104 protein-coding genes and 1 tRNA gene are annotated in these 115,343 nt (G+C 45.7%); 57 read left to right on the forward strand and 48 right to left on the reverse strand.

Features of this window, described 5'->3' with window-relative positions; genetic code table 11:
* Positions 1–174: 174 nt before the first annotated feature.
* The 3 genes from QUA70_RS07465 to QUA70_RS07475 all read right to left on the reverse strand — a co-directional run bounded on the left by QUA70_RS07465 (position 175) and on the right by QUA70_RS07475 (position 3,909).
* The gene (locus tag QUA70_RS07465) at positions 175–930 is read right to left on the reverse strand and encodes a 4'-phosphopantetheinyl transferase superfamily protein (protein WP_333324646.1); all 756 of its coding nucleotides are present in this window, start codon (positions 928–930) and stop codon (positions 175–177) included.
* Positions 931–1,022: 92 nt separating this feature from the next.
* Positions 1,023–2,339: a dihydroorotase gene (locus QUA70_RS07470; RefSeq protein ID WP_333346179.1), complete on the reverse strand. Its 1,317-nt coding sequence runs from the start codon at positions 2,337–2,339 to the stop codon at positions 1,023–1,025.
* 208 nt (positions 2,340–2,547) lie between these two features.
* Positions 2,548–3,909, reverse strand: a complete 1,362-nt coding sequence (locus tag QUA70_RS07475; protein WP_333346177.1) for a histidine phosphatase family protein — start codon at positions 3,907–3,909, stop codon at positions 2,548–2,550.
* 322 nt (positions 3,910–4,231) lie between these two features.
* On the opposite strand from QUA70_RS07475, the gene QUA70_RS07480 reads away from it, so the two are divergent.
* The 7 genes from QUA70_RS07480 to QUA70_RS07510 all read left to right on the forward strand — a co-directional run bounded on the left by QUA70_RS07480 (position 4,232) and on the right by QUA70_RS07510 (position 12,383).
* Positions 4,232–5,824 (forward strand): type II CAAX endopeptidase family protein, encoded by a 1,593-nt coding sequence (locus QUA70_RS07480; RefSeq protein WP_333346174.1) that lies wholly within the window; start codon positions 4,232–4,234, stop codon positions 5,822–5,824.
* Between the two features lie 352 nt (positions 5,825–6,176).
* Positions 6,177–6,389 carry a hypothetical protein gene (locus tag QUA70_RS07485; protein ID WP_333346169.1) on the forward strand — a complete coding sequence of 71 codons (213 nt, stop codon included), beginning with the start codon at positions 6,177–6,179 and terminating at the stop codon, positions 6,387–6,389.
* A gap of 95 nt (positions 6,390–6,484) precedes the next feature.
* Positions 6,485–6,832, forward strand: coding sequence for an NINE protein (locus tag QUA70_RS07490; RefSeq protein ID WP_333346166.1), 348 nt, complete (start codon positions 6,485–6,487; stop codon positions 6,830–6,832).
* Positions 6,833–6,930: 98 nt separating this feature from the next.
* Positions 6,931–7,635 carry a helix-hairpin-helix domain-containing protein gene (locus tag QUA70_RS07495; RefSeq protein WP_333346163.1) on the forward strand — a complete coding sequence of 235 codons (705 nt, stop codon included), beginning with the start codon at positions 6,931–6,933 and terminating at the stop codon, positions 7,633–7,635.
* Between the two features lie 136 nt (positions 7,636–7,771).
* Positions 7,772–8,254, forward strand: a complete 483-nt coding sequence (locus QUA70_RS07500; RefSeq protein ID WP_333346160.1) for a DUF29 domain-containing protein — start codon at positions 7,772–7,774, stop codon at positions 8,252–8,254.
* Between the two features lie 290 nt (positions 8,255–8,544).
* Positions 8,545–9,555: a chlorophyll synthase ChlG gene (gene chlG, locus QUA70_RS07505; RefSeq protein WP_333346158.1), complete on the forward strand. Its 1,011-nt coding sequence runs from the start codon at positions 8,545–8,547 to the stop codon at positions 9,553–9,555.
* A 239-nt stretch (positions 9,556–9,794) separates the two neighbouring features.
* Positions 9,795–12,383: a penicillin-binding protein 1A gene (locus QUA70_RS07510; RefSeq protein WP_333346156.1), complete on the forward strand. Its 2,589-nt coding sequence runs from the start codon at positions 9,795–9,797 to the stop codon at positions 12,381–12,383.
* A 23-nt stretch (positions 12,384–12,406) separates the two neighbouring features.
* On the opposite strand, the gene QUA70_RS07515 is transcribed toward QUA70_RS07510, so the two are convergent.
* The 3 genes from QUA70_RS07515 to QUA70_RS07525 form a co-directional block, all read right to left on the reverse strand.
* A complete protein-coding gene (locus QUA70_RS07515) occupies positions 12,407–13,756 on the reverse strand; it encodes a 16S rRNA (cytosine(967)-C(5))-methyltransferase (protein ID WP_333346154.1) in 1,350 nt (449 codons plus the stop codon).
* A 119-nt stretch (positions 13,757–13,875) separates the two neighbouring features.
* Positions 13,876–14,571, reverse strand: a complete 696-nt coding sequence (locus tag QUA70_RS07520) for a Uma2 family endonuclease (protein ID WP_333346151.1) — start codon at positions 14,569–14,571, stop codon at positions 13,876–13,878.
* Positions 14,572–14,737: 166 nt separating this feature from the next.
* Positions 14,738–17,689, reverse strand: a complete 2,952-nt coding sequence (locus QUA70_RS07525) for a tetratricopeptide repeat protein (protein WP_333346148.1) — start codon at positions 17,687–17,689, stop codon at positions 14,738–14,740.
* 427 nt (positions 17,690–18,116) lie between these two features.
* Between QUA70_RS07525 and QUA70_RS07530 the strand changes: the two genes are divergently transcribed.
* Positions 18,117–18,323, forward strand: a complete 207-nt coding sequence (locus QUA70_RS07530; protein ID WP_333047250.1) for a hypothetical protein — start codon at positions 18,117–18,119, stop codon at positions 18,321–18,323.
* A gap of 195 nt (positions 18,324–18,518) precedes the next feature.
* The gene (locus QUA70_RS07535; RefSeq protein WP_333346146.1) at positions 18,519–19,223 is read left to right on the forward strand and encodes a hypothetical protein; all 705 of its coding nucleotides are present in this window, start codon (positions 18,519–18,521) and stop codon (positions 19,221–19,223) included.
* 454 nt (positions 19,224–19,677) lie between these two features.
* Here QUA70_RS07535 and QUA70_RS07540 read toward each other — a convergent pair whose 3' ends face one another.
* Together QUA70_RS07540 and QUA70_RS07545 are read right to left on the reverse strand one after the other, a co-directional pair.
* Positions 19,678–20,124, reverse strand: a complete 447-nt coding sequence (locus tag QUA70_RS07540) for an NADAR family protein (RefSeq protein ID WP_333346143.1) — start codon at positions 20,122–20,124, stop codon at positions 19,678–19,680.
* A 48-nt stretch (positions 20,125–20,172) separates the two neighbouring features.
* Positions 20,173–20,886, reverse strand: coding sequence for a hypothetical protein (locus QUA70_RS07545; RefSeq protein WP_333346140.1), 714 nt, complete (start codon positions 20,884–20,886; stop codon positions 20,173–20,175).
* A 121-nt stretch (positions 20,887–21,007) separates the two neighbouring features.
* Between QUA70_RS07545 and QUA70_RS07550 the strand changes: the two genes are divergently transcribed.
* The 7 genes from QUA70_RS07550 (at position 21,008) to QUA70_RS07580 (ending at position 26,839) form a co-directional block, all read left to right on the forward strand.
* Entirely contained in the window at positions 21,008–22,078 is a 1,071-nt protein-coding gene (locus QUA70_RS07550; RefSeq protein WP_333346137.1) for a dipeptide epimerase, read from the forward strand.
* A gap of 31 nt (positions 22,079–22,109) precedes the next feature.
* Complete coding sequence (locus QUA70_RS07555) at positions 22,110–22,892, forward strand: Uma2 family endonuclease (RefSeq protein ID WP_445251621.1); 783 nt, start codon at positions 22,110–22,112, stop codon at positions 22,890–22,892.
* A gap of 81 nt (positions 22,893–22,973) precedes the next feature.
* Entirely contained in the window at positions 22,974–24,023 is a 1,050-nt protein-coding gene (locus QUA70_RS07560) for a DUF1611 domain-containing protein (RefSeq protein ID WP_333346134.1), read from the forward strand.
* Positions 24,024–24,066: 43 nt separating this feature from the next.
* On the forward strand, positions 24,067–24,708 hold the full coding sequence (locus QUA70_RS07565) for a type I restriction endonuclease (RefSeq protein WP_333346131.1): 642 nt from the start codon (positions 24,067–24,069) through the stop codon (positions 24,706–24,708).
* A gap of 57 nt (positions 24,709–24,765) precedes the next feature.
* Complete coding sequence (locus QUA70_RS07570; protein WP_333346128.1) at positions 24,766–25,236, forward strand: GNAT family N-acetyltransferase; 471 nt, start codon at positions 24,766–24,768, stop codon at positions 25,234–25,236.
* A gap of 933 nt (positions 25,237–26,169) precedes the next feature.
* Entirely contained in the window at positions 26,170–26,457 is a 288-nt protein-coding gene (locus QUA70_RS07575) for an NfeD family protein (RefSeq protein ID WP_333324679.1), read from the forward strand.
* A 94-nt stretch (positions 26,458–26,551) separates the two neighbouring features.
* Positions 26,552–26,839, forward strand: coding sequence for an NfeD family protein (locus QUA70_RS07580; protein WP_333346126.1), 288 nt, complete (start codon positions 26,552–26,554; stop codon positions 26,837–26,839).
* A gap of 174 nt (positions 26,840–27,013) precedes the next feature.
* Here the strand turns inward: QUA70_RS07580 and QUA70_RS07585 are convergent, their stop codons facing one another.
* The 3 genes from QUA70_RS07585 to QUA70_RS07595 form a co-directional block, all read right to left on the reverse strand.
* Entirely contained in the window at positions 27,014–27,547 is a 534-nt protein-coding gene (locus QUA70_RS07585; RefSeq protein ID WP_333324683.1) for a hypothetical protein, read from the reverse strand.
* A 9-nt stretch (positions 27,548–27,556) separates the two neighbouring features.
* Entirely contained in the window at positions 27,557–28,147 is a 591-nt protein-coding gene (locus QUA70_RS07590; RefSeq protein ID WP_333324685.1) for an Rpn family recombination-promoting nuclease/putative transposase, read from the reverse strand.
* A gap of 73 nt (positions 28,148–28,220) precedes the next feature.
* A complete protein-coding gene (locus QUA70_RS07595; protein ID WP_333346123.1) occupies positions 28,221–30,920 on the reverse strand; it encodes a hypothetical protein in 2,700 nt (899 codons plus the stop codon).
* A 129-nt stretch (positions 30,921–31,049) separates the two neighbouring features.
* Here QUA70_RS07595 and QUA70_RS07600 point away from each other — a divergent pair, with 129 nt between their 5' ends.
* The 5 genes from QUA70_RS07600 to QUA70_RS07620 all read left to right on the forward strand — a co-directional run bounded on the left by QUA70_RS07600 (position 31,050) and on the right by QUA70_RS07620 (position 34,216).
* Positions 31,050–31,325 carry a hypothetical protein gene (locus QUA70_RS07600; RefSeq protein ID WP_333346120.1) on the forward strand — a complete coding sequence of 92 codons (276 nt, stop codon included), beginning with the start codon at positions 31,050–31,052 and terminating at the stop codon, positions 31,323–31,325.
* A 114-nt stretch (positions 31,326–31,439) separates the two neighbouring features.
* The gene (locus QUA70_RS07605) at positions 31,440–31,796 is read left to right on the forward strand and encodes a hypothetical protein (RefSeq protein ID WP_333324691.1); all 357 of its coding nucleotides are present in this window, start codon (positions 31,440–31,442) and stop codon (positions 31,794–31,796) included.
* Positions 31,793–32,221: an HNH endonuclease signature motif containing protein gene (locus QUA70_RS07610; RefSeq protein ID WP_333324693.1), complete on the forward strand. Its 429-nt coding sequence runs from the start codon at positions 31,793–31,795 to the stop codon at positions 32,219–32,221. Before QUA70_RS07605 ends, QUA70_RS07610 begins: the two co-directional genes overlap by 4 nt.
* Before the next feature lie 190 nt (positions 32,222–32,411).
* Complete coding sequence (glyQ, locus tag QUA70_RS07615) at positions 32,412–33,290, forward strand: glycine--tRNA ligase subunit alpha (RefSeq protein WP_190660228.1); 879 nt, start codon at positions 32,412–32,414, stop codon at positions 33,288–33,290.
* Positions 33,291–33,448: 158 nt separating this feature from the next.
* Complete coding sequence (locus QUA70_RS07620) at positions 33,449–34,216, forward strand: ATP-binding cassette domain-containing protein (protein WP_333346117.1); 768 nt, start codon at positions 33,449–33,451, stop codon at positions 34,214–34,216.
* A gap of 113 nt (positions 34,217–34,329) precedes the next feature.
* Here QUA70_RS07620 and QUA70_RS07625 read toward each other — a convergent pair whose 3' ends face one another.
* Together QUA70_RS07625 and QUA70_RS07630 are read right to left on the reverse strand one after the other, a co-directional pair.
* On the reverse strand, positions 34,330–35,598 hold the full coding sequence (locus QUA70_RS07625; protein WP_333346114.1) for an MFS transporter: 1,269 nt from the start codon (positions 35,596–35,598) through the stop codon (positions 34,330–34,332).
* Between the two features lie 289 nt (positions 35,599–35,887).
* Positions 35,888–36,400 carry a DUF2808 domain-containing protein gene (locus QUA70_RS07630; protein WP_333324698.1) on the reverse strand — a complete coding sequence of 171 codons (513 nt, stop codon included), beginning with the start codon at positions 36,398–36,400 and terminating at the stop codon, positions 35,888–35,890.
* 444 nt (positions 36,401–36,844) lie between these two features.
* Between QUA70_RS07630 and QUA70_RS07635 the strand changes: the two genes are divergently transcribed.
* The 10 genes from QUA70_RS07635 to QUA70_RS07680 all read left to right on the forward strand — a co-directional run bounded on the left by QUA70_RS07635 (position 36,845) and on the right by QUA70_RS07680 (position 50,661).
* Positions 36,845–37,996, forward strand: coding sequence for a Re/Si-specific NAD(P)(+) transhydrogenase subunit alpha (locus QUA70_RS07635; RefSeq protein WP_333324700.1), 1,152 nt, complete (start codon positions 36,845–36,847; stop codon positions 37,994–37,996).
* 312 nt (positions 37,997–38,308) lie between these two features.
* Positions 38,309–38,602, forward strand: coding sequence for an NAD(P) transhydrogenase subunit alpha (locus tag QUA70_RS07640; RefSeq protein WP_106150865.1), 294 nt, complete (start codon positions 38,309–38,311; stop codon positions 38,600–38,602).
* On the forward strand, positions 38,599–40,008 hold the full coding sequence (locus QUA70_RS07645) for an NAD(P)(+) transhydrogenase (Re/Si-specific) subunit beta (protein ID WP_333346111.1): 1,410 nt from the start codon (positions 38,599–38,601) through the stop codon (positions 40,006–40,008). Before QUA70_RS07640 ends, QUA70_RS07645 begins: the two co-directional genes overlap by 4 nt.
* A gap of 414 nt (positions 40,009–40,422) precedes the next feature.
* On the forward strand, positions 40,423–43,125 hold the full coding sequence (locus QUA70_RS07650) for a protein-arginine deiminase family protein (RefSeq protein ID WP_333346108.1): 2,703 nt from the start codon (positions 40,423–40,425) through the stop codon (positions 43,123–43,125).
* A 264-nt stretch (positions 43,126–43,389) separates the two neighbouring features.
* Positions 43,390–43,716: a DUF433 domain-containing protein gene (locus QUA70_RS07655; protein WP_333324707.1), complete on the forward strand. Its 327-nt coding sequence runs from the start codon at positions 43,390–43,392 to the stop codon at positions 43,714–43,716.
* A 4-nt stretch (positions 43,717–43,720) separates the two neighbouring features.
* A complete protein-coding gene (locus QUA70_RS07660; RefSeq protein ID WP_172190526.1) occupies positions 43,721–44,065 on the forward strand; it encodes a DUF5615 family PIN-like protein in 345 nt (114 codons plus the stop codon).
* Between the two features lie 169 nt (positions 44,066–44,234).
* Positions 44,235–45,152: a hypothetical protein gene (locus QUA70_RS07665; RefSeq protein WP_333324709.1), complete on the forward strand. Its 918-nt coding sequence runs from the start codon at positions 44,235–44,237 to the stop codon at positions 45,150–45,152.
* An 85-nt stretch (positions 45,153–45,237) separates the two neighbouring features.
* The gene (gene pruA, locus QUA70_RS07670; protein ID WP_333324711.1) at positions 45,238–48,213 is read left to right on the forward strand and encodes an L-glutamate gamma-semialdehyde dehydrogenase; all 2,976 of its coding nucleotides are present in this window, start codon (positions 45,238–45,240) and stop codon (positions 48,211–48,213) included.
* A 124-nt stretch (positions 48,214–48,337) separates the two neighbouring features.
* The gene (locus QUA70_RS07675; protein WP_333346105.1) at positions 48,338–50,008 is read left to right on the forward strand and encodes a glycosyltransferase family 39 protein; all 1,671 of its coding nucleotides are present in this window, start codon (positions 48,338–48,340) and stop codon (positions 50,006–50,008) included.
* A 173-nt stretch (positions 50,009–50,181) separates the two neighbouring features.
* Positions 50,182–50,661, forward strand: coding sequence for a hypothetical protein (locus QUA70_RS07680; RefSeq protein ID WP_333346102.1), 480 nt, complete (start codon positions 50,182–50,184; stop codon positions 50,659–50,661).
* 275 nt (positions 50,662–50,936) lie between these two features.
* Here the strand turns inward: QUA70_RS07680 and QUA70_RS07685 are convergent, their stop codons facing one another.
* Positions 50,937–52,982 carry a S8 family serine peptidase gene (locus QUA70_RS07685; RefSeq protein WP_333346099.1) on the reverse strand — a complete coding sequence of 682 codons (2,046 nt, stop codon included), beginning with the start codon at positions 52,980–52,982 and terminating at the stop codon, positions 50,937–50,939.
* A 254-nt stretch (positions 52,983–53,236) separates the two neighbouring features.
* Between QUA70_RS07685 and QUA70_RS07690 the strand changes: the two genes are divergently transcribed.
* The gene (locus QUA70_RS07690) at positions 53,237–54,292 is read left to right on the forward strand and encodes a UPF0104 family protein (RefSeq protein WP_333324719.1); all 1,056 of its coding nucleotides are present in this window, start codon (positions 53,237–53,239) and stop codon (positions 54,290–54,292) included.
* Between the two features lie 113 nt (positions 54,293–54,405).
* Here QUA70_RS07690 and QUA70_RS07695 read toward each other — a convergent pair whose 3' ends face one another.
* From QUA70_RS07695 to QUA70_RS07710, 4 genes are all read right to left on the reverse strand, one after another.
* Entirely contained in the window at positions 54,406–55,155 is a 750-nt protein-coding gene (locus tag QUA70_RS07695) for an amino acid ABC transporter ATP-binding protein (protein WP_333346096.1), read from the reverse strand.
* Complete coding sequence (locus tag QUA70_RS07700; protein ID WP_333324723.1) at positions 55,121–56,584, reverse strand: ABC transporter substrate-binding protein/permease; 1,464 nt, start codon at positions 56,582–56,584, stop codon at positions 55,121–55,123. Before QUA70_RS07700 ends, QUA70_RS07695 begins: the two co-directional genes overlap by 35 nt.
* 536 nt (positions 56,585–57,120) lie before the next feature.
* The gene (locus QUA70_RS07705) at positions 57,121–57,654 is read right to left on the reverse strand and encodes a DUF2726 domain-containing protein (protein ID WP_333324725.1); all 534 of its coding nucleotides are present in this window, start codon (positions 57,652–57,654) and stop codon (positions 57,121–57,123) included.
* Positions 57,655–57,675: 21 nt separating this feature from the next.
* Positions 57,676–57,948, reverse strand: a complete 273-nt coding sequence (locus tag QUA70_RS07710) for a hypothetical protein (RefSeq protein ID WP_333324727.1) — start codon at positions 57,946–57,948, stop codon at positions 57,676–57,678.
* Positions 57,949–58,115: 167 nt separating this feature from the next.
* On the opposite strand from QUA70_RS07710, the gene QUA70_RS07715 reads away from it, so the two are divergent.
* Together QUA70_RS07715 and QUA70_RS07720 are read left to right on the forward strand one after the other, a co-directional pair.
* Entirely contained in the window at positions 58,116–61,169 is a 3,054-nt protein-coding gene (locus QUA70_RS07715) for a tetratricopeptide repeat protein (RefSeq protein WP_333410363.1), read from the forward strand.
* Positions 61,170–61,493 (forward strand): hypothetical protein, encoded by a 324-nt coding sequence (locus QUA70_RS07720; protein ID WP_333324730.1) that lies wholly within the window; start codon positions 61,170–61,172, stop codon positions 61,491–61,493.
* Between the two features lie 582 nt (positions 61,494–62,075).
* Here QUA70_RS07720 and QUA70_RS07725 read toward each other — a convergent pair.
* Positions 62,076–62,996: a cation diffusion facilitator family transporter gene (locus tag QUA70_RS07725; RefSeq protein ID WP_333324733.1), complete on the reverse strand. Its 921-nt coding sequence runs from the start codon at positions 62,994–62,996 to the stop codon at positions 62,076–62,078.
* Positions 62,997–63,237: 241 nt separating this feature from the next.
* Between QUA70_RS07725 and QUA70_RS07730 the strand changes: the two genes are divergently transcribed.
* Positions 63,238–63,585 (forward strand): hypothetical protein, encoded by a 348-nt coding sequence (locus QUA70_RS07730; protein ID WP_015174783.1) that lies wholly within the window; start codon positions 63,238–63,240, stop codon positions 63,583–63,585.
* 117 nt (positions 63,586–63,702) lie between these two features.
* On the opposite strand, the gene QUA70_RS07735 is transcribed toward QUA70_RS07730, so the two are convergent.
* From QUA70_RS07735 to mtnA, 3 genes are read right to left on the reverse strand one after another with little or no spacing between them, the layout of a single operon-like run.
* Positions 63,703–64,560 (reverse strand): rhodanese-like domain-containing protein, encoded by an 858-nt coding sequence (locus QUA70_RS07735; RefSeq protein WP_333346091.1) that lies wholly within the window; start codon positions 64,558–64,560, stop codon positions 63,703–63,705.
* A gap of 3 nt (positions 64,561–64,563) precedes the next feature.
* A complete protein-coding gene (locus tag QUA70_RS07740) occupies positions 64,564–65,085 on the reverse strand; it encodes a type IV pilin-like G/H family protein (RefSeq protein WP_333410365.1) in 522 nt (173 codons plus the stop codon).
* A 4-nt stretch (positions 65,086–65,089) separates the two neighbouring features.
* Positions 65,090–66,151, reverse strand: coding sequence for an S-methyl-5-thioribose-1-phosphate isomerase (mtnA, locus tag QUA70_RS07745; RefSeq protein WP_333346087.1), 1,062 nt, complete (start codon positions 66,149–66,151; stop codon positions 65,090–65,092).
* Between the two features lie 532 nt (positions 66,152–66,683).
* Between mtnA and QUA70_RS07750 the strand changes: the two genes are divergently transcribed.
* On the forward strand, positions 66,684–72,593 hold the full coding sequence (locus QUA70_RS07750) for an SdrD B-like domain-containing protein (RefSeq protein WP_333346084.1): 5,910 nt from the start codon (positions 66,684–66,686) through the stop codon (positions 72,591–72,593).
* Positions 72,594–73,152: 559 nt separating this feature from the next.
* On the opposite strand, the gene QUA70_RS07755 is transcribed toward QUA70_RS07750, so the two are convergent.
* From QUA70_RS07755 to petB, 9 genes are all read right to left on the reverse strand, one after another.
* The gene (locus tag QUA70_RS07755) at positions 73,153–74,310 is read right to left on the reverse strand and encodes a matrixin family metalloprotease (RefSeq protein ID WP_333346081.1); all 1,158 of its coding nucleotides are present in this window, start codon (positions 74,308–74,310) and stop codon (positions 73,153–73,155) included.
* A gap of 364 nt (positions 74,311–74,674) precedes the next feature.
* Positions 74,675–75,220, reverse strand: a complete 546-nt coding sequence (locus tag QUA70_RS07760; RefSeq protein WP_333346078.1) for a hypothetical protein — start codon at positions 75,218–75,220, stop codon at positions 74,675–74,677.
* A 259-nt stretch (positions 75,221–75,479) separates the two neighbouring features.
* Positions 75,480–76,841 carry a cytochrome 450 gene (locus QUA70_RS07765; protein ID WP_333346075.1) on the reverse strand — a complete coding sequence of 454 codons (1,362 nt, stop codon included), beginning with the start codon at positions 76,839–76,841 and terminating at the stop codon, positions 75,480–75,482.
* Between the two features lie 325 nt (positions 76,842–77,166).
* The gene (locus QUA70_RS07770; RefSeq protein ID WP_333324751.1) at positions 77,167–77,463 is read right to left on the reverse strand and encodes a hypothetical protein; all 297 of its coding nucleotides are present in this window, start codon (positions 77,461–77,463) and stop codon (positions 77,167–77,169) included.
* 75 nt (positions 77,464–77,538) lie between these two features.
* Positions 77,539–77,745 (reverse strand): type I restriction-modification system subunit M N-terminal domain-containing protein, encoded by a 207-nt coding sequence (locus QUA70_RS07775; RefSeq protein WP_333324753.1) that lies wholly within the window; start codon positions 77,743–77,745, stop codon positions 77,539–77,541.
* 56 nt (positions 77,746–77,801) lie between these two features.
* Positions 77,802–79,142, reverse strand: coding sequence for a PIN domain-containing protein (locus tag QUA70_RS07780; RefSeq protein WP_333324755.1), 1,341 nt, complete (start codon positions 79,140–79,142; stop codon positions 77,802–77,804).
* Positions 79,143–79,165: 23 nt separating this feature from the next.
* A complete protein-coding gene (locus QUA70_RS07785; protein WP_333324758.1) occupies positions 79,166–79,297 on the reverse strand; it encodes a hypothetical protein in 132 nt (43 codons plus the stop codon).
* A gap of 153 nt (positions 79,298–79,450) precedes the next feature.
* Positions 79,451–79,933 (reverse strand): cytochrome b6-f complex subunit IV, encoded by a 483-nt coding sequence (gene petD / locus QUA70_RS07790; RefSeq protein ID WP_333324760.1) that lies wholly within the window; start codon positions 79,931–79,933, stop codon positions 79,451–79,453.
* 183 nt (positions 79,934–80,116) lie between these two features.
* Positions 80,117–80,785: a cytochrome b6 gene (gene petB, locus QUA70_RS07795; RefSeq protein ID WP_015174799.1), complete on the reverse strand. Its 669-nt coding sequence runs from the start codon at positions 80,783–80,785 to the stop codon at positions 80,117–80,119.
* A 588-nt stretch (positions 80,786–81,373) separates the two neighbouring features.
* Between petB and ctpA the strand changes: the two genes are divergently transcribed.
* Positions 81,374–82,612 carry a carboxyl-terminal processing protease CtpA gene (gene ctpA / locus QUA70_RS07800; protein ID WP_333346072.1) on the forward strand — a complete coding sequence of 413 codons (1,239 nt, stop codon included), beginning with the start codon at positions 81,374–81,376 and terminating at the stop codon, positions 82,610–82,612.
* A 223-nt stretch (positions 82,613–82,835) separates the two neighbouring features.
* Here ctpA and QUA70_RS07805 read toward each other — a convergent pair whose 3' ends face one another.
* Both QUA70_RS07805 and psaM read right to left on the reverse strand, forming a co-directional pair.
* A complete protein-coding gene (locus tag QUA70_RS07805) occupies positions 82,836–83,252 on the reverse strand; it encodes a slr1601 family putative cell division protein (protein ID WP_333346069.1) in 417 nt (138 codons plus the stop codon).
* Between the two features lie 285 nt (positions 83,253–83,537).
* Complete coding sequence (gene psaM / locus QUA70_RS07810; protein WP_190660159.1) at positions 83,538–83,633, reverse strand: photosystem I reaction center subunit XII; 96 nt, start codon at positions 83,631–83,633, stop codon at positions 83,538–83,540.
* 338 nt (positions 83,634–83,971) lie between these two features.
* Here psaM and QUA70_RS07815 point away from each other — a divergent pair, with 338 nt between their 5' ends.
* Complete coding sequence (locus tag QUA70_RS07815; RefSeq protein WP_333346066.1) at positions 83,972–84,742, forward strand: TerC family protein; 771 nt, start codon at positions 83,972–83,974, stop codon at positions 84,740–84,742.
* Between the two features lie 503 nt (positions 84,743–85,245).
* Here the strand turns inward: QUA70_RS07815 and QUA70_RS07825 are convergent.
* A complete protein-coding gene (locus QUA70_RS07825) occupies positions 85,246–86,166 on the reverse strand; it encodes a hypothetical protein (protein ID WP_333346063.1) in 921 nt (306 codons plus the stop codon).
* A 285-nt stretch (positions 86,167–86,451) separates the two neighbouring features.
* On the opposite strand from QUA70_RS07825, the gene QUA70_RS07830 reads away from it, so the two are divergent.
* A complete protein-coding gene (locus QUA70_RS07830) occupies positions 86,452–86,787 on the forward strand; it encodes an element excision factor XisI family protein (RefSeq protein WP_333346060.1) in 336 nt (111 codons plus the stop codon).
* Positions 86,788–86,869: 82 nt separating this feature from the next.
* On the opposite strand, the gene QUA70_RS07835 is transcribed toward QUA70_RS07830, so the two are convergent.
* Positions 86,870–87,958 carry an ABC transporter ATP-binding protein gene (locus QUA70_RS07835; RefSeq protein ID WP_333346057.1) on the reverse strand — a complete coding sequence of 363 codons (1,089 nt, stop codon included), beginning with the start codon at positions 87,956–87,958 and terminating at the stop codon, positions 86,870–86,872.
* A gap of 126 nt (positions 87,959–88,084) precedes the next feature.
* Here QUA70_RS07835 and QUA70_RS07840 point away from each other — a divergent pair, with 126 nt between their 5' ends.
* Both QUA70_RS07840 and QUA70_RS07845 read left to right on the forward strand, forming a co-directional pair.
* Entirely contained in the window at positions 88,085–89,806 is a 1,722-nt protein-coding gene (locus tag QUA70_RS07840; RefSeq protein ID WP_333346055.1) for an iron ABC transporter permease, read from the forward strand.
* A gap of 29 nt (positions 89,807–89,835) precedes the next feature.
* Positions 89,836–90,357 (forward strand): pentapeptide repeat-containing protein, encoded by a 522-nt coding sequence (locus tag QUA70_RS07845; RefSeq protein ID WP_333335912.1) that lies wholly within the window; start codon positions 89,836–89,838, stop codon positions 90,355–90,357.
* A gap of 65 nt (positions 90,358–90,422) precedes the next feature.
* Here the strand turns inward: QUA70_RS07845 and QUA70_RS07850 are convergent, their stop codons facing one another.
* From QUA70_RS07850 to QUA70_RS07860, 3 genes are all read right to left on the reverse strand, one after another.
* The gene (locus QUA70_RS07850) at positions 90,423–91,472 is read right to left on the reverse strand and encodes a Fe(3+) ABC transporter substrate-binding protein (RefSeq protein WP_333335909.1); all 1,050 of its coding nucleotides are present in this window, start codon (positions 91,470–91,472) and stop codon (positions 90,423–90,425) included.
* A 762-nt stretch (positions 91,473–92,234) separates the two neighbouring features.
* Complete coding sequence (gene glgA, locus QUA70_RS07855; protein WP_333346052.1) at positions 92,235–93,710, reverse strand: glycogen synthase GlgA; 1,476 nt, start codon at positions 93,708–93,710, stop codon at positions 92,235–92,237.
* A 305-nt stretch (positions 93,711–94,015) separates the two neighbouring features.
* Positions 94,016–94,744, reverse strand: coding sequence for an AIM24 family protein (locus tag QUA70_RS07860; RefSeq protein WP_333346049.1), 729 nt, complete (start codon positions 94,742–94,744; stop codon positions 94,016–94,018).
* A gap of 180 nt (positions 94,745–94,924) precedes the next feature.
* Here QUA70_RS07860 and QUA70_RS07865 point away from each other — a divergent pair, with 180 nt between their 5' ends.
* The gene (locus tag QUA70_RS07865; protein WP_333346047.1) at positions 94,925–96,421 is read left to right on the forward strand and encodes a glycosyl hydrolase family 57; all 1,497 of its coding nucleotides are present in this window, start codon (positions 94,925–94,927) and stop codon (positions 96,419–96,421) included.
* A gap of 143 nt (positions 96,422–96,564) precedes the next feature.
* Here the strand turns inward: QUA70_RS07865 and QUA70_RS07870 are convergent, their stop codons facing one another.
* Entirely contained in the window at positions 96,565–96,864 is a 300-nt protein-coding gene (locus tag QUA70_RS07870) for a hypothetical protein (protein WP_333027404.1), read from the reverse strand.
* 49 nt (positions 96,865–96,913) lie between these two features.
* Positions 96,914–97,525, reverse strand: coding sequence for a DNA-3-methyladenine glycosylase (locus QUA70_RS07875; RefSeq protein WP_333346044.1), 612 nt, complete (start codon positions 97,523–97,525; stop codon positions 96,914–96,916).
* 20 nt (positions 97,526–97,545) lie between these two features.
* Between QUA70_RS07875 and QUA70_RS07880 the strand changes: the two genes are divergently transcribed.
* Positions 97,546–97,668 carry a hypothetical protein gene (locus tag QUA70_RS07880; RefSeq protein WP_006633228.1) on the forward strand — a complete coding sequence of 41 codons (123 nt, stop codon included), beginning with the start codon at positions 97,546–97,548 and terminating at the stop codon, positions 97,666–97,668.
* A gap of 255 nt (positions 97,669–97,923) precedes the next feature.
* On the opposite strand, the gene QUA70_RS07885 is transcribed toward QUA70_RS07880, so the two are convergent.
* On the reverse strand, positions 97,924–98,442 hold the full coding sequence (locus tag QUA70_RS07885) for a pentapeptide repeat-containing protein (protein ID WP_333346041.1): 519 nt from the start codon (positions 98,440–98,442) through the stop codon (positions 97,924–97,926).
* A gap of 48 nt (positions 98,443–98,490) precedes the next feature.
* A complete protein-coding gene (locus tag QUA70_RS07890) occupies positions 98,491–98,673 on the reverse strand; it encodes a hypothetical protein (protein WP_333346038.1) in 183 nt (60 codons plus the stop codon).
* 285 nt (positions 98,674–98,958) lie between these two features.
* Here QUA70_RS07890 and QUA70_RS07895 point away from each other — a divergent pair, with 285 nt between their 5' ends.
* Both QUA70_RS07895 and QUA70_RS07900 read left to right on the forward strand, forming a co-directional pair.
* A complete protein-coding gene (locus QUA70_RS07895; RefSeq protein WP_333335396.1) occupies positions 98,959–99,462 on the forward strand; it encodes a hypothetical protein in 504 nt (167 codons plus the stop codon).
* A gap of 108 nt (positions 99,463–99,570) precedes the next feature.
* Positions 99,571–99,951, forward strand: a complete 381-nt coding sequence (locus QUA70_RS07900) for a translation initiation factor (protein ID WP_333346035.1) — start codon at positions 99,571–99,573, stop codon at positions 99,949–99,951.
* Positions 99,952–100,213: 262 nt separating this feature from the next.
* On the opposite strand, the gene QUA70_RS07905 is transcribed toward QUA70_RS07900, so the two are convergent.
* Both QUA70_RS07905 and QUA70_RS07910 read right to left on the reverse strand, forming a co-directional pair.
* Positions 100,214–100,298: transfer RNA gene (locus QUA70_RS07905), tRNA-Ser, on the reverse strand.
* 34 nt (positions 100,299–100,332) lie between these two features.
* On the reverse strand, positions 100,333–101,250 hold the full coding sequence (locus tag QUA70_RS07910; protein ID WP_333335390.1) for a TIGR04168 family protein: 918 nt from the start codon (positions 101,248–101,250) through the stop codon (positions 100,333–100,335).
* Positions 101,251–101,461: 211 nt separating this feature from the next.
* On the opposite strand from QUA70_RS07910, the gene nadA reads away from it, so the two are divergent.
* From nadA to QUA70_RS07950, 8 genes are all read left to right on the forward strand, one after another.
* The gene (gene nadA / locus QUA70_RS07915) at positions 101,462–102,430 is read left to right on the forward strand and encodes a quinolinate synthase NadA (protein WP_333335387.1); all 969 of its coding nucleotides are present in this window, start codon (positions 101,462–101,464) and stop codon (positions 102,428–102,430) included.
* 169 nt (positions 102,431–102,599) lie between these two features.
* On the forward strand, positions 102,600–103,217 hold the full coding sequence (locus QUA70_RS07920; protein ID WP_333335384.1) for a TIGR04282 family arsenosugar biosynthesis glycosyltransferase: 618 nt from the start codon (positions 102,600–102,602) through the stop codon (positions 103,215–103,217).
* 412 nt (positions 103,218–103,629) lie between these two features.
* The gene (locus tag QUA70_RS07925; RefSeq protein WP_333335381.1) at positions 103,630–104,346 is read left to right on the forward strand and encodes a TIGR04283 family arsenosugar biosynthesis glycosyltransferase; all 717 of its coding nucleotides are present in this window, start codon (positions 103,630–103,632) and stop codon (positions 104,344–104,346) included.
* Between the two features lie 114 nt (positions 104,347–104,460).
* Complete coding sequence (locus QUA70_RS07930; protein WP_333335378.1) at positions 104,461–104,970, forward strand: photosystem I reaction center protein subunit XI; 510 nt, start codon at positions 104,461–104,463, stop codon at positions 104,968–104,970.
* A gap of 57 nt (positions 104,971–105,027) precedes the next feature.
* Positions 105,028–105,144, forward strand: coding sequence for a photosystem I reaction center subunit VIII (locus tag QUA70_RS07935; RefSeq protein ID WP_333335376.1), 117 nt, complete (start codon positions 105,028–105,030; stop codon positions 105,142–105,144).
* Between the two features lie 336 nt (positions 105,145–105,480).
* Positions 105,481–106,035 carry a hypothetical protein gene (locus tag QUA70_RS07940; RefSeq protein ID WP_333335373.1) on the forward strand — a complete coding sequence of 185 codons (555 nt, stop codon included), beginning with the start codon at positions 105,481–105,483 and terminating at the stop codon, positions 106,033–106,035.
* A 138-nt stretch (positions 106,036–106,173) separates the two neighbouring features.
* Entirely contained in the window at positions 106,174–107,061 is an 888-nt protein-coding gene (locus QUA70_RS07945) for a hypothetical protein (RefSeq protein ID WP_333335370.1), read from the forward strand.
* Positions 107,062–107,242: 181 nt separating this feature from the next.
* On the forward strand, positions 107,243–107,959 hold the full coding sequence (locus tag QUA70_RS07950) for a DUF2996 domain-containing protein (protein WP_333335368.1): 717 nt from the start codon (positions 107,243–107,245) through the stop codon (positions 107,957–107,959).
* Between the two features lie 159 nt (positions 107,960–108,118).
* Here the strand turns inward: QUA70_RS07950 and QUA70_RS07955 are convergent, their stop codons facing one another.
* Complete coding sequence (locus QUA70_RS07955; protein WP_333335365.1) at positions 108,119–108,940, reverse strand: alpha/beta hydrolase; 822 nt, start codon at positions 108,938–108,940, stop codon at positions 108,119–108,121.
* Positions 108,941–109,026: 86 nt separating this feature from the next.
* Entirely contained in the window at positions 109,027–109,752 is a 726-nt protein-coding gene (locus QUA70_RS07960) for a lysophospholipid acyltransferase family protein (protein WP_333335362.1), read from the reverse strand.
* 417 nt (positions 109,753–110,169) lie between these two features.
* Here QUA70_RS07960 and QUA70_RS07965 point away from each other — a divergent pair, with 417 nt between their 5' ends.
* From QUA70_RS07965 to QUA70_RS07980, 4 genes are all read left to right on the forward strand, one after another.
* The gene (locus QUA70_RS07965) at positions 110,170–110,484 is read left to right on the forward strand and encodes a hypothetical protein (protein WP_333335359.1); all 315 of its coding nucleotides are present in this window, start codon (positions 110,170–110,172) and stop codon (positions 110,482–110,484) included.
* Between the two features lie 129 nt (positions 110,485–110,613).
* Positions 110,614–112,341, forward strand: a complete 1,728-nt coding sequence (locus QUA70_RS07970; protein WP_333346032.1) for a succinate dehydrogenase/fumarate reductase flavoprotein subunit — start codon at positions 110,614–110,616, stop codon at positions 112,339–112,341.
* A gap of 410 nt (positions 112,342–112,751) precedes the next feature.
* On the forward strand, positions 112,752–112,976 hold the full coding sequence (locus tag QUA70_RS07975) for a hypothetical protein (RefSeq protein WP_096831014.1): 225 nt from the start codon (positions 112,752–112,754) through the stop codon (positions 112,974–112,976).
* Positions 112,976–113,257 carry a type II toxin-antitoxin system RelE/ParE family toxin gene (locus tag QUA70_RS07980; protein ID WP_172191064.1) on the forward strand — a complete coding sequence of 94 codons (282 nt, stop codon included), beginning with the start codon at positions 112,976–112,978 and terminating at the stop codon, positions 113,255–113,257. Before QUA70_RS07975 ends, QUA70_RS07980 begins: the two co-directional genes overlap by 1 nt.
* 37 nt (positions 113,258–113,294) lie before the next feature.
* Here QUA70_RS07980 and QUA70_RS07985 read toward each other — a convergent pair whose 3' ends face one another.
* Together QUA70_RS07985 and QUA70_RS07990 are read right to left on the reverse strand one after the other, a co-directional pair.
* Positions 113,295–114,164 (reverse strand): Uma2 family endonuclease, encoded by an 870-nt coding sequence (locus tag QUA70_RS07985; protein ID WP_333346029.1) that lies wholly within the window; start codon positions 114,162–114,164, stop codon positions 113,295–113,297.
* 257 nt (positions 114,165–114,421) lie between these two features.
* Positions 114,422–115,333: a tetratricopeptide repeat protein gene (locus tag QUA70_RS07990; RefSeq protein WP_333346026.1), complete on the reverse strand. Its 912-nt coding sequence runs from the start codon at positions 115,331–115,333 to the stop codon at positions 114,422–114,424.
* Positions 115,334–115,343: the final 10 nt, after the last annotated feature.

Genomic DNA, 115,343 nt, shown 5'->3' on the forward strand with positions numbered 1-115,343 from the left:
TAGTCTTACACGTTGTCAACGCCGAACGCGAGTCAAAGTCTTTTGAGGTAAGGGTTTTAGGCTTATTCAGCAAGCCCTATGTAGAGTTCGCAATGCAAGAGCTTGAAGGCTCAACCCGTAGACCTATTGTAGTGACCGTTGCCGTTATCTTTTACCCTTGGCGAGGGGTATAACTCAAAACTCCCCTGTCCACTGCCAACAATAAACTTTTGAGCAATCTCCTGCAACCGCAACAGCCGCCACCATATCTGAACTCGGAATTAATTCCATTAAAGACCATCTCGATCCTTCTTCGGGGTTTTCTTCAACATTTAACAGCGCTGCCGGTTCTCCTGGTGCGAGGCTGACATCAAACTGATTCAGAGGAATAGAAAGTCCTTTACCGACTGCTTTGATATAGGCTTCTTTGCGAGTCCAGCAGGTAAAAAAAGCTCTGGGTTGAAGATGTTCTGGGAGCGAAAGCAACACAGAGTGTTCTAAGGGTGAAAAAAACTTTTCAGCAATTTCCAGGCAAGGAAAGTTGGTATTTATGGCTTCAATATCAACACCAATATCTCTACTTTTGGTAATAGCAATTAGAGCCATGTTCCCTGAGTGAGACAAATTGAAACGGAGGGTATTTCCACCTTGGGCTGCGATGAGAGAAGGTTTGCCGTAGGGATTGTAGTCAAAGCGCAAAATGTGAGAATTTATGTTGAGATAGCGACTCAGAATCGCTCTCAGCGCGCCACGACTCACAATAAATTGCGATCGACCTTTTGGAAATCGAAAACCCTCGGCTTTTGTCAGCTCGTCGTTAGAGAGAGTCTTTTGTAAGCTCTGCAAGCAATATTCTGTTTGAGCCAGAGAGACTCGCCAAACATGAATTTCGCCGAGATTCAATGTCAAGTCTTGGGGTGGAGAATTCCACGAATCAAAAGCAGCAATCATGTATTTATCTTCTTTTCTGAGTCACCTCATCCAGCATTCCCAGAAACAGGCAAGATGCCTGTTCTACAACACATGAATTTCAATCGCAAGGGTCAATTAATCCAGGTTTGTACAACTTTTCCTGCTAATTGCTGTCCCAACCAAGGCGTATTTGCCGATCGCGACTTCAGACTTTGCCCGTCAACAGTCCAACTCATTTCCGGGTCGAATAAAATCAGCTCAGCAGAGACTCCCGGTGCAACCGTGGCGGGGGTTTGCCCGATACAAACGGCAGGGCCTGCGCTCAACACTCGCCACAGTTCTAAAGCCGAAAACTCACCAGTTTCTACCAGTCCGTGCCACAGTAAAGGCAAAGCTAATTCCAAGCCGATCGCCCCAGGCGGACTATCAGCAAAAGCCACAGTTTTCTCCTCATAAGTATGCGGGTTGTGATCGATCGCGATCGCATCAATTACCCCATCTTTCACAGCTTGAATCAGCGCTAATTGGTCGCTGAGATTGCCCAACGGCGGTTCTAGGTGTAAATTCGGATCGTAGGGCAACGAAGCAGTCAGAGCATTTTTCCCGCCGCCGGAATTTTTCGAGTTTCCTGAAATTGCCCCGACATTCAACAGCAAGTGCATCCAAGTAACACTCGCAGTCACCGGCAAACCCCGCGCCTTCGCATCTCGAATCAATTCCACGCTGCGCGCTGTAGAAACGCGCATAATGTGCACTCCTGTGCCCGCAGATGCCACCAACTCCAGGATGGCCGCCAAAGCCGAAGTTTCCGCACTCGCCGGAATTCCTGGTAAACCCAAGCGCACCGACACCGCACCCTCTCTCACCGCGCCATTTCCTGCCAAAGTTCGATCGCACGGCCACAAAGCGACCGACTTGCCCAAAGGCTGAATATACTCCAGCAAACGCCTCACCAGAGCCGGATTAGACAGCGGCAAACCGTCCGCAAAACCCACCACAGAAGGGGAGGCAAGCTCGCCCAACTCAGCCATCTGCTGCCCTTTAACGCCCGCTGTCAGCGCGCCCCAAAAATACAAGCGGGGCCCCCCGGGCGACAAATTGCGGATATGTTGCTGCAACAATGCTAAACCGGCCAAATTGTCAATAGGCGGCGAGGTATCCGGCAAAATCGCCACCCGCGTAAAACCGCCAGCCGCCGCAGCGTGCATCAAGGATTCCAGGGTTTCTCGATCCTCAAAACCCGGTTCTCCGCTGTGGCTGTAGATATCAGTTAACCCTGGCCCCAAAATTAGTCCCTGGCAATCTCGCACTTCCGTGTCAGCGGGAAACTCGGTAATTTTTTTGTCAACGGCTTCGATCTTACCTTCGGTAATTAGAATATCAGCGATGCGATCGCTCCCTGAAACTGGATCTAGCACTCGTACATTTTGTAGCAGTTCGCGGCTCATATAGCAGAAGGAAGAAGGAAGTTCGGCAACGGATTATGTAACGGATGTCAGGAAGAAGGAAGAAGCAATCCACCGCATTAGTTTCAGGAATTAAGAACTTCCTAAGCGTCGGGCGCGGTTGTTATCAAAATTCAAACATTTTTCAGGCGGGCGAAGCGTAGCGGTGGGCATTCCTTCCGCTACGGGTTCGCCCCCAGCACTTTACTAATTACAGTGCTCCTGCGGCTGTTTTGTCAAAAACGCCGCCGCTCAAATGAGTTGTCACATTCATCGCTTGTAATACTGGCAAACCATCGGGGCCGTGGGGATAATCAATCACGCTAACGGCTCCGTTTCCTTGTTTGAATTTCCAGAAATGTTCTGGTTCTAAACCGAATAGGTGGCAGAGAATAGCTTTGTTAATGGCATCGTGAGCAACGACAATTCCAGTACCAGAAACAGAATGTACAATTTCTCGCCAAGATGCGATCGCTCTCTGCCAAACTTGCTGCAAATTCTCTCCTTCGGGCATTTGGACTTTTTCAGGAGATGTTTTCCATTCTTCTAGCAAACCCGGATAGGATTGTTCGATTTCTGATTCAAACTTTCCTTCCCAAAGTCCGTGGCTGATTTCTCTCAACTCATCCCGGAGTTCCAGTTGTAAACCGCCGTGATATTGGAGAATAATTTCCGCAGTTTCTTTCGGGCGCAGCATGGAACTGCTGATCGCAAAATCTAATTTTACATCCTTGAGAAATTCTGCTGCTCGCCGGGATTGTTCGCGGCCGTTATCGTTGAGAGGTACGTCAATTTGCCCTTGAAATTTACCGGCTTTATTCCAGTCGGTTTCGCCGTGACGCACCAGCAACAATCGCGGGCCTTGGTGTCCGTCCCTCGGTTTGGGAAAAATTTCCCCGGTATGGGAAGTTAAATTCACCGACTCTAATTGAACTGCAACTTTCTTTTTTTGCTCTCCAAGTTCGTTGTTAGTAACAGGGGAACTTCCAAAATTAATGACGCTAATTCCGCAATTTGACTGTTGAATTGATTGATAGTAATCCGGGGTAATTTCCGAGGCGGTGGCGATGAGAGCGCGGTTGATTCCGTTGTGACCTATTACTAGAATTGTGCCGTCTTGGTGGCGCGATAAAAGTTCTTGCCAAAAATGACGGGCGTTAGCAAAAATTGCCAATACGGGAAAGTGTTCGATTTCTCCGTCAGCAGATGGCAGTTTCATGGAAAATTTGTCTGGCTGTCTTTGCCACTGCTGATATGCTTCGGGGAATTTGTCGATCGCATCTTGGCGCAGCATTCCTTCCCACAGAGGCAAATCGATTTCCATCAAATTATCAGTTGGGTGGAGTTGTGGCGGATTTGTCAAGCGCGACAGGATGATTTCCGCTGTTTCTTTGGCTCGTTGCAGGGGACTGGTATAGGCGGCATCAAAGGCGATACTGCTGAGTGTGTCGCCTACTTGCAGGGCGGTGTTGCGGCCTGCTTCTGTCAAAATTGATTTATCGAGGCGGCCTTGGATGCGGCGTTCTTGATTGTAGGTGCTTTTGCCGTGACGGACTAAGATAATGCGAGTCATTCGATTTTAGATTTTAGATTTTAGATTTTAGATTTAGCCTGCTACCCCGCTGCGGTTGCGCCGTGCGGATATTACCTCATACATCGCGGGTGCTTATGCCGCACTACTCCTGTAGGGTGCGCCATAAGCACCGTTGGGCTAAGGTGTGAACCTTACGTATACATGGCGGAGCGAGGATTTGTGGCGTAAGTCTTGTTGAGGAGAGTCAAAAAGATGAGCCAGTGAAATTTTACCAGTTGTCGGGATACTCTCGTCTTCAACGACCTATGATTAAAGACGGAAAAGATTTAGCCACGGATTCGCGCGGGACGGAAAAGCAGGAATGACACTGAAGCGGGTGATTTTAGGTATTTTAACGGCGATCGCGATCGCCCTGGTCGGTTTATCTTTACTTGCTAGTTGGAATCAGCCGCAAATTCAAAGTCGGCTGGAACTCTACCAGACAAATTTGCTGCTGCACGCCTCGGAGTGGCAGGGAGAAAATAATCAGAGTGCTAATTTAAGTTCGGCGCGCAACAATATTGTCGGTGCAGATCCTTTAAATACGGCTTTGACGCAATATCAAGAAGCGCGAGACTCGACTCGCAAAACTCTTGAAACAACTCAATCACAATTTAAAGAAATTCAGTCTGCCATCGCCTCCAAGTCTGATGATAATACTCTGAATTTGGCTCAAAACAAGGCTTTGTCAGAGTCTATCGATCAACAGTCAGTGCTGCTAAACGAACTTGACTTGCGATTGGGAATTTTGCAGGCAAGCAGTGGCAAAACTGAGGCGGCTCTCCAAACTTGGAAAAATTTAGTTGAGCGCTACCAAACTAAAATTGATGACGATGCTTCGGTGGTAACTGCTCAAGTTTTAACGGGAATTTGGAGCAATCCGGCTCAACTGCTGCCAGATGCCGAGCCGCGCATTCAAAAGTCTTTGGATGGCTGGTTTCGCTATCGCGCTCTCGCTCAACTTTACAAGCTGCAAGAACGTTCTAAAGAGCTGGCGGCGCTGCAAGCAGCAGAACAAGTAACGGCCCAGCAAGCTGTAGAAAAGTTGGCAATTATAGTTGGCGTTCCGGCTATTTCGCTTTGTATTGGCACGGTTTTGCTGGTTGGTTTGACCGTGCAGTGGTTGTTGCAGCGGAAGCAGTTAGATACAGCAGGTTCCGGCCCGGTGTTGGCGCGAAATGCGAGCTTGACTTGGGATGTGCCTTGGGACGGTGAGATTGTTTGGCAGGTGCTTGTGGTCGGCTTTTTCTTTGTCGGGCAAATCTTGATTCCCTATTTGTTGCTGCCTGTTTCTCTGGCTGTTTTAAAACTCAATCCAGCTACTTTTGACCCGCGCGACAAGGCTTTTTATATCTTTGCTACTTATTTGTTGCTGTCGGGGGGGGGGCTTTCGGTACTGTATTTTTCGGTCAAGTCTTTTTTGCCTTTGCCGGAAGGTTGGTTTCGGATTAATTGGCGGGGAAGTTGGTTTTTGTGGGGTTTTGGCGGCTATTTTGTTGCTTTGCCTTTGGTCGTTTTAGTGTCGCTGATTAATCAGCAATTTTGGCAAGGACAAGGTGGCAGTAATCCGATTTTGCCGATCGTTCTCGAAGGTAGGGATAACGTGGCTTTGGCGGTGTTTTTCGGCACTGCTGCGATCGCCGCTCCGGTTTTTGAGGAAATCGTGTTTCGGGGCTTTCTGCTGCCTTCTTTGACTCGCTATTTGCCTGTTTGGGGGGCGATCGCCGCTTCTGCTTTCTTGTTTGCCGTGGCTCACTTGAGTGTCTCTGAGATTCTGCCTTTGGCGACTTTGGGTGCGGTTTTGGGGTTTGTGTACACGCGATCGCGCAATCTCCTTGCTCCTATGCTTCTCCACAGTCTTTGGAACAGCGGTACTCTCCTGAGTCTGTTTCTTTTGGGCGGCGGCGCGAGTTAATTCGGACGGTTGTTAATAATTGTGAATTAATCGGTTTTTTTTGACAGCGATCGTCAGGGCGATCGACTCTTGCCATAAATAGCAGTAGGCTGCTCGGTGCGCCCCTGATATCTAGTCCGGTAAAATAACTGGAATTTCATTAGGGGCGGGTTCACCCTAATCTGTAATATCAGCCACCGATCCAGATCGACCCGCCCCGGTTCCTTACTTTAGCGGAAAAACAGGGTTTAACATGGAAGTAATATCTTGTCGGCTGATGATTGAGAGACTTACCCGGGCGATCGCACCAAACGGAAGTTGACAATCCGGCTAATTTATAGCTAAGTTTTAATTTAGGATGAGGCTTAAACCCATGAGCAATTTGAACAGCCGCAACTTAGAGGGAACGCCGAGTTGGATGCGTTTCGCACCCTACGCAGCCTTGGGCCTTTTAATATTTTCTCTCAATTCAGGCAGCGAACTCAATTATTTCTTGAGAGGCTACTTGGTGATTCTACAAGCTCAAGTCGGTATAGTTCTGCTGTATTTGGCGATGTCTAAGTTTCGCAAAAACCCAAATAAATGAGTAAAAATTAGTAAGATTACTTAGGTCGATCGTTAAAGGTCGAGAGTTAAAGGTCGATCGCGGAAGTTAAAATAAAAAAACTGGGGAAAGTAAAAATGGTAAAAGATAAAACCGTAGCAGTTGTGTTAGCTTTCTTTGTTGGAGGTTTCGGAGTTCACAAATTTTATTTGGGCAACAACATAGCAGGAGTATTGTATTTGATCTTTTCGTGGACATTAATTCCGTCACTGATCGCATTTTTCGATTTTATCGGCCTGCTGCTGATATCGGAACAAGCTTTTCAGGTACAGTACAATGGCGGAACTTTGCCGTCTGGGTATGCCCTCAGAGCGGCAAAAGATGTAACAGGGGCGATCGGAGAATTAAAAAAACTTTACGATATGGGCGCAATTACGGCGGAAGAATATGAAGAAAAACGCCAAAAATTGCTGCGAGAATTGTAATTAAGAAGGAAGAAAAAAGAAGGAAGAAGAAAGCCCACTATTAAAAAAGTGGGATTGAAATAAGTGTGAGATCACAGCTATTTAAGGATAAAATTAAAGTGTCTCAAGATTTATACTGGCTGCGTCAAACTCCCAACTGGGTGTGGTATGCTTTTATTCCCTACTTCGGCGGATTGGCGATCGCCTATGCAGGTCAAAAGTCAAATATTCGCAGTTGGATGGGATGGGGTGTTGCCATTACTTTAGCAGCACTAGCGGTATCTTCTTCAACTAATTTGGGTACGATCGTTTGGGTCGCTCAAATTGTTACTGCTTTTAGTTTGAAAAAGCGCTATCTCATCAAAACCGCACCTAGAGGCTTACTGGTTCCGGCGAGTGCCACGAATGCCGAAGAACTGGCAAGCGTGCGCGGCAAAATAGATATTAATGAGTGTACCAAAGACGATATGGTCAGAATCTTGGGTTTGCCGATCGTCTACGCCAACGATATTGAATCTTTGCAAAACGAAGGCTACATTTTTACCCACGCCGAAGAGTTATCAGAAATAGCCGGAGTTCCCGAAAGTCACGTCAGACGAATCGCCCCGATGATTTGCTTCAGCTACAATTATCAAAAAGAATTGCAGTTTACTTGGAAACGGTTAAATATTCTTTCGCCGGAAGAGTTAATCGCCAGTGGTTTAGATCGGGCTGTTGCGGAAAAAATAGTTAGAGAAAGGCAGAGAAAAGGCGCTTACAAATCAGTTGTCGAAGTCAAGCGGCGGACGGGACTGCCTTTTGATTCATACCGCCATATTTGTTAATTTGCAGTTGTTAAGTAAGTCCCAAGAAAAAAAAACAATAATATGCGATCGGACCTTGTAGGGGCGGGTTTGACCAACAATAATTGCCTAAAACCAATCATCTCGTAAACCCGCCCCCGCCCAACTAAAAAATATTATGACAACAAAATTAGAAGTTGAACGACAAAAATTGTATGATACAGATTACCTGAGATGGATGGAAACCACTGTGGAAAAGTTGCGGGTTCGCGACTATTCAAACATCGACTGGGAAAATCTGATTGCAGAAATAGAAGACATGGGGCGAAGTGAACGCCGGAGTTTAGAGAGTAATCTGGTGGTAATTCTCCTGCACTTGCTCAAGTGGCAATTTCAACCGGATCAAAGAAGCGGTAGTTGGAAAGGCAGCATTGTCGAACATCGCAGACGCATTCGCAAAGCTCTGAAAGATTCCCCCAGTCTCAAACCATATCTTGAAGAGGTACTGGCTGAATGCTATGCGGATGCAGCAGAACAAGCAAGTGCTGAAACTGGATTGCTTGTAGAGACGTTTCCGAAATTATGTATCTACAGTGCTGTCGAGGTTCTAGATTCGGAATTTTTGCCAGATTTTCTGCCAGATGAGATAATTCAAGGGTAGTATGGCAAAAAACTCGATCGCCTCCTGGTAATTGACATTAAATGCACCTGCTGGCAAAAATCTCCCCCAGAAGGCGGGCTCAGCGAAATTATAAAAAAAAGTATTTATCCTCTTGACATTTACACAAAATAATGATATTTAAATATTGTGAAACTCCTACTTTTCCCTAGCATCAACTCCAAGCCAGAGTAAGTTTTCAAGAATCTACCTTAAATATCAGTGGTAAGCTATCTGAATTATTATTGAAATGCAAAACGACACAATAGTAGCAGTACCGCTAACATCAAATTATGTCTGACTCTCCTCCATCCCAAATCTCCCCAGAAGCTGCACCGGAAAGTGCTGCTACCGAAAACCGCAGTGCCAAAACTAGGCAACTGTTGGGCATGAAAGGGGCCGCTAGCGGGGAAACTTCCATCTGGAAGATTCGCTTGCAATTGATGAAACCGATTACCTGGATTCCCTTAATTTGGGGCGTGGTGTGCGGGGCTGCGTCTTCTGGAAACTATGTTTGGAACCTAGAGAATTTCTTGATCGCAGCAGCTTGTATGTTGATGTCAGGGCCGTTGTTGACCGGGTACACTCAAACTTTGAACGATTTTTACGATCGCGACATCGACGCCATTAACGAGCCCTACCGTCCAATTCCCTCCGGGATTATCTCGATTCCCCAAGTAGTAACGCAAATTTTGGTATTATTAGCCGCTGGCATTGGGGTGGCTTATGCTCTAGACTTGTGGGCGGGTCATGAATTCCCGATAATTACTGTTTTGACTCTCGGTGGCGCGTTTCTAGCTTATATCTACTCTGCGCCCCCGCTGAAACTCAAGCAGAATGGCTGGTTGGGAAATTATGCCCTGGGTGCTAGTTACATTGCCCTGCCTTGGTGGGCGGGTCAAGCTTTGTTTGGTACACTAGATCCGACCATTATGATTTTGACCCTGTTTTACAGTTTGGCAGGGCTGGGAATTGCGATCGTCAATGATTTCAAAAGTGTTGAGGGCGATCGGCAATTAGGGTTAAAATCTTTGCCAGTGATGTTTGGCATCAGCACTGCAGCTTGGATTTGCGTGTTGATGATCGACATCTTTCAAGCTGGGATTGCAGGCTACCTGATCAGCATCCACCAAAACCTTTACGCTGTCATTCTGCTGCTGCTGATAATTCCCCAAATTACTTTTCAGGATATGTACTTTTTGCGTAATCCCCTGGAAAATGATGTTAAATATCAGGCAAGTGCTCAGCCTTTCCTGGTTTTGGGTATGCTGGTAGCAGCCTTGGCACTGGGTCATGCGACTTAAGCAGAGTTTTGAGGTTTGAGTTAAAAAATTTTGAATTCAAAAAATCTAATTCACTTCTCAAAAAAATACCAAGCTCTGCAACGTTAAGAAAAGTTTTGAATTTTGAGTGGTGAATTAAAAAGTTTTTAATTCAAAAAACCTAATTCAAGGCAGCGTGTTATTCAAGAACAAATGTTGAATTAAAAATTAAGAATTTAAGAAAGCTAGCTTTTTTAAATTTTAATTTTTAATCGGACTTGATGAGGTTTGAAGGTCTGAACGTGGCAGAATTTTTCTCAAATATCAAAGATACATTGAGCAAAGTCACTAACGCAATAAGCGGTAATTCCGATCGAGAACCGCCGAAGGCTGCGAAGGGCAATAAGCTCAACTCGCCGGAATCCGAGGCGGAATTTTATACACGGACAAGGGATGAGCGATCCGAGTATGTGGTATCAGAAGATGCCGCACCTCTAGAAGAGTCAGAATATTTAGAGTCAGAATATTTAGAGTCAGAATATTTAGAGCCAGAATACGCTCGATATCCAATAGTCAATCGCAATTGGCAAGGGTTGAAGCGCTTAATTGCTTGGTTGGAAATTGAACCTCAAGTTACCAGCTTGCAAACCAAGGGAAAAGAATTGTTGCGGCCGGGATTAAGTTTGCTGGGAACTAAATCACCCCAAAAATCGGATAGTAGCGAATTGCCGGAAAATAGCGAATCGCCGAACACCAAACTGCAGAGACATACGGAACTACAGGAAAATAGCGCACCGCAGGAAATTAGCACACCGCAGGAAAATAGCGCACCGCAGGAAAAAACTAAAAAACGGATCTCCCGCCGCCCTAGATTTTGGATAAGTTTAGGTGTTGCCAGTATAGGCGGGGGCGCTTTAATCTACGGTTTATGGATTTTGTACACCTTAGACAAAGGCTTGCCGGATGTTAACGATTTGTCAGCCTTTAACCGCGACGGAACGCTGACAATTAAGGCGGCAGATAATACGATTTTGTTGCAGTCGGGGCCTGCAACTAGAGATAAACTGAAACTTAAAGAAATTCCCGAACTGTTGGTTAAAGCTTTTATTGCCATAGAAGACCGCCGTTTTTACCAACATCGCGGGGTGGATTATCAAGGTATTGTGCGATCGATAGTTTCTAATTTGATAGCGAGAGATTTAGTGCAGGGCGGCAGTACAATTACGCAACAATTGGCTCGCGTTGTTTTTCTTAATCAGGAAAGAAGTATTAGGCGGAAGGTTCGGGAAGCTCTTTTAGCTCAGAAAATAGAGCGGGAGTTGAGTAAAGACCAAGTTTTAGAAAGATATTTAAATCTGGTTTATTTGGGTTCGGATGCCTACGGAGTGGCAGATGCAGCTTTGGTTTTCTTTAGCAAAACAGTCGATAAATTAACTTTGGCAGAGATGGCAACTTTGGCGGGTTTGCCGCCGGCACCGAGCGAATATTCGCCTTTGGTGAATCCCGATATTGCTAAGAAACGCCGCAATCTTGTGCTGCAACAAATGCAGCAAGCGAATGTAATTACAGAGGCTGAGGCGATGGCGGCGATGGCGGAACCTATCGCCGTTAAACCAAGTCCGCCGAAGCGATTTAAAGTAGTCGCACCTTATTTTGCTAGTTACATTCGGAAGGAATTGCCACGCTATGTTTCTGAGGATGCTTTGGAAGCTGGCGGTTTGACTGTCGAGACGACGGTGGATTTGAAGTGGCAGAAAATAGCGGAAAAGGTGGTTAAAGATGCGATCGAAGTTGATGGCCGCCGTCAAGGTTTTGAACAGGCCGCTTTAGTTTCTATGGACACTAAGACTGGGGAAGTTAAGGCCCTGGTAGGAGGTGGAAATTTTAAGGAAAGTGAATTTAATCGCGCTACGCAGGCTTTGCGACAGCCCGGATCGACGTTTAAAGGGTTGGTTTATGCCGCGGCGATGGCGGCTGGTTTTTCTCCCTATGACGGTTACGAAGATGAACCAATTATTATCGACGGCTATCAACCGAATAATTATGGCAAAAAATTTAGCGGTTGGCGATCGATCTCGGATGCTTTGACACGTTCGGTGAATGTCGTAGCTGTGAAGGTGTTGATGGATGTGGGCTTTGAACCGGCGATCAAAGTAGCCAACGATATGGGAATTAAGTCGAAATTGAGTCCGATTTATTCCCTAGCTTTGGGTTCTTCGGAGGTGAACTTGCTGGAGTTAACCAATGCTTACGGTACTTTAGCCGCGCAAGGGAATTTTATTGAAGCCCACGGAATTAAGCGGGTGATTAATCAGCGGGGAGATGTGATTTATCAGGCTAATTTTAAACCGAAGCGGGTTTTGGATAAGGATAGTGCTGCGATTACTACTTGGATGTTGGAGGGCGTTGTGCAAGACGGTACGGGAGGGCCTGCTGCTTTAAACGATCGCGCTGTAGCAGGCAAAACCGGTACTTCGGAAAATGTCAGGGATTTGTGGTTTATTGGTTACATTCCACAGGTGGTGACTGGGGTTTGGCTAGGGAATGATGACAATTATCCCACCTGGGGAACTAGCGGTACGGCGGCTTACAATTGGCGCGATTTTATGAGTCAAGCTGTTAAGGGAATGCCCGTTGAGAAGTTTCCTAAGTTGCCGGAGTTGGAGGGCCGCAAGGGCAGTATTAAGGCCAAACCGGTGGAGCCTAAGAGGATTATTCGGGGGATGATTGTCAATGAGGATGGTGCGATCGTTCCTTACAATCCCAATCCTCAACCCCGGTATCGCGAGTGGCAAGAGCCTGCTTATCAAGAGCCTGCTTATCAAGAGCCTGCTTATCAAGAACCTGCTTATCAAGAACCTGGATATTAAACTCTCGGTTTGGAGTAAGGGTTTTAGTTTTTTTTCAATTGCTTTAGCCTCACCATAAAAAATCCGTCCATGTGATGTGTGTGCGGCCAGACTTTCACCCATCCTTCGGGTGATGGCTGTACGGGTAAATCAATTGTTGGCGGTTCGATTTGCCAGTGAGGATTGCTGTCTAAGAACGATCGAATAACTGTTTCATTTTCCAAGGGATGAATCGTGCAAGTTGCATAAACTAATACGCCGCTGGGCTTGACAAATGTCGCTGCATTTGCTAGCAATTCCGATTGCAGTTGAGATTGTTGTTGAATGTTTTCGGGCGTGTGATGCCAGCGGGCATCGGCGCGGCGGTGGAGGGTTCCGAGGCCAGAACAAGGTGCGTCTAGTAAAACTCTGTCTGCGAGGTTAACAAACTCTGGGAAATGGCGACTGTCTCCGGTATGAATTTTAATGGATTTCATCTGAAGTCTGTCTGCATTTTCTTTAAGTTTTTTGAGTCTGCTGGCGGTTTTGTCGCAGGCATAAATTGTGCCTGTATCCTGCATTAATTCGGCGCTGTGGGTGGTTTTTCCCCCCGGTGCGGCGCAGGCGTCGATGATAGTTTCCCCGGGCTGGGGCGCGAGTAAATGGGTGACTAATTGAGCGCTGCTGTCTTGAATTGTCCACCAACCTTCGCTGTATCCGGGGAGGTTTTGAATTGCGCCGATGCTGCCATTTAGTCTTAATGCTTGTGGCAAGTGTGGGATTCTGCTAGTTGAGATGTTGTGGGATTTGAAGGCGGTTTCAACTTGGGCGATCGAGCTTTTTAAAGGATTGATTCTCAGGTCAATTGTGGGGGATTGGTTGAACCATTCACAGAGTTGTTCGGTTTCGGTTTCGCCTATTTGTTCGATCCACAATTTTACCAGCCATTCGGGGAAGCTGTGCAGAATTCCTAGGCGTTCGACGGTTGATTTATAATTCGTAACTGTTAATGGGTTTAAGTTGTTATCTGTTAAACGGATGTATTGGCGCAACAAACCGTTGACAAAACTGCTGAGTCCTGAAAATCCGTTTTCTTTTGCTAGTTGAACGGTGGTGTTGACGGCGGCGGAGGGGGGAATCTGGTTGAGATATTCGAGTTGATATAAACCTAAATGTAAGATGGTGCGGAGTTCGGGCGGTTGTTGGGAGGATTTCTTTGTTGCTAGTTTGTCGATGATGAAGTCGATCGATCGCATTCTCCTGACGCTACCGTAAACTAATTCTGTGACTAAACGCCGATCGAGGTCGTTGAGTTGAGAATTGCTGAAAGCGCGATCGAGTGCGGCGTCTGCGAATGCACCTCGGCGGTGGACTTCGCGGAGTGCGAGAAAAGCTATTTGGCGGGGATTTTGCATAGTTAAGATGTTGAGACTTAGAAACCGGGTTTTTTACGATAAGACGCGTTACAGCCCGCAGATTTGGTGAAAAACCCATTTTCCGATCGCCCGTGATTCGAGGAAGGACTATTATAATCTCAAATGTCCTCTGGATTTATGCCCATTTCTCGGAGTTTTTCTGAAAGGCGATCGGCTTTTTGCTGTACTAACTCTTTCTCCTGTCGTTCTTGTTCCATTTGTTGTCGTTCTTGTTCCATTTGTCTTGACAACTCCACATAAGACAAAAACTTTAGTCCATCGGGACGATAAATCTCCAAGTCTCCCGATGCAGTTTCAAAACGTGTCTGCAAACGTGGACTTACCCAACCCTCCATTGATTCAATATAGTTGAGTTGTCCGTCACTTCGCAGCCAACCTATTAACTCATTATCCTCTGGATCGTAGACATAATATTCTTCGACTCCATAATTATCGTAGAACTTAAACAGCTTAAACATTGCTGTCATTCGGTTGCCGGGGGAGATGATTTCAAAGACAACTTGTGGCGCAATATTATCTTCAAGCCACTGTTGGTAGGAACCTCTGTCACCTTTGGGTCTGCCAAAGACTACCATAGTATCAGGTGCTTGGCGAGTTTTGTTATCTCCTTCGACGGGATACCACAGCAAATCACCTGCTACAAATACATTTTCGTTGTCTTTGAATAAGGCATCTATTCCGCCTTGAATTTTTACTATTAATTGGAACTGTTTGGTATTGTCAGACATGGGTTTTCCGTCGCTGTCTGGGTAGATGATTTCTGGCAAAGTTTGAGTGGGAATTGTTGTTGTCATGGGGATGACTCCATTGCTAGTAGCATCAATTTCTATTTTATACCTATTTTATAGGACTTACGCAGGGGGCCCAGAAACCGGGTTTTTCACGAAAAGACTTCGTTGCAATCGGCATATTAGGTAAAAAACCCGGTTTCTTTGTCGGAGTGCGTAAGTCCTGTTTTACTTATTCGGGTTTTGTTGACACCAATGGTTCTAATAAATTGCGTTCTTCTATGGCAAGTTCTAGCAAAACTCGTCTGTCGCCCTTTGTTTCCTTATAGCGGACTGCCGCATTCAGCAGGCGGATGGGAATTTTGAATTCGTCGTCCTTGCTGGTTAGTTCTTGCCATAATTCTAACCAAGTGCGTGCGGCTTTGTCGCTTACCATTTCTGACATTAGCAGGGGGAGGTTTCCCACAATTCCCTGTCCTAAAACTGAGAGATATTCGTATTTTTTGTAAACTGCAATCAGGCTGGTGATGCGAGTTTGAGATATCGGTATATCGTGCGTGGTGATGAACAGGTTGCGGATAATTAAATCGGCATCTTCTGCATAAGCTTCCTCGCCTGGTTCTAGGCGTTGGAATGCGTCGTATAACGCGCCGATACCTGCATCCCAATGATTTAATCCGAGAAGGGCAATAGCGCGGTTGAACAAGGCATATGAAGATTGATCACCAAGTTCGATCGCTTTGTCGCAAGATATTAAAGCTTCTTCATAGCGTTTGAGGTTTTTGAGTACATTGCCTCGTAAAACCAAAGCCAACTGATAATTGACATCAAGTTCGATCGCCCGATCGTAATATACTAAGGCTTCTTCATAGCGTTTGAGGTCGTCGAGTACATGACCTCGCTGAACCCAATTCCACTTATCATTGGGGTCAAGTTCGATCGCGCGATCAAAAGATACTAAAGCTTCATCGTAGCGTTTTAAGTTGTTGAGTACAATGCCTCGGAAAGCCCAAGCCCACCGATCATTGGCATCAAGTTTGATCGCCCGATCGTAAGATTCTAAGGCTTCTTCATAGCGTTTGAGGTTTTTGAGTACATTGCCTCGTAACACCCAAACAGGCGAATCATTGGCATCAAGCTCTATCGCCCTATCGTAAGATTCTAAGGCTTCTTCATAGCGTTCGAGGTAGTTGAGTACATTACTTCTGGTAGCCCAAGCCCACTTATAATTGGCATCAAGTTCGATCGCCATATCACAGGATTCTAAGGCTTCCTCATAGCGTTGGAGGTTGTCGAGTATATTCCCTCGCTGAACCCAAGCCCACGGATCATTCTCGTCAAGTTCGATCGCCATATCACAGGATTCTAAGGCTTCCTCATAGCGTTGGAGGTTGTCGAGTACATCCCCTCGCTGAACCCAAGCCCACGGATCATTCTCGTCAAGTTCGATCGCCATATCAAAGGATTTTAAGGCTTCTTCATAGTGTTTGAGGTTGTTGAGTAGATAACCTCGCTTAGCCCAATGCCACGGATCATTTTCGTCAAGTTTGATCGCCCTATCGTAGGATACTAAGGCTTCATCATAGCGTTTGAGGTTGTCGAGTACATCGCCTCGATTCGCCCAAACCATCGCATAATTGGAGTCAATTTCAATAGCTTTGTCTAAACATTCCAAAGCTTCATCGTAGCGTTCCAGTTTATTTAAGCAGCGTTCCTTTTGTACCCAATCCTTTGCCTCGCCGCGACTTGTTACCAATTTTTCCGCATATGCTAAAGCAGAAACATAGTCTTTCTGTTCGATACAATTTTCAATTTCATCAAAATAAGCCTTCAGACGCGGGTCTTCCTCATTTCTCTCAATAGCCTCAAGCGCCCGCGTATAATATTCTCGTTCCATCACAGCATCAGGTGGAATCGGTTGCAAACCTTGCCGATACATAAAATGACTTTCTTTCTCCGCCAAATCAACATCCGCCATCCTCAATCCCAATCGCTGCTGCAATTCTTTCCGCGTATACCAAACCCGAATAAAATCCACAATTAATGGAATCGGTTGATTTCGCTGCTTCTTTACCTCCAGACAAAAACGCATCAAGGGTTCCCGCCATTCATACCACGATTCCCGTCCAATTTCTTCAATTTTGACATAACCCTTATCTCGCAAATCTTTAAGTTGGCTAGATACAGTTCGCTGCGAAATAAAACAGCGTTTAGCAATTTCTTTTACTGGTGCAGCACCACCTCGCTCGCACAAAAAGTCAACTATCTTTCGCTGCTGATTTGAAAGATATTTCATCTTATCCTGATAGTACGGCGTGAGGCTATCCAGCATTTCCATGAACGGTTCTACCAATTTATCTAGCGATTCAGGAGTCATCAGAAAAGCCGAAAAAACAATATAGACGCGAGGACTGCCACCAGAAAGGTAATGCACAACTTTAATGCGATCGCGCCCTGTTGGACTTTGAATAAAAGATGCTAATTCACTATTCCCTTTTAACTTGGCAATATGATTTAATAAAGCTACAGCATCATCGAGCTTAAACTCATCTAATTCATGTAAATCAAAAAAACCATAAAAAGGATTATTAGAGAGCTTGACTCCATCAAACAAGCTTTGTGATGTTGCCAAAATTGTCAAAAATGAATAATTTTGAATATACGCCCTCAACTGCTTCTGGCCGAAATCCCCCAACCCGCTAAATACGTCCTCTAAATTTTCGACAATCAACAACAGCACCCGCTTGCCAACAAAGTCTCTCAGCAATTCTGCGGCCTTAAATTCAGCTTGCTCCGGCGACAAATCATAAAGCTTTTCAACATCATCATGTAACTCAGCTTGATATGCTGCCGGATATTCTTTAGCAATTGCCCGGAATATTCCCCGCAATAAATCCAAAAAAGACGCAATCCCCCATTCCTCTTCCTGCAGCCACGCAATTAGCAATTTATCCTGCAAATCTTCCATCTTAGCAACGCGATGATAAATCAGGGAAACCAAGTGCGTTTTGCCAATACCCCGCGGCCCTATTAGTAGTTGAAAATGCTTGTTATCTGTTAGGGCGCTCACCCGAATTAGCTCTACTAAATGTTCTGCCAGTGCGTGACGCTGTACTAAGATAGCTTCCAGGGTTTCTGGTGACATCAAGCTAGGAGTAAATCGAGAGATAAATGTATTTTTCATAATATCTATTGGGTTTAACTGGTTCCCCCGCTGTGCCTGGGAACCTATATCTAGAGGCTCTGCCTCGTCGGTTGCGGAGGAAAACAGGAGGCAGAGCCGCCGGATCAGCGTCCCCAGGCAGAGCCGGGAAGGAGAAAATGCTTGTTAGACAAGGCTTTTAGAATTTATACGTCTAATTTACCATATGTTATAAAAACATATACGTTTAATTTACCATATGTTTAAAAAAATATGCCCTAGTTTGGGCAGGATATTTGTGGTATATTTTTCAAAGCAGTGTTAGACTGCCCTTAACAAGCAAACAAGCGCCCCTAGCTGTAACTAGAGACGCTTTCGATCGCTTGTTTTTTTCAGAGCGACTGGCTGCCACCAGAAACGCTCGTCAAGTTCCCATTTTTATGGTCTTTGTACAGACCAAGGAGTTTATATGTCTGATTTTAGCACCAACCAACTCATTCTGGTTTCTACGGCTCCAACTGATTCGGCAACACCGCCTGAAACTGGAGGTTTCATGCCTTTACTGATGTACGGAGGAGTTGCAGTAGCCGTGATTATTGCAATGGCTTACTTTTCCCAAACTTTGCTCAACTCGATTACTCAGTTGACCAAAACCCTGAACAAAAAACACAAATAATCACTGGTTTCCTGGTTCCCCGGCTCTGCGTGGGAACCGAGTTCCAGAGGCTCTGCCTCGCAAGTCTTAGACTCGCGGCAGGCAGAGCCTCCAAATCTGCGTCCCCAGGCAGAGCCTCGGAACAATAAAAAATATAAAAAATATTCCTTAAGACTTGTTACAATACACAAAACTTCATACTTTCCCCAACACTGGATGACCTTTTTCAACGCCTCCGAACCCCTAATCCGCTGCAAACAGGAACATCTCGACGTACAAGACCGCGAAGGCCTGTTGCAACTCCGCTGGCAAATTGGAAATATTACTCTTTTCTCAGGACTTTATACCCGCATCGACCAAACTTTTCTGCTTTGGGGTTTGGTGACAGGGGGGATTTTTTTTACCGCTCAGTTTTTCCCCATCAGTTGGAGCTTTCAGGCGATTCTGTGGTCAACTTTGACTTTAGTTGGCACTGCGGTAATGGCTGTTTTGACTTTGTTTTGGGTAAGAGTCGAGCGTGTTAGCTGGATTCTTTACTCTTGGGCGATTTTGATGATAACTGGTTTGGTTCTGACCGATTGCAGTATTTTTGCCGGTTGGGGAGGTTTGTTGCTGCACCTTTGCGATTTGTGGTTGGGGTTGAGCGCGATCGGCTATTTGTTGACGGGACTCGGTTTGCGATCGCGCACTTTTATCGCGATCGGACTAACTCATTTATTTAGCATCCCTTTATTAACTTTTGTTGCACCTTGGCAATATCTAACCACAGGAATAATTATGGCGGGCTGTTTGTTGTTATTGTCCGAATTGCAGTGGGATATGCGATCGCCGATCGACAATAGTTTGCTAAGCGCAGAACAGAAAGAATTTAATAGAAGTCAACAGCAACTGCGACAGAGTGGCGCGATTGTATCCAAATAAATCACAAATGTAAAGAATTCTGTACGAGTGCTGACACTTTCCACAAATCGTACACAATAGTAAAGATACAGCATAAATAAAAAACAAACTTTAACCAGAACAGGTGTTTTGCTGTTTTACCTGTGAATCGCCAACATTAGGGGAACGGTGTCCGGGAGGCGACTGGCTAACAATGCTGTACTTGCGACCATAAAAGTTAATTCCGGTTGAGAGTAGTTGTTAAAACAAAAAAAGTGGTGCAGGGTTTTTACCGTTTCCCCTGCTTCGCAGTCTCTGAGGAGAGGCTAAACCCTCTACTAGAACAGCCCGACGAGATTGACACAGGTTTTGACAGTTGCTCAGACCGATTTTTGAGTTCAGTGTTTAAGAAAATTGAGGAAATGCTCGCTGACGAGCATTGCAGGACTTAGGATTAAATAAGTCCTGCTTTAGTTTAGAAAATTTAAGTTCTGTTTTACTCTGACGTGCGTTTTCGCAATATTTCCCTTACTTCCATTAAAATCTGGCCCAACATATTTTTGCCGCTGCCATCTTTACCGCAACCCCAATAGTAATCAACAGGGGAATTTTCGACTATTTCCTCATCGCCAGTAGCGAGTAAAATTTCTCTAATTTCAGGATGAGTTTCAAATTTGCGGAGTACGGCTTTTCGCATGATATCATCTTTTACTTTTTCCCAATCTTTACGGAGGGGACGAGAGCGATCGCGTCCCATTTTTGCGGCATCTTTCGGTGTTTTTGCGTGGCGAATTTGGTCACAATGAGCCGTTTTGGGAAACTTTTGTGCTTGAAAATAATGCTCAGTAGTTGGCCAATATTCTCCGTCTAACTCGAATCCATGACTGGAAAAATTAGAAAAACAGCCGTATTCGCTGGCAGTGGTGTAGAAGTAGATAGCCATAAAGTCTGCGATTTCAATTTCGTTAATAATCTTGGTTCAGCGTCAGTTTTACCTCTGTGGATTATCCACTATCTTCAACCGCAAATCAATAGTTTCAAGATAGGAACCGATGTAAGACAGCAGGGCATAGATAAATACGATCACCCCTACCATTTCCAAAATTTCCTCAACAGAAGCCATCAAACCGTAGATCAAGTTTCGCTGGCCAACTGCATCTGCATAATAGCCACAAACCATTTCCATGCCAAGTGCTCCACCGACATATATACTGCCGGCCAGTAAAAAGAAATCCCTTGTTTTTCGGGGTAAGTGCCGGAGAAACTTGAGATAAGCCAGCGCAGTAACCGCAACAAAAATCGCCCCCGGAATTACCCAAATGAAGTAAAAAATTCCCCCTAAATCCAGTGCTTTTCGCAAGTCGTTAATAATTAATATTTCGTGCAAACTCAAGATTTCATCTACAGAAAAAAATACAAAGATGAACCCCAGCGCTTTCCAGTGCCCAAAATACCGATCGCCCTGCTTCTTCTTAGCACTAGCAATAATACCTAGCAAAATCGCGCAAAACAGCAAAGTAAATGACGAGTACCACGAAGGATAATTTATTTCTCTGTCTAAGTTAAACAAACTAATCCAGCGTTCTTGATAGTTAAAACCGTAGCGCAGAACTTGTACGATGCAACCAGCAACAGCAAAGAAGAGCACCCAAATGCTGAGAGAGAAAGCCACTCTCTTCGGCGAAACAGAAATAATGAACTTCATCAAGTTTTTGATAAACTAGAACAAGCAAAATCAAACTATAAAGTAAAAAGTTACAAATCGCAAGAGCGGCGCAATCCGCCCCCTCGGATTTTTATCTACAAAAAATCACCAATCACTGACAATGCACGTTCAAATTGAAACTTTCACTGTCCGCAAGCGGTTTGCCCTTACCATCAGCCGCGGTACAACAGCCCAAAGTACCAATTTATGGGTGAAGCTAGAACACGAAGGCATCGAAGGCTGGGGAGAAGCTTCGCCGTTTTCCACAGGTTCTCGGCCCCAAACTACCGAAAGTCTGCTAGCGGCATTGCAGGAAGTTGCACCGCTGCTAGAAAAGTTTACTCCGTTCGATCGCCAAAAAATCGAACAAGTATTAACAGAGGTCAAGTTACCCTCAGCCGCCCGCGCCGGCATCGACATGGCAATGCACGACTGGCTGGGCAAAAAAGCCGGCTTGCCGCTGTGGAAAATGTGGGGATTAGATCGATCGCGCATCGTCCCCACCTCCGTCACAATCGGCATTAATTCGCCGTCTGGTGCAAGAGAAAGAGTGCGCGATTGGTTGGGTAAAGATCCAGCAGGTATCAAATACCGCGCCGTCAAAGTTAAATTAGGAAATTCCGCAGGAATCGAAGCCGACAAAGCTATGTTAATAGCAGTGCTAGACGAAGCACCAGCTAACATTCAAATCAGTGTAGATGCTAACGGCGGTTGGAGTTTAAAAGATGCAGCCCAGATGTGTTGCTGGCTGGAAAAATACAAGATAAATTATGTAGAACAGCCGCTTTCACCCGTCGCCGATATGGATGAATTCTCAGAACTGTACCGTCAATCGCCCCTGCCAATTTTTGCTGATGAAAGTTGCTTTAATAGTTCCGATATATCCAAGTTAGCCCACTGCGTCCACGGCATCAATATCAAAATGATGAAGTCAGGCGGATTGACCGAAGCAATGCGGATGATTCACACAGCAAAAGCCTGCAATTTACAAGTAATGTTCGGCTGCTATTCAGATAGCGCGATCGCAAATACAGCAGCAGCACAACTTTCGCCACTAGCTGACTATTTGGATTTGGACAGTCACTTAAATTTATTAGACGATCCTTTCACTGGTGCGATCGTCGAAAATGGGTGTTTGCTGCCAAACGGGCGATCGGGATTGGGAGTGCGGCGAATTGACATTGTAGAATAGAAGTATCGCTCAAAACACATCTGGAGATACTATGATGCCAGTGGAATCAATAGGAGAGCAAATTGATAGAGAAGCCAAGCTTTTCTTTGAAGAACACCAGCCACCGACTGATTTAATTTTTGATGATGGTGCAGAAATGGAAAGCAACCGCCACCGTATAGCAATGACCGTTTTAATCCGTTCCTTAGAACAAGGTTTAGCTAACCGGAACGATTTTTTTGTCGGTGGCAATATGTTTATTTATTACAGCGCTAAACAAATTCGCAATCAGGATTTCCGAGGCCCAGATTTTTTCGCTGTGTTGGGTGTTGACAGCAATACTTCCCGACAAGGCTGGGTAGTTTGGGAAGAAAACGGACGTTACCCGGATGTCATTGTGGAACTGCTGTCGCCGTCAACGGCAAATCAGGATACAGGCAAAAAAAAGGATATTTACGAGCAGGTTTTTAGAACTCCTGATTACTTTGTTTTCGATCCTTTCGAGCCGAATTCTTTGCAAGGATGGCGTTTAGATGCCACCCTGCGTTATCAGCCGTTAGTTCCCAACGAGCGGGGTTGGCTGTGGTGCGAAACGTTAGGTTTTTGGTTGGGTACTTGGGAAGGAATTGTCGATCGAGAAACAGCAATTTGGGTGCGTTTTTTCGATGAATCTGGCAATTTAGTTTTGTTGCCGGAGGAAGCCGCTCAACAACAAGCCGAAGCCGCTCAACAGCAAGCGGAACAGGAACGGCAACGAGCCTCGCGACTAGAGGCCAGATTGCGAGAATTGGGAGAAGATCCGAATGATCTTACCCTGAACCCAAATCACAGCTAACACCCAACCGATTTTAGATTTTAGATTTTAGATTTTAGATTGAAGCTAAAATCTAAAATCGCCCATCTCAAAAGTAAATCAATGACTAAAAACTATCCGATCAAAAATGGCAAAGTTGCAATCCTGCTGCACGAGGGCATTCTCGGTTCTTCTGGCAAAACAGGTTTAGCATTTTTGCGCTACAGCGAAGCAGAAATTGTAGCAGTAATAGACCGCCAATGTGTCAGTCAATCTTTACCTGAATTAACTGGCATTCCTCAAGAAGTACCGATAGTTGCTTCCGTTGCAGAAGCACTGCAATTTGCGCCGGATATTCTGCTAATTGGTATCGCTCCTTCCGGCGGTGTTTTGCCTGCGGAATGGCTGCCAGAAATTAATCAAGCGGTAGCAGCAGGTTTGTCAGTTGTCAACGGTTTGCACGCGAAACTTGCACCTTTGATAACAGTTCCGTTAACCGAAAATCAATGGATTTGGGACGTGCGTCAGGAACCGAAATCTGTCGGTGCGATCGCCTCTGCCGCCGCCACTAAATTAAGTTGTCGCCGCGTATTAACTGTCGGCACAGATATGAGCGTTGGCAAAATGTCAACCAGTCTGGAACTCAATCGCACTTGCTTGCAGCGGGGTTGGCGTTCCAAGTTTTTAGCAACCGGACAAACGGGTTTAATGATCGGAAATGAAGGCATTCCTTTGGATGCTGTGCGAGTTGATTTCGCGGCTGGTGCTGTCGAACAAATGGTGATCAAATTGGGTTCTGAATGCGATATTCTGCACGTAGAAGGGCAAGGTTCGCTATTGCATCCGGGTTCGACGGCGACTCTGCCGCTGTTGCGGGGTTCGCAGCCAACTCACTTAATTTTAGCCCACCGAGCCGGACAAACTAGCATTCGCAATCACCCCCACGTATCGATTCCCAGGTTATCAAAAGTGATTGAATTGTACGAAATGGTTGCTGCTGCTGCGGGTGCTTTTGCAGGGGGAAAAGTGAGGGCGATCGCCCTCAACACTCATCACTTAAATGAGGCAGATGCGCTGTTAGCAATAGCTGAAGTTCAAGCAGAAACACGATTGCCTTGTACCGATCCGGTAAGGTTTGGCGCGAAGGTTTTGTGGGAGGCGATCGACAATTGATATGCTACAATCAACACCAACTACAAAATAAATACATAAAACAATGACACAAAGCATTCAAGCAAAAACACTGACCCTGCATGAGGTCAAAACAAAATTTAACTTCCAACTTTGTGAAGACGAGCAATTCTTCCGGGAGTGGATTGACGATTTACCTGAAATTACTGATGAAGAAAAGCGATATTTAGACAAAGTAAAGGCTGGCTATACTAACAGTGCCAACCACTCCATGATAGAAGATACCGTGAAAATGGTGGTACTTGCTCCATTGCTATTTTTAGCAGATTTATACCTGAATCCCTTTCATATAGAAGCCGAAAAATCGGTGGAACTTGTCACCGTGGATGAAGGTATACTTGTCAGAGGAAGTATTGATGTTCTGCTTTTAATTGAATCTTTTTGGGTGGTTGCGCTCGAAGCGAAGCGAGCACAATATTCCGTTGAAGCTGGACTTCCTCAGTTACTATTTTATATGCTGAATGACCCCAGTCCAGAACAAGTAACCTTTGGGCTTTTGACAAATGGCAGCAGTTTTCGATTTATCAAAGTGACCAAACGAGACATACCGCAGTATGCCGTGTCTAAACTTTTCGATATTGGGAGTCAAGGAAACGAACTTTACGAAGTTTTTCGCATTTTGAAGCGACTAGCTGGTATAATTGCGAGTAACACATCTTCTACTTAAATACATAATAAGGCTGTGGACAACTCAAACTAAACGAGACAGCCAACAAAAATCACAATGAATGAAAATTCTTTGGAGTTGCCGTCTGAATGCGCCATCCGCCCAGCATCAGCTCAAGATATCAAATCAATTAGAAAGTTAGTGTGGAGCGCAAGACTCGATCCAACTCAGTTGCGCTGGGAGCAATTCTGGGTCATCGAATGCGAGGGAAAATTGGCAGCTTGCGGGCAGTTGCGGAACTTTGCGGGCGTGCAAGAATTAGGCAGTTTGGTGGTAGCGAAAGATTGGCGCGATCAAGGTTTGGGAAGCTACCTCACAAAATATTTAATTCAACAAGCTACAGAACCGCTATATTTAGAATGTTTGGGAAAGCGACTCGCATCATTTTATACTCGCTTTGGCTTTGTAGAAGTTTCTGTACAAGAATTGCCGCAGTCGCTTAAATTCAAGTTCGGTTTGTCTCATTTAGCTAAAACTTTATTCAGAATTCCTGTAACAATTATGCAGTATCAAGCAGCTTGTCTATAATTATGACTTTTATGAATTTAAGATTCTGAATTTATGAATGGATTTTAAGTTCGACCTGTTCAATAATTGGATAACAGGGTGCGATCGACCTGCATCGATCAAAAACTCCTACCGCCTCCTGATATCTGCGTCAGTCTCGATCGCCTATTGTCTATGCCTAAATAGGTAGGTACAAATCAATATCGCATGGGGAGGGTGGGTGAGTTGCCAAGTTTACTTGCTTATATCATAGATCCGCTTACAGGCCCCTAATGGTGCACAGGGTGTCAGAAACCGGGTTTTTAGGGGTTTGGTGCGTAAGTCACGGACTAGATATTTATGGATATTCCGGATTGGGCGATCGAGACTGCGTAAGTTCATAATTCACTGTTGGCGGTAGTCCAGTTGGCTATATTGGCACAGCTACCAGCCTGATATTTAGGCAGCAACCTTTGCAAAATCGTTGCAGGCAGGGGGGAAAGTGTCCTGTGCCAGTACCAGACTCGGAAAGTGGACTGGCGATCGCACCAAAGACATTGGACTCCTGGCAAATTAGTAAGTGTAAAGCAAGTGAGTCACAACCCAATCAAAAAATTCAACCCAAAAATTAAACCCAAAAATTACAGATATTCACAGCAGCAGTAATGCGGAATCAGAGAATCTCTAATGTAGCTAACAACATCTACCCTTGAGGTAAATCCCACCAACTGCTCAACCATGAAATCCGTAATTCAATACCTCGGAATTACTGGATTTATACTCCCCGCAACCGCTTCTCAAATCCCCTCAACATTTCAAAAAATCTTGGCCTTTTATCCTGATAAAACTACGGAAGGCAAGAACAATGAAATATCAAGGCAATCAATCAATCTTAACCTAGGAAATGCAGCCTCTCAAATAGCATAAACAGACAATTACACATCCATATATTTTAACACCACAGGAGTAAATATCATGTTCAACGTAGTAAAAGCTTTCGGCTCGATTTTCTCTACCCAAGGATACAGCACAGCTAACAATATGCTCATCAAAAATTACGTCAACACCAATTTCCACTACTTCAACGAAGAAGCTGTCGTCGATGAATCGATTTACCCGAATCAAACAGGTCGCGTCCGCTTCCAAGGTAGCTGGTGGCCCGCACGTTGCGATCGCCAAATCACCCTCACACCGGGAGACACCGTTTTTGTCATCGGCGTTGACAACATCACTCTGTTAGTTTCCCTCGCTCCCGCAGACTAAATCAGAGCATGAACGACCAGGAAATGCAACCTTTTAAATAGCATCAATAGGCGATTAAACTTCCATATATTTTAACACAAAAGGAGTCAACAAAATGTTTAACGTAATAAAAGTTTTCGGTTCAATTTTTTCTACTCACACCTACAGCACCGAAAACAATATGTTAATCGACAACTACATCAACACCAATTTTAACTATTTCAACGAAGAAGCAGTGGTTGATGAATCGATTTACCCGAATCAAACAGGTCGCGTCCGCTTCCAAGGTAGCTGGTGGCCCGCACGGTGCGATCGCCAAATCACCCTCACACCGGGAGACACCGTTTATGTCATCGGCGTTGACAACATCACTCTGTTAGTTTCCCTAGCTCCTGCAAACTAAACTAGAACTCGCTCTAAACCTGTTCACGGTCAGAACCCCGACTTCTTGAAGAAGTCGGGGTTCTGACTATTATGTTTTTTAGTGGCAATTTGGCGATCGCTTCCACTCAACACCTGACGCAAGAGAGCAATATCTGCCTCAGTTTATTTGCCAGTAGAAATATGGAAGATCGCGCTACCATAAAATGGCATTTTTGAGAGCTTGTTTGTTGAGGCGATCGCGGAGTTGAGATTCGCTACTTTCTCCGCTGACTGCTGCTTTTTCTGATGCCTTAGCGATCGGCGGTAGTGGTTCGAGCAGTTTGGCTTGAGCTTCCTGAATTGAAGGGTAATTTTCAGCCCAGGATGAAATCGCTTCTGAAAGGACATCGATCTCATCGAATAAGGGTTCAATTAGCTGGGCTAGTTCGGTTAATTGTTCGGCCGAGAAGAGCGATCGCTGCTGAGTTAATAGTTCGATAAACGAGTCGATATTTTGTTCGGGGAGTGACATCGATTCCCGTTGGATTTTGTTAATTGTTTGGCGAACAAATTCGAGAGACAAATCTAATAAGTGCGCGATCGTCTCTAAATTCATTCCAAACGCTATCATCCGACGAATGGCTTCTAACTTCGCCTGCCGCTTACCTTGTTCGAGTCCTTCTTCTAAGCCTTCTTGCTTGACTTCCTGATAAAATCGAGTTTGTCTGAGTTCGCTTAAATTAAACATGGCGGCAATTTACTCGCGGCTTTTCTCGGGAAGTTTATAGACGATAATTGTTTCGATCAGGTTAATTAAATCGCGTTGAACGGTTGGATCGGACAACTGTTGTCGGGCCATTGCGATCGACTGCCGTGCTTGTTCTGCTGCTGTCTCTGCTGGCTCGATTACCAGTTTAACAACTTTGACTCCCAGCGATCGATCTGCGGCTTCTGGCAATTCATCGAGGTAAATCCGTTGGACGCGCTGACTGGTTAAGAGCTCCTGAAATTGCAGCATCTGTTCGTGTTCGATGCGGCGATTGGGATAGATGACAACGACGCGCCAAGGATTGAGTGGTTTGTATTGTCGCAGATAGAGAAAGAGTTCGCCAAAGATGCGGTAGTACAAGTCGGCATCGGGTTGAAACTGAACTTCAGCTAAGTAAAATGGTTTTTCAGGTTCTTCGGTTTTGGGGAGAAATAACCCGTCGATGCGGAATGCGAGTTGTTTGATTTCGCGGGAGGTGAATTCATAGGCGGCGGCTTCGTCTGGAGAACGATCGATCAGTTCAAAGAAGAAGCTGGGAAATTCCTGAAACAGGCTGTAGAAAATGGTGTCTGTTTTCATGAGTTGTCGATGCGAATCGATGACTTGTGACGAGGGCTTTCATCATAATCTGCTTTCATACTTGCTAGCTTTCCTAATCCAAGCGAATGCGACGAGAAAAACTGCCCAAACCAAAAATTTTTATGAGATCCTTCTGCAACCAAGAGTAAGCCAAAGCCGTGGCAGGAATGTGGCGAAAAAAATTGTCGTCAAAATTACCGTCGTGAGGCACATTTCTTATCCATATAGCTGAATTCGGACGTAACAAGCTTAGTTGTTTGGAAGCAAAATCTATCTGGCCTCTGTGAGTTTCAACAAGAGGGAGATAATGTTCGTTAATAGCTATTTCAATCTCATTTTGTGCATTTTCGGGTAATGGTTCTAGGAACCAATCAAATAGGAACCAATCAAAGTATGGAGGACTGCCAAAAGGTCCGGGATTGGGAGGAGATGGTGAAATCTCGCCCACAAGACGAGCTGGTAACATTGGTGCTATCCCCAGTCCCGGAATTAGTTGCTTAAACCAGGTATTAACAATTAACTGGTAAGCATCAAGCGCCCCTTTGTAAACCTTTTCTGCACGAATACGCAGTCGCTCTAGACTGTACTCTTGACCACGCGATTTACACTGAGTTGGATTGAAATTAGGCCAAGGATTGTGCAATGCAGACTCACCCAAACTCTGAAGACGGTTGACCTCTTTTCTGAGTTGCTTGAGATAGTATTGTTGTTCCTTCATTCTAAAAGAATTGCCTATATCTGGCAGAATAACGTAGCAATTCAACTTAGCTTGTGCTTCAATTTCGGAGAGAGTTTCCTCAATTTGTACTAGGGGAACTTCATCAAGTTCCCACCACTTGAGTGTGGTCAACTTAAAATTTGGTCGATATTTGACAATGGCAAGTGCTGCTCGCCACGCAGCTTCGCGAATGAGTGGTTCGCTATCAACTAACAATGTAGGGGATTCTAGTTGTCGTGAAAGGTTTTTGACGAGTTTATCGAGTGTCCAACGCCAAGCCCAAGCTGACTCATGTCCGGGTCGGGAAGTCATGACCCTCGGCCATTTGTACCGCTCCTGCGAGTCAGACCAATTCAAATCCAGGGGCAAATCAACTACGTTTTGTAAATTCTCACTACCTTCATACCAGGCGACTTCGATTCTCGTGCCATGTGTCCGCACACCAAGGGGTTTAACTGTACCATCTTGCCGGATTGGAGCGATGAGTTCAGCCAAGGAACCAATTCCTTCGATCCAAGCTTGCATTGCTGTTTGAATTTGCTGTCCGCACTTGCGGGGTGATGGCAGCGATACCTGTTCATCTCCCCAACGTGTAGTTCCCTCGCGCACAATTTCGGCAGCAAATGCAGGGTATTTTTTCGCGATCGGCACTAATAGTTTTGACACTAGCTCGTGACCAAAAGTTGCTGTAGCAATCGTCAGAGGATATCGCCAATTCTCTAGTTGCTGAGGATCGCTGACAAAATTTTCTACCTTCAATGGGTCGTCTGCTAAGCTTTGCGCTGCAAACCACTCAGTTAAGATTGGCAAAGGGAAGGAAATTATTCCTCTGGAACGCTCAACAACCAACCTAGAATCTAAAAGTGGCTTGAGTGCATCTTTTGTAGGTGCAACATCAGTAGCGCGAATCCGATCGCCTCCACACTCGACGGACAACATTGCCAGTCGTTTCAGCAGTCGATCGCAATTCCTGCGGTCTGCATTTACTTGTTCTAGTGCGTCTTCGACAAGCCACGATAATAGCTCTCCTTTTGAGCGCGGAGCTTTCTCATCCGCCCTCCCCAGATACCTCGCTACAATTAGGGCAAACAGAGGACGGCGAATAGCATCTCTGATAGATTCAGTCCAACGCGAACAAACCATCGCAGTCATTTGCAGTTTGGAAACTCTTTCTACCAGGGAATAGGCTTGCGCTTCAGACAACAAGGGGACTAGGATTTTCTCTTGAACATCATCGGTATATCGAGTTGGCCTGCTGGTAATGATTACAGTCGTGTTGTCCCATCCCTCAACGAGACGATGAGTTTCGCTGAGAACTTGACTGGCAAGTCTGGTTTCTACTTCATCGAGTCCGTCAAGCATCACGATCGCACCTTGAGTTTTGGGATTGCCCAAGCCATCGGCAGCAGCTTCTACAGCTTTTTTCAGGGGTCTTTCCTGCTGCCATTGCCACGATTCCAGGTAGACAGGTATAGCAGCATTTGGATTTTCCTGTGCTTGTTGGATTGCTTGCTGAAAGAGACGTTGTGCAATTAATGTCTTGCCAATGCCCAATTCTCCAACCACAAGACTCACTTTTCCTGGTTTAAGTCTCAGATTGGAGGGAGGCGATCCAATTGAAAGATCATCAGCAAGACTCTCAGCTTCCTCTTGGCTGGAGACAGCAATCCGAAAGCGCTCTATGCACCATGCTCTGGATTCTTGCTTCAGTTCCTCTAAACGACTCAGGCGACGATCGTACTCCGCAGGCAGATTTGACGGTGAACTCGGTGGTTTGCGTTTCTGTCGCTCCTCTAAATAGCGCCGTAACGCCTCTTTCTTCACAGGACCGGGATCGTTGATTCCAAACTTTTTGTAAACCTCTGTCAGCCGGGTAGTAACAGCGCCTTCACTTATCTCAAGCTCATTGGCAATTTGCACCTTATTTTTATCTTGACTGCATAGCAGTAAAAAAACATCTATCTGAGAGTTAGTCAGCTTTTTTTCGTTAGCGATTTCGGTTAAGAAGTCATGAGGAAATTGCATTACAGGCAAATCGGTGAAGGCTACACACATAGTTTAGCTACTTTTTTTCCGGCTCAAGCTTAAGTAAGGCTAAGTAAGCCCAAGTCAGCTAAGAAAGCTGAACTAACTCTGAAATCCAGTTGCTGCAATGGATTTAAGCATTCAAAAAAGGTGATCCTAATGTCTGACTCCAACAAAAAGAAATGGCTCAAAGTCATCGAATTTAGCGTAGTGGGTATTGCCACCTGGCTCAATCCTCACGCGGGATTTCTGCTCTTTCTGCTCCGGCTGTGCTTTCAAATTCTGGCTGCGTTGCAGAAAGATGAGGTGAGTGAAACAGACAAGGACGAACGACCAACCCGGTGCTTGCGTTCGCGCAACCGATCCTATGGAGAGGGAGACATCACAAGGCGGCGATCGCTTCCTTATACTCCAGTTCAGTCCACCAAGCAGTAAAAGTTAAGTTAGTCTCATGATTTGTGGATGCGATCGCTACTCAAACTATCGAGCGATCGCTCCAGAACCCTTTTGTTACAATCAAAGCAATTCCCATCTTCACATTACCGAAGTATGCAAATTATTCTAGAAGTCCCCGATCGCCTCGGCGAACAACTGCAACAACTGGGCGATCGCCTCCCAGAAGCCCTCGATCGCGCACTCCAGGAACTCACCCCCCCAGAAACCATCCCCTACCAAGACGAGCTCCAAATCGTCGCACTGCTTGCCAGTCAACCCAGCCCAGAAGTCATCCTCGCTATCCGCCCCACGCCTGCATTGCAAACCCGCATGAGCGAATTGCTCGATCGCAATAAATCCGGCACTCTCTCGCGATCGGAAGAAGTCGAACTCGATCGATACTTGCTCCTAGAACATTGGGTACGCTTAGCCAAAGCTCATGCTTACAAACACTTACAGATAGCAGCATGAGTTATGTACCAGCCACTTTGCGTCGGTTAGTGACTCAACGCGCCGGAGAGCAATGCGAGTATTGCCGATTTCCCCAAACGGCTGCACTTTTCGCCTTTGAAATGGAACACATTATTGCCGAAAAACATGATGGCATCACCGTCGTGGAAAACCTAGCGTTATCGTGTCCTTGCTGCAACCGTTTCAAAGGAACTGACCTCGGTTCGATCGATCCTGAAACACAACAGCTAACCCCCTTTTTTAATCCCCGTCTCCAGAAATGGTCAGACCACTTTCGGTTAGATAAAGGAACCATTGTCCCACTGACTCCGCAAGGGCGCGTAACCGCTAAAATTCTCCAATTTAACCTCCCAGAACGCATCCTCGAACGCGAGCAACTCATCACTAGCGGAGAATATCCACCACCCTATCCACAAACAACATGATGGCTCTTTTCCCTCGCAGTAGGGATCGATCAATCTAGAAAATATTGCTATTATCGATCGCAATAACTCGATCGATATAATATACCTGAAAAAAGAACTTAAATATCCACCGATAAATGGTTTATTTCAATAAACCGTGCCTTGAGTATGCTTAAATAAGCTTAGACACTCGCTAAGCATATTTAAACCAGTGAACTTTCAATCAGTCATTGCCACCTTAAACAAATTCTGGAGCGATCGAGGATGCCTGATCGCCCAATCCTACGACACAGAAAAAGGTGCAGGAACCATGAATCCCCACACCTTTCTCAGAGCAATCGGCCCCGAACCTTGGTCTGTCGCCTACATCGAACCCTGTCGCCGCCCCACCGACGGACGCTACGGCGAAAATCCCAACCGCTTCCAACATTACTATCAATATCAAGTTTTAATTAAACCCTCTCCTCCCAACATCCAAGACATCTATTTAGACTCCCTCAGAGCATTAGGAATTAGCCCAGAAGACCACGACATTCGCTTCGTAGAAGACAACTGGGAATCGCCCACCCTCGGAGCTTGGGGCGTCGGCTGGGAAGTCTGGCTCGACGGCATGGAAATCACCCAATTTACCTACTTTCAACAGTGCGGTAGCATTGACTGTCGCCCCGTCTCCATTGAAATTACCTACGGACTAGAACGCCTAGCAATGTATCTCCAAGAAGTCGATGCCATGACGAAAATTCAGTGGAAGGATGGCATCACTTACGGCGACGTTCACCTGCAAGGAGAAATAGAACAGTGTACTTATAACTTTGAAGCTTCCAATCCCGAATTGCTGTTTACTCTATTTGGCTTGTACGAGCAAGAAGCCGAACAATTGACCAAAAAAGGATTGGTTTTGCCTAGTCTTGATTATGTGCTAAAATGTTCTCACACTTTCAATTTACTCGATGCTAGAGGTGTGATTTCGGTAACGGAAAGAACCCGCTACATCACAAAAATTCGCAATTTGGCGCGGCGAGTGGCTCAGCTTTATTTGGAACAGCGCGAAAAGCTGGGTTTTCCTTTAGAAAAAGCTGTAAAAGTTTGAGTTTGAGTTGGATTGTAGGGCGGGCATCTTGCCTGCCTTAAGAACGGGCAAAATGCCCGTTCCACAAAGAGTGAGTTGGATTGGGGAGTGGGCATCTTGCCTGCCTCGAAAACGGGCAATATGCCTGTTCCACGAAAGCCATATTTTTAATTAATTAAATGCCTAATTATTCGGAAAATAATACAGAAACAAATCCTCAACTGCGAATTGATAATGTTAGTTTAAAAACACCGATCGCCTCAAGTCATTTGTTGGAAAATATATCATTTCAGGTAGACAAGGGATCTCGCGTGGCAATTGTTGGCCCTTCAGGTGCCGGCAAAACAACGCTGTTGCGACTGCTAAATCGGCTCAGCAGTCCCACCAGCGGCTCGATTTATCTGGAAAATACAGAATATCGCCAAATACCTGCGATCGAACTCCGCAAACAAATCACCCTCATCCTGCAAGAATCCAAGCTTTTGGGAATGTCGGTGCGAGAAGCATTGGCTTATCCTTTGAAGCTGCGGGGCGTCAATTCATCAAACATTGCTGAGAGAATTAGTGGGGCGATCGAACAACTGCATATACCCCAAGAATGGCTCGATCGCAGCGAATTCCAGCTTTCCACAGGCCAAAAACAGCTCGTGGCGATCGCCCGCGGCATCATCCTGCAACCAAAAATCTTGCTTTTAGACGAGCCAACATCCGCCCTAGACGCAGGAAAAGCCGCCCACCTTTTGGAAGTATTGATACAGCTAACAAACGGCCAAACCACCATTGTAATGGTAAACCATCAATTAGAATTAGCCGAGCAATTTAGCACGCGAATTCTGCATTTACAGCGCGGAAAGCTCATCGAAGATTTGCCCTCTCATCAAATAAATTGGGTACAACTGCGGCAAAATTTAATCCAAGCAGAAGCTGAAGCCCAACAAGAATGGTGAAGATAAAAAATTGGAGGCAGAGCCTCTGGTGTAATTATTTTGGATGTTTTAACCGCAGAGGGCGCGGAGAAAGAGAGGAGATAAATAAAGAAAGAAAGTATTTTACAAATTGTTTAGGAAATTAAACCCATTTTTTGATAAAGTGGTCGGACTAAGTTTTTTAAAGCTGGCAACTGTTTGGTAAAAGCTATGGAGCCTAAAACACAAATTATACCTCCAATGATGACTGTATTGGGAGCGCCGATAGAATTTGCCAATCCGCCGGCAATTAAATTCCCAAACGGTGTCACTCCAAAAAAGGCCATCGTGTATATGCTCATCACTCTTCCGCGTTTGTCGTCTTCAACTATTGTTTGCAAAAATGTGTTTCCTCCTGCAAATTGCAAAATGAAACCAAACCCAACGAACAACATCATGATTAATGAGAGCCACAAGACGTGGGACAAACCAAAACCTATCAGTCCAAATCCCATAATTGCGGGTGAAATCGCAATCCATTTGCCGAGGCCAACTATACTTTGGCGCGAAATCAAATAAATCGCGCCCCCAAAGGCTCCGACTCCGGAAGCTGCCATCAAAAAGCCTAGTGTTTGTGGGCCGCCGTTTAGAATTTTGGTGGCAAAAATTGGGACGAGAACGGTGTGCGACATTCCGGCAAAACTTACTAATCCTAATAGCAGTAGAATTGCTCGAATCGGGGGAAACCCGAAGGCATAAACGAATCCTTCTTTTAATCTTTGTAAGGGTTTGGTATTAGTTGCTGCAATTTTACGGGCTTTGATCTGCATCGCTAATAAGCCTGCAATTACAGCAATGTAGCTGAGTCCGTCAATGAGAAAGCAATAACTTGGCCCGACTGTAGCTATTAGCAAACCTGCAATTGCTGGGCCGATTAATCGGGCGCCGTTGAACATCGAAGCGTTGAGGGCGATCGCATTTGCTAAATCTTCTTTCTTTTCTACAAGTTCGGGCACAAAAGCTTGCCGTGCCGGCGCGTCAAAGGCGTTAATTGCGCCTTGGAAGAAACTCAGTACCATGATCTGCCAAATGTTAACGACTCCTGTTAGCGCTAAAAATGCTAGCGCTAAGGATTGAACCATTGCTAATATTTGAGTGGCAATTATGACTCGGTGGCGGTTCCAGCGATCGATTAAAACTCCTGCAAAAGGCAGTAAAATTAATGTGGGGATTTGACTTATAAATCCCACCACGCCGAGCATCCAAGGTGAATCGCTCAAATTGTAGACAAGCCAAACAGTAGCGACTTGCGTCATCCAATTGCCCATCAGTGAGATGCCTTGTCCTGCAAAAAACAGGCGATAATTTCTCGATCGCAGCGCTGGAGGAAGTTTTATTGTTTTGATTTTTGCTAGTAGATTCATGCAAGAGTACGGCTAGAGCAATCCTATTTGATTGGTAAACATTTTTTAGGGGTAGCGCCCCTGGGCTTACCCCTAATTAGCGAAGGGCAACCATCGGGGGACTGCCCCTAGACTCATTATTATGAATCATTGAGAATTGCGATATGAGCCGGAGGTTCTATTTTACAACTCCCGAAAACCCGGATTTGAGTATTGTTAAATTTTTGGCCGCAGCAAAACGATCGCAACAGTTAAATTTTTCTGTCGCGATCGCTTGACTAACGAGAAATTCCTTCCCCGAACCCTTCCCTCAATTAATGCTCAACAGCCAAGTGCCGAGGTAACGCAGCAAGGGAACATCCCCAGGGGTGCGGATGCGGACGTTGAAATGGTACATTCCGCCCGGAGATGGGTTTCTGACGTTGGAGAGTACAACCTCAACATTGTTGCCGGCGGCAATTGGTTCTGTGGGATAAATTTCTATGAAACGATTTTCTTTGTCCCAGATTACTTCTTGCAATTGGATTGTTTTGTCTTTGACGCGCACTTTAATGTCTTTTTGGTCGAATTCGCCTTTGTAGTAGTCGGGATAGGATATGTTCAGTTGGGCGATCGCCAAACTTACTTTTTTGGAAGGAATTCGCAGCCGATATCTATCGCCGCTCATCCCGGCTGTACCGTAATCCAAGCGATAGTTTAATTGGTTGGCGCGATCGGGGCCGCCGAAAATCGTCAATCCTGGCATGGACTGGGCTAAACTGATGGCGGGCAACCCAGTCACCAAGCAACCTGTAACCGCTAGTGCTGAAAATAATCGTCGCATAACAACTCCTCTAATTAAACTCTTGGTGAACCTTAAATATTGCTCGCCGAAATTTGCGATCGTGCCTACAATATATCGAATGTCTCAGCAATTTGATGAGGGCGAGCGACCGCCGGCTGAGGTCACTTTTTTTTTGCGTAATTTGTGCGTAATACTGATAACAGACATTCAAACTACAAAATTAGGCGACATAAAATTATATCATAATCGGCGGCAAACTTAACAATTTAGTGAATTTGAATGTATAAGATAAGTTAAAGATACGGGTCGAATTTGGGCGATCGGCTTTAGTATCAACGAGGGAAGTTTAGGGCAACGGCTGCTTCAATGTAAAGCAAGGCATGGGGCGATTAAAAATCGCACTTCAAGAAACCTGCGGAGGCAGGTTTTGTCTGTGCAGGCGCGGTTTCAACCGTCCTAGGAAGGCTTAAATAAGGAGAGTGTATGAAATTAGCGATCGCAAAAGAAATAGCAGCAGGGGAACGCCGGGTGGCTTTAGTACCCGACGCTGTAGCCAAATTGGTAAAACAAGGCGTCGAAGTTTGGGTTGAGGCAGGTGCCGGCGCAAAATCCTTTTTCTCGGATCTTGCTTACGAAGAAGCGGGAGCTCAGGTTGTCGCCGATACCGCTAGGCTGTGGGGCGAAGCCGATGTCGTCGTCAAAATCGGGGCGCTGCAAGAATCAGAAGTTCATCAACTCCGGGAAGGAGGCGTTTTCATCGGATTTTTGAATCCTCTGGGAAATCCAGCTTTAGTGCAGCGTTTAGCCGATCGCAAAGTAACGGCATTCAGCATGGAAATGATCCCGCGCACCAGCCGCGCTCAAAGCATGGATGCGCTGTCATCTCAGGGTAACGTTGCCGGTTACAAAGCGGTACTGATCGCAGCCGCAGCATTGCCAAAGTATTTTCCGATGCTGACAACGGCGGCGGGTACAATTCGCCCCGCGAAAGTATTGGTAATGGGTGTGGGCGTTGCTGGCTTACAGGCGATCGCCACGGCGCGCCGTTTGGGTGCGGTAGTCGAAGCCTTCGACATCCGCCCGGAAACAAAAGAACAAGTGCAAAGTTTGGGCGCTAAATTCCTCGATGTCGAACTCAAGGAAGAAACCGTCGCCGCCGGAGGCTATGCTAAAGAACTATCAGAAGCGGCTAAAGAATACACCCGCCAAGTGCTCACCCAACACGTCAGCGCTTCCGATGCAGTTATTACAACCGCTCAGGTTCCCGGCAGAAAAGCACCTATTTTAGTTACTAGAGAAATGGTTTCTCAAATGAAGCCCGGATCGGTAATTGTTGACCTCGCGGGCGAACAAGGCGGCAATTGCGAATGCACGGAAGCGGGGAAAGATGTTGAATGGAACGGCGTTAATGTCATCGGCCCGATTAATGTGCCCTCCTCGATGCCTGTCCACGCTAGCGAAACTTACTCGAAGAATATCTCCTCTTTACTTCAGTTGATGGTGAAAGATAAGGAACTCAATTTGAATTTTGAAGACGATATCATAGCTGGTGCTTGCGTTGCCCGCGACGGTGAGATTAGCAACCAGCGAGTTCGCGATGCTTTGACTGCTGAGGCTTCAGCAGTCAATAGTTAGGAAGGAGTCATTAGTCATTAGTCATTAGTCATTAGTCATTAGTTGTTGTTAATCCAATAACTAACAAGAACTAATGACTAAGAAACAATTGCCCGGTTCCTGCTGACTAATAACTACAGGATTGACGCATTAAGACCTACAAACCAGTTTTTTTACAAAAATACTTCGCGGTTGCCCGCAAATAAGGTAAGTAAAAAACCTGGTTTCTCAACACAGCGTGCGTAAGTTTTGAACTAACAACTAACAACTAATGACTAATGACTAATGACTAATGACTAATGACTAATTACCAATTACCAATTACCAATTGTTATGGCAGAAGGATTGATTGCAGGTTTAGTGGTGTTTACTCTAGCGTCGTTTGTGGGATTTGAAGTAATTAATAAAGTCCCGCCGACGCTGCACACACCTTTGATGTCGGGTTCCAATGCGATTTCGGGAATTGCCGTTTTAGGTGCAATTCTGATTTCTGGCCAAGGCAATGTGACTGTTACTTCGATTTTGGGGACGATCGCGATCGCCCTGGCCACAATTAACGTTGTCGCCGGTTTCTTAGTAACCGATCGAATGCTGCAAATGTTCAAGAAAAAAGAGGTTAAAGCGTGAGCGATTTTCTGCCCAGTGGCATTCAACTAGGTTATTTAGTTGCCGCATCTTTGTTTATTATCGGTTTGAAACAGTTGGGTTCCCCTGCAACCGCCCGTCAAGGGAATGTGTTAGCTGCGATCGGGATGTTAATTGCGATCGTCGGTACTTTGCTGGAAAAGCAAGTCATCAGCTACGAATTGATTGCTGTCGGAATCATCATCGGTTCCATTTTGGGAACAATTATGGCGAAAACCGTCGCGATGACGGATATGCCGCAGATGGTGGGTTTGCTTAACGGTTTCGGGGGCGCGGCTTCTGCACTCGTTGCTGTGGGGGAATTCTGGCGCTATCTCAGCATCCCGGAATCGCCTGCGCCAGACGCGACAATCACGATCCTTTTGGGTGTGTTGATTGGCGGAATTACTTTCACTGGTAGCCTTGTGGCGTTTGCGAAACTGCAAGAATTGCTACCTGGTGCGCCCATGACGTTTCCGCTGCAACAGCCGTTTAATGCCATGCTGGCGATCGCACTTTTAGCCGGCAGCGGTTATATGCTGACGAATCCCGAAAATGTGCCGGTATTCCTGGGTTTGGTGGCGATTTCCAATATTTTGGGAATCATGTTTGTGCTCCCGATTGGGGGTGGCGATATGCCGGTGGTGGTGTCGCTGCTTAACTCTTATTCGGGGATTGCGGCGAGTGTGGCTGGGTTCATTTTGATGAACAATATGCTGATTATCGCTGGTGCATTGGTGGGCGCGTCGGGGATTATTTTGACGCAAATCATGTGCAAGGGGATGAATCGATCGCTTTCTAGTGTGCTGTTTAGCGCGTTTGGTAGCGGTGGCGGTAGTGCTGGGGCTGCTGTTGGGGCTGCTGGTGCTACTGACAAAACTGTTCGCAGCATCAATCTCGAAGAAAGTGCGATGATGTTGGGTTATGCGCGATCGGTTGTGATTATTCCCGGTTACGGAATGGCTGTAGCGCAAGCACAGCACGCCGTGCGCGAGTTAGCCGACGGTTTGGAAAAAATGGGTGTTGACGTGAAATACGCGATTCACCCGGTGGCTGGGCGGATGCCGGGGCACATGAATGTACTCTTGGCGGAAGCAAACGTGCCTTATCCGCAGTTGTACGATATGGACGATATCAATCCGCAGTTTGAAGAAACGGATGTGGCTTTGGTGATTGGTGCGAATGATGTGGTGAATCCGGCGGCGCGTCACGATACGGCGAGCCCGATTTACGGGATGCCAATTTTGGAGGTTGATAAGGCCAAACATACGATCGTAATTAAGCGCGGGATGAGTGCTGGTTTTTCCGGTGTAGATAATGAGTTGTTCTACAAGGATAAGACGATGATGTTGTTTGGTAGCGCGAAGGATGTGGTTGCCAAATTGGTTTCTGAAGTGAAGCAGTTGTAGGATTTTTTAACCGTAGATGAACGCGGATTAACGCTGATGATTAAACCCGGTTTCTCCAAGAAACCGGGTTTTTGTTGGGTTTTTGTTTTGATATCAATATTCTTCAGTCTCAAGCGAGAGGGACTTCGTTGTCGTTGATTTGGTAAATCCGTGGGCTGATGCCGAGGCTTACCCAGACCAAATTGAAGCGACTATTAAAGAAAATGAGGCTGCTTAAAACATGGCACGAATTTGCCATAACAAGACTTACGGACTCCGACAAAGAAACGGGGTTTTTACCGCATCAGTCCGCAGCAACAAAGTATTTTCGTAAAAAACCTGGTTTCTGGGCCCCCATGCGTAAGTCCTTATAATTAAATCCCCCATTGCTCCCAAGATTAGGTAAAATTATTGGCGTGTCTGAGGATAAACTATATGCGCTGGGTTCGATATATTGCGATCGCGATCGTCAATGGTTTCGGTGTCGTCATCGGTATTATTTGGGTTGCAGTCCCCACAACAGTGGCTCAACCTTCCCTAAACTACCAACTCGCACTCTCTGGGCGACAGCCAGAGGCCGAAACTCCGCAATCCCTTTCCGAACTCTACAAATTGCGCGATCGGCTGAAAGTACAATTAGATAACCTTGCCAAAAATCCCGACAGCGCCCCGTTTCCGGCAGAACTTTGGAAATCAGCAACCCACCGCCAGCAATCCCAAACTCTGACGCAGCAACTCCAAAACGTTCAAAGTCAGATTCAAATAGAAGAAAGAGCCAAATATAATTGGGACGATGCTGCTAAATTAGCCGCCCAAGCAGTAGTAATTGGACGCACTTCTAATCCTTCTTCTGCTACTTGGGAAGAGTCCCAGCGGCTGTGGGAGTTGGCTATCAATACGCTGCGACTCATTCCTCACGATTCTTTTTTGGCCGATAGGGCGATCGATAAAACCATCGAGTACCAAGGAAATCTCAGTGTCGCTACCTATGAAATGCAAGTCGCACGTTCTGTTGAGAAAATTAGAGCCGAGGAAGAAGAGATAAGAGAGCGAGCCCGCAAAGAGCAAGAGAAAAAAGAATTTGCTCGTCGAGAAATAGAGAGAAAAGAGCAAGAGAAAAAAGAACGGGCTAGAAAAGAACTTGAAAGGCAAGAATTCCAAAGGCAAGAATTAGCCAGAAAAGAGCTTGAAAGGCAAGAATTAGCCAGAAAAGAACTTGAAAGACAAGAATTTGAAAAGAAAGAATTAGCCCGGAAAGAACTTGAAAGACAAGAATTTGAAAGGCAAGAGTTAGCCAGGAAAGAACTTGAAAGGCAAGAAGCAGCCAGAAAAGAACTTGAAAGGCAAGAACTTGAAAGGCAAGAGTTAGCCAGACAAGAACTTGAAAAACAAGAACTTGAAAGGCAAGAGTTAGCCAGACAAGAACTTGAAAGGCAAGAGTTAGCCAGACAAGAATTAGCCAGACAAGAACTTGAAAGACAAGAGTTAGAGAGAAATCAGCAAGCAACTCCTCAACCAACTCCTGAATCAACTGCAACACCAACTCCCGCCCCAGCTACGCCTGCTGCGTCCCCGTCGAACTTTTTGTTTGTGGGGGATACTAACAGAGATGGCCAAATTAACCAGCAAGACGACGCCGGAAAAGAACAATGGTCTTTGTCCAAGGGCGCGCTAATTTCATTTAACGATCGCAATAACGATCGCGGCAAGATACCGACTTGGAAACAAACCAAAGTTAGCGCTCCCCGCCGTGCAGCAATGCTTTCTCAAGTTAACTTAACACTGTCTGAAAGCTTTAAAACCTCTCAACTATTTATCACTGCTGATAGCATTGCTAGCCCTCACATCAGCGTTTTCCAGAAGACGGGCGACGGCTGGCAACCTGTAGATCTATCCGGTGCTAAACCTCTAGTTTTCAGCACGAATATTGTTTTAGGTGTGGAAGCCAAACAATTTGCCGATCGCAATTGGAACGGCACTGTTAATCTTAAAGCAACTGCCCAAAACAACGGTCAAGAAATCGCCTCCACAACAATCCAAATGGGCGTTAGTCCTTGGATGATAGCGCCCAATACAGCACCAGTAACCGAAGTTCAGGTCAGCGACAGAGGCGCGGTAAACAGCGAATTTATCTCCCAACTCAAACAAGCAGTAGAACCCACGGGCGCTAGAGTAAAAATTATCCAGGGCGATCGCACTTGGATGCAAGACACCCAGAAAAACGGATACGTTCAATTGCCAGACAAATCGGATCTACGCCTGTTTAATGTAGCCATAAAAAGCAATAGCGAACCCGATAAAAACCCGCCTGTTAAATCAACTCAAGACCGGGATTTGAAAGTATTTAAAATTGGCAATCCTCGTTCTTTAGACCCTGTAAGTCAGTGGTCTGACGGATACGGCAATTTGCAGGTGACACCGCCGATTCCCGGACACCCAATGGGTCGAGTTTATTACGGGAATTCGGGAAATGCTAGTTTTAATCCAGAGGTACTTGATTTTATTCAAGCTCAGAGAATTCAAGGGCCGCCAGTGGATATTGATACTTCTTGGCTTTTGACTCGCCAAGTCGATGAAATTATCAATTTTATTCCCACTCAAACTCCCGGACAATATGTAATGGCGATCGCCAGTCCCGAAGCCGGAGTTAAGCTATTGGAAGAATTGGAGGGAAAAGGTTACGGCGATGTTACGATCAATCGTGGTTTAAGCACTCAAACAACTGTCAGCGCCGCCTTGAAAAACCGTGCTTTAATTCAACACAATCTCTATTTGCAAAATCAGAAACTTAATCCGATTATAGAGAAGTTGAAAAGAGAGTTTTTACTCGGAGACGACCAAATTATTCAAGTTCCGGCGATGTTTGGCTACAGCGGTTATGCTTGGTGGCCAAATATGGTCAATTCGGTGCCAGTTAACGGCAAGTTGTTAGTTTCAAATCCGCGCGGGCCAATGATTGAGGGTGTAGATTACACTCAGGAAAGATTGCGCCAACTGCTGCTTCCTGCTGGCGTCAGCGTTAGTTTTCTGGATGACAGGTATTATCAAGAATTGAAAGGAAACGTGCAGTCGGCGACGAATACTGTGAGGAAGCCAGAAGACCGGCCTTTTTGGCAGTCTTTGCCCAATAATTATTAATGGGTAATGGGTAATTGGTAATGGGTAATTGGGAATTGGTAACTCGTAGGGGCGGGTTTGACCAACCATCTATGTTTAAAACTCAGTATATAATAAACCCGCCCCCCATGCTAGGAGTTTAAGAGATGCCTCTCGTCGGAGCAGAGGGGGACTAAGCAATAGATGTGAATTGGCAATTAATTCGCTTTTTTATTGTTAGCAGTAAAAAGCTCCATCGCTATAATATAGATACGACATTCCCCGCAGTCAAACCCTTGATTAACTATGACACTAAAAGAATTAGAACCGCAACTGCTTTCCCTGACTCCGCCCGAGAAAGCTCAAGCAATACAGATATTAGCTCAAAGTTTAGCTAACACCTGGCAGGGAATTGAAAAAACTCCCGGTGTAGTCGGCGGTAATGCCAGGATTGCAGGGACTAGAATTTCTGTTTGGGGATTGGTAGAGTCTCGTCGATTAGGTGCAACTGATGCTCAACTTTTAGAAGATTATCCGCATCTTAGTGCTAGCGACTTGAAAAATGCCTGGGCTTATGCTGAAGCATTTCCTGACGAGATTGAAGCAGTAATTAATTTGAACAATATAGACTAATATCATGGCAGGTTTGTATGCAGATGAACAATTCCCTCGGGTAGTAGTTGAATTACTTCGCGCTTTAGGTCACGATGTGCTTACTGTACAAGAAGCGAGTAATGCAAATCTGGGCATTCCTGATGAAGATGTCCTGGCTTTTGCTGTCACAAAGGAACGGGCAGTTTTAACACTCAATCGAATCGATTTTATTCGACTGCACGCTTCACAACCTAATCATGCTGGTATCATTGTCTGCAAAGACGATCAGCAGGACAGACAGAGGATGGCTACACGTATTTCGGAGGCTATTTCTAATGTGGAAACATTGAGAGGAATGCTGGTTCGAGTCAATCGTCCATCTCAATAAGTAACAGAGATTTAAAAAATTGGTAAATTGCGATCGCCCCAGCAGAGAGATTTCTCGATCGACACGGACGGCATTTTGTCAAGAGCCTTACGTTACTGGTGCAGTGCAGGCGATCGCACCAGTAACGTAAAATGTCTAAAAGCGGTCTTTGTAAAATAAATTTAGCCCCATGAGCGACGAACAGGAAAAAAAACAAATTTTGACTCAGCAACCGGAAACAATTTCCACTGCCAGCGATGAGTTCGATCGCAGTGAAATTGCCAGTGGCGATTCAACTTCCGCACCCCCAGAAACTCGCGCAGAAATTGTCGTGCCCAAAGATATTTCAGCGCCAATCGACGAGGCCGAAACAATTCCAATTGCCGCCGATAGCGCGCCGGAAACAACTCAACTTGCAAGTTATCCGCCTCCAACAATTCCAACTGCCAACCCCGAACCAAAACCAGCCCGATCTTGGCAAATCTTGGCAGTTTTTCTCAGCGGAATCTTAGTCGGTTCCGTCCTTAGTCTCGGCAGTTTGCTCGCGTGGAGAATGTATCAAGAAAGAGCGAACCTTCAAATCAAACTACCCGCTGACGTACCCCTCCCCGAAAGCCCTCCGCCTGTCGCCACAGCGCCCGCCAACCGCCTGCCCGGACTTCCCCCAGCCCCGGGAAATCGACTCCCCCCCACAATCCCTCCGTCGCCCCGTCCCACTCAAATACCCTCTCTGTCTGGCCTTCCGCAACTTGCTTCCCCCTCGCCGTCGCCGTTGCCTTCTCCAACTCCAACTCCCGCTGCGGTTGAAACCCCTGTAACTGAGCGAGTTTACTTTCAAGCCGGCGCTACGGGAACTATTCTGAGCAATAGTTTGCGAGCCAACATATCCAGGCGCTACTTACTGGAGTGCAATAGCGGCCAAAGCATGACAATAAATGTTCAAGAAGGTCAAGTTAGCGCAGCAATTATTGCTCCTAACGGTGAAAATTTAGGTACTGCTGATAGCACAGGTCCGTGGCAAGGTCAACTAGCGAGTAGCGGCGATTATACTATTGAAATTTCAGGCGATCGCCAAGCAAACTACCAAGTTAAGATTGAAGTCAAATAGCAACTATAATTGTATCAGGGGGTAGTTACACAATACATAAACCCGCCCTGGTTGCCAATTACAAATTACCCATTACTAATTACCAATGGTTGCACAAATATCTCCAAGCATCTACGAAGCAAAAACTCAAGAAATTGCCAAAGAAATACTGAAGGCAACTCAAGACAAAAAGCGATCTTTTTTCGGTCAACTCCAAGACCAAATGCGCTGGGACGACAAACTGATGGATTGGGCGATGGCGAGCCCCGGACTGCGGGTGCAATTGTTTCGATTTATTGACTGTTTGCCGGCACTCCGCAGCAAGCCGGAAATTGCCCGCCACCTGCAAGAATACCTGACCGCTGAAGAGGTAGAATTGCCCGAAGCTTTGAAAAAATTGCTCAATTTTACTAACGCTGATTCGATTCCTGGACAATTGGCTGCGACGACGGTTGCGCCTGCGGTGGAAACATTGGCGCACAAGTATATTTCTGGGGAAAATATCAAGCAGGTAATTAAAACATTAGAGCGGCTTCGCAAAGATAAAATGGGTTTTACAGTTGACCTTTTGGGGGAAGCTGTCATTACTGAAACTGAGGCGCAAATTTATCTTAACCGCTATTTGGAATTGATGGCTGAACTCGCCAATGCAGCGAAGAATTGGCCGCAGGTAGATGCAATTGACAAAGCAGACGGCGAAACTCTGCCGCGAGTGCAAGTATCGGTAAAGTTAACGGCTTTTTATTCTCAGTTTGACCCTTTGGATGCTAAAGGTAGCGAGGAGAAAGTAAGCGAGAGAATTCGCCTGTTACTGCGCCGCGCGAAGGAGTTGGGATCTGCTGTTCATTTCGATATGGAACAGTATGCTTACAAAAGTTTAACTCTGACCATTCTCAAAGACTTATTGTTAGAAGAAGAGTTTCGCAGTCGCACGGATATTGGAATTACATTGCAAGCATATTTGCGCGACAGCGCCCAAGATTTGCAAAACCTGATTTCCTGGGCAAAAAAACGCGGAAATCCGGTAACGGTGCGGCTGGTAAAAGGCGCTTACTGGGATCAGGAAACTATCAAAGCGATGCAGAAAGATTGGCCGCAGCCGGTCTACAATGATAAAGTTGCTACCGATGCCAATTTCGAGCAGATGACGCAGTTGCTGCTAGAAAATCACGAATATTTGTATGCAGCTATTGGCAGTCATAATGTGCGATCGCAAGCGAGGGCGATCGCCATTGCCGAAACTCTCAATATACCGCGCCGCCGCTTTGAAATGCAAGTGCTGTATGGCATGGGCGACAAATTGGCTAAGCTTTTGGTCGATCGGGGTTATCGCGTTCGAGTCTACTGCCCCTACGGCGATTTGCTGCCGGGAATGGCTTATTTAATCCGCCGTTTGCTGGAAAATACCGCCAACAGTTCTTTCATCCGGCAAAGTTCCGAAGAAATGCCGATCGAACAATTGTTAGCCGCACCAGTTGCTAATGGCAATGACCAGCTAGTTTACAGCAAAGTATTTCCCAACGTTGCCGATACCGACTACGCCAATACCAAATTGCGGCAACAAGCAGAAACAGCCATCAAATCCGTGCGCGCCAGCTTAGGCAAAACCTATTTACCGCTAATCAATGGCGAGTACCAAAATACTGAAGCAACCGTTAACTCTCTCAACCCTTCCAATCCTACAGAAGTAGTTGGCACCATCGGATTGCTTTCCGAACAACAGGCCAAACAAGCCCTTGAAGCAGCAAAAGCAGCCTTCACAGGTTGGCGAAAAACCCCCGTCCGCCAGCGCGCCGGCGTCCTCCGCAAAGCCGCAGAATTGATGGAACAGCGGCGGCACGAACTATCAGCTTGGATGGTGTTTGAAGTCGGCAAACCTGTCAGAGAATGCGATGCCGAAGTTTCCGAAGCTATTGATTTTTGTCGCTACTACGCCGACGAAATGGAACGGTTAGAACAAGGGAAAAATTACGACATCCCCGGAGAAACTAACCGCTACAGCTATCAGCCACGCGGCATTTCTTTAATCATTTCACCTTGGAATTTTCCCCTCGCAATTCCTGTGGGCATGACAGTTGCATCCCTGGTTGCTGGTAATTGTACTTTGCTCAAACCTGCGGAAGTTTCCTCAGTAATTGCAGCGAAAATAGCCGAAATTTTGCTAGAAGCTGGAATTCCCAAAGGCGTATTTCAATACGTTCCTTGCAAAGGTTCAACGGTGGGCGCTTACATGGTAAAACATCCTGACGTTCACATGATTACTTTCACAGGTTCTCAGGAAGTTGGCTGTCAGATTTATGCCGATGCTGCGATTTTGCAGCCGGGACAAAAACACCTGAAACGAGTAATTGCGGAAATGGGCGGCAAGAATGCAATTATTGTCGATGAAAGTGCGGATTTAGACCAAGCAGTTGCAGGCGTAGTTTATTCGGCATTTGGATACAGTGGCCAAAAATGTTCCGCTTGTTCGCGAGTAATTGTGGTCGAATCGGTGTACGATAATTTTGTGGCAAGATTGGTAGAAGCGACGCGATCGCTCAATGTCGGCCCAGCAGAAAATCCCGGCACTCAAGTCGGCCCTGTGATCGATGCAAATGCCCATTCGCGCATCCGCGAATACATCGAAACAGGCCGCGCCGAAGCTAAAATAGCTTTAGAAATGCCGGCACCGGAAACCGGTTATTTTGTCGGCCCAGTCATTGTTACGGAAGTATCGCCCACAGCAACTATCGCCCAAGAAGAAATTTTCGGCCCGGTTTTGTCGGTGATTCGGGCAAAGAATTTCAGCGAAGCGATTGTGATTGCTAACGGCACTAATTTTGCTTTAACCGGTGGATTGTATTCTCGCACGCCTTCGCATATCGATCGAGCCGCATCCGATTTTGAAGTCGGAAACCTGTACATCAATCGCGGAATTACCGGCGCTGTGGTATCGCGCCAACCCTTCGGAGGATTCAAACTTTCGGGAGTTGGTTCTAAAGCTGGCGGCCCGGATTATTTGCTGCAATTCCTCGAACCCCGCACCATAACCGAAAATATTCAGCGGCAGGGTTTTGCGCCGATTGAAGGAGTAGATGATTAATCATTCCTTTGTTCGTAGTGAGGGCTGAAGTCCTCTCTCTGGCCGTTAAGTTAGTAGGGTGCGCCTAGCGCACCTTACGGGCGGGGTAACAGAAAAAATTTGTGCCAGATTAGCTAGTTATAAAATGGAATCTACCAAAGATCGCGATCGACTAAATTCTCACAACCCTTCACTTGACAAGTGGCTGCGATTTTTAATTATAGCCGTATTAGTCATAGGTATTTTATTTCGCTTCGCCCATCTCGATCGCAAATTTTACTGGATCGACGAAACATATACTTCTTTGAGAGTTTCGGGCTATACCGAAGCCGAAATAATCAAACAAATTTCGTACCAGAAAATAACCTCGCCTGCGGATTTACAAAAATATCAGCAGATAAATTCCGAAAAAACTTTAAGGGATACACTGAATTCTTTAGCAACAGAAGACCCCCAACACCCGCCGCTGTATTATGTACTAGCGCGATATTGGGCGCAATGGTTCGGCAGTTCAGTGGCAGCAATGAGAAGTTTGGCTGCCGTGATTAGCCTGCTAGTATTTCCCGCAATTTATTGGCTGGCTTGGGAGTTATTTGAATCTTCAGCAGTAGCGTGGATGGCGATCGCAATTTTCGCAATTTCTCCCTACCACATCCTATTTGCCCAAGAAGCAAGACAGTACAGTTTGTGGACATTAACTACTATTTTATCCAGTGCAGCCTTGCTGCGAGCAATGCGCTCTGACGAAAATCAAAATCCTGTCGTCCTCGTTCTTTCCTGGGCGCTTTATGCAGGCACAGCAACACTGGGATTGTACACCCACTTGTTATTTGTCTGCGTCGCTGCCGCCCACGCAATCTACGTCGCAGTTATTGCCAACTGGCGCGATGTGAAGACATTCATTTCCTATTACGTAGCAGCTTTAATCGCATTGATTGGCTTCATGCCTTCCCTGGTAAATACTGTTGAAAACTTCAATCAAGTTAGAAGCACAACAGCATGGGCCGAACAAACAAATTACTTAAGATTAGTTAGCAGGTGGGTTGGTTCCCTCAGCATAGCATTTTTTGATATAGGCATTGATGGAACTGCCAACGCCACACAACTAGCCTTGCTAATTCCAGTTGGTATCATGATTCTAGCTTTAGTCGGCTATGCCCTTTATTTTTTATGCCGACAAACACCAAAGCGAGTGTGGTTGATTGTATTGTTATTAATTGCAACAACTGCTTTGTTTTTAGCAGTACCTGATATAATCAAGGGTGGAAGGCGATCGGGAAATCCGCGATATTTAGTTCCTTGTTATGTGGGAATTCAGCTAGCAGTGGCTTACCTGCTGTCTGCGAAAATTAGTAACAATTTGGAGAACTTCAAACAGCAAAAACTGTGGAAAATAGTTATAGTTGCAGTTTTTTCCGCAGGTATTATATCCGGTGGAGTTAGTTCTCAAGCAGATATTTGGTGGAATAAAGGCAGCGGTTGGTTGCGTGCCTTGGAAGTAGCCGCGACGGTCAATTCTGCTAGGAATCCCCTAATTATCAGCGATGCCAATATCGCACATATCATGCCTTTAAGTTATCACCTAGAACCAAAAGTCACACTGCTAATAGAACCCCGCTGTTACACTTCTTGCTACAAAAATCGAGAATTGGCAAAGAAAAAACCCCAACCCCCGCAAATTCCCGGCGGTTTCAGTGAGTTGTTTTTATACAGACCCTCCTCTACTTTGCGATCGGCCATTCAGCAACAAAACTATCAAATAAATCCGGCTGACACTAATGTCGAGCTTAATCTGTGGAAACTTACCAAAAAATAATCTAAAACATTAAGGCAAAAAACACGGGTTTGCTGCCCAAAAATGTATTATTCACTGGGAGATACTAACCCTAAACGGCATTTTTGGAAGTATGTCGCAAGTAGAGTTTGATAGGTTTGCTTTTCGTGGTAAGCTATAAGTTAAGAATCAAAAAATAACATCAAAAATCTCAAATGACAGTCACTGAAACCTCCAACATTCGTAAACTGCTGTGCGATCCAGACTTAGGGCTAATTCCTCACCTAGAAAAGTGCCTGAAAGACTTGCACTCATCTGCGATCGCCAACGGAGAGAAATTCAAGGTAGAACCTTATGATATAGAACTCACAAGCTGCCATACTCAGAAGCATCCCAACGACCAAAAACCCCTCGTCACGCAGTCAGTGTTAATAAAAGTTCCCCTGACTGGGAAAGTTGAAGACAAGATGCACCTATATCTGATCGCAACAGAGTTGCAAAACCAAATCGACTTCAAACTTATCGACTGGAGTGCCTTAGAACGCCGCCAATACGACATTCAGGGCATCCCCTTAAAGCAGCCGATCACCAAAATAGACGGCGAGATGAATTACGAGTTAGTATTCGATCGACCAAGCTACTGCTGCATTACCCTGTGCCGCCAATTTGACTTAACTTACGCCGCCAATTTTTAATGGGGCTTCTACGGGCGGGTTTCACCAACAATATTTAGGTTAATTAACTATCCATAAAACCCGCTCATATCCTATCCCACGGTAAACCCCTTGTACATTTTTCGCATTCAATACAAATCAATGTTGATGTAGATTGTTAGTTATGTGGGGGCGGGTTTATGTAGATTGTTAGTAGCAATTGGATATTGTTGGTGAAACCCGCCCCTACCAAATCTGGTAACAGTATGTCAAGCCCATTACCACTTACCAATTATCAATTCCTATTACCCATTAATTCAAACAGCTCGATTCGCAGTTTCCGCAAGAATCCTCTTAATATCAGCAGGAGTCAGACTCGGATTAGCTTGCAACATCAAAGCTATCACGCCGGATACTTGTGGCACTCCCATGGAAGTACCCGCAAAATATCGATAGGGAATCCCCGGTTGAGAAAGCGGCACAGTTGAATAAACATCACCAAAATCCGCCCTACCACCGTCGCCGCCCGGAGCAACAAAATAATTAATAGTCTCCGTACCTGCCTGGTTAGAATAATCCGCAAACAAGCCATTTTGGGTAACACCACCGACAGCAATTCCTACCTCATTGGCAAACCGAGCCGGATAATCTGGTTGTAGGCGAGCATCATTTCCCGCCGCCGAAATCACGATCGCACCTTGAGCTTCAGCGACTCGAATAGCATCCAATTCTTGCTCATTCAACTGGAGGCCGCCCAAGCTTACATTAATTATCTTCGCTCCATTTGCCACAGCATAATTAATCGCATTAATTTCATCCCTAATTTTACCCTCCCCTGCCCCATCAAGTATTTTTAAAGGCATAATCTTCGCAGTCGGAGCCGTTCCAGTAATCCCAACCCCATCTTTTTTCGCAGCAACTAAACCCGATATATGAGTGCCGTGATTGTTATCGTCCATCGGGTCATTATCGTTGTTGACAAAATCCCACCCTCGGAAATCGTCAACAAAGCCATTGCCATCATCATCAACCCCGTTGCTAGCTTTATTGCGACCGATCGCATCAACACCGGTTTCCCCCGCATTGCTCCAAATATTCCCCGTCAAATCCGGGTGATTGTAGTCAACTCCGCTATCGATAACTGCCACGACAATTCCGTCTCCAGTCAACCCCTGGGCCCAAACCTCTGGAGCTTTAATTAAATCTCTGCCCCACTCGTCTCCGCCCAAGTCGGGAACATCAGGAAAAGTTGCAGTACCTTGAGCTTTAGCAACTGCCGCCGCTGCATTCACCAAACCGAACCCAAAACGAGAGTCAAAACCCTGCAAGTTGCTCGCATTGTTAGCAGAAACAGTTGCCGGGGTTGCAGACAGATTGAGGGAGAAAGTTGTACTGCCTTGGTATTGATAAATTCGGATAAAGTAAGTTCCTGCTGCTAAACCGTTGATGTCGATCGACTCCGGCGATAAATCCAATTGTTGAGAAGAAGCAATAATATCGGTGAAGTCAATAGAATTGTCGCCGTTAAGATCTTTAATTAATGCCACGTCAACATCCGCCGTCAAACCGCTGACAGTTAATTTAAAGTCGCTAGTAGCCGGCAAAGTAAAGCGGTAAAGGCCGTCTGGCCGGGCGTTGCTAACCGAGTCGGCGATCGTTTGAGTGCCGCCCAAAACGCCTAAATCGCGAGCTTGATCCAGTTGGTTGCCCAATACGGTAGTTGCAGAGATGAATGTAGAGGCGAGGTCTTGTGGAGATGCGTTGGCTACCAAGCCTAAAATAGCATTGGATTGGCGAATTTTAATTAATGTATTGGAAATACCGGGGGCGATCGATATTTCTTCGAGAATCAAGTCAGCTTCAGTAAGATTGTCAGTCAGTCCGATCGAATCCACAAAACTGTTAAAGTCAGTAATAACGTCTGCTGTCGCCGGATCGGAGACTGCTAAATCGCTGCGGAGGACAAAGGTATCTGGGCCCAAACCCCCTGTCAGCGTATCTTTGCCCGCATCGCCCACTAAAACGTCGCTGCCAGAGTCACCGTTGAGGGCGTCATCTCCCTTACCTCCCTCCAAGGTATCGCTGCCGGCATCGCCAAACAGGAAGTCGGCGCCGACACCACCGTTAAGCAAATCGTTGTCTGCGCCCCCTAACAGCGTATCGGAATTGCCACCGCCGAGAATGCGATCGTTACCATTATCACCGCTAATTATTTCGGCATCCGAGGAACCGACAATAAAATCGTTGCCGCCGAGGGCAAAAAATCCGTTAGGATAAGGAGTCAAAAAGCCCGGAGTCAAGGCGAAACTGTTGGGGCTATCATCTAAAAGATAGGAAAAACCGTCAGGGCTCGGGCCGGGCATAGAAATGTACTCCTAGTGAGGTATATCGATCTAAATTTTAGATTTTAAATTTAAGTTTGTGGTTAAAAACGCCCTAAATAGTCTGTAATGCGCGCATTACGCACAGTCTGTAGAGGTCTGCATAGGTTAGGTTAAACAGATTTATTCCGTCATATCATGCCGTGTAAATCAACCACAATTCCGCCTTACCCCCTCTAAAATATAAAATCTAAAACAGTATAACTTAATCCCAAATTCAAAATCGGGATCAGAAAATGGGAAAACAACACTTGCATCGAATTCAAAATTTTTTCAACATCGCGAAGTCGCATTTAAAGCCTTATTTGCGCTATTTGATTTTGGGCGGGACGTTTTTATTTATTGCCAAAGCGTTTTTAACTCACTGGCGAGAAGTGGCGAATATCCAAATTCGAGCCGAAAGTTTTCCGTTGCTGGCGATCGCCCTTGGCGTCACTTTATTTTCTCTAATTTTTGTCGGCTGGGTGTGGATGTTGATTTTGCGGGAATTCCGCCAACCTGTAACTGCGGCATGGGCGATTCAAGTTTTTCTCAAAACTAATATTGCCAAGTATTTACCGGGCAATATTTGGCATTTTTGGGGTCGAATATTGGACGCCAAAAAGGCAGGCATTTTCCCGAAAGCTGCTACTCTCAGCGTGTTGCTGGAACCGCTGCTGATGGCTTCTGCGGGCGTTTTGATTGGGTTGATTTGTTTTGACAAATTCAATTGGTTTTTGCGGATTGTCGGTTGTGCTGCTATTTTAACGGCGATTCATCCCCGAATTTTAAATCCGATCGTCCTATTTGTAGAGCGGTTGAAGTTATCAAAAAATAATGGGGAAAATTCAGAGGCTGAGGAGGCGGCGGGCGCGGGACTGAATTTTCGTGTAGACTCTACCTCCAATCTAGCTAAAAAAACATTGCCTGTCAAGTCCCGCCGGAAAATTAATTTGCCAATTAAACGCTATCCTTTAGTGCCGTTAATCGGACAAATGTGTTTCATCGGATTGCGGGGCTGCGGTTTTTTGCTAACGGTAATGGCTTTAACTCCGGTGGACTTTAGCAATATTCCCAACTTGTTTGGTGCTTTTTGTTTTGCGTTTGTTGTCGGTTTAGTTGTGCCGGGTGCACCGGGGGGAATGGGAGTATTTGAAGCAACGGCGATCGCCCTGCTGTCTGATCGCTTTTCTACGGGTATAATTCTGGGTGCGGTGGCTTTGTATCGGATAATTAGCATTCTGGCGGATGTTTCTGGTGCTGCTTTGGCAAAGCTCGATCGCCAGCGGGATCGGCGCAGTAAAAAACAGTAAAAAAAGGTGAATTTAAAACTAAATATTGTCGTGATTCTAGGGTGCGGGGCAGAAAATGTGAGATTATGTGCGATCGAACTACAAACCTGTTTAATTGCGGATGCGATATCAGATTAAAGCATTTTTTCCAGAAATTGCTTGGCGCGATCGCACTTCGGGTTACTAAAAAACTCCTGCGGTGGCACATCTTCCGCCACCTTTCCCCCATCCAAAAACAATATCCGGTGGGCGACTTCCCGCGCAAAACCCATTTCGTGAGTTACAATCGCCATCGTAATTCCCGTTTTTGTCAAAGCTTTCATCACATCTAACACTTCTTTAACCATTTCTGGATCGAGTGCAGAAGTCGGTTCGTCCATCAACAAAATTTCCGGTTCCATAGCCAAACAGCGGGCGATCGCCACCCGTTGTTTTTGTCCCCCCGAAAGCTTAGAAGGATAAACGTCCGCCTTATCTGACAAACCCACTTTTTCCAGCAATTCTAACCCCTTCAGACGCGCCTCATCCTTAGCAACCTGCTTCACCTTTACAGGCGCATAGATCACATTTTGCAGCACAGTCATGTGCGGGAACAAGTGGAAATGCTGAAAAACCATCCCCACTTTCTGGCGGATTTTCAGAATATCTGCCTTCGGCAAAGTAATATCCACCCCGTCAATGTATATGTGTCCCGAAGTCGGAATTTCCAGTAAATTCAAACACCGCAAAAAAGTAGACTTGCCGCACCCCGAAGGGCCGATAATGGCAATCACTTCTCCTTTATGAATCTCAGTAGTTATCTCGCGCAAAACCTTCAGATTGCCAAAAGATTTATACAGGCGATCGACCTTAACTGCTACTTTGGAGTCTACGTTCGAGTACATTGGCCCCCCAAGTTAAACTAAGCACCATCAAATAATAAATTGCGCCGACAAATATCAAAGGTTCAAAGTAAATATACTTTTCTGCTCCCACAATTGTAGCGCGGCGCAGCAAGTCTTCTACGCCAATTACTGAAACTAAAGCTGAATCCTTCAGCAAAGCAATACTTTCATTCACCAATGCAGGCAAGATGTTTTTCAACGCTTGCGGCAAGATAATATCGCCCATCATCAGTTTGTAGGGAACGCCAAGGGATTCTGCGGCTTCTTTTTGACCTTTATCTACGGCTTGAATTCCCGCGCGGATCGTTTCGGAAATATAAGCCCCAGAATTGAGGAAAAAAGTAATGACGCCAGCTTGCAGCGCCGATATATTATAGCCCGTAAGCTGCGGCGTTGCAAAATAAACTAAAGTCAACTGCAAAATTAGCGGTGTTCCGCGAAAAATTGAGGTGTAAGCAGTGGCAAACCAAAACAGCGGTTTAATGCTAGAAATCTTAAACAGAGACAGCACGATTCCCCAGATAAATCCGAGAAATGCCGACAGCAAGGTAAAAGTTAGCGTTACCCAAATCCCGGACAAAATATAAGGCAAACTCGGCAAGATTTTGCCAAAATCTAACCCGAAGTTGGGCGCTACCGCAGGCTGATTTGCTTGAGCAGGTTCTTGCGGAATTGGTCGAGAAAACCACTTAGTAGCTAGTTCCTTAATTTGACCGCTGGCTTTCATTTGCTGGAGGACTCGGTTGAATTCTGGAACTAATCTCGAACCTTTCGGAAAGGCGATCGCCGAACCGCTTTCTTCAGTATTCGGGATTGTGTTAAATTCCAAGTCCGGGTTCGCTGCTGCATAACCCGTAGCAACAGTATCCTCGATCACTCCCGCCGCGAGGCGGTTCGATTTAATTTCTTGAATGATGTCAGGAATCCTATTGAGAGGGGCCAGTTGCACCCCGGCCATTTTTTTCACAGCTTCCTGCTGAATGCTTCCGAGTTGAACACCTACTTTTTTCCCGGCTAAATCTTCAGCTTTGGTCAAATTGCTGCCTTTATTGGCGACAATTGTATTTTGAGCTTCGTAGTAAAGGTCAGAAAAATCAACATTTTTTTTCCTTTCTGCTGTGGGAGTCATTCCGGCCATTACAAAATCGGCTCTTCCAGCCTGCAAAGCGGGAATTAAGCCGTTAAAATCCATGCCAATTACTTTCAGTTCGTAGCCCAATTTTTTAGTAATATATTTGGCAATATCGATGTCAAAACCGATGATTTCGTTGCCGCTAACAGCCGTATCTTTAAATTCATAGGGCGGGTAGTCTGGGGAAGTCGCCAGTGTTAAAGTCTTGTTGGCTTGGGCGTAACTGGCGATCGCAATTAAACAAAAGGCGATCGCGATCGCCGCCGCCAGCATTGATTTTAATTTTAAAGGTTTCATATCGAACATTGTCCTAAAAAATCCCCTCGCCCCGAAAACATACCACAAATCGGAATCAAGTCACCATTGTAAAGGAAGATATGCTCCTGGACGCACGGGTTGCCATAAACCGGGTTTGATGGACAAACAAACTGCATAGTTAGCCTTCAACAATGGTAAAAAACCCGGTTATAACGGTATTAATGCGCCTGGGCATAAAGATAGATAATTGTGCCACTAAGTTATATTTAAAAAATGTCCTAAATGCACAATTTTTAACATTTTAGAAAGTAAAGCTTGTCCGCACAACTCCCACCCATGTTGTACCGTTGTCCTATTTGCGATCGGTATTTCTAATCATCCAGCATATTCCATCTATATGTGGTACAAAATATTCAGTAGATAAGAGCAAAAAATGCGATATTACTTCTAAGCCACCGGGAACGATCGAGTGGGAGTAATACCATTGTCGATTATTGATTTTCGATTTGGAGAGATGCCGTCTGTAAGTCCTGTGTTAATTACAGGACTTACGCAGAAAATTTATAGTCTAAGAGTCAACTGTCAACTGTCAACTGTGTGGAATAGTGTTGCAAAAATGCTTCCAGTTCTGTCCGTCCTTGTTGGGTAATTGAGTTGTAGAAGACTTCTTTTTGTCCATTGGGAGTGTAGAAACGATAGAAGCGTCGATCGAGATCGATTTGTCGCAGGTATACTAAGGGAACGCCAACAGATGCAAGGAGTCGGGCTTTTTTGCGATCGCGCACCTGCACCTCTGGGCGATCGTGCCAATGAGATTGACATTCTATCACCAGTTTAGCTTGGCGACTAGCACAATAGCCACGTTCCATCAAGGCGAGATCGACTCTGGAACTCACCCAAAATTTCCAAAGTTCAATGGGAAGACGGGTGAAAGTTTCGGGACGGGAACAGATGATTTCTAGGGGAACTTGGGGACAGTAACGGAAGCGATCGCCTAAAATCATCTCTAGAATATCGATAGCGATCGTTTCTAACTCGTTGATAATTTCTCCGCTTTGGAATTGGGGAAATGAAGACAAAGAATTGTCACAGTCAAAGGCGTATAGCATGAGTTTTATTTCCGATTAGGGTTAGTGGGAATTAAAGGGGTTGTAGATGACTGTCCAAGCGTTTGCACCAAGAGCGGTGGCAGTCCAAGCGCCCTTCTGGTAAGGTTTGCCTTCTTTCCGAGCGCGGTAGAGAGTTGTGGTGAATACCTCCAGCAGTTGTGCGGCTCTATGGGTTGTGCAGGATTGCTCAATTACAGTTGGTTGGGATTGGAGTTTTACCCTTCTCTTTTTGTTAAGGGAGTCGAGGGGAGCGGGTGGCTCGTCTGGGAAAAGGCTGAGTTGGAAGGCTGTCATAAGCTGAACCTTTGAGTGTTAATGATTCAAGCCTATTGGAGTCAACTCGATTTCTCCAGAGCAGATTGGTGAAGATCGTAAAGTTCCCCAAACTTCCCCGATCTTTGCTGTCAGCAGCGTTTAGAAGCGGTTAATCTAGTAGCAATACAAATGAACGGACTACATCAATGACTCGAAGACGCAAATCCCGCAGTGTGCAGGCTACTGAAGAAGGAATCAGAATACTTAAAGAATCCAAAGCTGCTAATCGTGACAGTGAAGGGCGGCGTCTGACGTTTGAGCGTATTGCAGAGAAAGCAGGTGTAGATCAAAAGACAGTCAAGACCTTCTTATACGGTGGTGGAGTCGATCCGGAGTCTGCGTGGGCGATCGCTGAAAAGGGTTTTGGCTTAAAAGTGACAGATATTGTCGGTATCGAGGCGTGGAACCAGGTTTGTTCAAAGTCAAAATTACCAAAGCTTGGGCATACAAAAGGATTAGAAAATACAGTCTTAGCAACTCAGAGCAGTCTCGAACATCACAATAATATTCCTCGCAGTGGTGCTGTTGAGTTTGTCGGTCGCACGGAGCAACTTTCAGAATTGCACCAACTTCTGGAAAAAAACAATCAGGTAGCAATTGCGGCGATCGCTGGTATGGGCGGTGTTGGCAAAACTGAACTCGCGATCCAGTATGCTCAAGGTCATGCAGAAACATACAAAGGCGGTATTTGTTGGCTGTATCCCAAACGTGGAGAGATCGGAGTTCAAATTGTCGAGTTTTCGATCGCGCATTTTCCAAACTTCACCTTACCCAATGGATTGACATTAGCTGGTCAAGTACAATTCTGCTGGCAACGTTGGGCTGAAGGTCAGGTGTTAGTTGTTATTGATGATGTTGCAGATTACAGACAAATTAAGGCTTATTTACCATCTGAATCTCGCTTCAAAGTGTTGATTACAACGCGGGAAAGGCTTGGTAAACCGCTTGCTCGTCTAGATTTAGATGTGCTGAAGCCGAAAGCAGCTCTAGCTCTGCTGAAGTCTTTAGTTGAGCGAGAAAGGCTAAAACGAGAGCCTTGGGTTGCTAGAAATTTATGCAAGTGGCTTGGTTATTTGCCTCTAGGATTGGAATTAGTAGGGCAATATTTGGCACAAGATGAAGATTTATCTTTAGGAGAAATGTTGCGACGATTAAAGCAGAAACGTCTAAGACATTCAGCCTTGAAGAATCCAGAACCAACAATGACGGCTCAACTAGGAGTTGCCGATGCTTTTGAGTTGAGTTGGGAACGCCTAAATGATGCTGAGCAGAGGTTAGGCTGTCTTCTGAGTTTGTTTGCTCCAGCGCCCATTCCTTGGAAACCCAATGAATTACAGCTTGCAGTGAGTGAAAAAGATGCAAAAGCCATAAAAGAAGCATTAGAATCTCAAAGAATTACTCAGGAAATACTGGAAGAATTGGAAAACTCCCTAGAAGCGACAGAAGAAGCTAAAAATAAGCTTGTTCGATTGAATTTACTTCAGCCTTGCGGTGAGGGAATTTATCGGTTTCATCAACTTATCAGAGAGTTCTTTCGGCAAAAGCTAGAGGCACTACCAGAGGCAGAAGAACTGAAATTTTACTTGGTAGGATATATAGCAGCATTGGCGAAACAGATACCAGATTCACCAAACCACTATGAAATTAACATTATTTCTCCTCTTATTCCTCATATAAAAGAAATCGTTAAAGAGATGAGTCAATATCTTAGCGACTCAGACTTTGGATATCCTTTTACTCTATTAATTTCTTTCTATGAAAATCAAGGTCTGTACGCTTTAGCTGCTGATTCGTGCCAATTTTTTATAGAAAAGCTACAAACTCGTTTTCCAGAAAATCTTTTTTCTGTGACTGTTGGCAAACAAAAATTAGCAAGACTTTATATGTTGCAAGGCTTTTATAAAGAAGCAGAAATACTTTTTGAAACTGTTTTATTATTTTTCAAAAAATATCTGGATGCCCAACATTTATGGCTAATAACTATCCAATACGAGCTTGCGTTAGTTTACATTTTCCAAAATCGGTTTAACGACGCCGAAAAATCATTACTAATCTGCTGGAAAAAAATCGTAAATAATTCCGAATTAGATGGTTTTGATGCCGAGGAAAAATTTCAAATACACGAAAATATTAGCGAAGATCAAACACTGGCATTTATACCTATTTTACGTCAGCAAAGTTGCCCAAATAAAAGCATTGATATACTGATTACGGTTTCAAATACTTTAGGAAAAGTGTATAAAGACCAGGGTCGCTATAATGAAGCTGAATCTCTACTTGAAGAGAGCTTAGATATTGCTAAAAATTTATTAGATAATAACCATCCAGCAATAGCTGCGTACAAAAATAATTTGGCATCTCTTTACAACGTTCAGGGAAAATATAGACAAGCTGAAGTTTTATTTATGGAATCTCTAGATATTATTAAAAACTTGTTTGGAGAGTATCATCCTGATGTAGCTTCTGTTATCAACAGTCTAGGAAATGTCTATAGATCGCAAGAAAATTACAATAAAGCTGAATCTTTTTTCAAGCAAGCTTTAGAAATTAGGAAAAATTGTTTATCCGAAAATCATCCAGACTATGCTGTTAGTCTCAACGATTTAGGACTACTTTACACAGAGCAAGTTCGTTATACAGATGCAGAACCATTGCTTTTAAAAGCTTTAGAAACAAAGGAGAAATCGGTGGGAAAGAAGCATTTAGATTATGCTATGACTTTGAATAATTTAGCGATTGTATACTTTTACAAGGATCAACTTAAAAAAGCAGAGTTATTATATGTAGAATCTTTACAAATAACAAGAGAAATTTTAGGAAAAGATCATCCTGATGTTGCTTCTAGTTTTCATAATTTAGCAGACTTGTACTGCCGACAAGGGAAATTTGACGAAGCAGAGGAGTTATGGAAGAAAGCTTTCAAAATTGCTTTAAAGACTTGCGGGCCGGATCACCCTGATACTATCCAGTATCAAATATTACTGGCAGAGCTGCCTTATATTCGCACAATTCCTGCTGAATCTATACAAAAGATGATAAAGGCTTTTCCTGGAAGATTTGCATTAGCAGATCTAGAATCAAAACTTAAAAGAAAATCAAAAGAGAACCGTAAAGCTCAAGGATTTAGAAACCAGAGGCAACCTCGTGCTTCAATCATTGAGGGTATTAGTAGTAAGGATATTTTTCCAACTCCAGAGTAGTTGTACAATTTAGTTCCAGTAGCTCAAAAAATATTCTCGCAATTAAGTGAGTTAATTAAACAGCAAGCTGTTAAGGGTTATCAGCAATTGGGGAAAGGAATTGTCTTAATTGAAGTACAAAGATCGTATGATGAACTGACTGTGGCCTATGTAACACAAAATAATTGTATAAAGGCGTCCCAAAATGCTCCAAGTGAAATGTGGGATTCAATTCTGATGTTTTTGGAAATGTATAATCCAAAAGATTACTTTATTGTGCTGATTGTAGATCCATTAGAACATCCTGGCTCGAACACTTGTCATCACTATATGATGCCCCTATAAACTAAAGTTTCAGTTTTTCAACTGAAAATGATTAAGATTGAAGGTTGAGATGTAGATCTGCGTTATCTGGTTCGGTGGTAAGAGAGCGATCGCACTCACACCCCCAAATCCAACTCGATCGAAACATTTCTTCATCTTTCTCTGAATTAAGAGAATCGTCGGCTAAAACAGAGTAGGAGAATTTCCGCTACGATCGAGAGTAGATAGGCTAGCACCAGATAAAATAAAGTAAAAATTCCATCCGCACTACCCGTTGAGATGGCTGCGAGCTCTCGGTTCAAAAGTGGAGATTTTGCTACCTTGGCATTTGCGGGGGGAAATGGCTACAGAAATTCAAAATACTTGGAATTTATACAAATAGAAAGACAGAAATCGACGACAGCCGATCGATCTATTGTGGAAAACTTGCCGATTTCTGTGGAAAACCCCCCTTTTCCTGTGGAAAACTGTAACTAAATTAAGTGCGATCGCTCTAACGCGATTGATAGCATTTAAAAAATTGGAGGAATAGCGGTAAGTAAAAATACTTTCCCGATTCTTCAATTAATCCGTGTATCCGTGTCAAAATCACTGGTTGTGCCTTCATTTTTCAGAATCGTAGCTAATTTGGTCGGAATGGTAAGCCGGCGGCTCAACGTGAATTAAGATGCGTACAGGGCTGAAACGTTCTTCCAAACGGGCTTCTACTTCTTCTGTAATCCGGTGAGCTGTTTCTACATCGACAGCATCGACAATCATGTGCATATCAATAAATACTTGACGCCCTACAACGCCACGGGAGGCGATCGAGTGACAGTTGACAACCCCTGGTACATCGATCGCGATCGCATGAATAACTTCCGGTGCGATCGCCATTTCATCCACCAACCAAGGCAGATTTTCTGTTAAAACCTTCCAACCGCTGCTAAATACCAAAACAGCCACAGGAAAAGACAAAAACACATCCAGGGATTGTAATTGAGGTATGTTCCAAACCTGCCCTTGCCAAACACCAATCAACCCGGCGATGACCATAATTGTCACCCAAACATCGCTCATCGTGTGCTTAGCGTCAGCCACTAAAATCGCGCTACCGAGACGTTGACCAACTCTGCGCTCGTAAAAAGTGACAAAAATATTAATCCCCAGTACAATCAGCAAAATCCACAATTCATTTGGCGATATTTTGACAACTTTACCCCCGTTAATCAGCCTTTGGACAGCACCGCTGATAATTTCAAAACAGGCAATTCCCAGAAAAGCAGCAATTCCCAGAGCTCCGAGAGCATCAAATTTTTGGTGTCCGTAGGGATGATCGCGATCGGGCTGCGGGTTAGCATAATGATTAGTTACTAATCCTAAAATATTATTAGCGCTGTCCGTAACACTGTGCAAAGCATCTGCTAGCAAACTGAGGGAACCAGTCAGCCATCCCACGGCTGCTTTTATTGCCATCACCAGCAAATTTAGCAATAAAGTAATTATTAAAACCTTGCGGACTTCGGAACGGTTATCGGCAACCATAAAATCTCCTCACTCGGCCGTCAAGTTTTCTGGTTTCTAGTTTAAAGCTTATCAAGTCATAAAAGGTTAAAAGTATTGCTGAATCTAGCTTGCGACTAGATTTATATTCATTAATTTAGCCTAGCTTCTTGAGACAATTTTTAATTAATAGCAGTTTCGCTGCCCAATTGAGCTGGAATGTACTTATTTTGGGTTACTATATTTTTTATCATTAACAATAGTATGTTAAATTTCATTGCCCATGTCTCTTTCTCCGCTGACACTGAATTTAGTCGAAGGTTCTGTCTCCTTTAGCTTTTCCCCGCAAGCCGCGCGGGATTTGCAAAGCGAAATTGCAGCTTTGATGGAAAGCTTGAAAGCTGTAGCAGCCAAAACCGCTGGCGCTAAAGCTTCTCCCCAAAAACCGATGGAATATCGGTATGCAGGAGATGTATTTTTGGAAGTTTTCTGCAACCCGAATATCTGGCCAACTCCTTTTGCTGCGAAAGTGCTGATTACGGTTCGGGACGATCGCGTGCGCGTCACCACCGAAGCCGAACTCAGCCGCCTGCGCGACGATCTCGCTCAGTATATCGAACAAGTCGGTTGAAATTCTCAACCTCGATCGTTTGTAGTTAATAGGTTGAATCTGAGTTCAGATACCATTCTCAAGAACAGGCTTTCCAGCCTGTTCCACAAACATTGAATTTTCTTGTGGGGTGGGTTTCTAGGCCGCCCGTGAAAGGATTACTGACAAAGGATAGCTATCTGCCGGCGAAGCCGACCATTCCCACATTGAACCTGCATAATTCTTAGCATTAAATCCCACATTTGTCAACACAGAAGTCAACCATGCAGAGCGAATTCCCCCACTACAATAACTCACAATTTGAGTTGACAACGAAACTCCTTTCTGCTGCAAAATAGCGACTATTTCCCCACGACCCAGCAGTTGTCCCTGTTTGTCCATTAACTCTTTGTAGTAGAGGTGAACCGCACCGGGAATGTGGCCGCCCCGCTTTTCTCCGTAAGGTGTTTTACCTGCATATTCTCGCCGCTCTCTGGCGTCAATAATGACTAAATTTTCATCTCCTAAAATAGCTTTCAATTCATCCCGCTGAATTTCCCAATTCGAGCGGCGAGATATTACAAAATCTCCGGTTTTAGGTGGATTGTTTGCAGCTTTTACTCGATTAATTCCAGCTTGGATTAAAGCCCTATATCCTCCATCTACAAAAACTGCTTTTTCGTGTCCCAAAGTCCGCAACATCCAAACAATTCGCCCGTCTTCGCCCCACCCTTTCACGGAATCAGCAACGACTATGACAGGTTTGTCTTGACAAATGCCAATTGCTTGCAGTTTTGGAGTTAAAATTGTGTTATTTTCTAGAATTTTTCCCTTGTGGGGAAAGTCGGAACGCGAAAATTCCTGCCAAGTTACGGGAATAGCTGGTGGGAGACGGCAAAACCACTTGAAAATGGGTGCGCGAGCATCTAGTAAAGTAGCTTCTTGTTCCAGCAATTGCTTAGCTAAATCTGCATTTACTATCCAGTTATTTGCTAAATTACCCAGTAAATTAGACATAATTTATTGAGTAACTTGAGCTGTATTAGCACCGCAGGCTAAAACCCCTTTGGTATTAGTTGGATTAGCTGGTTTAGTCTTGCCAGGAGCAGCATTTATACACAAGATTGTTTGGGTCTTGTTTCCCACCAAAAAGACTCCCCCCACAAAACTTTTGAGATTAGCTTGCTTCGATACTCCGTAGTTAAATACAGCACCTTTTTTCACCATGCCGCTTGAGTAGCTGTAATTGGTTGCGTCAGGTTTAACTTGGAGACCGAGATAAACCAATAGATTGGAAAGAGAACTTGTAAAGCCTGCTTTTTCAGCATAGTAAACTTGCTGAGCTTTATTCATCGAACCCACAATTTTTTTCGCTTGTAATTCCTTAGCTTTAAGCGTTGGTGACACTTGAGCTTCCGAGACAGGACTAAAAACAACTGGCAGAGTTAGAGCTGCGATCGCAGCTTTGATCTGCCAGTTGCGGCTGCTAGGAATCATGCTTAATTTCACAGATAACAGGCGGAATAAGCGGTTGAGCAACATACAATTAAACTAATTGTTTTGCCTGAAACTGTTTCAACGCCCAAGGAGCAACCGTGCCGTGTTCTGTGATTATTCCCGATATTAATTCCGCCGGAGTTACGTCAAAAGCGGGATTGTAAAATTCGACTCCCACAGGACAAATCCGCGTAGTTCCAACTTGATACATTTCAACTGGATCGCGTTCTTCAATGGGGATTTTGCTGCCGTCGGAAAGTTCAAAATCAATTGTTGACAGAGGCGCTGCGACAAAAAACGGGACGTTGTGAGCTTTGGCAACAATTGCTAAACTGTAAGTGCCAATTTTATTGGCGGCGTCGCCGTTAGCAGCGATTCTGTCTGCACCGACAACTACCGCGTGAATCATGCCGAGTTTCATGCAGTGAGCGGCCATATTGTCGGCTATTAATGTGACAGGAATTCCTTCTTGTACGCATTCCCAAGTGGTTAGTTTTGCACCTTGGAGACGGGGCCGAGTTTCGTCCGCAAAAACTCTTCCGAGTCTTCCTTCTCGCCAAGCAGAACGAAATACACCTAAAGCAGTTCCGTAGCCGGCTGTTGCCAACGCACCGGCATTGCAGTGAGTTAGTAAGTTCAATTTTTCGGGTGTAGCTGGCAGAACTTCTAAACCTTTGTCGCCGATATCTTTACAAGTTTGCAAGTCTTCTGCTTGAATGGTTTTAGCCATTTCTAACAAAGTTTTTTGCACTTGTTCGACAGAACCGCTAGTTCTCTCGGCAGTTTTGAGCATTCGCGATATTGCCCAAAACAAATTAACCGCAGTGGGACGAGTCGATCGCAATAACTCGCCAACTTGTTCTAGTTTAGTAAAAAACTCGGTACGATCGCCCGTTTCGATTTCTCGCGCCCCCAAATACATCCCGTAGGCTGCTGCTACCCCGATCGCCGGAGCACCTCGGACTATCATAGTTTTAATCGCCTCAGCCATATCTTCGTAGCGACTAATTTCGACTACACCGTATTCTTTCGGTAGTCGGTTTTGGTCAATTAGCAGAACTCGGTCTTCTATCCAAGTGACAGGGGAAACAGGGGAGTTTTGAGCGGTCATCTATTTCAATTATGTGAGGGACAAGTTTCTATGATGCCATGAAGGCGACTATTCCTCTATGTTATGAGGGACACGCTGAATTTGCCAAAATCCCAGCCATGCGGTTTGAGATTCGAGACTGGAGATTTGAGATTGAATAATTGCTGGATACCTACCACTCTCTGGGTTTGGAACTTATACAGAGTTGGATTCTTTTTGACCAAAGTGTACTTAGTCAAAAACCGAACATTAAGTTGTGTAAATTATACTTACGTTTTTTGAAAACTTTCCGTAATCGGGAACAAGCTAGCTGTACCTGGGGTCTGTTTTTTTTAAGTTGAGAATGAAAAAGTGCGATCGAGCAACTTTCCAGATCCAACAGATTTACAAGAATCACCAAAATAGATAATCGTAAAGCTTTGTCTGTACAAATTGTACTGAGTTAAAGGCAGGTTTTGTGGTAGCCGTATTTGTGGTGGATTGAAGTAGCGACTATCATCGCACGGAAACAACATTTTGAAAACCTAACTAGGTGCATGGGGAAACAGTAATTATGAAAAACCAACAAATAGTATTCGTAGATTCAGCAGTTGAAGATTGGCAAAGTCTTGCCACAGGAGTTAAAACGGGTACAGAGGTAATTTTAGTCGATCGAGCCAGGGACGGCATCGAACAAATTGCCGAAGCACTGCAGAGCCGCAAAGGTATAGAAAGCGTTCACATTATTTCTCACGGGGAATCGGGAAGTTTGCAGCTAGGGCCAACTATCCTGAATTCCGACAATTTAGAAACATATCGCGACTGCTTGAAACGGTGGTTTTCGTCATCTGTCAACTCAATTAAAAATCGATTTGAAATTCTGCTATACGGATGTAATGTAGCAGCAGGTGAAAAAGGAGAGGCTTTTGTACAAAAGCTGAGCAAGTTAACAAAAGCTAACATTGCTGCTTCTTCAGATATTACGGGGAGTGCCCAAAAAGGCGGAAACTGGGTACTTGAATACGCTACTGGAGTGATTAAAACAGGATTGGCGATCGAGCCGGAGGTAATGGCAAGTTACGCGCACACCTTGGCGACGTTTACTGTTACTAATACCGCTGACTCTGGGCCTGGTTCGCTGCGAGATGCAATTACTCAAGCTAATGCCCTTGCTGGGGCGGATATTATTAACTTCAACATTCCTGCCGCAGGCGTTCAGACGATCGCGCCATTGACTTCTTTACCGATAATTACCGAGGCCGTAACGATCGACGGCACCTCTCAGCCAGGATTCGCCGGCACCCCGCTGATCCAACTCGATGGAACCAATGGCGGGGGTACAACTAACGGCATACTCATCACCGGCAGCGGCAGCACCATTCGGGGACTCGCAATCAATCGTTTTCAGGGTTCTGGAATCTTCATTTTAGGTAATACCGCCACAGGCAACTCTGTACTCGGCAACTACATCGGCACAGATCCCAACGGTACCGCAGACTTGGGCAACGGTGCTAGTGGCGTAGTAGTTGACAATGCAGCGGGTAACACGATCGGCGGGACTGCTGCGGGCGATCGCAACATCATTTCTGGCAACAATGCTTTCGGCGTGTTAATCAATGCCGCAGGTGCCACAGGCAACCGAGTGCTAGGCAACATCATCGGCACCAACGCTGCTGGTACTGCAGCGTTACCAAATGCCTTGACGGGCGTGCAAATATCGGGTGGTTCTAACAATATCATTGGCGGAACGACAGTAGCCGATCGCAACTTGATTTCTGGCAATGGCAGCGCTGGCGTGTTTATCGATGGTGCCACAGCCACAGGCAACACTGTGCTGGGCAACTTCATCGGCACCGACATCAACGGTACCGCAGACTTGGGCAACGTCGGTTTTGGCGTGGCTATTCAGAATGCGCCCAACAACACGATCGGCGGAAATACCGCAGGTGCGCGCAACATCATTTCCGGCAATAATGCTTTCGGTGTACTCATTCAAAACAGCCCTGCTACCAGCAACGCTGCCACAGGCAACAGAGTCGTGGGTAACTTCATCGGCACAGATGTCAACGGCACAGCAGACTTGGGCAACACCTTGACTGGCGTGCTCATACAGGATGCTGCCAGCAACACGATCGGTGGCACTGCTGCGGGCGATCGCAACATCATTTCCGGCAATGACGGTTTCGGCGTGCAAATTCTCAACGCCAATGCCACTCTCAACTCGGTACTCGGTAACTACATCGGCACCAACGCCGCCGGCACTGCTGCCTTGCCAAACACTATTGGTGTAGTTGTAGACAATGCACCCAGCAATACGATCGGCGGTAGTGTCGCAGGCGCTGGCAATATTATTTCCGGCAATAGCAGTCCCAACGCAGGTTTAGGCGTCCAGATTACAGGCGCCTCTGCAACAGGCAACACTTTGCGCGGCAACTTCATCGGCGTTGCAGCCAACGGTACTAGCCCCTTAGGCAATAGCTCGATCGGAGTACAGATTACCGCTGCAGCAACTAATAATGCGATCGGCGGTACAGCAGCAGGTGAAGGAAATATCATCGCCAACAATGGCAATATCGGCGTAGCTGTTGCATCTGGCACCGGCAACAGCATTCAAAACAACTCCATCTTCGCCAACCTTGGCCTAGGCATCGACCTCGGCAACAACGGCATCACCGCCAACGATGCGGGCGACGCCGACATCGGTGCAAACAACCTCCAAAACACCCCCGTACTCACTACCGCTACCGCCAGCGCTGGCAGCGTCACCGTCGCGGGAACTTACAACAGCACCCCCAATACCAACTTCACCCTGCAATTTTTCGCCAACACTCCCCCCGGCACCCAAGGCCAAACCTTCATCGCTTCTATCCCGGTAACTACTGACGCCGCCGGCAACGCTGCTTTTAATCAAACTTTCCCAGCAGCCGTCACCGCAGGCCAATTAATCACCGCGACAGCAACAGACGCCGCCGGCAACACTTCGGAATTCTCCGCACAGCCTGTTCCCGTTGTCGTACCGCTGAGTACCATCACCGGCATCAAATTTAACGACATTGACGGCAACGGCACTCAAGCCGCCGGAGAACTCGGTGTCGCCGGAGTGACTGTTTTTCTCGACACTAACGGTGACAACATCCTCAGTGCCGGTGAAACTTCCGCAACTACCGGGGCTGACGGCAGTTTCACTTTCGGCAACTTGCCTGCCGGCACTTACAACGTTCGGGAATTTGTGCCAGCTGGCAGTCGGCAAACTACTCAAAACCCCCCCCCAGTGATTCTGACAGCAGGTCAAACTACTCCTGCTACGGTGAATTTCGGCAACCAAGCAATACCCGCTGTACTCGGCAGCATTACTGGTATAAAATTTAACGACACTGACGGCAACGGCACTCAAGCAGCCGGAGAAGTTGGTGTGCCCGGAGTCACTGTTTTCCTCGACACTAACAACGACGGCATTCTCGATGCCGGCGAAACTTCCGCAATTACCGATGCTAACGGCGGCTTCAATTTCCCCAACTTGCCTGCAGGTACTTACAACGTTCGGGAAGTTGTACCGGCCAACAGCCAGCCAACTACTCCCAATCCGGTTGCTGTGACGCTGGCAGCAGGTCAAACTAATCCTGCTACAGTTAATTTTGGCAACCAAGCAATACCCGCTGTACTCGGCAGCATCACCGGCATAACATTTAACGACGACGACAACAACGGCACTCAAGGTGCGGGAGAAACTGGGTTAGCCGGAGCGACTGTTTTGCTCGGCACTGACCAGATCGTCTTCGGAGAAGCTTCCACAACTACTGGGGCCAATGGCAGCTTTACTTTCCCCAACTTGCCCTCCGGCACTTACTATGTCCTGGAAGTCGCGCCAGCCGGGAGCGAGCTAACTACTCCCAATCCGGTTGCAGTTACGCTGGCAGCAGGCCAAACTACTCCTGCTACGGTGAATTTCGGCAATCGCCCATTGCCTGTTCCGACTCCGACACCCGTATTCCGTAGCATTACTGGTATAATATTTGAGGACACCGACGCCGACGGCATTCAAGGTGCGGGAGAAACTGGCTTAGCCGGAGCGACTGTTTTCCTCGACAGTAACTTTAACGGCATTCTCGATGTCGGAGAAACTTCGGCAACAACTACCAGTCCTCTGGGCAGCTTCAATTTCCCCAACTTGGACACAGGTCTTTACACCGTTCAGCAAATCGTGCTGTCTCCCTACGAGCTGACTACTCCCAATCCGGTTTTCGTGACGGTGGGATTCCGCCAAGCTCCTCCTTATGAGGTGAATTTCGGCAATCGCCTCCAGACGGGTACCATAACTGGCACCATAACTGGCACTAAATTCAACGACACCAACGGTAACGGCACTCAAGATACCGGAGAAATTGGCATCCCTGGTGTCACAATTTTCCTTGACACGAACAACAACAGCACTCCAGACACCGGAGAAACCCAAGTTACTACCGATACCGAGGGCAGCTACAGCTTCCCCAACCTGCAAACAGGCACGTACAACGTCCGGGAAGTGGTGCCGACAGGTTTTACGGCAACCACCCCTAACCCCCGAACGGTTCCGTTAGATCCAGGTCAAACTTCCACTGCCAATTTCGGCAACCAACCAGTCCCGCCAACACCAACGCCAACACCAACACCAACACCAACACCGCCTCCGCCTCCGACTCCGCCTCAGCCTCCGACTCCCGTCCAACAAAGCAGCATCAGCGGTCTTAAATTCAACGACGGCAACGGCAACGGTACTCAGGATGCGGAGGAAACTGGTCTTTCGGGATGGCAAATTTTCCTCGATGCTAACGGGAACAACTCTTTAGATGATGGGGAAACTACTGTTACCACTGACAATTCTGGTAATTACAGCTTCAACAACCTCAATCCCGGCACTTACAATGTGCGGGAAGTCCAGCAGACTGGCTGGACGCAAACTACTGCTAATCCGGCGGCGGTTAATCTGGGTAGTGGCGAAAGTCAATCGAACGTTAATTTTGGCAATTTTCAAAATATTAGCATCTCCGGCAGCAAGTTTAATGACCTCAATAACAATGGGGTTTTGGATGCTCAAGAACCGCTCTTGCCGAACTGGCAACTCTTCCTTGACGCTAACAGCAATGACTCTTTAGATGCTGGAGAAGTTAATACTTCTACTGATAGTTTGGGCGGCTACAGTTTCGCCAATTTAGGCCCGGGAACTTATCGAGTTCGGGAAGTCAATCAACCTGGTTGGACGCAAACTACTGCCAATCCTGCTGATATTATTGCTGTCAGTGGCACTAATGTTGACAATATTAACTTTGGCAATTCCTTCGCCCAAGTCCAACCAACACCAACACCAACACCACTACCACCGCAAGAAGGACAAGATGCTGACTGCATTTGTTCGCAAATTGTTTTACCCAGCATTAGCAGTATTCGCAGTCCAAATTCTGTCACTAATAGCCGCAACGGTACTAACGGCAACGACACTATTCTCGGCACTAATAACGGTGACGAAATAAATGGTTTTGACGGCGATGATTTGTTGGCAGGATTGCGGGGCAATGATAATATTTACGGGGGACTTAACAGTGCTTTCCCGGTTGGCCCAGATATAGACACGGACTTGGTGTTTGGCAATGAGGGTAATGATTACCTCAATGGGGTTGCTGGAGATGATTTAATCTTTGCGGGCAAGAACGAAGATGTTGTTTACGGTGGCAAAGATGACGACATTATTTTCGGCGACCAGGAGAGCGATACTTTAATTGGCGACCAGGGTAACGATACTATCTACGGGGGAACTATTAACCCCTTCGACCCGGATTTGACTGGCAACGATTTGGTGTTCGGTTTGGCGGGCGATGACTTCCTCAGCGGGGAGAAAAATCAAGATACGATCGCAGGTGGTGATGGTAATGATACAGTGCGTGCTGGCAAGGGCGATGACTTAGTTGTCGGCGAATTGGGCAGCAACCTGCTGTTTGGCGATGAAGGCAGTGATACTATCTGTGGCGGCGAGGGGGAAGATACAGTGTACGGGGATATTGGTAGCCCCCTCCCCATTGGTTCTACGGGCGGAAAAGACCAAATATGCGGCGGTTTGGGCAACGATTGGTTGTTTGGCAATGAAGGTCAGGATACTGTCAACGGGGATACTGGGAACGATACTCTTTACGGCGGTAAGGATGAGGACAGTTTGCTTGGCAGTGCTGGGGACGATTGGCTGTTTGGAGATCAGGGGAATGATACTCTGATTGGAGGTACCGGGAACGATCGATTTATGTTGGGTATTGACCTCGGCAGCGAGACTATTTTAGACTTTCAATACGGCCTCGATTCGATCGGCTTAATGGGTGGTCTGGATTTCTCCCAACTGAGCATTGTTGCCGAGAATAGTTCAACTCTCATCCGAGTTACTGGTTCCGGGCAACTTTTGGCAACTCTCAACAATGTGCCTGCAAGCGTGATTACTGCCACAGATTTTGCACTCCTGTAGTGCGATCGAGCTAATTAATTAGGTGAGAATATTGTAGGGACGATGGATTAAGAAACTGTTGGCAAATAAAAAAAGGGTGAAACCAAACATTTTACAGGAGATTCCACGTTATTTGTGAAGTACACCCCTGATCCATGAATCCCCGTAGGGAAAAGGCAATGCCTTTTCCCTACTACTTTATGAACCTAGAATACGCTGTATAATCATGGCAAATAAATTCTGATGAGCCAGAAGTAATATCGTTTTCGGTTACACAGCGCCGTGTTTTACCTGGGGAGCATCTCACATTTGCAACCAAGCTAGAAATTGGAGTTTTGAGGCAGGAGACAGAAGGCTCTCTGCCCCTCCTAAGTCACCACAACCTGCTGTACCTCGTTTCAGACCCCAATCAGCCCAAACCCGCCTTCCTCGCGCACAACCTGCTGCTTGATGAGCAAATTACCCGCTTTCTATTGGGAGAAAAAAGACAAAATAGAAAATAGCTTGCCCCATATACCCTACGGCTGGTCATGCACTACTTTGAGAAATCGCTTTTCTCTCTAAAATTTTGTGGCAGCCCTTACCAAAGCATCACTGAAGCTTCGCCACCAGCCAAGTTAGAGTATAAGCGAATTCTCAGCACATACCGCCGACCTTTATAAAGCCGAACATTGATTTGTGCATTCAAGTCTGTGCCACTGTCGTCGTCACCAGCAACATATTTCAGATCACCACTCTGATCCTCGAAAAGAACCATGACTGTATCTGTTTCTCCGAAGGTTCCAATTGTATAGCTTCGAGTAGCAGAGGGGTTGATCGCAAAGTTTTTCTGTTCAGCAGGTGCGAGGGATAGAATCTCCGAACGGAAGGGTTTAAGTTCTGTATAACTCGAGTCATCAAGCGGGGGATAGAATAATCGTACCTGCAACACATCCTGCTCAGAAAGTCCGCCAGCCGGCTTTAATCCGTTCTGGTACTCCACAGGTTTCTCAATGAGTCCCGCTGCAAAAGCGTAGTGCATGATTGAGTTGGGGTCCCACTTTGACCCCTCCACTTCTCCTACTGCAAGCTTTTGGAGCACATTATAAAAAGTTGTATCTCGGTCCCACTCGTTAGGAGCAGCAGCAAAATATTTATAAACGGCTTCTTCGTCCCATACGATACCTGCAAACGGGTTTTGGTGCTCATGAGGGAAACCTAAAGCGTGGCCTATCTCGTGAACAGGGACATCTACCCCACGGGAATCAGCCCGAAGATCCCAGCCGAAGTTCATGGTTCGCTCGCCTTGCTTAGGAATATCGAGCGCATCGCGGCCAAGATATGACCAGGCTCCATCCCCTTGCACAAAGCCGATTCGTATCTCTGCCTCGCTGATGTTCCGAACCTCCTCAAACTTGATACCAATCCCTACCTTCTTCCATACCTCAAACCCCTGCCGCACAATCTCCTTCTGTTCATTCCCGCCTGAATTGGGACCACTCTCAAAAAAGTAATAACGTAATTTTGTACCGTTAACCCACTTCTTCCCGATTAACCGTATTAGACGAGCACGCTCCGGCGACACGCTCGGATCGAAAGTGCGTGGAGGAACCTTGGGCAAAGCACAAAAATGTTGTGCTTCTTTACCTGATTCGACGCCATCTAAACCAACTTTGATTCCGAGCTTAGCTTCAAGTTGTTCGATGCGTTTTAGTAATTGCTCAACTAGATAAGAGTCGATTTGTGAAATTTTAGTCATGACAAATTCCTCCAAAGTGAATAACTAGAGACTTTAAGTCCCCAGAACCAGCTATTTTGAGAATGTTTATTTTCATCTACCTGAATCAAGTGGGAACACAGTAGATTCAGGAAAGAGAAACTGCAATCATGTCAACAATGACCTAGATAAATGCGAGCTGTCGAGCTTTACGGTTGGCAATCAAACACTATCCAAAGTATTGATATCAATAATTGACAATAGCCTACGACAGCTTACTGCATAGCCTTTATAGGCTATCATATCAAACTTGGCCTAGTGGGGGTCGTAGGTTCAAACCCCCCCCGCTTCGATCGACGACAAAACCCGCTTAATTAAGGGGGTTTTGTAGTTTTTGTAAATATTTTCACTCTTTGGCAATGATTAAACAATCACTGTCAACTTTAGACAGCATATCTGGAAACGCTGACGTGTAGTTGCCATTTTTGTCTACAATCCTGCGGAGTATATATCCCTTCTCAGCAGGTCTGCCGAAAAACGAGTTTGTGCGATGCCAGAGATCTCCATTCGGAGTGTTCGGATCTCGATCGATCAAAAAATTTACAAGCCACTGCGGCACAGACCATCCAAACACTATCGGCGTGATGTGTGCGTGCTGCAAAGTTGCATCAGAGAATCGGAACAAGTAAGTGATCCGAGAAAATTTGACTAAATAAAGTAACATCCGTCCCGCCATTGATGAATGAAATGTCCAGATAACAGGGTCAAAAACGCGCAGCAATAACGTCCGTTCGTCAGCATTCCAGTCTGAACTGTACATCGTCAAACAATGGTCGGGTAAAACATTCCCGTCCATAAAAAATATACCTTGCAGGACTTCGGGTAACTCCGCTGGGTGTGCTACTTTCATCCAATTCGCGATGTCTTTTAGTTGCTTTTGTTCGATTAACATGGTATTATTTATCCTCAAAATAGTTGTGTTTTGGTTTCCTATTAGATACCCCCTTGATTTCTTAGTCGATCGATCGGACTTCGTTTGTGTGGCGTGCGGTTTCAACTGAGATGTTGCACCATTGCCAATAAGTTTTTCAAGGGCGGGCGGGACACCCCACAAGAAACTTGATGTCTTGTGGAACAGGCATCTTGCCTGTTCTTGAGAATTGTGTAATATCTCAGTTTCAACCGCTGTCTGATGCGAGCTTTTGGATTAATTACCCCTGCCAATTCGGCTCCGGCGAGCGACGCACTTTGCCTACCGTACTCACGACATCCACCAGCATCTTGAGTGCGATGTCTTTACCGGGGCAAATCCGTCCCGCGCTACGATCGCCCACCGAATTAAAACCCATATGAAAAGGGCACAGATTCTCCCGCTTAGGGTTGAATTCGTATACCGTAGAACCCCAGAAACTCCCGTCTAGCAGCCCCAGGCTCAGCGGTATCAGTACCTTAGTCCCGGCGGGGAAAGTCCGCTCTTTGCCCGCTACCGTTGCGGTGAAAGGCTCTGTCGCGACTCGGTGGGTGGCGCTGACGGGGGCCCAGAGGCGGGCGCATTCCAGGAGGAAGAGCTCGATCGACTGGCGATCGTCCAAATCGAGCCGATCCCAAAAATCAGTCGGGTTAATTTGGGCCGTCTGCTGTCCTTTATAGGCGGGGAGAGGGCGGTATCCCATTGCCGTGTTGCCTAGGTGCAGGGGGCCTTGCAGTCCCGCTATGCCCATAATCGATGTCATCAGCTTCGCCAATTCCCGTTTAGTCATGGCGTTGTTTTCCGAGCTCTCCTCGAAGTCGGCTAAAGCTGGGGAATTTTCATAGATAGTCGCTGCACGCTCGATTAGAGTGGACAAATCCCCGTGTCCAAACAGGTTCAGGCTTTGCAGCAGGTTGCCGATGACGGCGAAGTAGTGCAGCGGGCTTTGGCGGGTGTAATGTAATTCGGTGAGGAGTTCGATCGACTCTGAATCGTCTGGATTAATCCCAAAGATGACGTAGTGCAAATATCGGACTAAAAATCCCATCCAACCACGCTTGACATCGGTAAAAAACGCTCCCCCCGCACCGTGCGACATCTCGGCATAATCGGCAGCTAGCCGATCGAGCAACCGTCTGCTGATTTCGTCTCCCTGGCGATCCGTTGTCGCACTGTTGAAGAGATATTTCTGCATACAGCTTCGGAATGCTGCGTGGTTGCTGCTACTATCAGTTTCGCGATCGGACAAAGACAGTAGAAAAAGGTTTCTGCCGCCGACATCTTGGTTGGGCGCGCGATCGGAATCGAGTACAGAAGTACCAAGCCGCCATCCGCGCGCCTGGGGCGATGTGAGTGCTTTTTCCAGCGTGTCAAACTCTCCCATCACGACTTGCCCCGCGCAGCAAAAATTGGCTCCGAAAGCCAGCCTTTTTAGTGGCAAATAGGTGGGTTCGTTGGCAATCAAACCCTCAATCAGGGCGATCGGCGGTAACATCGTTTTGCTGAGACTTTCTTCCGGGTTTTGCAAAGCCCAAACCTGAAACTCGTTCAGGGCCGGGTTCATCAGCGATGAGAAAATAGTATCTAAATTTAGGTTCATCATAATTCCTCCGAGAACCCTTCGCCATAATGCGCTTCGCATTTAGCAGCAAGAGGGTATTGAGCAGTAATAGAGCGGGAGTGAATACCGGCTTCATTGCCAAAATCAGTAAGTATAACTATAGCCATCTTTCTTTGTGAAGGCAGTGGCAATATAGATATAGTTTTACTGAATATGTCTGCGCTCAAGTCTAGCCTTTTTCCGGAGATTGAGTGGAATTTTTAACAATTTCTGGTAAGTATATCTACTTTCTGAATCTCAAGTATTAGCCCCCATCTTTGAGAGCCGCACATAAACCGTAGTTATGTGCGACTACTTGCTATTAAATTTAGCCAAAATCGGCGACATTAATTAGACTGGACGACACCCCATTCAGAGCAGCTAAAATTTCTCCGGTTGCTGACAAACGGATGAAGGTTGCACTGTTTTCTTGAGTTATTGACAGTTGGGAGAAAGTAAGATTGTTGCCTAGAGAAAGCAAATCTTTAGTGCCTTCTTTTTTGTGATCGCGCCCTGTTGCACTTTGAAGACTCCGCAAATAAGCGAATAAACCAGGGCTTTTTGTCCAGTCCCGCAGCGTCACCTCATCATTGTTAATGAATTTCAGCAAGTCATCGCCGCTCATCCCCTCATCATTAGCAGCCCAATCACGCCAGCGGTAAGGCGATTCAATCAGCAGCTTGTACTTATCAACTTTTCCCTATAAAAAGGCTTTTTCTTCTCTGACCTTTTCTACATCATCTAAAAGCTTGAGAAATAGAATCCCAGTAAATTGGGCCAAACGGTCTAATTCCCCATTCATTCCCTTTTCTTTCCGCATGATGTCAGGCGCAGATTTTATCACGCTTTCGAGAGGTTGAGCGGTGGTGACGGGTTTATTGGTTTGAGATGTAGTGCGTTTGGGCATTTTGAGAGAAAATTAAAGTAATCAAACTTAGAAATAGAACTCTTAGAAAATATCTATTAGACTGAGTACAAAAGATTTTGTAATTGATTTAGTGCTTTTTCTAAATTTTCTTGACCTCCAAACAGTGTTAATATTTGACTTGCATCACCATACTCAGCAAATTCAGGATATTTTCCAATTGAATCGACAATATGACGAAACACCATAATTCCTTTTTTAGAATATTTATTTAAAAATATTACTAATATTTCTTTTTCTTTCTCATTATATTTTTCCCAAAAATTAGCATTGTTATTAAGTACCCATTCACTTCGCTCCTTTTCCGTAAAATTTGGACTTTTCATAAAATCAATGGATTCTCTAAACGTATGTTGAATTTGATGGCTATCTTTCATTGTAGAAAGATAGACAGCACCGCGTCGGCCCAATTCTCCGTTTGATTCATCCCAACGTATTCTTTGAAAATCCATGTCTATATCAGAAATAACCTGGTTATCAATTTTGTACAAGCAATCTCCTTTGACTTTTAATACAGCATTACTCCTTTCATCGATCCCAGTATTTTCTACATCATAACACTGGTAACAAAGCTCAAAAGTTAACGCCAATTCTTCTTGATTTTCTGTAAAGAAGGGCGAAACAGACGATAGGTCTACTGCTACACAACCGACTTCAAACCCAACTTCCAGAGCTAAATCCCTTTTTACTAATTTAGAATTTATTATATAACTATCAATTTTTACCATTAGACTATTTAAATCAAGAGGTGGTACATCTTCTTGAATAACTTTGAGGCATGATGCCATATCTGGATAAATACAAACAATTCCTCCTCGTTTATTACAGTCAGATAGTAAGTTCTTTGCAATGCTATTTATTTTAGGTTTTCTATCTTTATAAAAAGCCTCATCTTTGGTGACAAAATGCACTACGTATGAACTCAGTAATTCTAAAATTGCCTCCCAAATAACAGAATCCTTAAACTGTTGATTGTTATTATTTGGTGGCGATTTTTCGTTAATTCTTTTTAACGCTGATTGAGCGTGTTCCCATGTAAAATCAACTCTATGAAATAACGAGTCTAGTTCTGTGATTCTTGCCTGAACAGCCGATTTTATTTCAGCTTCATCGGGGACTTTGTAGGGAGAGTGAGACCTCATAATTACTGAAATGCTTTTAAAATTTTTCTTGATTTCTTCAGTCGCTTTTACTCCTTTCGCAATTGTATTTCTAGTAATTTCCTCTTCAAGAACTGAAGGCAAGCCTATTTTACCATTTATTATTTTTAGAATATAAATTAACGCCGAACCTATAGCAGTTCTCAGCAAAAGATTAGAGTCTTGCAACCATATATTTGCATCAATTACCACACAAATTGGTTTTTGTTCTGCGGACATTATTACAACTCCTTTCACTTCTCCTAAACCGAATACAATAAACTCTGCAACTGCTCGACTGCCTGCTTCAATTTATCTGCTCCGCCAAATAAGCCAGCAATTTCCCGCACGTTGCCATACTTCTCAACCGCTTTCACCTTCAGAGATGCTGGCATTACCAACTGCTGCGGCCTACCTTGAGCATAAATCCCAAATCCCAAATCTAAAATCTAAAATCTAAAATCAAATGACGCCCGCTAAAGTTTCCCACCAGTACAAAAGCACTTTAGAAGAAACCCGCAGGCGTCAAAATCAAGCAAACTTAAATCTTAGAAAAGACCCAGTGTGAAAGATTTGTCGATCGGGAAAATAGCACCAATACCCAACCACAAAGTTACCGCAGTTCCCAAGAGGAAAACAGTAGTAGCAACCGGGCGGCGGAACGGATTTTGAAACTTGTTAACATTCTCGATGAACGGAATCAAAATCAAGCCAACGGGAACACCAGCCATACAAGCAATACCCAACAATTTGTTAGGCAAAACGCGCAGGAGTTGGAACACAGGCCACAAATACCATTCCGGCAGAATTTCCAGCGGAGTAGCAAAAGGATTAGCAGGTTCCCCAACCAAAGACGGGTCTAGTACAGCCAAACCCACGCACAGAGAAATCGTTCCCATGATGACTATAGGGAAAACGTAGAGCAAGTCATTAGGCCAAGCTGGTTCGCCGTAATAGTTGTGACCCATGCCCTTAGCGAGCTTAGCGCGGAGGTCTGGATCGCTCAAATCTGGTTTTTTGAGAATAGACATAGTGAGAGTGTTCTCCTTTTAGTTTTACCCGGGCCTGCCATTCCGCTGTATTCGTTAGTTTGAATCAGCGGCGCGATTGCAGGAAGTATTAGCCGTAAATAAATATCATGAGTGATGAATTCTGAATTTTCAACTCACAATTCAGCGGGGGGCAAAAAAAATACCGCCCCCACAACTCAAAACTTACAACGGGCCAGAGATACCTTGCTTGCGAATCATCAAGAAGTGAGCCAGCATGAAGACTACAATCAGCCAAGGCAACACAAAAGTGTGCAAGCTGTAGTAGCGAGTCAAAGTGCCTTGACCGACGCTGACACCGCCGCGCAGCAGTTCAACCATCAAAGAACCGACAAACGGGATAGCTTCGGGGACACCGGAAACGATTTTAACCGCCCAGTAACCGATTTGATCCCAAGGCAGCGAATAGCCGGTCACGCCGAAAGAAACAGTGATGACTGCCAAGATTACTCCTGTCACCCAGGTTAATTCGCGGGGCTTTTTGAAGCCGCCTGTCAGATAAACCCGGAAGATGTGCAAAATCATCATCAGCACCATCATGCTCGCAGACCAGCGGTGGATGGAGCGGATCAGCCAGCCGAAGTTGACTTCAGTCATCAGGTATTGCACTGAAGAAAAAGCTTCTGCTACCGTCGGACGGTAATAGAAAGTCATGGCGAAGCCGGTGGCAAACTGGATCAGAAAGCAAACTAAAGTAATTCCGCCCAAGCAATAGAAAATATTGACGTGCGGGGGTACGTACTTAGTAGTGATGTCGTCGGCGAGCGCCTGAATTTCCAGGCGTTCCTCAAACCACTGGTAGGTTTTTGAGTCGGTGATTTGTTTAGAAAACATGGAGCCAGAATTCCTAAAAGAATATTGCTGTGGTTGAGGTTCAGGGCAGCAGCCACAAGGTTTTTTGTCGCCCCGCGCCGAGCAGCTTGCTTTTACTAGCAAATGCCTGAGGCTATTTTTTAAATTTGGAGCTGACGAAAGGAACTCTCTTGTGCGATCGCCTGCAAGCCCTGGGAAACTAAGCGGTGGCTTGTCCCTACTCGCTGGCGTTGCCCGATCGAATTCCAGACTGTGATAAAAAATGTAACATAATTGCCGTGCAATTTTCACGCGGGCGATGCTTTGGCTGAGTCTCAAGTACCATTTTCTGCAAGCTTAACATCCGCCCCAAGCTGGCATACAGCCAAGAGCAGAGCTACAGACCAAAGTCCGAGCCGGCCAGCGGGTCGCTGGAGCGTAAATTTTAATATTTATGATAAAACTTCACTTATTTTGCGATTAAATGTTACATTTAACTAATTTTTTGTTCGCGGGGGATGTTTGACGAATGCCGAATGCCTTGGGGAGAGTTAAATGCGCCAAAGCTTAAAAGCCTACAAACTTAAAATACAGGAGATGCAATACTTGCCTATCTTTTACAGAAAAATCATGCACAGACGAGTTTTCCAGATTGCTATTTTACTTTTCCTCCAAGTCGCCCTGGTTCTAGGCCCGTGGGCGGGGCCGGCGGCGGCGCTGACTCCTGAACAGCAGCTATTGAGCGAAGCTTGGCGAATTGTCAATCGCTCTTACGTGGATGACAAATTCAACAATCACAATTGGTGGTCGATTCGCGAAAAAGCTGTAAAGGAACCGCTCAACGACAGACAGCAGACTTACACGGCTATTCAGGGGATGCTGGCAAATCTGGACGACCCCTTCACTCGACTGCTGAAACCAGAACAGTACCGCAGTTTGCAGGTCAACACTTCGGGAGAATTGACGGGTGTGGGGCTGCAAATTGCGATCGACCCCCAGACAAATACCTTAACTGTGGTGGCTCCTTTGGCGGGCTCACCGGCGGATAAAGCTGGCATCCAACCCCTCGATCGCATTCTGAAAATTGACGGCACTCCTACCTCAGAATTGAGCCTAGACGAAGCAGCAACTCGAATGCGCGGCCGCATCGGCACTCCCGTTACCTTGACCTTGGGGCGCGAGGGAAGGGACGCTGCTGAGGAAATTGAGCTAGTGCGCGATCGCATTGCTCTGAATCCGGTTTACGCCCAATTGCAGTCGGGGTCGGAGAATTTACCGGTGGGCTACATTCGCTTGAGTCAATTCAGCGCTAACGCTACTGAGGAAGTCGCTCACGCGATCGACCGCTTGGAAAAACAAGGAGCGGCCGCCTACATTCTCGACCTGCGGAACAACCCGGGCGGACTGTTGCAAGCAGGGATTGAAATTGCCCGCCTGTGGCTCGATTCCGGGACGATCGTCTACACGGTGAACAGACAAGGCATTCTCGGCAGTTTTGAAGCCTCTGGACAAGCCCTAACTAACGATCCGCTGATTGTTTTGGTGAACAAGGGAACTGCCAGTGCTAGCGAAATTTTGGCTGGTGCGCTGCAAGATAACGGCAGAGCTCAACTGGTAGGAGAAAAGACTTTTGGCAAAGGACTGATTCAATCGCTGTTTGATTTGTCTGACGGTTCCGGGTTAGCCGTGACTGTTGCTAAGTACGAGACACCGAACCATAAAGATATTAACAAGCTGGGGATTTCGCCCGATCGCGTAGTGCCTTTGGAACCCATTGCGCGCGATCAAATCGGCACCGCAGCAGACTTGCAATATCAAGCTGCACTGCAACTACTGAAAGAAAAAACCGTGCTGGCAAAGTCAGTATAAGCCGGAGTTTGAAGTTTTGAGATTGCAACAGGTGAGAATACGCAGGTCTGTCTGTCTCTGCGTTTCGTTCGCCCGGACAGACAAGAATCATCCTAAAAACTCTTTTACTCAAAAGTGATATCACGTCCGACAGATTCATCTGTCATTCTTCGCTGTGCGAAGCAATGACATACAAGAATGATGCACATCGGACGTGATATCAAAACCCAAAACTCCCCTTTCCTTAAGGTTGCGGGGTTGAGTCGTCGGCTTCTGGTACCACGGCTTCTTGTAAAATCACCGGACGCTGCTGCGGGTCAGCTTGGTTGCTTTGCTCTTGCATCACAGTTTTAGCAAGGCTAGGGTCAAAGTAGCGGTTAAAGTCCGATCGCGACTGATTTACTCGCCCTTGGGTAAGATTGACTTCAGCTTGGATTTCGTGCAATTTTTCTTGCACCGCCCGGTAGTGAGGCCAAAGCTGAAGCAAAGCAGAAGTGGCACAGACTGAAAGTACCATGTTGACTGCCAACTTGACGCCTGTTTCGGCCGCGAGGGTTTGGTGAGGGTAAGAACGCTGGCGGCTGCTGCTGCGACGAGGAGTAACCCGAGGGGGGTTTTTTACAGGACGCAGTGGGGTAACGGGGGGTTGAATCGCTTGCATAATTTTTTTTCAAATACCTGAGACTGACGTTTTAGAGTTCAACAGAGCAAATTCTGAGCTTAACGCACACTCGCCGCTGTTTGTCAGGGTGCTGACAGCCAAAATTGTTGAGACAAAGGTGACCCCTGAAGACGGAATTTTCCCATAAAAATGCCTGCCCTTGCAGTGTCGTCTTGCTGAACACAAACAATCTACTGCACTGGGGCAGCAATTGTCTGTATCTGTAAAGCGAGAGATTTAACTGTTCAGGCAGGCGTTTTGCGGTTCGCAACTGGTGTCTGGAAACTATTTGTACAGTTCAGTTGACAGCCGGAAAGCCATGATTCCGGGAATCAAAGCAATTACGAGCGCTACGTAGACTTGGGTATCTGTTAAAGACATATTCGCAAAACTCCTTTTCGCGGGGACGAGCTTTCACCAATTTGAGACAAATTGGCGCTTTTGGGAATCATTTGTTACAACTTGCAACACAAATGGTGCGTCCGGGGAGGAGTGGCGCAGTGGCGCAGTGGCGCAGTGGCGCAGTTTTTGAGTGTCGGAGGGGGAGAATTTTTCGTTGTTTCCTGGGACTGCTTCCTTCGGACGTTGTTCGGACGATCGCCTCGCACAGAATTACCGCGTTAGGTTAAGATTTAAGTGAAGGTGACACTAATGTTAGACAGAGCGGGTAATTTGCGCTGCGCTCGACCCTTGCCAATTTTAGGTGCACAAAATAGTTAATGCTAGATCAATTTCTCGACGCTTCACCCAATTTTGGAGTTGACGGCTTTTTATTATTGTTGGTTTTGGTGGCTTTGGAGGCTGTACTTTCGGCTGACAACGCGATCGCCCTGGCGTCTATTTCTAAAGGTTTGGAAGATGCCAAGGAACAGCAAAAGGCTCTCAACGTTGGTTTGATAATTGCTTTTGTACTGCGGATCGCTCTAATTTTAACGGCTACTTGGGTGATCCAATACTGGCAGTTTGAAATGCTTGGTGCTCTCTACCTGCTGTGGCTTGTTTTCCAACATTTTACTTCAGATACAGACTCCGAAGGAGAACATCACGGGCCCAGATTTGCGTCTGTGTGGCAAGCAATTCCCATGATTGCTTTTACGGATTTAGCGTTTTCTTTGGATAGCGTTACTACTGCGATCGCTGTTTCTGACAACACTTTTATCGTCGTAACTGGCGCTACTATTGGAATTATTGCCCTGCGATTCATGGCCGGGTTGTTCATCCGCTGGCTGGATGAATTCGTTCACCTAGAAAGTGCTGGTTACATCACAGTTGGGTTCGTGGGAATGCGGTTGTTGGTGAAAGTAATTGATCCAGATTTAGTTCCTCCGCAATGGCTGCTAGTTTCCAGTATCGTCTTGATGTTTGTCTGGGGATTTTCTAAGCGTACTCCCGAGCCAGTCGAGATTGCAAAATCTCTAGACATTGCTCTCAATCAGGCGGATTCAGAAGTGGCAGTGCCAGAATCGCAAGGACAGAAGTCCGAAATTTAACATACTTTCCTCTGAATAAAAGTAGCTTAAATCTGTAAAACCAACAAGATTGAAGGCTGGTTAAAACCTGCAAAAGCCTTTCATCCCGGTGACTTTAGTCCGGGGATGAAAGGCTTTTATTTTGTAATATCGTTTCCTTCACTAGCCGATCAAACTTATAGGAGTACAATTGGGCCTATGGGAAGGCATTTATCCAAATCAGACTCAGCAATGGTTGCGCGGGTGCGATAGCGAGGGGAATTTGTTGCTGACGGGGTTGGCGCCATATTGGCGATGATAGCAGGCGATCGATCCGGATCTGATTTGAGCCTTGGTGGTGGCTGTATTTTTTGACGATAGGGAAAGAGGGCGAACGATGGGAAGAAGTTGCAGGCGATCGGGTTTCACCTGTAGGTAAAAAATGTAACGGTGAAAGCCACCGGACGCGGACAACTTTTGCGGCTTAACCGATCATATTGGCACGTTCTGGTGCAGCGGGGTTGTTAGGCGACGACAGGAAGATTTCAGTCATCACGATCAATCACCCTTCGCATTTCCTCATCACAATCACCACACCATTTCTCTTCCCACTCGTAACCTGTTGTGACTTTTCCGCATTTATCACAATTTTTTAAAATATTGTAGGAATTACATTCCTCATTAGAACAAACCCCAGCAAATTCTCCATAAATGATAAGGGTATCTTTACAACAGTTAGGACACATAGTGAAATCATCAATATACACTTGGTTTATCTCATCAAGATATGCCTCTTCATCCAACTTCCGCAAAATACTTTCTCGATCGCTTTGAAATTTTTTAACCTTCTCTTCACCGAGCGCTACGAGTTCGCGTAAACGCTTATCATTGATGCGCTTGTAAACTGACTCTATTGACCGAACCTTTGCTCTTATTTCGGGATTTGTGTTAAGCGGAGTTGAAGTGATATCTATTTTTACCTCATGGATAAGGAATCTATCAATCAAATCAATGAAATCAATAATCCCTTTGTTGAGTTCAAACTGATTTACGTCGATTTTATAGTGTTCAAAACGATTTCTATATTTCTGAATTTTTCTAATCACCTCGGTGTCAGACTCGGAAAAACTCACTTTGGGTCCAATCTGTAATCGATCCAAAGCTTCATCTAAGTTGACCGTATTTAGTTCCTTTCCATTCTTTAACTGTTTCTTTATGTCCTCAATTTTGCCTGCAAATATAAGTTCTGGCAGATGCTGTGACAACCTTTCTTTAAGAAGTAGGAGGAATCCTGAAAATAGATGAAGTACCCCATACTTATAATCCTTCTGGGGCTTGGAAATTGGGTAGATATATTGTTCATACTCAATGTCATCATCAAGCTCATATAGTTCATCTAGACCTCTTATGATGAAGTCCAAGCCATTCTCTAACAAACTCAGCTCTAAAATATCATCTTCTGCCATTTTTGGAACCAAATTACATCAAAATTGATTCTTTCTTCATAGCATCTACATAATATTTCGTCAACCCCTTCTGGCTGTCCCAGAGGCTTGGTTTCAAAAATAGTGGCTGATACAAATTTATTCAGATACCGAAAAAAGCTACCTTTATTAGATACTAGGCTATATTTACTTTCATAATCAGCGACATCCACAAGAAATGGGTTCTCAAGAGATTCATACTTATCTTTCCGAACCTAAATTATGGAATTATTTAGTTTACGAACCAAGTCAAGAGGCGATTCTCCAATGGATAACTCACTAAGCTATGCACACATCCTCAAAAAAACCCTGCAAGAAGCAACGATCGCCCAACCGCGTTTACAGGCCATCCAGCTCTACCCCGTCTGTGATGTCGATTCGGGTCAGTTTCTGATTCTGGCTACAGGCTGGGATAAACAGCGCTGGATTGACACGATTCTGTTTCATGCTCGTTTAGTCGATTATCAAATTGTAATTGAAGAGGATAACTTCGAGGAAGGTCTAAGCCAAGCGCTGATTGCAGCCGGTATAAAAGCAGAGCATATCGTGACTAGCCCCTTCCCTGACAACACTGATAGAGAGAAAACGTATCAGACAGTATAAGGAAGAAGGAAGAGGGGGAGACTGGGAGATGGGAAGAGGGGGAGGATTTTTTCCCAATTAGCCATTAGCAATTAGCCATTAGCTATGGCTTAGGCTTACCGACAAAGAAAGCTAAGGGAGAATTATCACCACAAGATAACCGAACTTTAGAACCAATGGGAAAAACATTTCCTGTGGTTGTGAGTGCATATAATTTTTCGCCCGAAGGTGTTTTTAAACAATAACGATTTTCTCTGCCTAAAAATTGGCGATCGCAAATCACAACAGCCGAATCTTCATCTAAGAATAAACTCAAGTCTTCCTGCCGGATCATCAATTCTCCTTCAGTAGAAACATCACAAGGAACTTTTACAAATGAATCTCCTTTAACAGCAAAACAACCTACTTCTGTTTCCCAAAAATCCTGCTTCAACGATGCAGACACAAAATTAGCTTGAGTCACAAACTCAGCCACAAATCGAGATGCTGGTTCTTGATAAACTTCCTCTGGAGTGCCAAACTGTTCTAATTGGCCTTGACGCATCACCGCTACCCAATCTGAAATCGAAAGTGCTTCTTCGCGATCGTGCGTGACAAATACACCAGAGGTTCCCGTTGCTTTGAGAATCTCGCGGACTTCCTGACGCAATCTTAACCGTACTTGTACATCTAAATTACTCAATGGTTCATCTAGTAAAATAATCGCAGGTCTAGGGGCTAAAGCACGGGCTAGGGCTACTCGCTGTTGCTGACCCCCCGATAATTCATGGGGATAACGGTTTTCCAATCCTTCTAATCCCACCAGCGCTAATGCTTCGGTGACACCTTTCTGAATATTATGCTTTGACTCTTTTCCTTGATGCGTTAAGCCAAAAGCTACATTTTTCGCGACTGTCAAATGGGGGAAGAGTGCATAGTCTTGAAACACCATACCAATGTCTCGCTGTTCCGGCGGGACTGACATATTAACAGTGGCTACAGTTTTTCCTGCTAGAGCGATCGTCCCTGCTTGTAGCTGTTCAAAACCAGCAATTAACCGCAGCAACGTTGTTTTCCCACAACCCGATGGCCCCAACAACCCCAGGATATCTCCTTGATGTAAAGTCAGGGTGACAGATGCCACCGCAGGTGATGCTGCTTGGGAATACTGTTTTGTTACACCATCCAAATGCAGAATTATCGGTCGAGCCATTATTGCTATAAATAATCAACAACTTACTATTCTACAATAAACCAGTTTAGTGAGATAAATTGTCATAAAGACTTGACAAATGTTTACACATACTGATAAACTAGCAAGCTAGACTTTTTACTAGCAATGAAAAATTCCCAAAAATCACTACAGCAAACAGCAATCAGCACAATCCAATGGCGATCGACCTTACGCGGTTTATCCGCTAGTGGGTGGACACTTGCGGTTATCGCTTTAGCATTGCCGATCGCCATACCAGTGATCAGTGTCTTATCCAGTATCTTTTTGGAAGCTAAAGATACATGGCAACATTTAACCGATACAGTTTTAACTCGTTATATCGTCAACTCTTTATTGTTAATGATCGGTGTAGGTTTTGGTGTTGTCGTGATTGGCGTAGGATGTGCGTGGCTAGTAACAATGTGTCGCTTTCGGGCCAGTCGCGTATTTGAATGGGCATTACTGTTACCCTTAGCTGCCCCAGCTTATGTGCTAGCTTATACTTATACAGACTTTTTAGAATTTTCAGGCCCAGTTCAAACTGCTTTGCGTTCTATTTTTGGCTGGAGTTATGGAGACTATTGGTTTCCTAACGTGCGATCGCTCCCTGGAGCAATCTTAATGCTAATCTTAGTTTTATATCCCTACGTTTACCTATTAACAAGAGTTGCTTTTTTGGAGCAATCCACTTGTACGCTAGAAGCTAGTAGAATACTGGGCTGTAGCCCTTGGCGGAGTTTTATTACAGTTGCCTTACCAATGGCAAGACCCGCAATTGTTGCAGGTTTAGCACTGGCTTTGATGGAAACTCTCAACGATTATGGCACTGTTCAGTATTTTGGAGTTGATACATTCACCACAGGTATTTATCGGACTTGGTTTGGCATGGGAGAACGAATTGCAGCAAATCAACTAGCTGCGATGCTATTATTATTTGTTCTGGGTTTAATTTTAATAGAACGCTGGTCGCGAAGTCGGACTAAATATTATCAAGCTAGCAGCCGCTATCGCCAATTACAAACTTATCAGCTTAAAGGAATTAGGGAAATTTTAGCGGTAATTGCTTGTTTAATGCCGCTGTTTTTTGGTTTTTTATTGCCAGCCGGTCTTTTAGTCAAGTTGACCTTAGCGAATTGGCAATTGACCTTAGATGAACGCTTTTGGATGTTTGCCCGTCATAGTTTAATTTTGGCAACACTGACAGCAATTTTAGCCGTAGTTATTGCCTTGATTATGGCTTATGGCTTACGGTTATATCCTAATTTAGGAGTGCAATTAGGGACGAGAGTTGCGGCAATGGGTTATGCTGTACCTGGTTCTGTGATTGCAGTGGGGATTATGGTTCCCATTGGAAAAATTGACAATCTATTTGATAGTTGGATGCGGGAAAACTTGGGGATTTCTACAGGCTTGTTGTTAAGTGGTACGATCGCAGCTTTGGTATTTGCTTATATAGTTCGCTTCCTAGCTGTTTCTTTAAATGCCGTGGAGTCAAGTTTGAGCAAAATTAAGCCTAATTTAGATGATGCGGCGAGAAGTTTGGGTTATAGTCCTATGCAAACTTTAGTTACAGTTCATACACCAATGATGACGGGAGGTCTACTAACTGCCATGATGTTAGTATTCGTTGATGTCATGAAAGAGTTACCTGCTACTATAATTATTAGACCGTTTAACTTTGATACCTTGGCTGTGCGAACTTATCAACTTGCCTCAGATGAGCGATTGGCTGAAGCTTCTGGCCCAGCATTGGCAATTGTTTTAGTGGGGATGTTACCGGTTATTTTATTAAGTTGGAAAATTGCGCGATCGCGCAAGTCTTCAACAGAGTTAACAGTTAACAGTTAACTGTTGCCATTATTCCTTTGAAAATCAAGATGAGTAATAAAAACTTAGCAATGTTTACCCGCACTACTAGCACAATCTCTTTCTTACTGCTTACTATTTTTGTCACCTTTGGATGCGAAAAACAGGCGGCTGGTCCCCTCGAAACATTACAAAAAACTAAGCAATGTCCAGGATGTGATCTGACTGATACCAAGTTAAGTGACATGGATTTAACCAGCGCTAATCTCAATGGTGCTAAGTTGGAAGGTGCTATGCTAGAAAAGGTCAAACTTAATGAAGCCTTACTCGATAGCGTCAATCTCAAAGGTGCAAATTTAAAAGGTGCTTCTCTAGAAAAAGCAGGTTTATCTGCCGCTGATCTCACAAATGCTGATTTGAGTAATGCAAATCTCAAGGGGGCTTTTTTGCGAGGGGCTAAACTGAATAATGCCAATCTTAGTAATGCCAATTTAAGTGAAACTGACTTAAATAGTGCTGATTTGACAGGGGCAAACCTCAAAGGGGCAAACCTCAAAGGCGCTATAATGCCGGATGGTAAAATTAAAAATTAAAGCTGGTTGGATTCGGCGGTTTCAACCGCCGAATCACAAAGAGTAGCTTCTTGTTCAAAAAGCTTCTATTTCCATCCGGCGCGATCGGCAATCTTTAAAGCTTCGGGGTTATTTTTCCCAAACACATCAGGGTTGAGAGGGTCAGATTTGAATGTACCAAAACTGGCAACCGTAGGATCGATCGCCACATTTGAAATCACAGGGTATTCGTAATTACCCCTAGCAAAAATTTGTTGCGCTTCGCGACTGGCTAGGTGTTCCAAGAATTTGATCGCGCCTGCTTTGTTACGCGAGGTTTTGACTACACCGGCACCACAAATATTGACGTGAGTACCTCGATCGCGCTGGTTCGGGAAAAATACACCTACTTTCGCCGCGATCGCCTGTTCTGCTGGATCTTTCGATTTCATTAAGCGAGCTACATAATAGGTATTAACCAGGGCAATATCGCCTACCCCATCAGCAACCGCCTTGATTTGCGCTGTATCATTTCCCTCTGGAGGACGCGCAAAATTAGCCACCAATCCTCGCGCCCAAGCTTCTGTTTTTTGAGCTCCATGAGCGGCTAACATAGCCCCAACCAGAGACTGATTATAGATATTAGTGGACGATCGCACTAAAACTTTGCCTTTCCACCGAGGTTCTGTCAGCGCCTCATAGGTTGACAATTGGGCAGGGTTCACCTTGCTTTTGTTATAAACAATCACCCGTGCCCGGCGCGATAGACCAAACCAGAAACCTTGAGGATCTCGCAAACTTGCTGGAATTGCCGATGTCAGGACTGTTGAAGACACGGGTTGTAGGATACCTGCTTGTTTGGCCCGCCACAAACGCCCACCATCCACCGTGATGAAAACATCAGCGGGGCTATTTGCACCTTCACTTCTGATCCGTTCAATTAGTTGGTCAGCATCCGCTTCAACGAGGTTAACCTTGATCCCAGTTTTTTTGGTGAAGCTTTGGTACAACTCATTATCAGTGTCGTAGTGACGTGCTGAATAAAGGTTGAGAGTGCCGGTTTGGGCTGCGACAGGGGCTTTTTTGGTTAGTTCCCCCACGGCCACGACAGCCATTGCTGTACCGCTGGCAAGAAAAATACGCCGAGAAATGCTCATTGTTCTATAATGATAGATTTTTTCATCTGATAATTGACACGATGGTGCATCCACAGCCATCTATAGTCAGTGCTTTACTATATTAATGCAAGTAATTCTTATTTGATGATCGAGAGCGTAACTATTTTAGGGCTGATGCGCTGGTGGTCAGAAATCCGGTCTCGACTTCGCTCAAGCAGCAGTTTTTTTCCGAAAAGACTGTGTTGTAGCCCGCAGATTAGGTAAAAAATTGGCCTTGCACAATTTGAGGATGATTATTGTAGGGTGTCCCGCCTGCTCTGAAAATACACGCCTTCGCGCTCATGGGCCCATCCACAAAAAAAATCAAAATCATGCCGCTATTATGCTACGTCCAAAAATTTGCTTATGAAGTTCTTGATGCGTCCAGGACTGTATTTATGACAGAAATTTTTGCCGACTAGGTATCACAAAACTTTGCAATAGACATCTCCAAAAACTCCCCAGCCCTATCCCCCGTAAGTTTCTGACTGTCTGCCCTTTGAGGGCAGACAGTGCTTTTACTAATTGTGAGCGACAACAACTTTTAGAGGTTTTATTAAATTTGGCCCATAAGGTAAATTTAAAAAGATTCCTTAAACAACCTCGCCCTCCCAAAAACAAAGCAACAGGCACCTCATGGCGATTCGTCTCCCCGCCATGTATCAACTGTTAGACTTCGCAACCAGACTCAACAGCCTTCAAGAAGCGGGCTAGCAGTGCACACCCTAGAGTTAGTAATTTGCACACTGGGCAGCCTACTGATTATTTGTGTCGAATTAGCTCGTAAATTTCCACATAGTCTTTAGCTGGATATTTCCACGAATTGTCACAATTCATGCCTTGAAGCATGAGTTTTTCAAATTCATCATGATAGTCATACCACAATCCGATCGCCCGATCGAGCGCCGACTCTAAAGCACCGTAGTCGCTTTGGTAAAACACGTAACCGTTGCGCTCTTCCGGGAGGTGGCGGGTGTCGTAATCTCGATCGAACACAGTATTCACCAAACCGCCAACTCCCCGCACCACAGGAACAGTACCGTACCTCAACCCGATCATCTGAGTCAGCCCGCAGGGTTCGTAATTACTGGGAACCACAATCATATCCCCACCCGCGTAAATTAAGTGCGACAGTTCCTCATTAAAACCTAGTTCTAAATGGCAGTCTGGATTGTCATTTAAAAAGTATTTTTCGTGCTGGAAATGAGCGTTAATTCCCGCTTCCGTCGCGGAACCCAAAAGCACGAATTGCGCTCCCTTACTCAGAGAGTAATAAATTGCATGGTGGACGAGATGAACGCCTTTTTGGTCGTCCAAACGACCGATAAAGGTAATAATAGGCTTATCAGCATCGCGCAGGAACAGCCGATCGCGCAAAGCTTTTTTAGTTTTCGCTTTTCCTGCCAAATCCTTCTGATTGTAGTGGTGCGGAATATAGCCATCACTTTCTGGATTCCACACATCATAATCAATGCCGTTGAGCACCCCGCGAAACTTCTCTTGATATAAATGCAATGTGTGGCCCAAACCATAGCCAAACTCGCCAAGGTGAGCTTCCCAAGCGTGGTGCGGCGAAACCGTGGTGACAAAGTTCGAGTAAACAATGCCGCCTTTCATAAAGTTGATGGCAAAAGGATTAAAGTTATCTCGCAGGCGATCGTACTCAAAATAATAATCATCTCGATTCAAACCCGTGGCTTGCAAAATATCGCCACCTCCCATGCCTTGATGTTTGAAATTGTGAATGGTATAGCAGACTCGCTGATTTTCCATCCAATTGTATTTGTAAATTTCAAACAGCATGACTGGAACCAAACCAGTTTGCCAATCATGACAGTGAATCACATCGGGACGCTTGTTGCTTCTGAGCAAAAATTCCAAAGCGGCTTTGCTGAAAAATGCAAACCGCATATTGTCGTCATTGCACCCGTAATAACAGCCACGATTAAAAAAGTTATCTTGAGAGCGAGGTTCGATGAAAAAACACAACTGCCCGTGCACCCAGCCGCACAAGACATCACAGAGGATTTCGCCGCCGTACCAGGGCACAGCCAAATCCCGGTAGGCCTCGTGAAGTCCCCAAATATGGTCGTACCTCATGCAGTCGTACTTGGGTAGAATAACCTCGACGCAGTGGCCGGAATTCTCTAACTCCCGACTCAAGCCGTAAACTACGTCGCCTAAACCTCCTGCTTTGATGACGGGGGCACACTCCGAGGCAATTTGTACTATGTACATTTTTCCTGCTTACTCCTGGTGATTCAAAAAAATATTTTCTTAACTTGACAAAGTATATGATTTCTAGGCAGATAAGCAAGTCGGCCATTGGGAATACAGCGAAAATACGGGCTGCTAGCGGATGTTGAGACGGATTTGGGCGATCGGACTGTTGCTTAAAATACAGGTACGGACACGGCACTGCCGTGTCCGTAATGTGCCAAAGTGTAATCGATCGCCTGTTTTTCCAGGTTTGGCAAAAATCAAACTAATTTGTCAAATCCATTCTTTTTCATCGAGCGAATCTTTGGTCGCTATGAAATAACTCAACCCAAACCCATAGCATCATTTTCACATACTAACAATTTACCTTTCCCCTGATAAAACCAAACATAACCCTCCCCGCCGCCTTTGCCAAAATGACCTAATTTTCGATAATCTTCTTCAATCCCCTTGGTAAATCCTTTCACCAAATCGCAATCAGCTATCAAAGTTTCACCTGGTCTGAGTTCGACAACCTTAGCTGGTGAACTTGTAGCTGCTACAACAGTAGCTTTTTGCTCGCGCAAAGCTGTAACAGCAATTCTCCACCTACCGTCATTAGAAGCAGCCACTTGTCGGAATTTCAGTTTTTTAGCACCGATAACTACATTGTCCGAACAAAACTGAAATATACCATCATCAAACTCCCACTGCTCCGCATCCGAAAGCTCGATCGGCATATAATGCAGGAAATGCCCTTTTTGTCTCGGTTCCAGTTTCACCGTACCAGTCCCTTGATATACGGGAGCATTGTAGTCCATTTCCGTTGTCAAAGATACCCACATATCTTTCAAACGGTTATCCGTTTTATAAACACCGGAAGTCAATTTTCCCATACACCAATGCAGCGCACCTTTTTGAATTATCACTCCCGAATTGTTCAAGTTGATTTCCGCTTGCTGAACGAGGGGAATATTCTTAGTGGGATGATAAAACTTGTTGGTTTCTGGATTGATATTATTTTGGACATACCACAAATCCGTTGGTTCCAAAACCTTGATTTCGTATTTCATAATATACCTCGCGTACTTACTTGAAATGTGTTAAACATTTGACCCATGATTAGGAGATTCTGTGCTGCCGGACTTATCTTGGGAAATTTATCTTTTGCAGACATCCTCTGCTACTGTTAAATTATCTAGCTATATTAGCAATAGCAGACAGCGCCCCTCCACAATTGTTGAGAAAAATTTATGCCTGCGATCGCACAATCTCCCAATTTACCCATTTTAAACGAAATCAACTCAGGATTGCCCAATATTTGCGGCTTTGAAGCAGAAATCAGTGCCGCCGCCAATAGCAACGAACCACTCTTTCTACCTGCCACAAACCTCCGCCTCGAAAACATTCAAGCCGGATTCGCCTGCGCCCTGCATATGCACCAACCGACAATTCCTGCAGGTGCAAACGGCGAACTAATCTGCAATCTCCAGCATATGTTTGAACATCCCAACCAAGGAGACAATCACAACGCGGGAGTCTTTGCTTGGTGCTATTCTCGCATGGGAGAATTCATCCCACAACTGATTGCTGAAGGTTGCAACCCGCGAATTATGCTCGACTATTCCGGGAATTTGCTATGGGGATTGCGCCAAATGGGACGCGACGATATCTTTGATAATCTCAAGCGGATTACCTGCGATCCTCAATATCAACCTCACGTAGAATGGCTGGGCACAATGTGGAGTCACGCCGTCATTCCCTCAACTCCCATTCCCGACATCAAACTCCAAATTCAAGCATGGCAACATCATTTTGCAGCCATTTTTGGCATAGATGCTCTCAAGCGCGTTAAAGGTTTTTCGCCCCCAGAAATGCACTTTCCCAATCACCCAGATACGCTTTACGAATACATCAAAGCTTTGAAAGAATGTGGCTATCGCTGGCTGATGGTGCAGGAACATTCTGTAGAAAATCCCGACGGTTCGGGATTGTTGCAAGACCAAAAATATATTCCCAACCGTTTAGTCGCCCGCAATTCTCACGGCGAAACAATCAGCATCACGGCTTTGATTAAAACCCAAGGTTCTGATACGAAATTGGTTGGTCAAATGCAGCCTTATTACGAAGCAAAAGGACGCAATAAACAGCAAATTGGCAATATCACAGTTCCTTCTTTAGTGACTCAGATTGCCGACGGCGAAAATGGCGGCGTGATGATGAATGAATTTCCCAGCGCCTTTGTCAAAGCTTGGCACGAAAACCGCGAACAAGGCGGGGGGAAATCCGGTGTTGTTGGTTTAAACGGCACTGAATATTTGGAAATAATTGAGGCGGCGGGCGTTAATCCTGAAGATTATCCTGTTTGTCAGGGGATTAACCAGCACAAAATCTGGCACCTAGTCGATCCTGATAGTGCTACACCGGAAAAAGTCGAAAGTGCGATCGCCCAACTCAAGCAAACAGACCACAATTTTCACATGGACGGTGCTTCTTGGACAAACGATTTGAGTTGGGTGAAAGGCTACGAAAACGTCTTGGAACCGATGAATCTACTCAGCGCTGCATTCCACAAAAAATACGACCCGCTGGTGCAGCAAGATGCTTCAGTTACCAAGCAGTTTGAATACCAACAAGCTTTGCTTTACAACTTGCTGCTGCAAACAAGCTGTTTCCGCTATTGGGGACAGGGAACTTGGACTGATTACGCGCGGGAACTTTACAACCGCGGCGCTGCTTTAATGAAATAGCAGAATTTATCGTAAGGTGCGTCAGAAACAAATTGTTCGATCGGCATCAAATATCGGCGCTGACGCACCCTACATCTAGAAAACTTTATTGATAAAGAGAGGACTAAAGTCCTCATTACAAACACGGACTTAGCAATTACTGTCTACATTTCCTGCATCAACCGCAAATAATTCTGCCGCATCTGCGTCATATTTTCCATCATTCTATTAGCCATATCTTTCTCAACATCGCTCATTTGTTGCCAAAATAAAGCCGATCGCCTTGCCATAATTGCTTCTTCCCACAACATCTCCAAAAGTTGCGCCGCCATTGGGTTTTCAGCATCGATAATCCCGCACAATTGCTCGAATGCCCGGTTGGCTTCGGTGTGAGTGCTAACATCCTGAACCAGGGTTAGGCATTTCTTTAGTTGTACGATCGGATTTTCAGAAGAGTAAGCCATAATTTCACTAAGATAAGCGACAAAATTTACACTGATACCTTTGACATTACTAGAGTTGTGACACAGCCGTAGAGTTCCCTACATACCACCGCCAAGGCAAATCAATTCCTTGAGAAATCCCGATCCGCGTAGTTTGCACAAAATTTATTGTACCCTCCTCCACAGCTTGCTGAAATTGCTCGCTGCGGTGTTCCAACCGCAGCGGTTGGCCTGCACCCAAGGGAGAAACGCTTAAAGTTCGATCGATATCCAGCACCTTACACAGTTTCCCAGGCCCGGCGGCGAGGCGCGATCGCTTTTTTTCGGGGATGTGCGAGAAGGCTTTGGGAAACGCATCTAGCTGCAAAGCTCGAATCAGCACACCACTAGCAACTCCCTCTGCATCCGTCACGACATTGAAACAATGATACACCCCGTAGATTAGGTAAACGTAGCTCATACCAGCAGGCCCGAACATCACCTCATTGCGAGGAGTTCGCAGCCGATAAGCGTGACAAGCGGGGTCTCCGGGGCCGTAAGCTTCGGTTTCCACGATAATTCCCCGAATCGTCTCGCCGTCAGGAAACTGCCGCACCAGAGTACAGCCCAGCAAATCTGGCGCTACGCTGGTAGATGGCCGCGCCAGCCAAAAAGATTCTACAATCTGAGTATTTGCACTCACTCAACAACAGCAGGTAAATTATGGACGTTAAGTTAGTTTTAGCAGTCTTGACAGCAGTTTTCACGGTTTGCTGTCTGTTCTTCGGCACAAAAAACGGATTCTACGACACGGACAAGTATCACGGTAACGGTTCTGCTCACTAATTTTAGGCGTGCAGTTAGTTGCTTAAAAAAACCGCCGCCTGTCAGTCAGGCGGCGGTTTTGTTTTGTTTTAGCGGAACAGTTGTCAAGCAAGTATATGTCCTTGCGCCCGCAACGCAGTGGAAGAATATTGAATTATTTATTGAACCGCGAAGGCGCGAAGTACGCGAAGGAAGAAAAGAGAAGAGAAGAAGAAGGAGATGAGTTCGTAACTGCGGACTTTCTATGATGAGAGGTTGTTTTATTTGCTAGTTTCTCTAAGGGTGAATTTTGCCATCGGGCATTTTAGCTTCTTGCAAGCTAGCATTTGAGAAATCAGCGCATCCCATCAGGTTGAAACGCATTGTCGCTCCTTGCTCCGTTGCTTTCATATTGAAACCCACTACTGCATTTTCTGGGTTATTCTGTTCTGGAACAGCGGTGACATTAAAATCCATATTTGCTTCTTTTTCATTAGCCTCAAGGTTGAAAGTGATGCCAGCACAGCCCAAATCAGCTCCCGTCAGGTTGGCTTTATTTAAGTTAGCATTTTTTAGGTTGGCATTGGCTAATTTTGTTCCTGACAAATTAGCACCTTCGAGGTTCGCGCCCTGCAAGTTAAATCCTTGTAAGTCAAGTCCTTTCAAGTTGGCATTGCTGAAATTGCATTCTGGACATTGCTTGGTTTCCAGTAATTGCTTGACTTGGTTTTGTTGAGTTGAAGCCTGTATATATTTGACCGCAGTAAATATAACTGCGATCGACAAAGCAGCAGTAAGTAAATTTTTAAATTTCATAAAACTTCTGAAAAGCTTTCGTAGCTTTCTTTTGCGGTTAATATATTGCTACAGTAGGGCGATCGACCTCTCCAGAATTTCCCCAACAAAATTGTCGGCATCTGAGTCAAGCAGTCCGGCGCAATTAAACACCGCCGGACTTATAAATCCCGGCTCCTTTCCCTCGCCAGTGCTGCTTTGAGTTTCCGACTCATCCCGTCCGTCTGCTTCACTTCGCTTTGAGCAGTCCACAAAAGCAATTTATTGCTACCCAAGGGCGCGCATTGGCATATACCGGCAGACTGAAATAAAAGAAACTTTATTTATATCCCTGGAAAGAGGAAATTTTCGACAGACTTGAGGATAATTAAGGTACAAACGCAATACTGTACCTGCCCTATTAAGTTCTCAGCAACTACTTTTTTGTCCAAATTGCTTTGAGAAATTAATTTACTCTAAAAATTGTTGGCAGCAGGTCAGGCTCCTCAACCTCACCAGAACACACCCTACCTATAATCCCGACAATTCGGAGCGGCAATGAACACAATCAAATCCGAACCCAAAAGATCGCGCTTCATGGCTCTGCTGCTGACAACGCTGCTGACCTTTCCCTTTGTGAGTGCTTGCGGTTCTAGCCAGGAAAGTTCCCCTCCCCCGCGTCCTGTTGACAACACTCGCGCTGGAGGAGTGCAAACTAATCGGGGTTCCACTCCTTCGCCACAAGCAAAAAAAGGACTGAACAATGCTCAAAAAGTAGGGATTACTTTAGCAGGAGCAGCCGCCCTTTACTACATCTACAATCAGTACAAAAATAAACAAGAAAAGGGGCCGCAGGGAAAACATTACCTTTCCAAAAACGGTCGCGTTTACTACCGCGATGCCCAGAATCGCCCGGTCTGGGTAACGCCCCCCCCTGAAGGAATTAAAGTTCCGGAGTCCGAGGCAGCGCGTTACCGCGAATTCCAGGGGTACAACAACCAAAATACCGGTCGAGACCTTACTACCTTGCCCGAAGCTACAAGTCCTGTTCCGGCACAGTAGTCTAAGCATTTGAGATTTTAGATTGCAGGTTCCCTGATTTTCAATTAAATCTAGGATTCCCAATCTAAAACAACCATTTTTCAACACATAAAAAAGAGGAACTTTATCATGGTAGATGGATTTTTGCGGAATATAAAAAATGCGATCCTCGGACCAGACGGCGAGCAAGTCGATGCTGACGGCAATTACGAAGATCCCTCAAATCCGGGAGAGTACGGCAACGTGACTCCAGCCAGCGAAGACCCCTACGGCGACCCGGCTGAGTACGGAGAGTACGGCAACGTGACTCCAGCCAGCGAAGACCCCTACGGCGACCCGGCTGACTACGCCGGTACCGACTACGGACAGTACGGCAACGTGACTCCAGCCAGCGAAGACCCCTACGGCGACCCGGCTGACTACGTAGCGGATGCTGGAATGTTCGGTAACGTTAGTCCGGCCAGCGAAGACCCCTACGGCGACCCAGCGGATGACGAAGAGTTTAGTTGAGTCAGTTAGCTAGAAAAATTACCTGGTAAGCAACAGCACTCCTACGGGGGTGTTTTTTTTGGGGAAATACCAAGAGTGAGCGAAAGATGAGCGGAAAAGGGAACTCTTCAGGGGATAGAGAATCTGATATCAAATCCCTTAGCATCGGAATAGTAAATTCGAGTTGACTGTTGACTGTTGACAGTGAACAGTCAACAGTCAACATCATTCCGGTGTAACCGGAAATGATATGAAACCCTTAACGGACAAGAGAATTGTTAAACGGAGAGGGTGGGATTTGAACCCACGGAACCTTGCGGTTCACCTGATTTCAAGTCAGGCGCATTCGACCACTCTGCCACCTCTCCCGGTGCATAAATTTTATCATACCAGCAAATGTCTCTAACTACAAATAGCCGCAGATTCAGTGCGGCGATAAAGAATTTGTTCTCTTTCTACCGCGAAATCTTCGCCTACCCATACCAGAGACACTTCCGACACTGCTCCATTTTCCAGCAGGACGATCGAGAAATTCCGCAATTTCGAGCACTCTCTCTCCACAATTCGCGGTACGCTGGCCGCATTCAAATAAACTGTACCCTCCGCACTCACCTCCAGCGACTTCCGCAACTCGTGCTTCGTGTGCCGCAGTTTGTGGTGCATATGACCAAAAGTTACCAGAGGTATGTGCTTCCCAGAACTCCGAGTTCGATCGATCGCCTCCGCAAAATCCGGGTCGCCCCAATCTCCTCCCAACGGCTTCCAATCTCGCCCACAGGGGTCTTCAGGAGCCTCTCCTAACCCCGTAGGGCCCGTGTGACCCAAAAAAATCACATTTTCGCAATTGGCATCCGCCGCAGCCCCTGCTATGCGCCGCGCCGACTCCTCAAAACTTTCTACCCCAAACCACTCCGAGTAAAAATCCCCGTACTTCCACTCCGATCCCCCCCAAGTAAACGGGCGGCTTCCCACTACAGTTACGCCCAATTCTGGAAAATCCCGTTTCCCGTAACCGACGTGAGCTTCCCCCATTAAATCTAACTGCTGTTTTACCCAATTTTCTTGAGTACGATCGTAAGGACACTGACTGCGGCCCCACTCTGTCGCCGTGTACCAAGCATCGTGGTTCCCAAACACCGCTGCTTTCGCGATGTCCAATTGGGCGATCGCCCGCACCACCTCCACCGACTCATTACCATAATCCCCCACAAACAGCACCAAATCCACGCCCAGATGCTTGAGGGCCTCGCCGTCTTCAGGTTCCCAGTGATCGTGAACGTCCCCCACCACCGCAATTTTGATAGATTTAGCTTTATTCATGTGATTTGTCATGTGCGATCGATCCCTAGCCCCTTCTTACTCAGCATAGGAAACAGCGACCAATTTTTGCACTCTCCCGCAGCATATTTTGGATTGGAGATTGGAGATTTTAGATTGGCTCCACTGAACAGCCAGCACTTTTTGGTGAATTCAACTATAATTCAAAATACACTTTAGCTGTCTTCGCCACCTTCCCCGGAATATTCTAACTGTGTTTACCACCGCACCTGCTCCGAACTTTACTCAAACCCGACTGCCCGACGACTTGTTTGCAGCCATTAACGCCCTCAAACAAGAGTTGAACGCCGTCATTCTCGCCCACTATTACCAAGACTCCGAGATTCAAGACATCGCAGACTTCATTGGCGACTCCCTAGAACTTTCCCGCAAAGCCGCTAACACCAGCGCCGATGTCATAGTTTTTGCCGGAGTTCATTTCATGGCTGAAACCGCAAAAATTCTCAATCCCGACAAATTAGTATTGTTGCCAGACTTAAATGCTGGGTGTTCCCTCGCCGACAGTTGCCCTCCCGAAGCCTTTGCAGCTTTCAAAGCCGATCGACCAAGACATTTAGTAATTTCCTACATTAATTGTACCGCCGCAATTAAGGCAATGAGCGATATAATTTGCACCAGTTCTAACGCGGTTAAAATTGTCAACCAAATTCCAGAAAATCAGCCGATAATTTTTGGGCCCGATCGCAATCTCGGCCGCTACGTCATGGAACAAACTGGTAGAAAGATGGAAATCTGGCAAGGAGCCTGCATCGTTCACGAAAACTTCTCAGAAAAAAAGATAGTTCAACTCAAAATCGAAAATCCCGAAGCCGAAATAATTGCTCACCCAGAATGCGAACCTCCCGTGCTGCGCCACGCCAATTACATCGGCTCCACCACCGCTTTGCTCAAATACTCTCAAGCTAGTTCCAGCCAAGCTTTTATTGTTGCGACTGAACCGGGAATCATTCACCAAATGCAAAAGCAAGCTCCGCACAAACGCTTTATTCCCGCTCCTTCAACCAATAATAACTGTGCTTGCAACGAATGCCCGCACATGAGATTAAATACCTTGGAAAAATTGTATCTCTCCCTAAAAAATCAAACCCCCGAAATTACCATGCCCCTAGATATTCAACTAGCAGCCTTGCAGCCGATCCAGCGAATGCTAGAAATGAGCTAACCGCTGGCTATTTTTAAGTAAATTTATTGTGTGGTGGGTTTGGCGCGGCGATTAAATTAAATCATTGCCTAACCCACCAACATGGATCGGCAATCTGTGAATCAGTTGTCCACTCTTTCTCTTCTCTTCCTCTGCGGTGCTTACCTTTAAAACTCCTGAACCACGATAAATGATGTCCGAAAAACTGATTGTTTTCACCCGCTATCCAGAACCGGGAACAACCAAAACTCGACTAATTCCGGTGCTGGGAAAAACAGGCGCTGCCAACCTTCACCGCTTGATGGCCCAACGGACGATCGCCTGCGCTCTCTCTCTCCAAAAATCCCGCCGATTATCGGTAGAAATTCATCGAGCCGGTGGCAGTCCACAACTGATGCAAGAGTGGCTGGGAAGTGATATTTTTTGTGAAAATCAAATAGACGGTGATTTGGGCGCGAGAATGACAGCAGCGTTTCAAAAGTCTTTTAATTCAGGGGTTGAGAAAACTGCAATTATCGGCACTGATTGTCCGGGTTTGAAAGCAGAAATCATGGCACAAGCTTTTGAGGAATTGAGCAAGCACGATTTAGTTTTGGGTCCGGCAAAAGACGGAGGTTATTATCTGATCGGGCTGCGGCGATCGATACCGGAATTGTTCGATGGCATTCACTGGGGAAGCAGTCAAGTATTGGCTTGTACGCGGGCGATCGCCCAAAAGCTAGACCTCACTATTGCTTATCTTCCCACTCTTGCAGATATCGATAGACCAGAAGATCTCCTCGGTTTAGATATTAATATATTGAAATAACTAAACTCTATTTAATTTGTTTTAATTATTATAAATCGTCATATTTAATTAGATAAAACTACTTGATCGTGAAACCACAAAGTCATAATATAGTAATTGTATTTGTCTAACCAAATGCTGAATATCAGTAGCAGTTAGACAGCGCTTGGGACAATAGTCCCAGGCGCGAGAAGCAGCCAAAAAATACCAACAAAATTAGCAACTAACAGATCAGCTTTGTACAAAAGCCGCCCTGCCACAGGAAAGCCCAATGTAGGCGCAGGCCCGGTGTAAAACATGAGCAACTAATAGCTGAGTTTTTTACCAAACTCTCCCACCTTAAGACCAAATGTAGGGGCGAGCCCGGGGTCAAAAAGGGGCAAAATCAGCTTTGTACAAAATCCGCTCTCTCTCACGGGCTGCTTAATTCTGTATGTCGCCAAAAAATCCCAATATCAAAATTTCCATTATCATTCCAGTCTTAAACGAAGCACCTACAATTGCCTCAGTCATCTCCACCGCCCTTGAGGCCCAAAATGTCGAAATAATTGTCGCCGACGGTGGCAGCACCGACGGTACTACAGATATAGCAAAATCTTTGGGCGTCCGAGTTATCTCCACCGCCCCAGGCCGGGCCACCCAAATGAATGCAGGTGCCGCCGCAGCAACTGGAGAGATGTTGCTGTTTCTCCACGCAGACACTCTGTTGCCTCGCAGGTACGACTCTTGCGCGCGTCGGGTACTAGCTAACCCCTGTACGGTAGCGGGAGCCTTTGAACTCAAGATTGACGCCCGCAGTCTCAGCCTCCGGTTGGTAGAAACAGGGGTAAACTGGCGATCGAACTTTCTGCAAATGCCCTACGGCGATCAAGCTATTTTCCTCAACGCAGCTACCTTTGACAAAATCGGCGGTTTTCCCGACTTGCCCCTCATGGAAGACTTTGAATTCGTGCGCCGGTTGAAAAAACAAGGCCACATCGAAATAGTACCCCAGCCAGTGCTGACATCCGCCCGCCGCTGGCAGCAGCTTGGGGTCATCAAAACCACCGCCATCAATCAAATAGTAATCATCGCTTATTTCCTCGGAGTGTCGCCCGATCGACTCGCTTTCTGGTATAAGAGGCAAAAGAAAAATTCTTCCAAAAACTAAAGAATAGTGAACTTTTCTAAAGCTCGCCGTTAATTATGTAAATAGGAAACACGTCCCTGCGTAAAATATGACTTGAACGCCTCAACTTTATTAAACTGCGAGGACAAACAGAATATGGCAGATCCCAGAGATGCAGAGCTTATTAAACCCTTTAACGGCGACCCCTTCACGGGTCATCTAGCCACCCCCATCAGTGCTTCTGATTTCACCAAAGCATTCATTGGGAACTTGCCCATCTACCGCAAAGGACTCTCGCCCCTAGTTCGAGGTCTAGAAATCGGTTTGGCACACGGTTATTTCCTCATCGGCCCCCAAATCGTCTTCGGACCGCTGCGGGATTATCCAGAAGCAGCTAATCTCGGCGGCTTATATACAGCCCTCGTCTTAGTTCTGCTTGGCACAATAGGTCTGTCTCTTTACGGTTTAGTCTCTTTTAAACAAGACAACACCAGCTACCCTAGCGCTAATCCCATGACCCCCGATGCCCTCAGAAATTCTGAAGGGTGGAGCCAGTATACCGCTGGTTTCTTCATTGGTGGCATGGGCGGCGTCTTTCTTGCCTACTTCTTACTCGAAAACTTTAATGGCCTCGATGCCATTTTCCGGGGTTTAGTCAACAATTAGGCTTCACTCCCAAATATCCCTGTTGCAACACACTAACTTTAGTTTGGAGAATTTGATATGACAGGTTCCTACGCTGCTTCTTTCTTGCCTTGGATCATGATTCCCCTAATTACCTGGGTGATGCCCGTTGTGGTAATGGGTTTGTTGTTTATCTACATTGAAAGCGACGCCTGATCCTTACCCCTAAAGTAAGACCTAAGTTGGAAAGCCGAAGTAAGACGATTGATCAACAATTGCTCTGAAATTTCTCGATAAATCTAGGGAAAATCAGCAAAAATTGTTTTGAGATTGCTGGCTATCAGAAAACTTAGTTTCTTTACCCCCATCCCCAGAATTTATCTGTGGAGCAATCTTTCAGTTTTCTTCCTTCAAAACTCGTAATTGCAAAAAAATCCTCTGCCTGCAGGCAGAGGATTTTTTTGCAAAGAAGACAAATCATCCATCAGAGCACACAAATTGCCAAATTCTAAGCGACAATTGTTATGGAAACCTACTAATGAGGAGACAGCGATGCAATTTTTCCCCGCACGCCGCATCTTAGCTCCATTCCTGATCTCGGTCCTGCTGTTAGTGACCGCCTGCGGTCAAACCCAAGCCCCATCACGCTGGGACAAAGCCCAGGAGGAAAGCACCCAAAAACCTGCTAAAGCCAAGCAGACAACTGCTGATAAATCAAGTGCTAGTAATCAAAACCTGCCCAAGAAGGCAGTTGCAGGCGGTAAGTTAAATAAATACTTCCCGTCTTCTGGCGGCGGATTCGATCGCGTTTTTGCTCAAGAAAAATCTGGTTTTGCTGAAGCTAAGTTGAACAAAGACGGTAAAAATGTCGCGGTGCTCTCGATTAACGACATCGCCGGCAACCCCAGCGCAGGTGCAAAATTTAAGCAAAGTACCAAGCAAATCAGTGGCTATCCCGTCGTTAATCAGGGTGCTAATGGTACCGCTGTTTTAGTGGCAAATCGCTATCAGGTGAAAGTTCAATCACGCAGTCCCTCTTTTACCGCGAGCGATAGGGAAGCTTGGCTGTCAAAATTTAACCTGGGCGGCCTCGCCCGCCTCAAGTAGCAACGTCTTTTGTCAAACTCCGCGCCCGACTCAAGTCTGGCGCTATCACCACGAAGTCTGCCCGAATGAGACTGTGAAGTTCTTGGCATCTGCCAAAAGTAATACCTTTGATTCCAGTTCCAGCAAAAGGAGTTTTTTGTGAGCAAAACAGTCTTTGAATTAGTCGATCAACTGCCTCAAGACAACATGACTGTCAAAGCCCTGCGAGCGCTTGACTTTGTGGTTCCCGGTGAGTGGAACAATTTAGTTGGCTTTGAAAATACCATTCGCACCGTTACTGGCGAAACAGACGAAGAACTGATTCAGCAAATTGGCGAGCGCGCCATCTACCTCTTCAACGATAAGTCTCAGGGCTATCAACGCGCTCTCTGGCTTTACCAAACTATTGACAGTACCGACAAGGCTTTGGGCACTGCCGCCCTCGCTAACAAAGTCTCCCAAAATGTGCCGTTTTTGTCCCTGCTGGGCAATCTCACTCCCAAGCCGGAAAAAGCTCAAACGATCGACCTTTCTTTGAAGTTAGTCGTTGAGTTGCTGGCTTTTTGCCAAATTAACGGCCTTCCCGGCGACAGCATCGGCGATTTTGCTGCTTCCTTGGGCGACTACGGCGGCGAATCCCTGATGCGGATGGCTGCTTTGGTTTGTTTTGACGGTTTGATTCCCCTGGGCCCGGACTTTATCATGGCAACTCAGTCTTGGATTCAAAAGCTCTCCCCAAACGATTTGCAAGATAATCAGGCCTTTAAGTCGATCGGTGGCATGATTCCAGGGGGCTCTCCCGCCGGCCAACTCGGCTTTATTGGCGAAAGCTTTAACTCGGTTTCTGGCTGGATGAGCTCTTTTGTGAGCGATCGAGGTTTGACTCCTCAAAACGTACTCGGCCACTTGCAGAGTTTTGTAGAAATTTCTGCTGACAAGGTGGACTACGTGGGCGCATTCCTCGACATGACTACCAACTACTACGAACACACTGGTGTTCAAACTCTCGCCCGCCGTTTGATTGAACGAGCTGTCGCTGAGATTTAGAATAACCAAAGGAGTTGTGATCTTTGCCGGTGATCGCCCTGAGTGTGTTGAGTTCAAATTTTTTTGAATCGCAATTTTCTCAGGTTGGTTTTCGATAAAAAGTTTCGGCGATCAAAAAAGTCGATCGCCCGCACCTGCACTCACAACTCCTTTTACCGATCACTTTTAAAAGGAACCGTTAATGCCAGAAGAACCGCAAAATCCTACCGCTGGAGAATCGGAAACTCCCAGTGCTTCGATCGAGCACGCCCCGAGTACCGACACAGCCGAGACAACCGACTTTCCCAGCACTGACAAGCCTCAGCCGACTGCTAAAAAACCCGCAGCCAAGAAAGAACCGCAAAATCCTACCGCTGGAGAATCGGAAACTCCCAGTGCTTCGATCGAGCACGCTCCGAGTACCGACACAGCCGAGACAACCGACTTTCCCAGCACTGACAAGCCTGAGCCGGCTGCTAAAAAGCCCCCAGCCAAGGCCGAAGGCGACAAGCCCCCAGCTAAAGCTAAAAAGGAAAAAGCACCTGCTGTTGAAGACAAGCCCTTTGCGGAATTTATTCAACAAGATTATTTGCCCGCTTTGCAAACTGCTTTGACTAAGCAGGGCGTTAAGGATTTAGAGGTGAGTTTGGCAAAGCAAAAACTCCCCATTGCGGGCATGAGTTCCGCCGGCGATTGCTGGCAGGTAATTGGTAAATTTCAAGAAGGTCAGCGCCAATTTAACCTGTATTTTCCTCAAGAAAATATTCAAAGTCAAAGGGCGTTTTCCTGCGCTGAAAATAATACCAAAACTAGCACTTTAGAGCCTTTTTTGATAGATGAGCGCAAGGTAACACTCGACCTCATGGTCTTTGGCGTCGTCCAGCGACTTAACGCTCAAAAATGGCTAAATCTTAATTAGTTATTAGTCATTAGTTATTAGTCATTAGTGGCTGGTATTTAGGTAGTTACTAATGAGTGTGAGGGCGGGTTAATTGGGATAGGAACTTTACCGATCGCCCAATCTCTAATTTTGCCCCGACTGACTCAATAGTGAGAAGTCATATCTAATGACTATTAACTAATGACTGCTGACTAATGACAGATTTTCTTCGGATTTGGTCAAAAAATTGCGAGCTTGCATAATCGCAAAAAGGTCAACATCGGTTTCTAACAAACAAGCATGACCGCTGTTAGCCAGCAGCACCATTTGAGCCTTGGGAATTACCTTGACTAAAAGCTTCGCTTCTGCTAAAGAAGGCAGCAGCCGATCGGCACCGCTAGCAATTACTAGCGTCGGCTGTTTGATGCCACGCAACTGATTTTCGTCCACATTAAACGATCGCACTAACGCCAATCTCCACACAGACGTATTTTGCGGTACTGCTTGCATCGCTTCTAGCAAAGCTCGCCGATCGTCGCGCCCAATCTTTCCTAATGATGCTAATATCGGCAATAAACCGATTACCGACAGCGGATAAAGGTTGGCCGGCAGCCACTGAGTCAGGTACGAGCCCCACTGCACCCAAGGCTGCTGTCGAAACGAAGAAGCGGGATTGACTAACATTAATCGATCGCACAATTGAGGAGCTTTTAACACAACTTTCATCGCTAAACAGCCCCCAAATGACTCGCCGCACAGATAAACCGGTCGCTGCTGCTTTCCGGCTTGCTTTTCGGCTTCAATTAAGGCAATTGTTTCCCCAACCAGTACATCCCAACTAGGCCTATCGTCCGCAGGTAAAGTTAAGCAACGAATGTCGAAATGATTGGCTAATTTAGGAATTTGGGAGCGCAGCAGCAAACCGCCCCCGTCCATACCGGGCAAAAATACAAATAAAGGGCGATCTGGTTTTGGGGGTTTGGGGGTTAGGAAACGAACCTTATTGTTAGCTTTTGCCATGATTCAAGTCAATCGATTTTAGATTTTAGATTAAAGAATTGGAAATCTGACACCAGCCTACAGCCAACACTCAACAGTCAACCAGCTTACAAACACCCTCGTTGGAGTAATTCTGCAATTTCCCCCTGACAGTGCTCTGTGAGTTCAGCAACAACTGCTTTGGCTTTTTTGCCTCGATATTGCTGCTGTCTCTCGACAGTAATCCAGTAAGGTCGGCCGATTAAAACATTAACTCGCTGATAAATTATCATAGGATGCCACCCAGATTGATCGAACAGTGGTTCCGAAGGATCAAAAAAACTCAACAACTTGAGGGGTACACCCGATCGTACCGACTTTTCCTCAAAAGAACTAATCGCCACCGGCAAAACCGCCAAATCCCGCACCGGCGCCCGCAAAGCCAAATGAGCAAATCCCCGCTGAAACTTCCCCACAGTATTGGGCCCAGTTAACTTCACCATCGGTTCTGCACCCTCTGGAAACACCCCCACCATCGCCCCGCCTTGCAGGAGCGCTGTCGCTTGAGAGAAAAAATGCTGCTGTCGGTGCTCGGGTCCTTCCAAGGGGAAAGCGCCGAAAGTCGTGACCACTTCCCTCATCACCGGAACTTGACCCATGTAATGATGACAAGCAAAGCGGATCGATCGACCCAAAGCCGCCGTCAGCAGCACAGGATCTAAGAAACTGCGGTGATTGCTCACCACCAGCACCGGACTCTCCTGGGGAATCCGGTCTTCGCGGTACAGAAACATCTGCGTTCCCAAACCAGCCAGGAAACAGCGCGAAATCAGCAATTTGCTCTCTGAAAACATGGGCCAAAGACAGGTGGGACGCTATAAAGGTTGATTCTATTCCCATGTAGCTTAACATTTCTTTACCAAGTCGGGGCTCCCTCAAAAAGTAGACTTTCCCCTTATGCGTTTGTTTCGTAATCCTGGACGCATAGGCAGTCATCACCTTGGTTTTTTGGCGCGTTTACTTCAAGTGGGCCCGCCAAAACAGTAAAAAACCCGGTTTCTAGGCCGGGCGAGTGCGATCGTCAACTGTGTCGGCAGAAATCCCCCCTCAGAAGCAAAAATTTATCAAGTGTTGTGGCAACTTATTAAAGAATGTTTACAACAACCCCAAAACCAAGTTGCGACAGCTAAACTTAGAAATTTACAGTGGGCATTAACGCACTGTCAAAGTATTTTTGGACAAGTCGTAATAGCAATCTCGCGAGGCATCAAATGAATAACATCCAAAACTATCGCCTTAAATGTACCCTCACCTTTGGCGACATTTACGGTCAAATCATTGTTTGGCTGATAGTCATCTTCCTAAGTCTAGCGTCGGCACTCGCCTTGTGGAGTAGCGCCCGCCAAATCTACGCCTTGGCTACCGTCGGCTTGATTTTAGTGCTGTCTCTGCCCTTCTTGCTGTTTGCTTTCGTTACAACTCTGCTAAATAACATTGAAGTGCTTGCCGTAGAGCCCGGCACGGAAACTCAACCTTCTGCAACGGGAAATCAGTCTACTCAGCAGTCTGTCGAAAGCGCCGGCTAGTCCAATTTGAGATTTTAACTTTTGATTTGAATGGAAAATCAAAAGTTAAAAAACTTCCCGCTCTTTTGGTAGGAAGTTTTTTTTTGCGTCACCATAAGTTGAGCACAACACTCAAAATAATTAAAAAAAATGCTAGAACACGACGTAATCATTGTAGGCGGCGGTTTAGCAGGTTGCCGCGCCGCAGTAGAAATTGCTCGGACTGACCCCAGTTTAAAGGTAGCTGTCGTCGCCAAAACTCACCCGATTCGATCGCACTCCGTCGCAGCCCAAGGTGGGATGGCCTCCAGCCTCCAAAATGTCGATCCAGAAGACAGTTGGAAAGCCCACGCCTTCGACACAGTAAAAGGTTCAGACTATTTAGCCGACCAAGACGCGGTAGAAATCCTCACCCGCGAAGCACCCGGTGTAGTCATAGATTTAGAACACATGGGAGTCCTCTTCTCCCGCCTCCCAGACGGCAGAATTGCCCAGCGCGCTTTCGGCGGACATTCCCACCGCCGCACCTGCTACGCCGCCGACAAAACCGGTCACGCCATCCTCCACGAATTAGTCAATAATCTCCGCCGTTACGGGGTTCACATCTATCAGGAGTGGTATGTCACGCGCCTGATTTTGGAAGAAGGCCAAGCCAAGGGGGTAGTTATGTACCGCCTTCTAGACGGTCAAATTGAGGTTGTCCGTGCTAAGGCGGTGATGTTTGCCACGGGCGGTTACGGCCGAGTTTACAATACCACGTCGAACGATTACGCCTCCACTGGAGACGGTTTGGCGATGACGGCTTTAGCTGGATTGCCGCTGGAAGATATGGAATTCGTACAGTTTCACCCGACGGGTTTGTATCCCGTGGGAGTGTTGATTTCCGAGGCTGTGCGGGGCGAAGGCGCTTATTTGATTAATTCAGAGGGCGATCGATTTATGGCGAATTATGCGCCGTCGCGAATGGAATTAGCGCCCAGAGATATCACCTCGCGGTCAATTTCCATAGAAATTCGCGCCGGCAGAGGAATTAATGTTGATGGTAGTGCCGGCGGCCCCTTTATCTACCTCGATTTGCGGCACATGGGACGCGAAAAAATTATGAGCAAAATTCCTTTTGCTTGGGAAGAAGCCCACCGTTTGTTAGGAATTGATGCCGTAAATCAGCCGATGCCCGTCCGCCCTACCGTTCACTATTCAATGGGGGGAATTCCTACTAATGTTAGCGGGCAAGTTCGCAGCAGTCCTGACAGTTTGGTAGACGGTTTCTTTGCAGCCGGCGAAGCAGCTTGCGTGTCAGTTCACGGTGCCAACCGTTTGGGCAGCAATTCGCTGTTAGAATGCGTAGTTTATGGCAAAGTTACTGGCGCAACCATAGCACGATTCGTACAAAATCGCAAGTTGCCTGCCATAGACGAACAGCGTTATATTGCGGAAGCAAAAGAGCAAATTCAGGCACTTTTAGAACGTCCCGGAAAATACCGCATCAATCAAATCCGGCAGCAGTATCAAGATACTATGACTGAGTATTGTGGTGTATTTCGTAGCGCCGAATTGATGCAGGAAGGTTTAAAGAAATTGGAGGATTTAGAGCGACAATATGAGGAGGTTTACTTAGACGATAAAGGCAAGTTGTGGAATACGGAAATTGTGGAAGCTTTGGAGTTGCGGAGTTTGATAATTGTCGGCAAAATGATTTTAACTTCTGCTTTGAACCGGCAGGAAAGTCGGGGAGCTCATTCGCGGGAAGATTTTACTGAGCGTGATGATGGGAATTTCTTGAAGCATACAATGGCGTATTATTCGCCTGCAGGGATTGATTTGGCTTATATGCCGGTGGCGATTACGATGTTTGAGCCACAGGAGAGGAAGTATTAATATATCGAAAAAAGCCAGGGATTAAAATCCCTGGCAAACTAGCGTTTTATTGACGGAGATGCCGCCTAAAATGAGTTATAATTAATTTGAAAATCATCTTAAAAATGACTGAGGCACAGGGAAAAATAAATCGGGGTTTGTGATTTTTGAAATATATTGATCGAGCGTAATTTCTGTAGGGGCGGGTTCACCAAAATATTTAACACCCACGAACTAATTATAAAACCCGCCCCCACCATCCAAAAATTAATAATTCAAGTAAACACAATCTACTGAGTTTGCCGTTTGTTCAACTCTGGGATATAACTGTAAATAAGGCAGTGTTATACTGCTTTTATGGGGCATAATGCCGAATCTTTTAGAGTTATACCGCACCGATCAGCGATTTTCTAAACTGTTCAAAATAATATATGAGTAAAACGACACAGACATCTCAATTCCAGCAAGCTCTTGAAGCTGTAGAAGTTTTATCATTAGAAGATCAAGCCATGCTTCTAGATATTCTTCAGAATCGTCTGCGACAACAGCGACGAAATGAATTACTCAAGGAAGTGGCAGAAGTTCGTCAAGAGTATGCTGAGGGCAATGTTAAATTTGGGTCGGTAGCCGATTTTATGGCGGAGTTGGATGATTGATGAAAATTGGTTGGACTCCCAAATCTATTCGTACTTTCAAAAAGTTAGTTCGTAAAAATCCTCAGCTTCGCCTTTTAATTGAAGCTACGCTTGAACTTTTGTCTGAAGACTGCTTTAACCCCAGCTTGCGAACTCACAAACTGACAGGAGATTTATCGGGTATCTGGTCGTGTTCAATAGATTATGATTATCGGATTTTATTTGAGTTTGTGACCGATCCAGAAGATGAGGAGGAAGCTATTTTATTGCTCAAAATGGGTTCTCATGATGAAGTCTATTAAGACCGATCGCCCTTTTCCCCAATTCTCTCTCACTATCTCACTCTCCAGCATTCTCCGTCACTTCCTCCACGGATAAACTTAACGCCTCCGCCACCTGTTCGCCACTCAAACCCATTCCCAACAACCGGGGAATTGCATCCCTTCTTGTGTGAAATTCAGCTTGTCGTGCCTGTTCTGCACTCTCGGCCCTTTCCCGCTGTTGTTCCCCTCGCAATCTCTCCAATTCGGCTCTTTCATCGCCAATCAACAGCAAATTACCTTCCTCGTCCCACCAGCGCAGCCAAAGCATGGTTTGATTTTGATAACTGCCTTGCCAAAGTCCCAATTCTACGCTTAAAGGTGCAATGGGAAAATGACCGCGCTGATTGAGTTCTAACAGTTGATAATACCCGTCAATCAACCGATAAACTTCTAATCTACCATTATTAACTTGGTAGATGCCGTAATAGGGAATTCGCATCACCCGTTCGTACACCCAAAACTTGCCCGGTTTCGTTATTACCCCTTCATCAGTGCGAGATAAAGGAGTACGATCGCGCTCTTCATCCCCGTTCCCGCTAGCAAATTCCAAAGCAATTAACGGTGCTATGTGTTCCCGCCACAGCACGTAGGAACGCCGAATTTGACCGTCAATGTTAGGAGGTACATTCGGAACGTAAAACCAATCAGGAGCTTCTGCACCTTGTTCCGCCGGTTCAGTTTCTCGCCAGTAAATGCCGCAGTCTTGACCGATGGCATATTGTCCGTCTGGATGCCGCTCCTGCAAAATCGGGCCGATCGAATCAGTTAAAATTAAACTTTGCGGATGCTCCTGAAAATTTTTTACAAAAGTACCGTCGGAGTCTGGTAATTGAGTGTGGTCTGGAAAAGCAGGAGGTAGAACAACGCGGTTAACGCTAGTAGTCATAATTCCCTCCGAGGTCTTACATAATTGGTAATTAGTAATTGGTAGTCGGTAACAGGACGCTGGGCGCGAGGTCTTAGAAACCCGGTTTCGACCTGTATCTGTCGTCGTTCAACCAAGATTTATCGTAGAAACCGGGTTTCTTTTCCTAAGTCCTGCGTAATGAAGAAGAAAGCGAATAGTTTTGATTTTAAACGATTAAGTTTTTAACTTCAAACTTTTTCACTGACAACTCAAAACTCTTTTACTTAAAACTTTCCTTAAGGTTTCGGTAGCGCACCTTCTGGACTAGGAGAAGCAGCCGGTTCGGGAGTCGTAGCAGCCGCAGGAGAAGGCGAAGGAGTGCCACTAGCTAACTGATTAATTTGGTCTTTATAGTTAGGAGGAGCTAACTCAGTAGCTCGATCGAACAGCGTTTTTGCCTCATCTGTTTTGCCCTGGTCCTTCAGCACGATCGCCTTTCCTAAAGTGGGGCGAAAATCTTTGGGATTAGCCTTAGCCGATTCGTCATAAATTGCGATCGCCTCCTCGTAGCGCTTCTGCACAGCATAAACCTGCCCCAAAATCAACTGCACTGAAGTTACATCAACACTTTCCGGTTTCGCCAGATTTGCAGCCGGAGCTGCCTTAAGCGTATCTTGCAGCAGTCCGATCGCAGCTTCGGGCCGTTGCTGCACCAACAGCAAATTTACCAACCCCTGCAAAGCCTTAATTTCCCCAGGCTTAGACGCTAAAATAGACCGATAAGCCTGAGCAGCCCCTTCGCGATCGCCCGTGCGTTCCTTAGCCTGAGCCAGCAAAATCCCGTATTCAGTAGTCTCAGGATTTAGCGAAGCCAACTTTTCCAAAGGAGCGATCGCATCCTTAATGTCCCCCACTCCTTGGCCGATTAACTCTAACCGCACCTGCAAAAGTCCCCGCAGAGCCGTTACATTATCAGGTTCCCGCTGCAAAACCAATTCGTACCCCCTAGCCTGAGCTTGCAGCAACTCTGATTGCTTCTCCCCCGACTGCGCTGTCTGAGTAGGCGTTGGAGTCGATCGACTTTGCGCTTGGTTGGCCTTGAGAATACTGTCCAAAATTGGCGGAATCAGAGAAAATCCCACAAAAGCGATGACCGCCAGCACCACCACCACAGTAATCAACCCACGACGCTTATTTGCTTTTTCCATAATTCAACTA

The organism is Microcoleus sp. LAD1_D5 (assembly GCF_036702115.1).
Lineage (GTDB): Bacteria > Cyanobacteriota > Cyanobacteriia > Cyanobacteriales > Microcoleaceae > Microcoleus.

What these genes read in the sequence shown, in the direction of transcription:
- QUA70_RS07465 (WP_333324646.1), bottom strand. Translation starts at nt 930, where the DNA reads ATGATTGCTGCTTTTGATTCGTGGAATTCTCCACCCCAAGACTTGACA.
- QUA70_RS07470 (WP_333346179.1), bottom strand. Translation starts at nt 2,339, where the DNA reads ATGAGCCGCGAACTGCTACAAAATGTACGAGTGCTAGATCCAGTTTCA.
- QUA70_RS07475 (WP_333346177.1), bottom strand. Translation starts at nt 3,909, where the DNA reads ATGACTCGCATTATCTTAGTCCGTCACGGCAAAAGCACCTACAATCAA.
- QUA70_RS07480 (WP_333346174.1), top strand. Translation starts at nt 4,232, where the DNA reads ATGACACTGAAGCGGGTGATTTTAGGTATTTTAACGGCGATCGCGATC.
- QUA70_RS07485 (WP_333346169.1), top strand. Translation starts at nt 6,177, where the DNA reads ATGAGCAATTTGAACAGCCGCAACTTAGAGGGAACGCCGAGTTGGATG.
- QUA70_RS07490 (WP_333346166.1), top strand. Translation starts at nt 6,485, where the DNA reads ATGGTAAAAGATAAAACCGTAGCAGTTGTGTTAGCTTTCTTTGTTGGA.
- QUA70_RS07500 (WP_333346160.1), top strand. Translation starts at nt 7,772, where the DNA reads ATGACAACAAAATTAGAAGTTGAACGACAAAAATTGTATGATACAGAT.
- chlG (WP_333346158.1), top strand. Translation starts at nt 8,545, where the DNA reads ATGTCTGACTCTCCTCCATCCCAAATCTCCCCAGAAGCTGCACCGGAA.
- QUA70_RS07510 (WP_333346156.1), top strand. Translation starts at nt 9,795, where the DNA reads ATGAGGTTTGAAGGTCTGAACGTGGCAGAATTTTTCTCAAATATCAAA.
- QUA70_RS07515 (WP_333346154.1), bottom strand. Translation starts at nt 13,756, where the DNA reads ATGCAAAATCCCCGCCAAATAGCTTTTCTCGCACTCCGCGAAGTCCAC.
- QUA70_RS07520 (WP_333346151.1), bottom strand. Translation starts at nt 14,571, where the DNA reads ATGACAACAACAATTCCCACTCAAACTTTGCCAGAAATCATCTACCCA.
- QUA70_RS07525 (WP_333346148.1), bottom strand. Translation starts at nt 17,689, where the DNA reads ATGAAAAATACATTTATCTCTCGATTTACTCCTAGCTTGATGTCACCA.
- QUA70_RS07530 (WP_333047250.1), top strand. Translation starts at nt 18,117, where the DNA reads ATGTCTGATTTTAGCACCAACCAACTCATTCTGGTTTCTACGGCTCCA.
- QUA70_RS07535 (WP_333346146.1), top strand. Translation starts at nt 18,519, where the DNA reads ATGACCTTTTTCAACGCCTCCGAACCCCTAATCCGCTGCAAACAGGAA.
- QUA70_RS07540 (WP_333346143.1), bottom strand. Translation starts at nt 20,124, where the DNA reads ATGGCTATCTACTTCTACACCACTGCCAGCGAATACGGCTGTTTTTCT.
- QUA70_RS07545 (WP_333346140.1), bottom strand. Translation starts at nt 20,886, where the DNA reads ATGAAGTTCATTATTTCTGTTTCGCCGAAGAGAGTGGCTTTCTCTCTC.
- QUA70_RS07550 (WP_333346137.1), top strand. Translation starts at nt 21,008, where the DNA reads ATGCACGTTCAAATTGAAACTTTCACTGTCCGCAAGCGGTTTGCCCTT.
- QUA70_RS07555 (WP_445251621.1), top strand. Translation starts at nt 22,110, where the DNA reads ATGATGCCAGTGGAATCAATAGGAGAGCAAATTGATAGAGAAGCCAAG.
- QUA70_RS07560 (WP_333346134.1), top strand. Translation starts at nt 22,974, where the DNA reads ATGACTAAAAACTATCCGATCAAAAATGGCAAAGTTGCAATCCTGCTG.
- QUA70_RS07565 (WP_333346131.1), top strand. Translation starts at nt 24,067, where the DNA reads ATGACACAAAGCATTCAAGCAAAAACACTGACCCTGCATGAGGTCAAA.
- QUA70_RS07570 (WP_333346128.1), top strand. Translation starts at nt 24,766, where the DNA reads ATGAATGAAAATTCTTTGGAGTTGCCGTCTGAATGCGCCATCCGCCCA.
- QUA70_RS07575 (WP_333324679.1), top strand. Translation starts at nt 26,170, where the DNA reads ATGTTCAACGTAGTAAAAGCTTTCGGCTCGATTTTCTCTACCCAAGGA.
- QUA70_RS07580 (WP_333346126.1), top strand. Translation starts at nt 26,552, where the DNA reads ATGTTTAACGTAATAAAAGTTTTCGGTTCAATTTTTTCTACTCACACC.
- QUA70_RS07585 (WP_333324683.1), bottom strand. Translation starts at nt 27,547, where the DNA reads ATGTTTAATTTAAGCGAACTCAGACAAACTCGATTTTATCAGGAAGTC.
- QUA70_RS07590 (WP_333324685.1), bottom strand. Translation starts at nt 28,147, where the DNA reads ATGAAAACAGACACCATTTTCTACAGCCTGTTTCAGGAATTTCCCAGC.
- QUA70_RS07595 (WP_333346123.1), bottom strand. Translation starts at nt 30,920, where the DNA reads ATGTGTGTAGCCTTCACCGATTTGCCTGTAATGCAATTTCCTCATGAC.
- QUA70_RS07600 (WP_333346120.1), top strand. Translation starts at nt 31,050, where the DNA reads ATGTCTGACTCCAACAAAAAGAAATGGCTCAAAGTCATCGAATTTAGC.
- QUA70_RS07605 (WP_333324691.1), top strand. Translation starts at nt 31,440, where the DNA reads ATGCAAATTATTCTAGAAGTCCCCGATCGCCTCGGCGAACAACTGCAA.
- QUA70_RS07610 (WP_333324693.1), top strand. Translation starts at nt 31,793, where the DNA reads ATGAGTTATGTACCAGCCACTTTGCGTCGGTTAGTGACTCAACGCGCC.
- QUA70_RS07620 (WP_333346117.1), top strand. Translation starts at nt 33,449, where the DNA reads ATGCCTAATTATTCGGAAAATAATACAGAAACAAATCCTCAACTGCGA.
- QUA70_RS07625 (WP_333346114.1), bottom strand. Translation starts at nt 35,598, where the DNA reads ATGAATCTACTAGCAAAAATCAAAACAATAAAACTTCCTCCAGCGCTG.
- QUA70_RS07630 (WP_333324698.1), bottom strand. Translation starts at nt 36,400, where the DNA reads ATGCGACGATTATTTTCAGCACTAGCGGTTACAGGTTGCTTGGTGACT.
- QUA70_RS07635 (WP_333324700.1), top strand. Translation starts at nt 36,845, where the DNA reads ATGAAATTAGCGATCGCAAAAGAAATAGCAGCAGGGGAACGCCGGGTG.
- QUA70_RS07640 (WP_106150865.1), top strand. Translation starts at nt 38,309, where the DNA reads ATGGCAGAAGGATTGATTGCAGGTTTAGTGGTGTTTACTCTAGCGTCG.
- QUA70_RS07650 (WP_333346108.1), top strand. Translation starts at nt 40,423, where the DNA reads ATGCGCTGGGTTCGATATATTGCGATCGCGATCGTCAATGGTTTCGGT.
- QUA70_RS07655 (WP_333324707.1), top strand. Translation starts at nt 43,390, where the DNA reads ATGACACTAAAAGAATTAGAACCGCAACTGCTTTCCCTGACTCCGCCC.
- QUA70_RS07660 (WP_172190526.1), top strand. Translation starts at nt 43,721, where the DNA reads ATGGCAGGTTTGTATGCAGATGAACAATTCCCTCGGGTAGTAGTTGAA.
- QUA70_RS07665 (WP_333324709.1), top strand. Translation starts at nt 44,235, where the DNA reads ATGAGCGACGAACAGGAAAAAAAACAAATTTTGACTCAGCAACCGGAA.
- pruA (WP_333324711.1), top strand. Translation starts at nt 45,238, where the DNA reads ATGGTTGCACAAATATCTCCAAGCATCTACGAAGCAAAAACTCAAGAA.
- QUA70_RS07675 (WP_333346105.1), top strand. Translation starts at nt 48,338, where the DNA reads ATGGAATCTACCAAAGATCGCGATCGACTAAATTCTCACAACCCTTCA.
- QUA70_RS07680 (WP_333346102.1), top strand. Translation starts at nt 50,182, where the DNA reads ATGACAGTCACTGAAACCTCCAACATTCGTAAACTGCTGTGCGATCCA.
- QUA70_RS07685 (WP_333346099.1), bottom strand. Translation starts at nt 52,982, where the DNA reads ATGCCCGGCCCGAGCCCTGACGGTTTTTCCTATCTTTTAGATGATAGC.
- QUA70_RS07690 (WP_333324719.1), top strand. Translation starts at nt 53,237, where the DNA reads ATGGGAAAACAACACTTGCATCGAATTCAAAATTTTTTCAACATCGCG.
- QUA70_RS07695 (WP_333346096.1), bottom strand. Translation starts at nt 55,155, where the DNA reads ATGTACTCGAACGTAGACTCCAAAGTAGCAGTTAAGGTCGATCGCCTG.
- QUA70_RS07700 (WP_333324723.1), bottom strand. Translation starts at nt 56,584, where the DNA reads ATGAAACCTTTAAAATTAAAATCAATGCTGGCGGCGGCGATCGCGATC.
- QUA70_RS07705 (WP_333324725.1), bottom strand. Translation starts at nt 57,654, where the DNA reads ATGCTATACGCCTTTGACTGTGACAATTCTTTGTCTTCATTTCCCCAA.
- QUA70_RS07710 (WP_333324727.1), bottom strand. Translation starts at nt 57,948, where the DNA reads ATGACAGCCTTCCAACTCAGCCTTTTCCCAGACGAGCCACCCGCTCCC.
- QUA70_RS07715 (WP_333410363.1), top strand. Translation starts at nt 58,116, where the DNA reads ATGACTCGAAGACGCAAATCCCGCAGTGTGCAGGCTACTGAAGAAGGA.
- QUA70_RS07725 (WP_333324733.1), bottom strand. Translation starts at nt 62,996, where the DNA reads ATGGTTGCCGATAACCGTTCCGAAGTCCGCAAGGTTTTAATAATTACT.
- QUA70_RS07730 (WP_015174783.1), top strand. Translation starts at nt 63,238, where the DNA reads ATGTCTCTTTCTCCGCTGACACTGAATTTAGTCGAAGGTTCTGTCTCC.
- QUA70_RS07735 (WP_333346091.1), bottom strand. Translation starts at nt 64,560, where the DNA reads ATGTCTAATTTACTGGGTAATTTAGCAAATAACTGGATAGTAAATGCA.
- QUA70_RS07740 (WP_333410365.1), bottom strand. Translation starts at nt 65,085, where the DNA reads ATGTTGCTCAACCGCTTATTCCGCCTGTTATCTGTGAAATTAAGCATG.
- mtnA (WP_333346087.1), bottom strand. Translation starts at nt 66,151, where the DNA reads ATGACCGCTCAAAACTCCCCTGTTTCCCCTGTCACTTGGATAGAAGAC.
- QUA70_RS07750 (WP_333346084.1), top strand. Translation starts at nt 66,684, where the DNA reads ATGAAAAACCAACAAATAGTATTCGTAGATTCAGCAGTTGAAGATTGG.
- QUA70_RS07755 (WP_333346081.1), bottom strand. Translation starts at nt 74,310, where the DNA reads ATGACTAAAATTTCACAAATCGACTCTTATCTAGTTGAGCAATTACTA.
- QUA70_RS07760 (WP_333346078.1), bottom strand. Translation starts at nt 75,220, where the DNA reads ATGTTAATCGAACAAAAGCAACTAAAAGACATCGCGAATTGGATGAAA.
- QUA70_RS07765 (WP_333346075.1), bottom strand. Translation starts at nt 76,841, where the DNA reads ATGATGAACCTAAATTTAGATACTATTTTCTCATCGCTGATGAACCCG.
- QUA70_RS07770 (WP_333324751.1), bottom strand. Translation starts at nt 77,463, where the DNA reads ATGAGCGGCGATGACTTGCTGAAATTCATTAACAATGATGAGGTGACG.
- QUA70_RS07775 (WP_333324753.1), bottom strand. Translation starts at nt 77,745, where the DNA reads ATGCCCAAACGCACTACATCTCAAACCAATAAACCCGTCACCACCGCT.
- QUA70_RS07780 (WP_333324755.1), bottom strand. Translation starts at nt 79,142, where the DNA reads ATGTCCGCAGAACAAAAACCAATTTGTGTGGTAATTGATGCAAATATA.
- QUA70_RS07785 (WP_333324758.1), bottom strand. Translation starts at nt 79,297, where the DNA reads ATGCCAGCATCTCTGAAGGTGAAAGCGGTTGAGAAGTATGGCAACGTG.
- petD (WP_333324760.1), bottom strand. Translation starts at nt 79,933, where the DNA reads ATGTCTATTCTCAAAAAACCAGATTTGAGCGATCCAGACCTCCGCGCT.
- petB (WP_015174799.1), bottom strand. Translation starts at nt 80,785, where the DNA reads ATGTTTTCTAAACAAATCACCGACTCAAAAACCTACCAGTGGTTTGAG.
- ctpA (WP_333346072.1), top strand. Translation starts at nt 81,374, where the DNA reads ATGCACAGACGAGTTTTCCAGATTGCTATTTTACTTTTCCTCCAAGTC.
- QUA70_RS07805 (WP_333346069.1), bottom strand. Translation starts at nt 83,252, where the DNA reads ATGCAAGCGATTCAACCCCCCGTTACCCCACTGCGTCCTGTAAAAAAC.
- psaM (WP_190660159.1), bottom strand. Translation starts at nt 83,633, where the DNA reads ATGTCTTTAACAGATACCCAAGTCTACGTAGCGCTCGTAATTGCTTTG.
- QUA70_RS07815 (WP_333346066.1), top strand. Translation starts at nt 83,972, where the DNA reads ATGCTAGATCAATTTCTCGACGCTTCACCCAATTTTGGAGTTGACGGC.
- QUA70_RS07825 (WP_333346063.1), bottom strand. Translation starts at nt 86,166, where the DNA reads ATGGCAGAAGATGATATTTTAGAGCTGAGTTTGTTAGAGAATGGCTTG.
- QUA70_RS07830 (WP_333346060.1), top strand. Translation starts at nt 86,452, where the DNA reads ATGGATAACTCACTAAGCTATGCACACATCCTCAAAAAAACCCTGCAA.
- QUA70_RS07835 (WP_333346057.1), bottom strand. Translation starts at nt 87,958, where the DNA reads ATGGCTCGACCGATAATTCTGCATTTGGATGGTGTAACAAAACAGTAT.
- QUA70_RS07840 (WP_333346055.1), top strand. Translation starts at nt 88,085, where the DNA reads ATGAAAAATTCCCAAAAATCACTACAGCAAACAGCAATCAGCACAATC.
- QUA70_RS07845 (WP_333335912.1), top strand. Translation starts at nt 89,836, where the DNA reads ATGAGTAATAAAAACTTAGCAATGTTTACCCGCACTACTAGCACAATC.
- QUA70_RS07850 (WP_333335909.1), bottom strand. Translation starts at nt 91,472, where the DNA reads ATGAGCATTTCTCGGCGTATTTTTCTTGCCAGCGGTACAGCAATGGCT.
- glgA (WP_333346052.1), bottom strand. Translation starts at nt 93,710, where the DNA reads ATGTACATAGTACAAATTGCCTCGGAGTGTGCCCCCGTCATCAAAGCA.
- QUA70_RS07860 (WP_333346049.1), bottom strand. Translation starts at nt 94,744, where the DNA reads ATGAAATACGAAATCAAGGTTTTGGAACCAACGGATTTGTGGTATGTC.
- QUA70_RS07865 (WP_333346047.1), top strand. Translation starts at nt 94,925, where the DNA reads ATGCCTGCGATCGCACAATCTCCCAATTTACCCATTTTAAACGAAATC.
- QUA70_RS07870 (WP_333027404.1), bottom strand. Translation starts at nt 96,864, where the DNA reads ATGGCTTACTCTTCTGAAAATCCGATCGTACAACTAAAGAAATGCCTA.
- QUA70_RS07880 (WP_006633228.1), top strand. Translation starts at nt 97,546, where the DNA reads ATGGACGTTAAGTTAGTTTTAGCAGTCTTGACAGCAGTTTTCACGGTT.
- QUA70_RS07885 (WP_333346041.1), bottom strand. Translation starts at nt 98,442, where the DNA reads ATGAAATTTAAAAATTTACTTACTGCTGCTTTGTCGATCGCAGTTATA.
- QUA70_RS07895 (WP_333335396.1), top strand. Translation starts at nt 98,959, where the DNA reads ATGAACACAATCAAATCCGAACCCAAAAGATCGCGCTTCATGGCTCTG.
- QUA70_RS07900 (WP_333346035.1), top strand. Translation starts at nt 99,571, where the DNA reads ATGGTAGATGGATTTTTGCGGAATATAAAAAATGCGATCCTCGGACCA.
- QUA70_RS07910 (WP_333335390.1), bottom strand. Translation starts at nt 101,250, where the DNA reads ATGAATAAAGCTAAATCTATCAAAATTGCGGTGGTGGGGGACGTTCAC.
- QUA70_RS07920 (WP_333335384.1), top strand. Translation starts at nt 102,600, where the DNA reads ATGATGTCCGAAAAACTGATTGTTTTCACCCGCTATCCAGAACCGGGA.
- QUA70_RS07925 (WP_333335381.1), top strand. Translation starts at nt 103,630, where the DNA reads ATGTCGCCAAAAAATCCCAATATCAAAATTTCCATTATCATTCCAGTC.
- QUA70_RS07930 (WP_333335378.1), top strand. Translation starts at nt 104,461, where the DNA reads ATGGCAGATCCCAGAGATGCAGAGCTTATTAAACCCTTTAACGGCGAC.
- QUA70_RS07935 (WP_333335376.1), top strand. Translation starts at nt 105,028, where the DNA reads ATGACAGGTTCCTACGCTGCTTCTTTCTTGCCTTGGATCATGATTCCC.
- QUA70_RS07940 (WP_333335373.1), top strand. Translation starts at nt 105,481, where the DNA reads ATGCAATTTTTCCCCGCACGCCGCATCTTAGCTCCATTCCTGATCTCG.
- QUA70_RS07950 (WP_333335368.1), top strand. Translation starts at nt 107,243, where the DNA reads ATGCCAGAAGAACCGCAAAATCCTACCGCTGGAGAATCGGAAACTCCC.
- QUA70_RS07955 (WP_333335365.1), bottom strand. Translation starts at nt 108,940, where the DNA reads ATGGCAAAAGCTAACAATAAGGTTCGTTTCCTAACCCCCAAACCCCCA.
- QUA70_RS07960 (WP_333335362.1), bottom strand. Translation starts at nt 109,752, where the DNA reads ATGTTTTCAGAGAGCAAATTGCTGATTTCGCGCTGTTTCCTGGCTGGT.
- QUA70_RS07965 (WP_333335359.1), top strand. Translation starts at nt 110,170, where the DNA reads ATGAATAACATCCAAAACTATCGCCTTAAATGTACCCTCACCTTTGGC.
- QUA70_RS07970 (WP_333346032.1), top strand. Translation starts at nt 110,614, where the DNA reads ATGCTAGAACACGACGTAATCATTGTAGGCGGCGGTTTAGCAGGTTGC.
- QUA70_RS07975 (WP_096831014.1), top strand. Translation starts at nt 112,752, where the DNA reads ATGAGTAAAACGACACAGACATCTCAATTCCAGCAAGCTCTTGAAGCT.
- QUA70_RS07980 (WP_172191064.1), top strand. Translation starts at nt 112,976, where the DNA reads ATGAAAATTGGTTGGACTCCCAAATCTATTCGTACTTTCAAAAAGTTA.
- QUA70_RS07985 (WP_333346029.1), bottom strand. Translation starts at nt 114,164, where the DNA reads ATGACTACTAGCGTTAACCGCGTTGTTCTACCTCCTGCTTTTCCAGAC.
- QUA70_RS07990 (WP_333346026.1), bottom strand. Translation starts at nt 115,333, where the DNA reads ATGGAAAAAGCAAATAAGCGTCGTGGGTTGATTACTGTGGTGGTGGTG.